95 protein-coding genes, 2 pseudogenes and 1 riboswitch (1 of these 98 only partly in view) are annotated in these 115,343 nt (G+C 48.9%); of the genes and pseudogenes, 21 read left to right on the plus strand and 76 right to left on the minus strand.

Annotation, left to right across the window (positions count from 1 at the left end; all coding sequences use genetic code 11):
* Window positions 1-122 precede the first annotated feature (122 nt).
* Both H70357_RS30945 and H70357_RS30950 read left to right on the plus strand, forming a co-directional pair.
* The gene (locus H70357_RS30945) at window positions 123-1,379 is read left to right on the plus strand and encodes an MFS transporter (protein WP_038597156.1); all 1,257 of its coding nucleotides are present in this window, start codon (window positions 123-125) and stop codon (window positions 1,377-1,379) included.
* Window positions 1,380-1,591: 212 nt separating this feature from the next.
* Window positions 1,592-2,872 (plus strand): molybdopterin-dependent oxidoreductase, encoded by a 1,281-nt coding sequence (locus H70357_RS30950; RefSeq protein WP_038597158.1) that lies wholly within the window; start codon window positions 1,592-1,594, stop codon window positions 2,870-2,872.
* Window positions 2,873-2,890: 18 nt separating this feature from the next.
* Here the strand turns inward: H70357_RS30950 and H70357_RS30955 are convergent, their stop codons facing one another.
* The 22 genes and pseudogenes from H70357_RS30955 to H70357_RS31060 form a co-directional block, all read right to left on the minus strand.
* Window positions 2,891-4,771: a transglycosylase domain-containing protein gene (locus tag H70357_RS30955; RefSeq protein WP_231578344.1), complete on the minus strand. Its 1,881-nt coding sequence runs from the start codon at window positions 4,769-4,771 to the stop codon at window positions 2,891-2,893.
* The gene (locus H70357_RS30960) at window positions 4,765-5,373 is read right to left on the minus strand and encodes a hypothetical protein (protein ID WP_038597161.1); all 609 of its coding nucleotides are present in this window, start codon (window positions 5,371-5,373) and stop codon (window positions 4,765-4,767) included. Before H70357_RS30960 ends, H70357_RS30955 begins: the two co-directional genes overlap by 7 nt.
* 85 nt (window positions 5,374-5,458) lie before the next feature.
* Entirely contained in the window at window positions 5,459-6,586 is a 1,128-nt protein-coding gene (locus H70357_RS30965; protein WP_038597163.1) for a sensor histidine kinase, read from the minus strand.
* Between the two features lie 19 nt (window positions 6,587-6,605).
* A complete protein-coding gene (locus H70357_RS30970; RefSeq protein WP_439823192.1) occupies window positions 6,606-7,259 on the minus strand; it encodes a response regulator transcription factor in 654 nt (217 codons plus the stop codon).
* A gap of 192 nt (window positions 7,260-7,451) precedes the next feature.
* Window positions 7,452-8,381, minus strand: a complete 930-nt coding sequence (locus H70357_RS30975) for a hypothetical protein (protein ID WP_231578345.1) — start codon at window positions 8,379-8,381, stop codon at window positions 7,452-7,454.
* Window positions 8,382-8,394: 13 nt separating this feature from the next.
* Window positions 8,395-9,690 carry an ABC transporter permease gene (locus H70357_RS30980; RefSeq protein ID WP_038597165.1) on the minus strand — a complete coding sequence of 432 codons (1,296 nt, stop codon included), beginning with the start codon at window positions 9,688-9,690 and terminating at the stop codon, window positions 8,395-8,397.
* Window positions 9,677-10,414, minus strand: a complete 738-nt coding sequence (locus tag H70357_RS30985; protein ID WP_231578346.1) for an ABC transporter ATP-binding protein — start codon at window positions 10,412-10,414, stop codon at window positions 9,677-9,679. Before H70357_RS30985 ends, H70357_RS30980 begins: the two co-directional genes overlap by 14 nt.
* A 2-nt stretch (window positions 10,415-10,416) precedes the next feature.
* Window positions 10,417-12,138 carry an alkaline phosphatase gene (locus tag H70357_RS30990; RefSeq protein ID WP_038597167.1) on the minus strand — a complete coding sequence of 574 codons (1,722 nt, stop codon included), beginning with the start codon at window positions 12,136-12,138 and terminating at the stop codon, window positions 10,417-10,419.
* 175 nt (window positions 12,139-12,313) lie between these two features.
* A complete protein-coding gene (locus H70357_RS30995) occupies window positions 12,314-13,105 on the minus strand; it encodes an EFR1 family ferrodoxin (protein WP_038597169.1) in 792 nt (263 codons plus the stop codon).
* A 38-nt stretch (window positions 13,106-13,143) separates the two neighbouring features.
* On the minus strand, window positions 13,144-13,551 hold the full coding sequence (locus H70357_RS31000; RefSeq protein ID WP_038597171.1) for an FMN-binding protein: 408 nt from the start codon (window positions 13,549-13,551) through the stop codon (window positions 13,144-13,146).
* A 19-nt stretch (window positions 13,552-13,570) separates the two neighbouring features.
* Window positions 13,571-14,533 carry an FAD:protein FMN transferase gene (locus H70357_RS31005; RefSeq protein WP_038597173.1) on the minus strand — a complete coding sequence of 321 codons (963 nt, stop codon included), beginning with the start codon at window positions 14,531-14,533 and terminating at the stop codon, window positions 13,571-13,573.
* Between the two features lie 353 nt (window positions 14,534-14,886).
* Window positions 14,887-16,899 carry an NAD-dependent DNA ligase LigA gene (gene ligA / locus H70357_RS31010; protein ID WP_038597175.1) on the minus strand — a complete coding sequence of 671 codons (2,013 nt, stop codon included), beginning with the start codon at window positions 16,897-16,899 and terminating at the stop codon, window positions 14,887-14,889.
* Window positions 16,900-16,998: 99 nt separating this feature from the next.
* Window positions 16,999-19,356, minus strand: coding sequence for a DNA helicase PcrA (gene pcrA, locus H70357_RS31015; protein WP_038597178.1), 2,358 nt, complete (start codon window positions 19,354-19,356; stop codon window positions 16,999-17,001).
* A gap of 63 nt (window positions 19,357-19,419) precedes the next feature.
* Window positions 19,420-20,130, minus strand: coding sequence for a heptaprenylglyceryl phosphate synthase (locus H70357_RS31020; RefSeq protein WP_038600942.1), 711 nt, complete (start codon window positions 20,128-20,130; stop codon window positions 19,420-19,422).
* A 265-nt stretch (window positions 20,131-20,395) separates the two neighbouring features.
* Window positions 20,396-21,268 carry a phosphatidylinositol-specific phospholipase C/glycerophosphodiester phosphodiesterase family protein gene (locus H70357_RS31025; RefSeq protein ID WP_038597181.1) on the minus strand — a complete coding sequence of 291 codons (873 nt, stop codon included), beginning with the start codon at window positions 21,266-21,268 and terminating at the stop codon, window positions 20,396-20,398.
* 89 nt (window positions 21,269-21,357) lie between these two features.
* A complete protein-coding gene (locus H70357_RS31030) occupies window positions 21,358-22,758 on the minus strand; it encodes an undecaprenyl-phosphate glucose phosphotransferase (RefSeq protein ID WP_038597184.1) in 1,401 nt (466 codons plus the stop codon).
* Window positions 22,755-23,702 carry a glycosyltransferase family 2 protein gene (locus H70357_RS31035; RefSeq protein ID WP_052092736.1) on the minus strand — a complete coding sequence of 316 codons (948 nt, stop codon included), beginning with the start codon at window positions 23,700-23,702 and terminating at the stop codon, window positions 22,755-22,757. Before H70357_RS31035 ends, H70357_RS31030 begins: the two co-directional genes overlap by 4 nt.
* Window positions 23,703-23,828: 126 nt before the next feature.
* Complete coding sequence (locus H70357_RS31040; RefSeq protein ID WP_038597186.1) at window positions 23,829-24,788, minus strand: glycosyltransferase family 2 protein; 960 nt, start codon at window positions 24,786-24,788, stop codon at window positions 23,829-23,831.
* 240 nt (window positions 24,789-25,028) lie between these two features.
* The gene (rfbD, locus tag H70357_RS31045; protein WP_038600948.1) at window positions 25,029-25,889 is read right to left on the minus strand and encodes a dTDP-4-dehydrorhamnose reductase; all 861 of its coding nucleotides are present in this window, start codon (window positions 25,887-25,889) and stop codon (window positions 25,029-25,031) included.
* Window positions 25,890-25,897: 8 nt separating this feature from the next.
* Window positions 25,898-26,920 carry a dTDP-glucose 4,6-dehydratase gene (rfbB, locus tag H70357_RS31050; protein ID WP_038597188.1) on the minus strand — a complete coding sequence of 341 codons (1,023 nt, stop codon included), beginning with the start codon at window positions 26,918-26,920 and terminating at the stop codon, window positions 25,898-25,900.
* Between the two features lie 33 nt (window positions 26,921-26,953).
* A pseudogene (gene rfbC / locus H70357_RS31055) lies at window positions 26,954-27,501 on the minus strand (dTDP-4-dehydrorhamnose 3,5-epimerase).
* A 19-nt stretch (window positions 27,502-27,520) separates the two neighbouring features.
* A complete protein-coding gene (locus H70357_RS31060) occupies window positions 27,521-28,264 on the minus strand; it encodes a sugar phosphate nucleotidyltransferase (RefSeq protein ID WP_038597190.1) in 744 nt (247 codons plus the stop codon).
* A 246-nt stretch (window positions 28,265-28,510) separates the two neighbouring features.
* Here H70357_RS31060 and H70357_RS31065 point away from each other — a divergent pair, with 246 nt between their 5' ends.
* Complete coding sequence (locus tag H70357_RS31065; RefSeq protein ID WP_038597192.1) at window positions 28,511-29,527, plus strand: glycosyltransferase family 2 protein; 1,017 nt, start codon at window positions 28,511-28,513, stop codon at window positions 29,525-29,527.
* A 59-nt stretch (window positions 29,528-29,586) separates the two neighbouring features.
* On the opposite strand, the gene H70357_RS31070 is transcribed toward H70357_RS31065, so the two are convergent.
* From H70357_RS31070 to H70357_RS31095, 6 genes are all read right to left on the minus strand, one after another.
* Entirely contained in the window at window positions 29,587-30,930 is a 1,344-nt protein-coding gene (locus H70357_RS31070; RefSeq protein WP_038597196.1) for a DUF6056 family protein, read from the minus strand.
* Window positions 30,931-30,993: 63 nt separating this feature from the next.
* The gene (locus H70357_RS31075) at window positions 30,994-31,914 is read right to left on the minus strand and encodes a glycosyltransferase family 2 protein (protein ID WP_038597198.1); all 921 of its coding nucleotides are present in this window, start codon (window positions 31,912-31,914) and stop codon (window positions 30,994-30,996) included.
* A 50-nt stretch (window positions 31,915-31,964) separates the two neighbouring features.
* Window positions 31,965-34,280, minus strand: coding sequence for a glycosyltransferase (locus H70357_RS31080; RefSeq protein ID WP_038597200.1), 2,316 nt, complete (start codon window positions 34,278-34,280; stop codon window positions 31,965-31,967).
* A gap of 16 nt (window positions 34,281-34,296) precedes the next feature.
* Entirely contained in the window at window positions 34,297-35,826 is a 1,530-nt protein-coding gene (locus tag H70357_RS31085) for a class I SAM-dependent methyltransferase (protein ID WP_038597201.1), read from the minus strand.
* Complete coding sequence (locus tag H70357_RS31090; RefSeq protein WP_038597205.1) at window positions 35,816-37,039, minus strand: ABC transporter ATP-binding protein; 1,224 nt, start codon at window positions 37,037-37,039, stop codon at window positions 35,816-35,818. Before H70357_RS31090 ends, H70357_RS31085 begins: the two co-directional genes overlap by 11 nt.
* Complete coding sequence (locus H70357_RS31095) at window positions 37,029-37,808, minus strand: ABC transporter permease (RefSeq protein WP_038597207.1); 780 nt, start codon at window positions 37,806-37,808, stop codon at window positions 37,029-37,031. Before H70357_RS31095 ends, H70357_RS31090 begins: the two co-directional genes overlap by 11 nt.
* 130 nt (window positions 37,809-37,938) lie before the next feature.
* Here H70357_RS31095 and H70357_RS31100 point away from each other — a divergent pair, with 130 nt between their 5' ends.
* Window positions 37,939-40,686: an O-antigen ligase family protein gene (locus H70357_RS31100; protein ID WP_038597209.1), complete on the plus strand. Its 2,748-nt coding sequence runs from the start codon at window positions 37,939-37,941 to the stop codon at window positions 40,684-40,686.
* Window positions 40,687-40,843: 157 nt separating this feature from the next.
* On the opposite strand, the gene galU is transcribed toward H70357_RS31100, so the two are convergent.
* From galU to uvrA, 7 genes and pseudogenes are all read right to left on the minus strand, one after another.
* Window positions 40,844-41,731 (minus strand): UTP--glucose-1-phosphate uridylyltransferase GalU, encoded by an 888-nt coding sequence (gene galU / locus H70357_RS31105; RefSeq protein ID WP_038597211.1) that lies wholly within the window; start codon window positions 41,729-41,731, stop codon window positions 40,844-40,846.
* A gap of 252 nt (window positions 41,732-41,983) precedes the next feature.
* Window positions 41,984-44,500: a U32 family peptidase gene (locus tag H70357_RS31110; protein WP_038597214.1), complete on the minus strand. Its 2,517-nt coding sequence runs from the start codon at window positions 44,498-44,500 to the stop codon at window positions 41,984-41,986.
* 162 nt (window positions 44,501-44,662) lie between these two features.
* A pseudogene (locus H70357_RS37250) lies at window positions 44,663-44,888 on the minus strand (hypothetical protein); the annotation flags it as partial.
* Window positions 44,889-44,990: 102 nt separating this feature from the next.
* Entirely contained in the window at window positions 44,991-46,958 is a 1,968-nt protein-coding gene (locus H70357_RS31115) for a stalk domain-containing protein (RefSeq protein WP_052092347.1), read from the minus strand.
* The gene (locus H70357_RS31120) at window positions 46,939-48,117 is read right to left on the minus strand and encodes a S1C family serine protease (protein ID WP_442950485.1); all 1,179 of its coding nucleotides are present in this window, start codon (window positions 48,115-48,117) and stop codon (window positions 46,939-46,941) included. Before H70357_RS31120 ends, H70357_RS31115 begins: the two co-directional genes overlap by 20 nt.
* Before the next feature lie 186 nt (window positions 48,118-48,303).
* Window positions 48,304-48,513: a DUF2759 family protein gene (locus H70357_RS31125; RefSeq protein ID WP_038597219.1), complete on the minus strand. Its 210-nt coding sequence runs from the start codon at window positions 48,511-48,513 to the stop codon at window positions 48,304-48,306.
* Between the two features lie 506 nt (window positions 48,514-49,019).
* Window positions 49,020-51,893: an excinuclease ABC subunit UvrA gene (uvrA, locus tag H70357_RS31130; RefSeq protein ID WP_038597221.1), complete on the minus strand. Its 2,874-nt coding sequence runs from the start codon at window positions 51,891-51,893 to the stop codon at window positions 49,020-49,022.
* A 175-nt stretch (window positions 51,894-52,068) separates the two neighbouring features.
* On the opposite strand from uvrA, the gene H70357_RS36155 reads away from it, so the two are divergent.
* Window positions 52,069-52,245, plus strand: coding sequence for a hypothetical protein (locus tag H70357_RS36155; RefSeq protein ID WP_156130970.1), 177 nt, complete (start codon window positions 52,069-52,071; stop codon window positions 52,243-52,245).
* Window positions 52,246-52,367: 122 nt separating this feature from the next.
* Here H70357_RS36155 and uvrB read toward each other — a convergent pair whose 3' ends face one another.
* Window positions 52,368-54,359: an excinuclease ABC subunit UvrB gene (gene uvrB / locus H70357_RS31135; protein WP_038597223.1), complete on the minus strand. Its 1,992-nt coding sequence runs from the start codon at window positions 54,357-54,359 to the stop codon at window positions 52,368-52,370.
* A 181-nt stretch (window positions 54,360-54,540) separates the two neighbouring features.
* On the opposite strand from uvrB, the gene H70357_RS31140 reads away from it, so the two are divergent.
* The 3 genes from H70357_RS31140 to H70357_RS31150 all read left to right on the plus strand — a co-directional run bounded on the left by H70357_RS31140 (window position 54,541) and on the right by H70357_RS31150 (window position 56,858).
* On the plus strand, window positions 54,541-55,326 hold the full coding sequence (locus H70357_RS31140) for a flagellar motor protein (protein WP_038597226.1): 786 nt from the start codon (window positions 54,541-54,543) through the stop codon (window positions 55,324-55,326).
* The gene (locus H70357_RS31145; RefSeq protein WP_038597228.1) at window positions 55,323-56,153 is read left to right on the plus strand and encodes a flagellar motor protein MotB; all 831 of its coding nucleotides are present in this window, start codon (window positions 55,323-55,325) and stop codon (window positions 56,151-56,153) included. The genes H70357_RS31140 and H70357_RS31145 overlap by 4 nt, the downstream gene beginning before the upstream one ends.
* Before the next feature lie 69 nt (window positions 56,154-56,222).
* Entirely contained in the window at window positions 56,223-56,858 is a 636-nt protein-coding gene (locus H70357_RS31150) for a hypothetical protein (RefSeq protein ID WP_038597230.1), read from the plus strand.
* Between the two features lie 82 nt (window positions 56,859-56,940).
* On the opposite strand, the gene gcvH is transcribed toward H70357_RS31150, so the two are convergent.
* On the minus strand, window positions 56,941-57,333 hold the full coding sequence (gene gcvH, locus H70357_RS31155) for a glycine cleavage system protein GcvH (RefSeq protein ID WP_038597232.1): 393 nt from the start codon (window positions 57,331-57,333) through the stop codon (window positions 56,941-56,943).
* Between the two features lie 182 nt (window positions 57,334-57,515).
* A riboswitch (glycine riboswitch) is annotated at window positions 57,516-57,612 on the plus strand.
* A gap of 237 nt (window positions 57,613-57,849) precedes the next feature.
* On the opposite strand from gcvH, the gene gcvT reads away from it, so the two are divergent.
* Genes gcvT through gcvPB form a run of 3 tightly spaced genes read left to right on the plus strand, consistent with a single transcriptional unit; the run spans window position 57,850 to window position 61,780 of the window.
* Window positions 57,850-58,974 (plus strand): glycine cleavage system aminomethyltransferase GcvT, encoded by a 1,125-nt coding sequence (gene gcvT / locus H70357_RS31160; protein WP_038597234.1) that lies wholly within the window; start codon window positions 57,850-57,852, stop codon window positions 58,972-58,974.
* A complete protein-coding gene (gcvPA, locus tag H70357_RS31165; RefSeq protein ID WP_038597235.1) occupies window positions 58,971-60,323 on the plus strand; it encodes an aminomethyl-transferring glycine dehydrogenase subunit GcvPA in 1,353 nt (450 codons plus the stop codon). Before gcvT ends, gcvPA begins: the two co-directional genes overlap by 4 nt.
* Complete coding sequence (gcvPB, locus tag H70357_RS31170) at window positions 60,320-61,780, plus strand: aminomethyl-transferring glycine dehydrogenase subunit GcvPB (protein ID WP_038597238.1); 1,461 nt, start codon at window positions 60,320-60,322, stop codon at window positions 61,778-61,780. Before gcvPA ends, gcvPB begins: the two co-directional genes overlap by 4 nt.
* A gap of 99 nt (window positions 61,781-61,879) precedes the next feature.
* Here gcvPB and H70357_RS31175 read toward each other — a convergent pair whose 3' ends face one another.
* Window positions 61,880-62,686: a LuxR C-terminal-related transcriptional regulator gene (locus tag H70357_RS31175; RefSeq protein WP_038597241.1), complete on the minus strand. Its 807-nt coding sequence runs from the start codon at window positions 62,684-62,686 to the stop codon at window positions 61,880-61,882.
* A gap of 297 nt (window positions 62,687-62,983) precedes the next feature.
* On the opposite strand from H70357_RS31175, the gene H70357_RS31180 reads away from it, so the two are divergent.
* From H70357_RS31180 to H70357_RS31190, 3 genes are read left to right on the plus strand one after another with little or no spacing between them, the layout of a single operon-like run.
* The gene (locus H70357_RS31180; protein WP_038597244.1) at window positions 62,984-64,000 is read left to right on the plus strand and encodes an ABC transporter ATP-binding protein; all 1,017 of its coding nucleotides are present in this window, start codon (window positions 62,984-62,986) and stop codon (window positions 63,998-64,000) included.
* 18 nt (window positions 64,001-64,018) lie between these two features.
* A complete protein-coding gene (locus H70357_RS31185; protein ID WP_038597247.1) occupies window positions 64,019-64,825 on the plus strand; it encodes an ABC transporter permease in 807 nt (268 codons plus the stop codon).
* 18 nt (window positions 64,826-64,843) lie between these two features.
* Window positions 64,844-65,641, plus strand: a complete 798-nt coding sequence (locus tag H70357_RS31190; protein ID WP_038597249.1) for an ABC transporter permease — start codon at window positions 64,844-64,846, stop codon at window positions 65,639-65,641.
* Window positions 65,642-65,774: 133 nt separating this feature from the next.
* Here the strand turns inward: H70357_RS31190 and H70357_RS31195 are convergent, their stop codons facing one another.
* The 6 genes from H70357_RS31195 to H70357_RS31220 form a co-directional block, all read right to left on the minus strand.
* Complete coding sequence (locus H70357_RS31195; protein WP_038597252.1) at window positions 65,775-66,176, minus strand: hypothetical protein; 402 nt, start codon at window positions 66,174-66,176, stop codon at window positions 65,775-65,777.
* A gap of 409 nt (window positions 66,177-66,585) precedes the next feature.
* Window positions 66,586-69,591 (minus strand): efflux RND transporter permease subunit, encoded by a 3,006-nt coding sequence (locus H70357_RS31200; protein ID WP_038597255.1) that lies wholly within the window; start codon window positions 69,589-69,591, stop codon window positions 66,586-66,588.
* A gap of 356 nt (window positions 69,592-69,947) precedes the next feature.
* Window positions 69,948-70,271, minus strand: a complete 324-nt coding sequence (locus H70357_RS31205; protein ID WP_038597257.1) for an L-rhamnose mutarotase — start codon at window positions 70,269-70,271, stop codon at window positions 69,948-69,950.
* Window positions 70,272-70,505: 234 nt separating this feature from the next.
* The gene (locus H70357_RS31210; protein WP_038597260.1) at window positions 70,506-71,669 is read right to left on the minus strand and encodes an ABC transporter permease; all 1,164 of its coding nucleotides are present in this window, start codon (window positions 71,667-71,669) and stop codon (window positions 70,506-70,508) included.
* Window positions 71,662-72,825 carry an ABC transporter permease gene (locus H70357_RS31215; protein ID WP_038597264.1) on the minus strand — a complete coding sequence of 388 codons (1,164 nt, stop codon included), beginning with the start codon at window positions 72,823-72,825 and terminating at the stop codon, window positions 71,662-71,664. The genes H70357_RS31210 and H70357_RS31215 overlap by 8 nt, the downstream gene beginning before the upstream one ends.
* Window positions 72,826-72,842: 17 nt before the next feature.
* Complete coding sequence (locus tag H70357_RS31220; RefSeq protein WP_038597267.1) at window positions 72,843-73,778, minus strand: ABC transporter ATP-binding protein; 936 nt, start codon at window positions 73,776-73,778, stop codon at window positions 72,843-72,845.
* Between the two features lie 194 nt (window positions 73,779-73,972).
* On the opposite strand from H70357_RS31220, the gene H70357_RS31225 reads away from it, so the two are divergent.
* Both H70357_RS31225 and H70357_RS31230 read left to right on the plus strand, forming a co-directional pair.
* On the plus strand, window positions 73,973-75,127 hold the full coding sequence (locus tag H70357_RS31225) for a sensor histidine kinase (protein ID WP_038597269.1): 1,155 nt from the start codon (window positions 73,973-73,975) through the stop codon (window positions 75,125-75,127).
* A gap of 64 nt (window positions 75,128-75,191) precedes the next feature.
* Window positions 75,192-75,848, plus strand: coding sequence for a response regulator transcription factor (locus H70357_RS31230; protein ID WP_038597272.1), 657 nt, complete (start codon window positions 75,192-75,194; stop codon window positions 75,846-75,848).
* Between the two features lie 210 nt (window positions 75,849-76,058).
* On the opposite strand, the gene H70357_RS31235 is transcribed toward H70357_RS31230, so the two are convergent.
* The 5 genes from H70357_RS31235 to ftsE form a co-directional block, all read right to left on the minus strand.
* Entirely contained in the window at window positions 76,059-77,369 is a 1,311-nt protein-coding gene (locus H70357_RS31235) for a PDZ domain-containing protein (RefSeq protein ID WP_038600954.1), read from the minus strand.
* Window positions 77,370-77,480: 111 nt separating this feature from the next.
* Window positions 77,481-78,950: a S41 family peptidase gene (locus H70357_RS31240; RefSeq protein WP_038597275.1), complete on the minus strand. Its 1,470-nt coding sequence runs from the start codon at window positions 78,948-78,950 to the stop codon at window positions 77,481-77,483.
* A 119-nt stretch (window positions 78,951-79,069) separates the two neighbouring features.
* Window positions 79,070-80,380, minus strand: a complete 1,311-nt coding sequence (locus H70357_RS31245) for a murein hydrolase activator EnvC family protein (protein WP_038597277.1) — start codon at window positions 80,378-80,380, stop codon at window positions 79,070-79,072.
* 68 nt (window positions 80,381-80,448) lie between these two features.
* Entirely contained in the window at window positions 80,449-81,363 is a 915-nt protein-coding gene (gene ftsX, locus H70357_RS31250) for a permease-like cell division protein FtsX (protein ID WP_038597280.1), read from the minus strand.
* On the minus strand, window positions 81,353-82,039 hold the full coding sequence (ftsE, locus tag H70357_RS31255; protein WP_038600957.1) for a cell division ATP-binding protein FtsE: 687 nt from the start codon (window positions 82,037-82,039) through the stop codon (window positions 81,353-81,355). Before ftsE ends, ftsX begins: the two co-directional genes overlap by 11 nt.
* Window positions 82,040-82,337: 298 nt before the next feature.
* Here ftsE and H70357_RS31260 point away from each other — a divergent pair, with 298 nt between their 5' ends.
* Both H70357_RS31260 and H70357_RS31265 read left to right on the plus strand, forming a co-directional pair.
* A complete protein-coding gene (locus H70357_RS31260) occupies window positions 82,338-83,774 on the plus strand; it encodes a VanW family protein (RefSeq protein ID WP_038597283.1) in 1,437 nt (478 codons plus the stop codon).
* 202 nt (window positions 83,775-83,976) lie between these two features.
* Entirely contained in the window at window positions 83,977-84,381 is a 405-nt protein-coding gene (locus H70357_RS31265; RefSeq protein ID WP_038597285.1) for a CBS domain-containing protein, read from the plus strand.
* Between the two features lie 20 nt (window positions 84,382-84,401).
* Here H70357_RS31265 and H70357_RS31270 read toward each other — a convergent pair whose 3' ends face one another.
* Entirely contained in the window at window positions 84,402-85,004 is a 603-nt protein-coding gene (locus H70357_RS31270; RefSeq protein ID WP_052092348.1) for a DL-endopeptidase inhibitor IseA family protein, read from the minus strand.
* Between the two features lie 222 nt (window positions 85,005-85,226).
* Here H70357_RS31270 and H70357_RS31275 point away from each other — a divergent pair, with 222 nt between their 5' ends.
* Complete coding sequence (locus H70357_RS31275) at window positions 85,227-86,012, plus strand: alpha/beta hydrolase (RefSeq protein WP_038597287.1); 786 nt, start codon at window positions 85,227-85,229, stop codon at window positions 86,010-86,012.
* Between the two features lie 131 nt (window positions 86,013-86,143).
* Here H70357_RS31275 and argH read toward each other — a convergent pair whose 3' ends face one another.
* The 26 genes from argH to H70357_RS31410 all read right to left on the minus strand — a co-directional run bounded on the left by argH (window position 86,144) and on the right by H70357_RS31410 (window position 114,059).
* A complete protein-coding gene (argH, locus tag H70357_RS31280; RefSeq protein ID WP_038597290.1) occupies window positions 86,144-87,559 on the minus strand; it encodes an argininosuccinate lyase in 1,416 nt (471 codons plus the stop codon).
* A 128-nt stretch (window positions 87,560-87,687) separates the two neighbouring features.
* Window positions 87,688-88,923 (minus strand): argininosuccinate synthase, encoded by a 1,236-nt coding sequence (locus H70357_RS31285; protein ID WP_038597293.1) that lies wholly within the window; start codon window positions 88,921-88,923, stop codon window positions 87,688-87,690.
* A gap of 338 nt (window positions 88,924-89,261) precedes the next feature.
* A complete protein-coding gene (gene argF / locus H70357_RS31290) occupies window positions 89,262-90,230 on the minus strand; it encodes an ornithine carbamoyltransferase (protein WP_038597296.1) in 969 nt (322 codons plus the stop codon).
* Complete coding sequence (locus H70357_RS31295) at window positions 90,227-91,513, minus strand: aspartate aminotransferase family protein (RefSeq protein WP_038597298.1); 1,287 nt, start codon at window positions 91,511-91,513, stop codon at window positions 90,227-90,229. Before H70357_RS31295 ends, argF begins: the two co-directional genes overlap by 4 nt.
* Before the next feature lie 226 nt (window positions 91,514-91,739).
* Complete coding sequence (argB, locus tag H70357_RS31300; protein ID WP_052092349.1) at window positions 91,740-92,558, minus strand: acetylglutamate kinase; 819 nt, start codon at window positions 92,556-92,558, stop codon at window positions 91,740-91,742.
* A gap of 40 nt (window positions 92,559-92,598) precedes the next feature.
* Complete coding sequence (argJ, locus tag H70357_RS31305; RefSeq protein WP_038597301.1) at window positions 92,599-93,831, minus strand: bifunctional ornithine acetyltransferase/N-acetylglutamate synthase; 1,233 nt, start codon at window positions 93,829-93,831, stop codon at window positions 92,599-92,601.
* A 21-nt stretch (window positions 93,832-93,852) separates the two neighbouring features.
* Entirely contained in the window at window positions 93,853-94,908 is a 1,056-nt protein-coding gene (argC, locus tag H70357_RS31310; protein WP_038597303.1) for an N-acetyl-gamma-glutamyl-phosphate reductase, read from the minus strand.
* Between the two features lie 185 nt (window positions 94,909-95,093).
* Window positions 95,094-95,978 carry a YitT family protein gene (locus H70357_RS31315; RefSeq protein WP_038597305.1) on the minus strand — a complete coding sequence of 295 codons (885 nt, stop codon included), beginning with the start codon at window positions 95,976-95,978 and terminating at the stop codon, window positions 95,094-95,096.
* A 161-nt stretch (window positions 95,979-96,139) separates the two neighbouring features.
* Window positions 96,140-97,253, minus strand: a protein-coding gene (gene prfB, locus H70357_RS31320; RefSeq protein ID WP_156130971.1) for a peptide chain release factor 2 whose coding sequence is annotated in 2 segments (ribosomal slippage) — window positions 96,140-97,180 and window positions 97,182-97,253 — 1,113 coding nt in all. Because the reading frame shifts where the segments join, the coding sequence is not laid out codon by codon here.
* A gap of 523 nt (window positions 97,254-97,776) precedes the next feature.
* On the minus strand, window positions 97,777-100,284 hold the full coding sequence (secA, locus tag H70357_RS31330; protein WP_038597310.1) for a preprotein translocase subunit SecA: 2,508 nt from the start codon (window positions 100,282-100,284) through the stop codon (window positions 97,777-97,779).
* A 356-nt stretch (window positions 100,285-100,640) separates the two neighbouring features.
* Window positions 100,641-101,192, minus strand: coding sequence for a ribosome hibernation-promoting factor, HPF/YfiA family (gene hpf, locus H70357_RS31335; RefSeq protein ID WP_038597313.1), 552 nt, complete (start codon window positions 101,190-101,192; stop codon window positions 100,641-100,643).
* 179 nt (window positions 101,193-101,371) lie between these two features.
* On the minus strand, window positions 101,372-102,823 hold the full coding sequence (locus H70357_RS34675) for an S-layer homology domain-containing protein (RefSeq protein WP_052092350.1): 1,452 nt from the start codon (window positions 102,821-102,823) through the stop codon (window positions 101,372-101,374).
* A 331-nt stretch (window positions 102,824-103,154) separates the two neighbouring features.
* Window positions 103,155-103,352, minus strand: a complete 198-nt coding sequence (locus H70357_RS31345; RefSeq protein ID WP_019915069.1) for a cold shock domain-containing protein — start codon at window positions 103,350-103,352, stop codon at window positions 103,155-103,157.
* A gap of 226 nt (window positions 103,353-103,578) precedes the next feature.
* Window positions 103,579-103,914, minus strand: coding sequence for a flagellar protein FliT (locus H70357_RS31350; RefSeq protein ID WP_038597316.1), 336 nt, complete (start codon window positions 103,912-103,914; stop codon window positions 103,579-103,581).
* The gene (fliS, locus tag H70357_RS31355) at window positions 103,907-104,320 is read right to left on the minus strand and encodes a flagellar export chaperone FliS (RefSeq protein ID WP_038597318.1); all 414 of its coding nucleotides are present in this window, start codon (window positions 104,318-104,320) and stop codon (window positions 103,907-103,909) included. The genes H70357_RS31350 and fliS overlap by 8 nt, the downstream gene beginning before the upstream one ends.
* Before the next feature lie 19 nt (window positions 104,321-104,339).
* Window positions 104,340-106,292 carry a flagellar filament capping protein FliD gene (gene fliD / locus H70357_RS34680; RefSeq protein ID WP_052092351.1) on the minus strand — a complete coding sequence of 651 codons (1,953 nt, stop codon included), beginning with the start codon at window positions 106,290-106,292 and terminating at the stop codon, window positions 104,340-104,342.
* Between the two features lie 17 nt (window positions 106,293-106,309).
* Complete coding sequence (locus H70357_RS31365) at window positions 106,310-106,705, minus strand: flagellar protein FlaG (RefSeq protein WP_038597320.1); 396 nt, start codon at window positions 106,703-106,705, stop codon at window positions 106,310-106,312.
* A gap of 139 nt (window positions 106,706-106,844) precedes the next feature.
* A complete protein-coding gene (locus tag H70357_RS31370; protein ID WP_038597323.1) occupies window positions 106,845-108,539 on the minus strand; it encodes a flagellin N-terminal helical domain-containing protein in 1,695 nt (564 codons plus the stop codon).
* A gap of 231 nt (window positions 108,540-108,770) precedes the next feature.
* A complete protein-coding gene (csrA, locus tag H70357_RS31375) occupies window positions 108,771-109,013 on the minus strand; it encodes a carbon storage regulator CsrA (RefSeq protein ID WP_038597326.1) in 243 nt (80 codons plus the stop codon).
* Window position 109,014: 1 nt separating this feature from the next.
* A complete protein-coding gene (locus H70357_RS31380; RefSeq protein ID WP_038597328.1) occupies window positions 109,015-109,461 on the minus strand; it encodes a flagellar assembly protein FliW in 447 nt (148 codons plus the stop codon).
* 116 nt (window positions 109,462-109,577) lie between these two features.
* Window positions 109,578-110,141 (minus strand): DUF6470 family protein, encoded by a 564-nt coding sequence (locus tag H70357_RS31385; RefSeq protein ID WP_038597330.1) that lies wholly within the window; start codon window positions 110,139-110,141, stop codon window positions 109,578-109,580.
* A gap of 18 nt (window positions 110,142-110,159) precedes the next feature.
* The gene (gene flgL / locus H70357_RS31390) at window positions 110,160-111,077 is read right to left on the minus strand and encodes a flagellar hook-associated protein FlgL (protein WP_197073634.1); all 918 of its coding nucleotides are present in this window, start codon (window positions 111,075-111,077) and stop codon (window positions 110,160-110,162) included.
* 14 nt (window positions 111,078-111,091) lie between these two features.
* On the minus strand, window positions 111,092-112,687 hold the full coding sequence (flgK, locus tag H70357_RS31395) for a flagellar hook-associated protein FlgK (protein ID WP_038597332.1): 1,596 nt from the start codon (window positions 112,685-112,687) through the stop codon (window positions 111,092-111,094).
* A 57-nt stretch (window positions 112,688-112,744) separates the two neighbouring features.
* Window positions 112,745-113,245, minus strand: a complete 501-nt coding sequence (locus H70357_RS31400) for a flagellar protein FlgN (protein WP_038597334.1) — start codon at window positions 113,243-113,245, stop codon at window positions 112,745-112,747.
* 12 nt (window positions 113,246-113,257) lie between these two features.
* On the minus strand, window positions 113,258-113,545 hold the full coding sequence (gene flgM, locus H70357_RS31405; RefSeq protein WP_038597336.1) for a flagellar biosynthesis anti-sigma factor FlgM: 288 nt from the start codon (window positions 113,543-113,545) through the stop codon (window positions 113,258-113,260).
* Between the two features lie 103 nt (window positions 113,546-113,648).
* Window positions 113,649-114,059: a TIGR03826 family flagellar region protein gene (locus tag H70357_RS31410; RefSeq protein ID WP_038597338.1), complete on the minus strand. Its 411-nt coding sequence runs from the start codon at window positions 114,057-114,059 to the stop codon at window positions 113,649-113,651.
* A 168-nt stretch (window positions 114,060-114,227) separates the two neighbouring features.
* Between H70357_RS31410 and H70357_RS31415 the strand changes: the two genes are divergently transcribed.
* On the plus strand, window positions 114,228-114,935 hold the full coding sequence (locus tag H70357_RS31415) for a response regulator transcription factor (RefSeq protein ID WP_038597340.1): 708 nt from the start codon (window positions 114,228-114,230) through the stop codon (window positions 114,933-114,935).
* On the plus strand, window positions 114,932-115,343 hold the 5' end (the start) of the coding sequence (locus tag H70357_RS31420; protein ID WP_038597342.1) for a sensor histidine kinase. Its footprint extends 548 nt past the window's final position; the window shows 412 of its 960 coding nt (coding positions 1-412); it begins with the start codon at window positions 114,932-114,934; its stop codon lies off the right edge, out of view. The genes H70357_RS31415 and H70357_RS31420 overlap by 4 nt, the downstream gene beginning before the upstream one ends.

Below are 115,343 nucleotides of genomic sequence, written 5' to 3' on the forward strand. Positions count from 1 at the left end.
ACGCATAATTGGATCGACTCGAGTACAAATTGATTCCCATAACGCTTCGATTGTGGCTAAAATAGGATTTATCGGATTTCCATATATATGCTCACCCATTAACCCGTTTGAAAGGAGCTCAGATGAATAAGAATTCTATACCCGCTGCTCCCTCTTTAGTTGCAAAAGACCGGGAACAACGCAATCTGCAGCAGGATACTATTTACCGGATTTTACTCGCCGTAAGCTTTGTGCATTTATTCAATGATTCCATTCAGGCGCTTATCCCGGCGATGTTTCCTATCTTAAAGGAAAACATGCTGCTCTCCTATGCACAGGTCGGATGGATATCCTTCGCCCTGAACATCACTTCTTCGGTGATTCAGCCGATAATCGGCTATGCCGCTGACCGTAAACCCCGACCGATCCTGCTCCCTCTGGGGATGTGCTGCACGTTCGCCGGAGTGTTCCTGCTCGCTTTTGCCGGAAATTACGTATTGGTCATCTTCTCTGTTATGCTTGTCGGCTTCGGTTCGGCTGCGTTCCACCCGGAGGGCATGCGTGTAGCTCATATGGCTGCAGGTCAGCGCAAGGGATTGTCGCAATCCATCTTCCAAGTGGGAGGCAATGCCGGACAATCCCTGGGTCCTCTTTTGATGAAATGGGTATTCATTCCCTTTGGGCAGATGGGCGCACTTGGGTTCACCGTAATCGCTGCCGCCGGAATTGCCGTACAGACCTATGTGGCCAAATGGTACCAAGAAATGCTTAATGCAGGCTATACGTTCCGCAAAAAATCGACTGGACGCACGCTTGACCCTGCTCGCAGCAAAAGCATTCTGACCGCAACCGTGATCCTGGTCTTTATCGTGTTTGTACGCTCCTGGTACAGCGCCTCCATCGGCGGCTATTATGCCTTCTACTTAATGGATAAATACGGAATGAAGCTCGATGACGCTCAAATATACATCTTTATGTATTTGGCGGCCGGTGCAGTTGGAACCTTCTTCGGGGGCCCGCTAGCCGACCGTTTCGGGCGGCGTAATCTCATCCTGATCTCTATGGTGAGTACTGTGCCTTTTGCGCTGGCGCTGCCTTTTGTAAACCATTTCTGGGCCGCTGTTCTGCTAATCATCTCCGGATTTGTCCTGCTGTCCAGCTTCTCAGTAACAGTCATTTATGCACAAATGCTCTATCCGGGCAATATCGGAACCGTCTCGGGACTGATTACTGGACTGGCTTTTGGGCTTGGCGGGATCGGCTCGGTAGTTATCGGCGACCTGATCGACCGGATCGGAATTGCGACTGTGTTCATAGCTTGCGGCTTCCTCCCGCTGCTTGGCCTGCTTGCCCTGCTGTTACCCAATGATAAGACACTGGAGAAATGGGCCGCTGAATAAGCAGCATGATTTCATCGCTTCGTCTCTCTTCTATATCTATATAAGTCCATAAGGGTCCATCCTTCTCTATTAGAGTAGGGTGGGCTTTTTTCACAGCAGAAGATATAAACTCTTAACAGCCAGCAGAATTATCCAACCGCCCTTTTTTAGGGTACAATTAATTAAAAGTTGAACTAATTGTCATAGCGCGGAAGGCTGAGGAGGAATGGCAATTGAAGAAAGCACTCACGAACATTCGTAAAGGATACGGGAAGAAGCTTGTCTCCATCCATATGTGGAATGCCTGGCTGGTCCTGTTTCTGGCACTCAGCGGATTATTGCTGGTCGGCGGTTTCTGGCGGGAGCTTCTGGGTGAGGGCAGGGTGTGGCTAAAATGGGCACATATCGCGTTTGGACTGGTGCTGCTGATTCCGGTCATTTATTATTTACTGCTTGCTGCAAAACACTGGAAAAGGCTCAAGGGGAAAAATGGGCAAAAGGCTAATGTGATTTTTGTACTGGTCCTATTGATCGGGTGGATTGTGTCGGGTGTCGTACTCTGGCAATTCAGGCTTGCCGGGCCAAGAGCAGCAAATACCGCACTATTTATACACGATCTTCTAACCTGGGTTGGACTTCCGGTTATTATTTACCACTCTATTACCAGAGTCAAGTGGCTCAAAGAACCGAAGAAACGCTCTATTGTACCAGAACCGGTAACATCAGCTAATGGAGCATCTGCTTCTAATGATAAGCAGAAACAGCCGGGAGCGGCCCATGTCCAGCAGCCGATGTATACCCGCCGCGGTTTCATTAAAGTCGCTGTGGGTGCCGGACTTGCGGTAACGCTCGGACCGACCTTTGTCCGCTGGATCGGCAAATCCTTTCAGTTGCCCGGCACCGCGGATTATGCAGCAAACAATGCCAACACACTAATTCCCGACCCTATTCCGCTGGCAAATTCAGCACCACCGATTGGTGGAGGAGCGGAAGGGAACTTCCGCGTATATACTGTAACCGATATTCCAGCATTCGATAATTCGAACTGGTCATTTACGATTGACGGGCTGGTGGACAAGAAGTTCACCTGGAACTGGGAGGAATTCGTCAAGCTGCAGCGCGAGGTGCAGGTCAGTGATTTCCACTGCGTCACTGGCTGGTCTGTCTACAAGAATACCTGGGAGGGTCTGCCCCTCTCCAAACTGCTTGATCTTGCCGGAGTAAAAAGCCAGGCGGTGATGGTCAAGCTGTATTCCGGCGACGGCGTCTATACGGACTCCCTGACACTCGCACAGGCGCGAATGGAGGATGTTATGGTTGCCGTCATGCATGACGGCAAGCCGATTCCGAATCAGCTGGGCGGGCCTGTACGTTTGGTCACTCCGCAAATGTATGCCTATAAATCGGTAAAATGGCTCAACCGGATTGAACTCATTGCTGAGGACCATGTCGGCTATTGGGAACAGCGGGGGTACGACAAAGACGCCTGGCTGCCTGGAGCAAATCGTGTATAACTGCGGCCAGCGCCTCTTTCAATTCCGAACGGCTATTGCTTTGTTCATCACTGAGGAGAATAAAGCGGCCGCCATCCCGCTGCCCGTTGTCATATAGTTATCCTTATCGGTACGGTCAAAACCCATCCATACAGCCGCTGTCCAATCCGGTGTGTAGCCGACAAACCAAAGATCCCGATTAGCCTTGCTGTCGACACCGGGAAGCGCTGCCTGAGTCGTTCCGGTCTTGCCGGCAACCGGTATGTTCATCCGCGCTTTTTTCCCGGTCCCTTGATTTACTGCATTGCGGAGCATGAACGTCATGCTTTCCGCAGTTCGCGCCGAGATCACTTGACGCTGGCTGGAGACATGCTTGTATAGAACCCGCCCGTGCGCATTGGTTATGCTGCTAATGGTATGAGCTTCATTAAACGTCCCTCCGCTCGCAAACACACTGTAGGCCTGGGCCATTTTCAGAGGAGATACCCCATTGTGGAGCCCGCCGAGCGCAATGGACAGATTATTATCCTCCTGCGGCAGTTCTAACCCCAGCTTTCCGGCAAATTGACGGGCGCTGGAGATTCCCACCTGCTTCAGCAGCCATACGGCCGGAGCATTGATGGATTGCTGGAGCGCCTGGTTCAGGCTAACTTGGCCACGGTATACGCCATTCAGATTACCCGGGCTGTAACTCCCGTAAGACTGCTTACGGTCGGGAACTATACTCGCTGGAGTAAAGTTGCCGCTTTCCAGCGCAGGCCCGTAATCAATAATCGGCTTAAAGGCGGAACCCGGCTGACGCGCATCAATAATCGCCCGATTAAGGCTGCCCGCTTGGGGATTGCGCCCTCCCATCATGGCGGCAATTTCTCCGGTGTGATGATTGAGTATCACCATGGCCGCCTCGACCTGCTGGTTTTTCCCATCGGGAGGAAAGGCATCTGCGTTACGAAATGCTTGCTCCAGTGTCTTCTGGATGCCTGTATTCATCCCTGTCTTAATCCTGTAACCGCCTGTTTGCAGCTCTTCCCTCGACTTACCCGTAAGCCGGGAGGCTTCTTTCAGCACAGCGTCAATATAGGAAGCACCTGCAACCTCAGTCTCAACTTCTACTTGAGGCCGGTATTTCTGTTTGCGCGCGGCAACCATTTGCTGTGGGCTGATCAGCCCCCGCTGCTGCATGATTCCCAGAACAAGCTCCCTCCTCCCCTCGGAAACCGCATTGTTCTCCGCAGGATTATAGATGGAAGGACCTTTCGGGATAGCCGCTAAAGCAGCGATTTGCGAAATCTCCAGCTTTTTGAGGTCACTTACACCGAAATAGTACTCTGCTGCCGCCTTTATTCCATACTGCCCCCGGCCCATATAGATTTGGTTCAGATAAAGCTGCAAAATATCCTGCTTTGACAACCGTTTCTCCAAAGCTGTAGCAATGGAGGCCTCGTTCAGCTTGCGCAGCATATTTTTATCTCTGTTTAAATAGAGATTGCGGGCTAACTGCTGGGTGATGCTGCTGCCTCCCTCTGTTACTCTGAAGTTCACTGTATTGTTAATGGCGGCACGCAGGATTCCCGTATAGTCCAGTCCCTGATGGCTGTAGAACCGGCGGTCCTCGACTGCCAAAAAGGTGTCGATCAGCAGAGCCGGCATCTCTTCCAGCTGAGCCATCGTCCGATATCCCGATTCCGGCAGCGGAATTCGGCGCAGCACATTCCCCTCTGAGTCGGTAATGACGCTTGATTGATCTAAAACCAGCTTCCCGGCCTGACGGCTTACCACAGCCTCTCCATATACACGGACATAAAACAGCATTGCCAGCAGCAGTAACACGCCAATTACCGCAAGATCAAATCCGGTATAAAAAACACGCAGCAGCTTTCGCCGGGTGAGCCGGGTGCCGGTATTGCCCCTGCTCAGCACTTTGCAATCAGGTTCACAAGGAACCGCTCCAAGCCCGCCGCTTCACGTTTCACCGCATCCACCTGAACGGCCTCTCCTTCTGCAGCCTTCAGCTCATCCAGCAAGCGCAGCAGCGTCTTCATCCTTAGTATGAGGGCCATACTCTCTTCACTGCTCCATCCCGCTTCTTCTGCATCTGCCGATTCAATCTCTGCTGTACCGGTGAGTTTTGTTTGCTGGCCTTTGTTCAGTTTCCGCAGATTAGCAGCCAGCCTGCCCAGCTCTCCTCCGGTGGATACCTCCAGTTCCTTAAAGAAGCCATTCGCCGCAAGCTCATCCGATGCCCGCAGCAGCGCCTTGAAATCATCGGATAATTTTTGCGAACGCAGCAGAAAAAAACCGCCGGAAAGAGCGGTAAAAAGAATTACAGCCAAAGGCAACCTGCCGATATGATTGATCATCCAATGCATTAAGCGGACTGTAAAAGCCCCGGAATCCGCGCTATGCCGCGAATATAGAAAGGAAACCACCGCCTGTAGCACCATAAGAACACCACCGCTGAGCAGCAAGCTTCCTCCAATAACATACAAATATCCGGTTCGTACCGTATTTAGTCTTCTCAAGTTTATCCCCTCCCGGTATCTGTGCATTTACTACTCCATGACACATAGAATACCGGTAAGTTCTTAAGAACCTCCCGCACAAGTTCTAAAGATTCTCTAAAGACTCCTGTGGAGATAACGGGAAGCGGGTGATAAAGTCGGTACGGTTCACATCGCTTTGGGCTGTAATTTCTCCATGGTGGCGTTCCACAATCCCTTTGGCTATAGCAAGTCCCAGCCCCGAACCTCCGGTATGCCGGGAACGGGAGCGTTCGGCCCGGTAGAATCGTTCAAAAATATGCGGAAGGTCGCTTTCGGCAATCATTTCTCCAAAATTGCTGATCCGCACGACTGCTTCATCCCCTTCTCGGGTGAGTACGATCTCCAGTTTTTTCCCTTCACGCCCGTAACGGATGGCATTGGTAATCAAATTTTCATAAGCGCGCAGCAACTCGTAAGGCGCTCCCTGAATCCATAAGGATTCTGTATGATCCACCAGCTCATAGGCCATACCTGCCCGGGCAAGCTCTGGAACCGCCTCTTCCGCCAGCTGCCGAATAAACGCCTTGAGGTCCAGCTGTTCTGCTGCAAGCGGCAGTCCTCCACTGTTGACACGGGTATATTCGAACAGATCATCAATCAGCTTACGCAGCACCAGTGCTTTCTGATAAGCAATGCCTACATAATAACGCACCTCTGTCTCTTCCCGGCAGCGGTCCTGCTCAATATAATCCAGATAACCCAAAACCGAGGTCAGCGGAGTACGCAAATCATGAGAGACCCCGGTAATCAGCTCATTTTTGGCCTGGATCGCCTTACGCTCTTCAAGCAGGGACTGCTGCAGCCGTTCGGACATAATATTAATATTCTCTGCCAGTACACCTAGCTCATCACTGGTCCGCACTTCAATCCGGTGTGACTCTCCCAGTTTGGTGATTTGCTGAATCCCCTTTGTGATCTCTTCGAGATAGGATACTACTTTTCGTGTGTACAAAAAAAAGAACACCAAAAAGCTGATAATGCCTACGGCTGTCATTACCGGCACTGAGCCAATATGGTTAATGATCCATTTCAAAACCAGGGAATAGGGTGCCGACGGTGAACTCGTGTTCATGTGAAGCAGAGAATTCACCAGCCGGTAACCTCCCCATAACAGGATGGCTCCTGACAACATGCTGAGAATAAACGCCCAAATGAATTTCCAGCGGATAGTACTTATATATTTTGCATTCACACATTATCACCTCAAGTTCTCAGGATGGCCCGTCCAATTTATACCCGATCCCCCATACAGTTTGCACATAACGGGGCTGCTTCGGATCCAGCTCAATTTTCTCGCGGATATTGCGGATATGTACCATAACCGTGCTGCCTCCGTCCAGGAAAGGCTCATTCCAGATATTCCTGTAAATCTGCTCCATGCTGAGCACCTGACCCTGATGTCTCGCCAGCAGCTCCAAAATGGAAAATTCACGGGGTGTCAGCCTTACCTTACGTCCATCCACGCAGACCTCGTGTTTCAATATGTCGATGACCAGATCCTCGAAGATCAGCTCATTGTCATTCATCCTTGGTTGGGTATCCTTGTTGAATTTATGATAGCGGCGCAGCTGTGATTTGGCCCGGGCCACAAGCTCCAGCGGATTAAATGGCTTTCCGACATAATCGTCGGCGCCTATACTGAGTCCAAGAATTTTATCCATATCCGAATTTTTGGCGGACAGCATGATGATCGGCATATTTTGCTCTTCACGGATTTTCATGCAGGCTTCTATCCCGTCCATCTTGGGCATCATCACATCCATAATAATGAGGTCCACCTTCTCCTCTTTTAAATATTCCAGCGCTTCCTGTCCGTCAAAGGCTTTGAGCAGCCGATAACCTTCGTTGCAGAAATAAATATCCATCAGGTTAACGATCTCCCGCTCATCGTCCACTAGCAATATTGTTTCTTGTCTCACAGGCAGGTATCCTTTCCATTCCATAAGTGGTAATCTACCTTCTAATATATTAGAAATTATCCAATCTATAAACCCAAAAAAAGCCCCGTATCCCCAAAAGGTATACAAAGGCTGGTATTACTCATTTTATTAGTTCCATTAAATACTCTTGAAAGAGGCATCATAAAGCCGGAACATCGTTTTGTAGCCCGACTCGTCAATCTTGATACCCACGTCCAGACGTCCGGTAATTTGCAGTGGGCCGGAGGTATGTCGGAGCTTGCTGCCTTCAGGCACAAAGACAATCATAATCTTGTTCCAGTAGGTCTCATCCCCATTATCAAAGGGACACTCCGCCCCGGGCTCTGGAATCAGCAAAAACCAGTTCTTCTCAAAGGAAAGGACTTCACCCATAAAGCCCTTAATCGTAACCTCGCTGCCGCTGAGATCCCAAAACTGCTCCGAGGGGCGGGTCTGGTCGCTGCCGTCAAAGAAGCCGTTCCAATCAATGGCAGTGTGGCCTGTGGAAGAAGTCTTCAATTGGACCGCTGCGGTTGGGGCAGGGCTGGCCTCAGGGAGGGAGCTGGCTTGTGGAGACGGAGATGCAGCGCTGCTCTTTCCACCGCTCTTGTCTGCTTCACCTGTTTTAGCCTTTGACTTCGTTTCAGGTGCTGGAGATGCCGGGCTCTTGCTATTACTCTTGCTGGAGCCTACATTCTTCTTCGATGTATCCTGAATGACTGCTGCTTCTGGAGCAGAAGGCTTTGGTAAAGGTTTGGATGTACTTGGTGCGATGGATGACGCCGCAGCCAGTTCGGGTTCCGGTGAAGGTCCAGCTGTGGCCGTGGCGGCTTCTGGAGAGCGCTCCATGGTTGGCGAAGCTGCCGGTGATTCTTTTGGAACTATGGGTACTTGTGTAGCTTCGGGTGATTGTGCCACATCCTCTGTTACCGGACTGTCCGCCTCCACCGCAGCAGCAAAGGACTCTCCACCGCCATCAGCTGCACCGTTCTGGCCGCATGCTTGAAGCAGCAGCATGCTTGTAATAGCAGCCGTCATCAGGATCAACCTACCCTTTAATGTTATCAAGTGAATGTACCTCCTAGGATTTGAACAAAGCAAGAGGATGCATCCGGTACATCCGGAATGCAGGCCCCAGCGAAGATAGCAGACCAATGGAAAGCGCCCCTGCAGCAATAAGCCAATGATCAGGTGTCCACTGATAAGGTTCAATTTGAATGCCAGCTTGGGCGAACAGTGCATCCTTCAGCAGGTAAGCGCCAAGATGACCCAGCAGCAGTCCGGCAATAAGTCCGGTAGCTGTCACCAGCAGACCTTCGCTCGTTAAGGTCAACCATACATAGGCTCTGGATTTGCCGAGAAGACGCAATAGCCCCACATCCTTGGTACGTTCCCCGACTGCGGCAATCAAAGACAGCAGGATCGCTATCGCTGCCAGAATTACGCATAATGCCGTGAGCACACTCAATAGCTGTGCTCCCTGATCAACAGCGTTCAGCACGTCGGAAACCGCCTGGCTTGTATAGGCAGCCTGAACTCCATTACTGCCGTCCAGCACCTCTTTCAAATCATGGGCCCCCAGCAGACTGGCCGGTTTAACCAGCACGGCTGTAATCTCCCGCTCCTCAGGAGGCAAGCCATGTACGGCCCAGGCATAATCTACGGTCGTAAATACTGCGCGGTCATCAGGGGTATTGAGGGCCGGAAGAATACCCACAACGGTATACTGGAAGCTTTCATGTGCGTGTTCTTCGCCATGTTCTTCGTCATGTGCTTCGTCCGGCGAATCTCCGGCCGCCTCGGCAGCATGGCCTTCCTCATGATCTTCCTCATGCTCCTCTGTGTGTTCCGCCTCCGCAGTTTCATGGCTGTCTCCCTGAACAAGTCCATGTGCGCCCGTAAATGTATCTCCAATGTGCAGACCCAGAGATTCCGCCACATACGATCCAATAATGGTCTCACCAGTGTGCGCATATAAATTCCCGTCCTGAAGGTTACGGTCGCCGTAACGGGTAACAAAATATCCGGAGTCCATGCCGACGATCGGAAAGCCTTTATAATTATCTCCCGTTGTCATCGCAAAGGCCTTATCCACATCCTGATCCTGATCCACTTGATCCAGAACAGCAAGCGGGATATTGCCTGTCGGAGCACCGATATGATAAAAGGTATTCAACACAAGCTGGGTTTCACTGCCGGCTGCACCAATTACGAGATCGAAGGGGCCATACCCTTTTTTGGCGCCTTGCTCAACGCTTTGCCGGGACAAGGATAGCAGGACGATAAAAGCAACCGTAACTGCGACCGCACATACCGTCAACAGCGACAGAAACCGCCGATGCAGCAAATTACGCAGTGTTAATTTAAAGAGACTCATACAATTCCCTCTTCCGTTTCTCCCGGCTGCTCTGGAGTTTGGGCGCTGATTCCCGGCGTATCCGGTTAATCTCTTGAATGTTCAGACAGCGGGGAAAACGGTTCGCCATATTGAGATCATGCGTTACAACAATTAAGGTATGGCCATGAGCGACGCTGAGATCCAGTAAAAGCGAGGCAATTTCATCTGCCGTTTCCCAGTCCAGACTGCCGGTAGGTTCATCCGCCAGCACAAGCGGCGGCTCATTCACCAGCGCCCGCACAATCGCTACCCTCTGCTGCTGCCCGCGGGAAAGCTGGGAGGGAAGATGCCGGCCCCGGTCTGCCAGACCTACCTGATCCAGCCAATCGTCGACTACCCTTCTTTTCTCCTTAAGCGGAAGCTTTGCGGTCATAGCGATCTCCACATTTTGCCTTGCCGTCAATGAGGGGATCAGATGGAAATCCTGCAGCACATACCCGATATTGGAAGCCCGGAAAGCATCACGCTTCGCCTCTGTGAGCTCGCGTAGCGGCTTGCCGTCTACGACAATCCCGCCGCTGTCGGCCAGCAGAATTCCGCTGATCAGATGCAGAAGAGTGCTTTTACCGGACCCGCTGGGTCCGGTAATCGCTACATTCTCTCCTTTTTCAACACTCCACTCAGGAATATCCAGTATCGGCACATTTCTTCCATCTACACGAAATTGCTTTTTCAAATCGTGAATTTGGAGCAACAGAGCCACTCCTATCTCAATTTAATACGTTCGGACAATGCATCCCAAGTCAAGGTTGTGCCCTTCAGCTGGCTGAATGCACTAAGCGGCAGGTACAATACGCCGTTATCGATATCAACGATATAAGAAGCAGCCTTGCCGTTCAGCTTAGCGGTTTTGTCTGTCAGATTCACATCAATTACATTCTTCTGCAATGTCAGCTTCGCAGCAGCAGCATCCCCTTTGTAAGTGCCTCCCAGCGCCTTGATCAAAGCTTCAGCAGGATACAGTACTTTGTTATCGCGGCTGATTTTGAACTTCGGATATACGTATTGGGATTGAAGCTCTGCGGAACGTTTGTTCAAATCAAGGCCCAGTATGCTGGCACCCGCCTTCGCGATCTCGGTGTTGTCCACCTGTCCTTTTACCTGCTCCGCAATCGGACCATAAGCCCAGACACCCACATCTACTGCGGAATGGCCATGGCCTGACCAGCCCACGAGCAGACGTTTGGAAACCACTGCATTGTAGGCTCCTTCACGTTTATACGAAGACCCGTCGCCTTCCATAATTTGTGCAACCTCTTCGTCTGTAAGATCGGTAATCCATGTATTGGCTGTTACGATGCTGCGGATCTCTTCTGGTGTCTGTGCTGCTTCCAGAGCGGCAGCCAGGCTTTCCGAGGAATGTTTTTGCTTATCCCACAGGTCGATATTAATTTCGTAAATGTTGTCGCGGGAGAGGGACAGTCCGCCCGTTTCATGGTCGGCTGTGACCACAACGGAGGTGTTGCCGTTTTTCTTCGCGAAATCAATCGCTGTCTTGACCGCGGCATCGAAGTCGAGTGCCTCCTGGACAAGTGTCGGCAGATCGTTGGCATGACCGGCATGGTCAATCCGTCCGCCTTCAATCATCATGACAAAACCCTCTTTATCCGCTGATAAAATATTCAGCGCTTTGGAGGTCATTGTCGCCAGGCTTGGAATTTCCGCTGTACGGTCCGGAACATAAGCCACATGGGAACTGCCGAACAGGCCCAGCACCTTGCTGTTTTTGGAGGTAAGCGCATTTAAGGCTGTCTTATTTTCAACTACAGTGTAGCCTTTGGCTTTAAACTCAGGGAGGATGTTCTTATCCGTCCGTTTGCCCTTTTCATCTTTGGTTACAAAAAACTGCTTGCCCCCGCCCATCAGAACATCTACGCCGCTCTCCAGGTATTGCGAGGCAATCGCCGATTCATTATCACGGCTGCGGACATGGGAGGCGTAGACAGCTGGCGTCGCGTGAGTAATCCGGGCTGTGGTAACAAGTCCTGTTGCCTTGCCGCTTGTTTCCGCAGCCTCAATAATGGAGGCAAACGGTTTGGATACATCTTCATTGGAAACGCTGATGCCTGCGTTGTATGTTTTGTGGCCTGTAGCAAATGCAGTACCGGCTGAGGCGGAATCTGTAACGATCCCCGAAACGATTTTCCCGCCGTCCTCACCACGGTCTGCATATGTAGTCGCTTGTCCCACGTAGTACGGATCAAGATTAAGATGGCTGACTCCCTTGGTGTATTGCTGAAAATATCTTGCGGCAGAAATTTGGGCCGGACCCATGCCGTCACCAATTAGTACGATAAGATTTTTGGACTGGGCTTTTGCAGCTCCCCCAGAAGTTTTAGCACTTTGTGCCGCTCCGGCCAGTGTAGCTCCTGAAACTACAGCTGCTGCCAATCCTCCAATTACCACACTCTTCATCAGCTTTTTCATTATTAACCCCTTCCTTGTTATAAAGATCTTTAACCAATCTTACCTTCGAAAGGTTAACCAATTGTCAACTGTAGTCAGGGGTTGTATTAAATTATCAACTGTTCATATATCACCGGGACACAAAAGAACCCACACCTTGTCACCAAGATGAGGGCTAGTAACGTTTTCTGTACAATCATCTTTCATTTATAAATTCAGCAATGGTTATATGGGGATTTGTATATCTTCCTTTGTTTTCGGTTTTTTGGCCATATTGAATGGCTTTGACGGGGCAATAATGAATACACGCCAAACATAGCGTACAATTTTGCCCCCACTGTGGTTTTTCAGAAACTTGAATGTTATTGCAGTTACAGACCTGCTCACAGGTACCACAGCCGATACAACTATCATCTGCCTGAAACTTGGTCGGATCAATGGCCTTTTTAGTAAACATCGGATTTATAATACCGGTTAACAGCCACGGAAACTTGCCTTTATCTATCCTGAATGCTCCTGTTGTTCTTTGCTTAATGTCATGGTTGATTTGTTTTAGAGTCTCCTCTGCTGCAGATAGCTTGTGGTGCTCCACTTCTTTGGAATCTACATCGCCCATGATGATAAAATTATTTGGCATTTTGATAGAAAATCCGCTGTTTAATTTTATCTTTTTTCTGCTCAGACAATCCTTCATCACCTTCATTGAATTGCCGATGCTGCCTCCGCAGGTTGCGACGGAAAAAACGTAGTTCCCCTGGAAATTGTTCAGCTTAAGCTTTCTAATAAATTCAAGGACGATTCCAGGCGGTCCCCACGAATAAGTAGGATGGACAAATCCAATAATTTCATGATCCTTCAGATTATATTCATTGCATTCATTGCCTGTGTTCTCTGCGGCAGATATGGAAATTAACTCTTCACCCGAATGAAGGGCTATATTTTTAGCAGCATATAACGAGTTCCCGGTTCCCGAAAAGTAAAATATCATCGGATGCTCCTCTCGATTCCTTGTAATGATTCCCTTGATTAATCCAGCGCATTTTCTATCGCTTTGAGAAAAGCTTTGCAGGTGAGCGTTGCACCACTTATGGTATCTATCTGCAGCGACTGCTCCCGGATTACCCTGCCGAACAACTCATCTGTGAACTCGGCCGGTTTTTTCTCTGCTTGCTCTAACACCTTGATGTCTGTAACTTTGCTGGAGGTCACAGTCACTTGAACTTTATTGGCCCTCCATTTGTACATACCTCCCTTATATTCCCCAACATATGTGCCATTCTTAATCTGCTTAAAATCCAGTGCTCTGATCGGGAGGTTTTTAGCTTCACGCCGTTCCCCCGCAGTAAAGAGTAATGCTCCCCCAGCACCCCCCGCAATGAGTACCACCAGTACAATAACTGCGATTAGCATTTTGTTTCTCCCCTTTCGTTTCATTGCAATCTACTCCCGTCTTTTATCCTAAGATATTCGCTCTTATCCCCATCTCCGGCTGAAAGCAGTTGTTGAGACCTCGGGTAACATGAACCTGCAAGTCCGTATCCACGAGAACCGCTTCGGTTCCAGGGAAGCTTGTAAGAAGTTGAATCCCCTTATTCATCCCGGCTACAAATACCAGAGTAGACAACGTATCCGCAAGCGTAGCGTTATCAGCAACAATGGTCACGCTGATCAAGCCTGATTCCGCCGGATATCCGGTATGCGGATTCAGGATATGATGACGCCTTCTCCCCTCACGATCGATGAAGAATCGCTGATAATCCCCGGAGGTAACCACAGCTTTGTCCGCTACAAACACAGCTCCAATCAATCGATTATCCTGCCTGGGGTGACGGATGCCTACACGCCAAGGGGAACCATCCGGCTTCACTCCCACAGCTGCCACATTTCCGCCAATGTTTGTGAAAGCCGATGAGATACCAAATTTCTTAAACAGCTCTACAAACTTATCGCTGGCATATCCTTTGCCTATCCCCCCTAAATCAACGGACTGCCCCACTCTTTGAAGTCCAGCAGTCTTTTCATGAGGATCTAACATCAAATCTGCAGCATTCACCATACGAAGTACCTCGGTGATTCTTATCTCATCGGGAATTTCGGATGAATTCTTATAATTCCATAGATCTACTAAGGGGCCGATAGTGACATCAAAACATCCATCACTATAATTTGAGAACTCAGCAGCAAGCGACAGCACCTCATAGGTATCCGGACTCAACTTCTCACATTTCATACCCGCTGACCTGTTAATCCTGCTTATCTCGCTATCGGGTATAAAGCGGCTTAGTAGGTTTTCCAGCCTGGCAGCTTCATACTCGACAGCTCTGAGTACTTCTTCCCCATGATCGCCGAAAACTTTGTGGATCATCTCTGTACCCATCCCATAGTGAACAGACTGGGCCGTCATGGCTTTATTCATCTTTAGTCCTCCTTTCATGGACCGTTACAATGAGGCGTATGCTTGACCAAGGCAATTGATAAATCTGTAGCTACAACCATGTATATGTGAATGAATATATTATTATTCATTCATTTTAGCATAGAAACTCTCCCTTGTCAGGATTAAAATCCCATAAGAACCGGCTCACCCAACAACAACACGAATAAAAGGCTCTCTACTTCAGGATAATGTTGCTGTTTCAGATGTACCTATTGAATTATACATACTTACCTTTCACAAAAAAGCCCTGTGACCTTTCGCAGGAAGCGAAATGATCACAGGGTTTGTATCTTGCTGTACATTGCTATTCAGTACTATGGTGTAAAACGGTCTTAAATCTCCAGCAGCCGGATCAATTCTTCCTCATCCTCAATGACCTGAATGCCCAATTGCTGTGCTTTGGCCAGCTTACTGCCCGCTTTTTCACCGGCGATGACCAGATCGGTTTTCTTGGAGACACTGCCCGATACTTTGGCGCCAAGTGCCTCGAGACGTTCCGCAGCTTCCTCACGGGTAAGCTTCTGCAGCGAGCCGGTTAACACTACGGTCTTGCCGCTGAAGAAGGAATCGGTACTCACCGGCCGTGGAGCCTCAGGCGCCTTAGCTTCTACACCCAAAGCCAGCATGCGGTTAATGCCCGTTACCACAAAAGGATCAGCGAAAAAGCCCACGATGCTCTCTGCCACAATCCCGCCGATATCCGGCAATCCAGATAGTTCCTCTGCAGTTGCGGACATTACCGCCTCCAGACTGCGGTAATGATCGGCCAGCATCCGTGTGGTTGCTTTGCCGGTATTCGGAATGCCTAGGGCAAAGAGGAACGAGGCTAGATCACGCCCTTTGCTCTCTTCCAGCGCCTTCAGCAAATTGTCCGCTTTCTTTTCACCGAAGCGATCGAGCTTGACCAGCTGTTCAAAGTTCAGTTCATATAAATCGGCAGGCTCCCGCACATTTAGCTCTTCGTGCAGCTGCCCGGCCGTCTTGTCGCTGAAGGTCTCAATGTCCATCGCATCACGGGAAGCGAAATGGGTGATCCGTCCGATAATCTGCGGCTTGCAATCCAGCTTGTTGTTGCAGAAAAGATGCGCCCCGCGCATTTCGAGCGGGAAACCACATGACGGACAATTCTCGGGGAATACAATTTCCCCGCCGTCGCTTTCTTCCGTCACCTTGCCAAGTATCTCTGGAATGACATCATTGGAGCGGCGGATAAACACCCGCGTGCCCAGCGCATGCTTAAGATTCTTGCGTTCAATATCTCCGACGTTGTTCAGCGTGCAGTTCTGGACAGTAACTCCAGCCAGTTCTACCGCCTCCACACGGGCCAGAGGTGTGACTTTGCCTGTGCGGCCTACATTCCAGCTGACTGACTCCAATATGGTCGTCGTTTCTTCAGCTTCAAACTTGTAGGCAACCGCCCAGCGCGGAAACTTATCGGTATAACCCAGTGCTTCACGGATACGGAAATCGGTAACCTTGATTACCGCACCGTCAATCAGATAGTCCAGACCGGAACGGCTCTCTTCAATCTCCGCCAGCTGCTCTGTAACCTCGTCAAAGTTAGCGAAGTAGGTGAGGTACGGATTCACCTTAAACTGGTTGGTCCGCAGGAAATTCATCATCTCCTGATGATCGGCAAACTGTACCCCTTCAGCATAACCCACGTTATAAAAGAAAGCATTTAGCCTGCGGTTCGCCGTAGTCTTAGGATTAAGGTTGCGCAGTGCTCCGGCGGCGCCATTGCGTGCATTCTTCAGCGGTTCGGCAGCCCTTGTATTGTAGTCGGCCAGCACCGAAAGGTTCATAATCCCCTCGCCCTGCACTTCGATAAGACCTTCCTTGAACGGAATCGTCAATGGAACGGACTTGATCGTCTTCACCTGAGCCAGTATGCCTTCACCCGTCACTCCATTTCCTCTTGTTGCCGCCTGCACTAACACACCGTCACGGTAGGTCAGGTTCAGGGTCAGGCCGTCGAATTTCAGTTCGACGGCATAACAAGGCTCGGGCAGAGGTGTTTCCGGATTCTTCGTGTTGTAGTCGTTCACGAGGCGCAGCACACGGGTATTCCAGCTCCGCAGCTGCTCAATATTCTGCGCTTTGTCCAAACTCCATAGCGGAGCAAGGTGACGATGCGGGGTAAAGCCTTTCAGCAGTTCCCCTCCCACACGCTGGGTAGGAGAATCCGGCAGCACAATGCCGCTCTCCGCTTCCAGGGCCACCAGCTTATCGTAAAGCACATCATATTCCTTGTCGCTGACCTGCGGTGCATCCAGCGTGTAATAATGGTAATTGTATTGATTCAGCTCAGCCACAAGCTCTTCCATCGTATGCATAACGTCCATCCGGGCGTTCCCTCCGTCATAAGGATAATGTAAAGCATGTGAATGATACTTCTACCTTATCTTTATATTCTAAAAATGCATTCGTTAACCGTCGCCGGATTATTCGACTTTGGTAATCGGGGCAAAACCCGCAAGCAGCCGTTTCACACCGACCGGTGCCGGAAAAGCAATCTGCAGCTCCGTATCGTTGCCGCTGCCTTTCACGGACACAATGGTGCCGGTGCCCCATTTGCCGTGCGCTACCTTGTCACCGGCTTTATACTCGCCTGGCGCCGCGGCCCCCGCTCCTGATGCGCGCTGTGCGCCGCTTCCGGAGGTTACGGTCACGCGGCCTGCTCCGGCCGCTGACGCTGTGCTGCCGCCAAACCCGGCGGCCCCGCCGCCTGCCGGCGCATTCCCGGCAGCGCCTCCGCGGCTGCCGAAGTTCCCCCGGGCGCCGCCGGTGAAGCCACGGCCGCCATAGGCACCACCAACCTCCGCGCCACCGCGCCGGAAGCGGTCCGAAGCAGAGCCGGTATCTTCCTTCAGCTCCTCCGGAATCTCCTCCAGGAAGCGGGACGGCGGGTTGGCCGTCGTCCGTCCGAACAGCGTGCGGCTGCGGGCACAGCTGAGGAACAGCTGTTTCTCCGCACGCGTAATGCCTACATACGCCAGCCGCCGTTCTTCTTCCAGTTCGTCATTGTCCTGGAAGGCGCGGCTGTGCGGGAATACGCCCTCTTCCATCCCGATAATAAACACGGTCGGGAATTCCAGCCCCTTCGCGCTGTGCATGGTCATCAGCACTACAGCATCGTCGCGTTCCTCCTCATCGTCATTCACACTGTCGATGTCAGCGATCAGCGCCAGATCCGTGAGGAAGGAGACCAGCGACTTGTCTTCGTTATTCTTCTCGAATTCCATCGTCACGGACAGGAACTCATCGATGTTCTCCAGCCGTGAGCGGGATTCTAGCGTATTCTCGTTCTGCAGCTCCAGCCGGTATTGCGAGAGCTCCAGAATCTTCTCCGTCAGCTCCGTTACCGAAAGGAATTCGACCATCCGGTGCAGCGCTTCGATCATATCATAGAACTCCACCAGCGTATTGCGCGTCCGTCCGGCAAAGCCCAGATCGTCCACCGTCTGCAGCACACGGAAGATGGATACCCCACGTTCTGCTGCTGCTACAGCCAGCTTGCCTACAGTAGTATCACCAAGTCCACGCTTTGGTACATTGATAATACGCGTCAGACTGATGTCATCATCCGGATTGGAGAGCAGGCGAAGGTACGCCAGCAGATCCTTGATTTCTTTACGGTCATAGAACTTGATCCCGCCGACGATCTGATAAGGAATGTCCGATTTGATCAAAATTTCTTCTATTACACGAGACTGTGCATTCGTGCGGTACAGGATGGCATGATTCTGGTAAGCCTGGCCCTGCTTGGCATTCTTACTGATCTCTCCGGTGACAAAATAACCTTCATCATGCTCCGAGTCGCCGCGGAACACTTTGATCTTTGGACCTTCCTCTGAATCCGTCCACAGCTTCTTCGGTTTACGTCCGGAGTTCAGCGCAATTACGCCGTTGGCTGCGTTCAGAATATTGGAGGTCGAACGGTAATTCTGCTCCAACAGAATCGTCTTGGCTTCCGGATAGTCTTCTTCGAAATTAAGGATATTCGTAATGTCTGCTCCGCGCCAGCGGTAAATCGACTGATCGCTGTCACCAACTACGCAAATCCGGTGATGGCTTTCCGCCAGCATGCGGCAAAGCATGTACTGCGCACGGTTCGTATCCTGATACTCATCCACATGAATGTATTTGAATTTCTTCTGGTAGAAATCAAGTACCTCAGGCACTTCCTTGAACAATTGGATCGTCTTCATAATTAAATCGTCAAAATCCAGCGAGTTGTTGCTTCTCAGCCGATGCTGGTACTTGGTGTACACTTTAGCAACAAGACCTTCAAAATAATCGCCAATCTTCTGCTCGTATTGCGCCGGAGTAATCAGCTCATTTTTGTTTGTGCTGATGACGGCCTGGACAGCCTTTGGCTCAAATTTCTTCGTATCGATATTCAGGTCTTTCATACAGTTGCGGATGACGGACAACTGGTCTGTAGAATCGAGAATTGAGAAATTGGAGGTGAAGCCAATCCGTTCTATATCCTTGCGCAGAATCCGTACACACATCGAGTGAAACGTGGATACCCATATATCCCGTCCTTCTGTTCCAACCAGCTTCGAGACACGGTCCTGCATCTCCCGGGCCGCCTTATTCGTAAAGGTAATCGCCAGAATTGCCCACGGCGGAGCCTTGCGGTTCGCAATCAACCAGGCAATGCGGTGGGTAAGCACCCGGGTCTTGCCGCTGCCCGCGCCGGCCATAATCAGCAAGGGACCTTCAGTAGCTTCTACAGCCTGACGCTGTGGAGGATTAAGCCGGCTTACGGCTTCCTGTATGTTAACAAGTTGCATGTGTGACATGCTCCTTTCTCAGTTTAAGCTTAGAATGTCAAGAGCAGCGCTATCTCAAACTTGCTACTCCCAATGCATCTGCGGGGTCTTCTTTACCGCCTGCACGGTGAGCAGTGCTTGCTGTATATCCTGGTAAATAATATTCCCGACCACTACGGTGTCGCAGAGGACAGCTGCCTGCTCAGCCTCAGCCTCGCCGGTAATACCGCCCCCGTAAAACAGCTGGCTGTTCTCCACCATCTCTCTTACCGAACGAACCGTCTTCATATCACCGAACATGCCGCTGTATTCAAGATACACTACCGGAAGCTGCATCAGCTTGTCCGCAATCTGGGCATAAGCCGCAGCCCCCTCGGCACTAAGCGAATGGTCTGCACCCGTAAGCCGTGCTACGGAAGAATCTCCATTCAGGACAATATATCCTTCAGCCAGCAGCAGTTCCCATGGAATCAGGCTTCCGTAACGTTGAATGGCTTTGCGGTGTTGGCCAATAATCCAGGCCGTGTCTGGTGTGTTAAGCACCATAGGAATCATATACAAATCAAAGCCGGGAACGACTGCCTCCAGATCCGAAATCTCCAGTGCGCAAGGCAGCTCATAACGCCGCAGCCGGTTCAGCAGATCAATAGTATTCTCATAAGTCACACCGGTGGAGCCCCCAACCAAAATCGCATCGGTTCCGGACAGGCAAATGGCCTCCAGTTCAAGGTCTCCGAGCTCACGATCCGGATCGAGCTTAAAAACATGCCGCCAAGGCTGTATCAGTTGCCGCATCATATTCATCAATCGTCCATCTCCATCATTCATCTAGCAAGCCAAATACACTCCCGCTACCGCAAAAGCCGTAACTCTAGTCTATGCCAGCGCTAAGGGGAGTGTCAATTTAAAGAGCGAAAAAATGCGAACATTTTTTCGCCTTTTTATAATATTAGAATTCATGTTTGTATGCTATAGATCAGTCTTATCTTTCTGGCAGAAGCTATGCTTTATGTGCAGCGTTCATCGAACAATGATTGCTCATCATCACCTCTGCCGGCTGCTAGTTTCGCCCCAGACCTCTGAGTCTGTCCATGTCATCTTCAGAAACGAAATCAGTATAGAACCCGTCTACACCCAGACGGGACAGCTGGACGATTTCTTTCTCATCATTAATCGTATGCACATAGACGCGGGCACCGGCCCTTTTCAGCTTTTGCACAAAGCTCTTGGTGGCCCTGTCGTCAGACATGGTGATGTCCGCCCCGGTTTCCTTGACGAATTGAGTCACCACTTCATCACTGTCCTCCGATTGATATAAAGTATAAATGACTTTGGGGAAGACATGCACCTTACAGATCATATCCAACATCTCACGACTGTAAATCTGCGGCACAATCCGCTTCAGCAGCGATGGATCCCTGCGCTCAGCTGCCTCGACAATCATTTCGAATTGCTGTGTGACCAGCTCCGCTTCAACCTCCTTCGTATCGGTTACGATATAGGCATCCGGATAAGCCATCATCAAATCCATGATCTTCTCAATATCAGCCGGCGAGTATAGGCCCAGAATCGGACTGTCCATAAATTCGGCATAATCCAGTACTTCCCCTTGCTTGTCAGCAGGAAGCACTTCCTGCTGTCCTAACTGCTTAGTCATATCCTTTGACCACTCATGACGGGCCACTAGTTTCTGATCCCCCGTGAACAACAGATCGGCTTCAAATACACGTGTTCCCTGCTCATAATTGGCGATAAAACCTTCAACAGCGTTGGTATAGTCATGCCCGTTGATGCCACCCATTGCATGGGCAACAACCCGGTGGGCAGCAAAGCCGGCGGCCGGCTCTTTATCTTCCGGTATCAGCGTAATCACAAGCAAAAGTACTATTGCTATAACCATGATGACTGATGCAGTACTCTTTTTGTTATCCATTATAGTAGGTTTCCTTTGCAAAAGTTGGAGTATAAAAACAAAAAACGGCTGTGGCCTTGGGTAAGGATAGCAACCGTTTCTATGTGAAATTAATAGGCATTTTTAAATCCGTTGCGAATCGTTTTGACAATAATCCGGATATCAAACAGCAGCGACCAATTTTCAATATAGAAAATATCATGCTTAATCCGTTCTTCAATCGAGGTGTCCCCACGCAGACCATTGCTCTGTGCCCATCCGGTAATACCCGGACGCACATGATGCTTCACCATATACTTGGGGATCTCTCCACGGAACTGCTGCACGTAGAACGGCCGTTCCGGGCGGGGCCCTACCACACTCATATGCCCCAGCAGCACATTAAAAAATTGCGGCAGCTCATCCAGACTGGTTTTGCGGATAAAACTTCCGAAGCGGGTGCGCCGCGGATCCTCCCGCGTACTCCAGCCTGTATCTTCTTCGCCGTCCTGCTGCATTTTCATCGAGCGGAACTTATACATCATGAAATTATGCCGGTTAAGTCCTACACGTTCCTGCTTGAAGATGACCGGGCCAGGAGAAGTCAGGCGAACACCAAGAGCCACTATGAGCATTACAGGCGACATTACAATAATTGCGAACAGCGAGAAAATAATATCAAACAGCCGCTTGGCCAGCTTATTCCCGGTCATATCTAAAGGAATATCACGAACATTAATCATTGGCATTCCGGCAAAATTATCAAAATAAGGACGCGCCGGCAGGTAGTCGAAGAAATCTGGAATAATCAGCGTCCGTACCCCAGCCTTTTCGCAGGCGGCAATAATAGCAGGATACTTGGAGTGGGCATCAAGCGGAAGCGCCAGAATCACCTCGTCTACCGGCAGCAGCTCCAGCATTTCAGCCAGTTCATCCACCTTGCCGAGAATTGGCTTAAAGCGCCGCTCCTCTATCCCGTCCCATTCCTGATAATCATCAAGAAAACCAATGGTCTCATATCCCAGCTCCGGGTACTGCACCAAATTGTTGTAGAATCGTTTGCCGAGCGAGCCTGCACCGATAATCAGCACGAATTGACGGTTAAAGCCTTTTTCACGGAGTGATTTCAGCATCGTCTTCAGCACATAACGGTAAAGCATGATGGAGAGAATATTAAAACCCATATATATGGCCAGATACTGACGGGAAACGTCGATTTCCTTCAGGAAGAACATCAGGCCAAGCAGGATAAAGACTGCCATGATATGCACCTGAAATATTTTGAGGAATTCATCGACAAAACGTTTCTTACGCTTCGGCAAATACAGGGAAAGCACAATCCCTATAAATACAGAAATCACACCATAAATAAGGCTCCAATAGGCATAGGATTCAACCGGAAGCGTATTATAGGATTCCAGCCAGCCACTCTTGAACTTCAGCCACCAGGCCCCCAAAAAGGAGATTTGGATAATCAGGAAGTCGGCAACCATATAGAGTTGTGTTAAAAACCTCTGATTACGGCGAATCATAATCTCACCTCAGCATTCGTTTCATTGCGTGGACCTGCTTCTCCGGAATCCGCAAGGCTCTGTGCCGGTGAAGAAACCACGCGTGAAGACTTTAACATATTGCGGACAAGCGAAAGGGTGAACTTTACCCCGACTCCGGCATATACCGCTCCATTAATCATACTGTTGTACCTCTTGCTATAATGCTTGCGATGAAATAAAATCATCGCTCTGTGAAACTCATAGACAATTTTAAATGGCCTACGCCGCGCGCTGCCGCCTTTTAGATGCACGATGGAGGTCTGCGGATAGTAATAAATCCCCCACCCGGCTTCTTTAATCCGGAAGCACCAATCCAAATCTTCACCATACATAAAGAACTCTTCGTCCAGGCCGCCGACCTGCTCGATCGTCGCCCGCCGCACCAGCATAAAAGCTCCGACTAGACAGTCTACCGGGTAATCCAGATCTGGATCCAAATAACCTAGCTGGTAGCCGTTGAATCTGGGCCGGTCGGGAAACAGCTTACTGAAACCAAAAGCGTAATAAAAGGATGCCGAAGGCGTCGGAAATCCTCGCTTGCAGGCCTTGTCCAGCGATCCATCCGGCAAAATCACCTTGCAGCCCGAAGCACCAAGATCCGGCCGGCTGTCCATAAAGGAAACCATCGTCTCCAGCGTATCCTTCCGCACTACCGTGTCGGAATTGAGCAGCAGCACATAACGTCCGGAGGCCGCCTCCATCCCCTGATTATTACCCCGGGCGAAACCAACATTCTCAGAGTTGGCAATCAGCAGCACATCCGGGAATTCCTTGCTGATCGACTCGACAGAATGATCACGGGAATTATTATCTATTAAAATGATCTCATAGGAATAATTAGTTACCGAGTCATATACCGACCTAATACAGTCCATCGTCAAGCCGCATGTGTTGTAATTTAAGATTAATATACTGACATCTATATTCACTTCACTACGCTCCTGACAAATATAGTAATCTACCGACAACTATTATAACATAAAAACCTCCCTGATAGGCGGAGCCTAATTAGGGAGGTTTTCACAGATTTCCCGTGCCGGTAAATTACCTTACGCGTCCGGTTTCCTGGATGCTTTATTTTGTATATATCGCCGTTTCTGTTTAAGATGTCTCCATTGTTCGAAAAAAGCAGACCAGGCCTTTAGCAATTGGCGTTCCTTAAGCAGCGTATAACCGTGTGCGGCAAGCTCATACGGCAGTGAATACAGCAAAGTGAGAAGCAGCGTGCCGGCAGGCTCGTTCTTGTAAATCATCTTGTAGCGGTTAATATACGAGATCCGCCTAATAAACATCGGTTTGCTGTCCCGGCCGGAAGGTTTCCAGCCACGTTCGTGGTAGCCTATAGCTTCTGCTTCAAAGTAAGCCAACCAGCCGAACAGCCCAGCCCGCCACGCCACGTCCACATCCTCCTTATAGGCGAAGAAGTCTGCATCAAAGAACTCCCCCTCAACACTGATATCTTCGATCATCCGGCGCGAATACATCGCTGCAGCGCCGGATACGCCAAATACGAAATCAGATTCCAGCCAGTCTGTGGAGGGATCTCCCGCCCCGCGGTCAAAGGCACGCCGGGCTCTATTCATCCGCAGCCCTGTGCTGTCCACTAGCGAGTGATCGGCTTTGAGCAAAAGCTTGCCAGTAGCGCTGCCAATACGCAGATTTGACTCCATCTGCAAGATAAGCCTGGAAATATAACTGTTCTCAAGCGTCAGATCCGGGTTAAGCACAAGTACATAATCTGTATCCGTTGCTGCCAGAGCCTGGTTATGAGCGGGGGCGAAGCCAGTATTAATCTTATTTTCTATGAGAACAAGGGAGGGAACCCCGGTCTCATGGAGCTTTTGATAAAACGCCTTTACTCTTTCCACGCATCCGTCTGTTGAGGCATTATCCACCACCACAATCTGCTTCACCGGATAATCCTGGGCGAGTACTGCCGTCAGACAATCAATAATGTCATCCGCACTGTTAAAGGTAACAATATGTACACTGACTGTTTTGTTATTCATAAATATCCTCGGATTCTTGAATTCATTTTGGTTCTGAAGCTGTTAAACATTATTATAACGAAAACATCAGGTTGCGGCTACGTTACCTGGAATGATGACATCCCTTGCAGAAGGACTACAAGTGAAATTTCAGCCATGGTGTCAGCACTTTGTAATGTAATGTGTTAATGTGAACAGTCGTTACTGCAGCAAAAAGCTCCCGACCGTCGATGACGGTTCAGGAGCTTAGCTTGCGCTTATCTATTTCAGTTCCAGCAAAAAGTCCCTCAGTCCGGCCCGCCAAGGCCGGATATCTTCAAACCCGTTCGTGCGGATGGCTAAATGCTCCATTACCGAATTGCGCGGACGTGGCGCCGGGCGTGGAAACTGTTCTGTAGCACATGGCTCTAGCTTTGCTGTGAATTTCAGACCCAGAATATCTTCTGCCTCAGCGAAAATTGCCTGTGTAAACTCATACCAGGTGCAGGACTCACTGTTAGAGGCATGATAAATTCCATACTTCTCCGTTTGAATCAGCTCAAGCAGGAAACGGGCCAAATCTACCGTGTAGGTAGGTGAGCCTTGCTGGTCGTCTACCACCTGCAGCAGCGGCTTCTCCTGTCCCAGCTTCAGCATCGTTTTCACGAAGTTGTTGCCATACTTGCCATACACCCATGATGTACGTACGATAAAAAATTTCGAGGACAAAGACTGCACTAGGATTTCTCCTGCCCGCTTTGACTTGCCATAAATACTTTGCGGATCCGTATTATCATATTCATGATAAGGCTGAGTTCCCATGCCATCAAAAACATAATCCGTACTAATGTATACCAGCTTGGCTCCGGACTTCTCCGCAGCCAGTGCTACATTGCGGCTTCCGGTGGCATTAATCAAATAGGCGGCATCCACATCGGTTTCCGCAATATCCACCGCCGTATGGGCGGCACAATGAATGACAGCATCCGGACTGAACCCGCTGATAACCTCAGTACATTGATCAAGATCTGTAATATCCATCTCCTGACGGTCACAGCCTAGAACCTCATGTCCTTGCTCCTGCAACAAAAGTACAAGGTCCTGCCCCAACTGTCCAGCGGAACCCGTAACCAATACTTTCATCTTCGACATTACAGGGAATCCCCCAAACGGCTGCCATACTGAAGTTCGGCATATTTCTGGTATTCACCGGATTGAATACGGGTCCACCACTCTTTATTATTCAAATACCATTGAATGGTTTCTTTAATGCCGGTTTCAAATGTATGCTTTGGCTTCCAACCCAACTCGTTCGTAATCTTGGTTGGGTCGATGCCATAGCGGCGGTCATGTCCGGGACGATCCTGCACGTAAGTAATCAGAGAATCCGGTTTGCCCAGTTCCTGCAGCACAGTGTTCACTATATGCACATTTGTGCGCTCATTATTGCCGCCAATATTATAGACCTCACCGTTTACCCCTTCGTGAATAACCAGATCAATTGCGCTGCAGTGATCTTCTACATACAACCAGTCACGGATGTTCATTCCATCACCATAAACCGGCAGTGCCTGGTCAGCAAGCGCACGGGAAATCATAAGCGGAATCAGCTTCTCCGGAAATTGGTATGGCCCGTAGTTGTTAGAACAGCGGGTGATATTAACCGGCAATCCAAAGGTTTCGTGGTAGGCGCGCACAAGTAAATCTCCGCCTGCTTTGCTGGCGGAATAAGGACTGTTTGGAGTAAGTGGAGTTTCTTCAGTAAAGAGTCCCGTAGCTCCTAACGTTCCATACACCTCATCTGTAGACACTTGAACAAATTTGGTCACACTATATTTCTTTGCTGCATCCAGCAGCACCTGTGTGCCGAGCACATTTGTCTTCACAAACACATCCGGCTCCAGAATACTCCGGTCCACATGTGATTCCGCCGCGAAGTTGACTACGATATCGACTCCCTGGCTGAACAGTGTGTCCATCGCCTCCACATCCGTAATGTCCGCTTTGGCAAACGTATAATTCGGATTGCCCTCCACCGACTTCAAATTCTCCAAATTCCCCGCATACGTCAACGCATCCACGTTCACGATCTGGTAATCCGGGTGCTGCTGCAGCATGTATATTACAAAATTGCTGCCGATAAATCCGGCCCCGCCGGTAACGAGCAGTTTCATATGTTAGCCCACCTTTTATTCATTGAATAGTATTTAATCGAAATTGAGCTCTGCATCCTTAAGCAAAGGATGGCGCCCATCTTTGTCCGACAGGACTGGAGTTGACACCGGCCAGTCAATGCCAAGTGCCGGATCATTCCATAATATGCCGCGGTCGTTCTCGGGGAATAATATTGGTCCACCTTGTATAACACTTGGGTGTTCGGCACCAGCGTACAAAACCCATGCGCAAAGCCCTTTGGCACCAGCAACTGACGTTTATTATATTCACTGAGAATTACCCCAACCCACTGTCCGAATGTTGGAGAATTACGGCGAATATCAACAATAACGTCATAAATCACACCCGATAGAACTCGAATAAGCTTGGTCTGCGCTTTCGGATTCAATTGATAGTGCAATCCTCTAAGTACTCCAACCTCAGAAGAGAGGGATTGATTGTCCTGGATGAACTTATAGTTCACTCCAGCCTTATGCATTAATTCCTCATTATAGCTCTCCATAAAAAAACCCCGGTTGTCGCCATGAACCACCGGCTCAAGGATGCATGCACCCTGTAATTGTAAGGCTGTAGCTTTCATATGATAGCGCCCTCCAAATCTATAGTTTCAATTTACCGAATTCCTCACCAAACGTAATCTCTTGAGCTAAACCGTTAGCTTTTGCCAGTGAAACATGGGTACCTGCATCCGTCCACCAACCTTGAAGAACATCGAAAGTTAATTCTCCTCGATTAATATATGCATTATTCACATCAGTAATTTCCAATTCTCCGCGCGCTGAGGGAGATATAGTTTTAATGATCTTAAACACTTCGCTATCGAACATATATATCCCTGTTACAGCATAATTGGATTTAGGAGTTGCGGGCTTTTCTTCAATCGAAACAATCCGATCACCTTCTAGTTCAGGCACACCGAATCTTGAAGGATCAATTACCTCCTGAATCAATATCTTAGCTCCAGCTTTCTGTTCACGAAAATTATCAACGAATGGTGCAATATCATCCTCAAATACATTATCTCCAAGAATAACGATCATTTGATCTTGTCCAACGAATTGCTCTGCCAAATCCAGAGCCTGAGCAATCCCACCTGCTTCATCTTGTACTTTATAGGTGAAGGTAACACCCATTTCTCTGCCACTTCCTAATAAATTCACGACGTCGCCCATGTGTTCCTTGCCTGTGACGATAAGAATATCTTTTACATCCGCCTGCTTTAATTTATAAACGGAGTGGAAGATCATCGGATATTTGCCTACAGGTAATAGATGCTTATTAGTCACTTTAGTTAAAGGGTAGAGGCGTGAACCAGTGCCCCCAGCTAGGATTATGCCTTTCAATGTCACTCAACCTTTCTTGCGCTTAGTCCTTGAATTAAAGGCGTACTATTAGAGAAACATAAAGATGCTACGAATGCAAGTTTACCAAAGACCGAGAACCTTATCATATAATGTATATTACATTAACATTATTCTAGTAGTCCAATCGTAAGCTCCATTTCCAAAATTAAATTAGTTTAATATGATATAATTTAGTGTTAGAATTATCATGAAATATTTAAAAGTGATAGAGGGAGCGATTGTGACTTGAATAGCAATTATATTATTAGCCCCAACTTAACATTGGTTATACCTTGTTATAATGAAGAAGCTGTTTTACCTGAAACTATAAGACAACTTACACTTATTTTAAACAATTTGATTCAAATAAATAAAATTTCTCAAAATAGCAAAATTTTATTTATCGATGACGGAAGCCGAGATAGTACATGGGAGCTTATTGAGAGTAATAATAAAGTCAATAAATATGTACATGGGTTAAAATTAGCAAAAAATGCTGGTCACCAAAACGCATTATTGGCCGGATTAATATCAGCCAAAGATTATTCAGATATTATAATTTCGATTGATGCTGATCTTCAAGATGATCTAAATGTAATTCATGAATTTATTAATAAATATGAAGAAGGTTATGATGTTGTATATGGCGTGAGAAAAAGTAGATCGACTGACACCTTCTTTAAACGTTCTACTGCTCAAGGTTTTTATAGATTAATGAACTCTATGGGGGTTAATTTAGTTTTTAATCATGCGGATTATCGTTTGATGAGTAAAAGAGCAGTACAACATCTATCAGAGTTCAAAGAAGTAAACCTTTTTCTAAGAGGGCTGGTACCTTTAATTGGGTTTAGATCTACTGAGGTATATTATGATAGGAATGAACGCTTTGCAGGAGAATCTAAATATCCCTTAAAAAAAATGCTAGCCTTTGCTTTTGATGGAATAACCTCATTTAGTGTAACTCCAATACGCTTGATTACTGGACTGGGCTTCATCATATCTTTGTTCAGTATTTTGGTTGCTATATATATCCTTATTAGCAAATTTTCCGGAAGCACTACATCTGGTTGGTCCTCGTTAATGATTTCAATCTGGTTTATTGGTGGTGTGCAGTTGGTAGCCTTGGGGTTGATTGGGGAGTACATCGGAAAGATATACAAAGAGGTCAAAGCTCGCCCTAAGTATATCATTGAAAAACTAACCTTAGAGGTTAAGGACTCTAACCAGAATGAAAGCAAAGAACTTGCTTCTTTAGCTCGCTAGAAATAAATCAATAAAAAAATCTCCATGTTTTGAATTTCCTAACATGGAGATTTTTTTATTTAATACAATATATAATACCCCTTAACAATCCAAATCATTAAAAGAGACAAGATGTTAACAGCAGGAAAAGCAAAAATAAATATATACCCAAGTTTATTTTTCAGTTCTATTTTGTTAAGAACATTAATTGATACAAGCGAGAGTAAAGCAGCGCTTACTGTCAGAGTTCTATTCCCCGAAGCATAAATAGTGGGAGAAAAAAACATAATACACATTGATGCTATTGCGGCTGCTAGGCATAATAGGATAAACCATTTTCTCTCAGAGATCATTATAAGCATTGAAATCAGCAATAGAGAAAAAATCGACCAGAAAATATACGGAATTAATGCCAAGATAAATTTCGGTTCTATTGTCCAGATATTAATCAGATTATGCCCAAAATGAAAATTCCTGATAGCTTCAAAGTCAAACAATACATTATTTGGATTTCCGATTATAAGAACCGAGAATGAAGTTGCAACTAAAACAATAAAGATAAAATTCAGAAGTCGAGTTACGTAAGTTTGCTTCACATTCGATTGAAAATTAAATACATAGAGGGTTCCTACAGAAATTAAAAGCAATAACCATTTTAATTCCGTAAAAGCTTTCCCAAAAAACCAAATTACACCGAGGTATAAATGATCTTTTAACGACAGTTCATTAAAATTCGGAAACCAAGTGGCCGTCTCGGAAACAAATCTGCTACTATTTCCGGGAGCCTTAATGGAGATGATAGTACCAACCAAAAAAATAACTGTTAGAAAAATCAATCTAATACTATATTTCTTAGTTTTAATAAAATATGTCGTTATAGAAACCAACCCAAAACTAACCATACATAAGGCAGCTTGTTCATTAGCAAACACTGCTAAGAGACCTGTTAATAATGAGAGCAAAATGCGTCTGTTACTGGTATCGTAATTATTTCTAAATGTGTAGTCTGCAAAAGGTATCATTGCAAATAGTCCCATCGCTATTGACCATAAATAAATCATTGAGCCAGTAATCCAAAAGACACCCGAACTAAGAATGCTTTGGCTGAAGTAACCCATAATGCACAAAGCAACAATAAAATATCTTAACGAATTCTTTTCTCTAATTATTCTAACTAACGAATAGGCTACAAGCATAATAAATCCAGCATTAATGAACTTCCAGAGCCAAACTTTCCCCCCAAGAAAGAAATAGAAAAAAAGTTCACCTGACATTCTTCCAGTCCAACCGTTATATCGCATGCTTAAATACTCTGTAAGTGAATACTGGCTTGACATTCCACTAAAAAGAGTATCATCACCAGGCGCGATTTTTATTATGAAATGAAAAAAGTAAATTACAAAGTAGATCAGTAAATATTTCATTATTACATTAATATGTATTTTAATACTATCTCCCCCTTTACTTAACCACAATTATCGAATCAGTTATATATATCCAACCATTACCAACATTTTGAATAACATATTTCCCAAAAAATTTTGTCTGTACAATTTACTTCTTTTTAAAAAGACTAACTTCTGTACAAGAGATTCTCTTTCATCTAAAAATAAGCGTAGTTGTTCTTTGTTTCCCCCTGAAATCTTATCTCCATAACATTTCCAAAACTCCAAGGCCTGTTTATACAACAACCGTCGCCCTCTGTTCTCAGAGAAGCTCATAAATTTCCTAAGTAATATATCCAGGAAAGTTTTGTTGCCCCCTACAACATTCGATTCATGCTGTCTGTAAAGTATAGTTGGATCGGATTCATAAATAATCTCACCAAAAGCAGAGATAAATAAATAAATCCACCAATCATGCATAATGATATTTTCGTTGTCGGGCACGCATTTAATTAACCCATCTCTAGCTTTTCTGTTAATAGTAATGGTTGCACCGACAACAACATTCTCCACCAATGCATTATAAAAACCAAGAGCTTTTCCAGGCCGCTGCGGCCACACTTTAATTTCCTTTAATTTTGAATCAGTCAATTGAGTAGCAGAACAAAATAACAGGGGTTTATTGTTATTTTGTTCCATTAATTTCAATATAGAAACTTCAACCTTAGTTTTCTTCCATATATCATCTTGGTCGCAAAAAGAATAATATTGCGCATCTGTTCTGGCTTCTCTCAAAAGCTCAAAAAAACTATTTATAACTCCAATGTTTTTGCCTCTTATTAATCTTATTTGTGATGGATATCTAGACATATACATCTCAATAATATCGAGTGTTCCATCATTTGAGCCATCGTCTCGAATAAGAATATCCAGATCACTATAAGACTGAGACAATAAACTATCAATTTGTTGAGAAATATATTTCTCACCATTGTATGTTGATAATAGAATTTGGACAGTCATCTATATACCGCCTTTGCCACTAACAATATCCTCGGTAGACATTTTACATTCTACCTGAGACGGTTCTTGACTCTCAATATGAGATGTATTCCTTTTTTGCCCAATTTCAAAATAAAATGATCTCGACTTCTTAATACATTTAGCACTTTCCAACCAATTGTAGATTTCACGGCCTCTAGTTCGTTTTCCAATTTCTGAACATGGGAATTGTATTCATTTAATGATACTGAACTATCATTAACTGGATGATAATATTTCAATCCTTCTAAAACCGTTCTATTATCCAGAGCATTCATTGATAACAAGGGTTTAGAGACAAGAAATTTATTATATATTTCAATATAATCAAGAACCATCTTCTCTTTAGTTTTCACTTTATTTCCTATTATATTTTCTACCTTTTTATGATATTCTTTCATCTCTCCTTCAATGATATATTTCAATTTGTCCATTACATCATTTACATCATTCGTCTCAGTCACCCATCCTCCACCAATTAGCTCAACTCTTTCTTTCAGTGCGCCAAAAGGTGTAACTAATACGGGTATATTGTGTGCCCAAGCTTCAGTAAGCGTATATGAATAGGTTTCTGGCCATGGAGACAACAAGCAAACCAGGTCTATTTCATTTTTTTCAATTAGCTCTTTCAAGTCCTCTCTTTTATACCGTCCATACTTTTGTACATTAGACTGATTAAGCAAATTCAGTTTTTGATCACCTAATCCACCAATAAGATGCCAATTAACATTACTTTTCGGAAATTTAGTAATCACACTGTAAATCAGATCACTGCCTTTGTTAGGAGAAAGCCCTCCTATAAAAGCAATATTCCAGTTTCTATTCTCTTTGGTTCTTAGAATAGCATCATAATCAGGAAGAGCTATTCCATGTTCAATGGCAATAATTTTACCGTTAACCTCACCAAATTCTTCTTCAAACATTGCCTTAGTGGAGTTAGATGGAGTTATAAACAAATCTACATTTGACATCATTGCTGTAGCTTCAGCCTTCCACTTGTTAATAAAAGTAGAATGAAATCCATATGTCTCTCTCAGGCAAGCATTGCATTTTTGTTCCGATCTCATGTCTTTACAATAAACATTATTCACATCCAGTAAATTAACTCTAGGACAAAACAAATAAAAATCATGTAGTGTAAAGATTGTCTTTATCCCATTTTTTTTGGCGACATACGGGATATCAAATGAATGTCTAATTAGATGGTGAATATGCACTAAATTTATCTCAAAGGTATTCATTATCTTTTCTACAATTTCACTATATTCTTGATGATGAAAATGTTGAAGTCCTATTGGTTCTTCTAGAGGGAAATGGTATTTAGCCAACACCTCACCTTGAAAATATTGCTTCAACACGACTTCTTGACCATTTGTAACTAATACATATATAAAGTAATCTTTGATACCATCAACAATATCTTTTACGTGGTACTCGGTCCCGCCTATAGGCTGAGTGTAGCTTTCATCAAAAAAATTATGCAAAACAAATAACAAATTCCCTTTCGATTTATAAGAGTCAACGTAACTCGAAAGTCTAAATCTAATGTTATCTTGTATCTCTTTCAACGGATTTTTAACTATAAAATCATGTATTCTTTTATCATAATACGGGTACAAAGTATTTAACGTCTTCAAGTTTTTCTTTAGCAATTCAAGCTTCTCGCCTTGAAATGACATAGAGCCTTTATGATAGATAAAGGTATGGTCATCTAGAATGTTTTTATATCCATGTTCAATGACCCTACAACAAAAATCGTTTTCCTCACCGTAGCCTTTTCCAAAGTTTTCTTGGTCAAAGAGTCCTATCTCATTTATTATGTTTCTCTTAATATACATACAAAATCCTACTGCAGTAGGGATTTCACGGAATTTTTCCAAAGAAATATTTTCTATATAATGAGCAAATGAATCTATATCATATCCTGCAGGTATATGGTTATCTTCTAAAAATGTCGGAACAGAACATATGCTTCCGTTATTCGTAAGAGGAGTTACTGTAGCAATAGAGTGATCAAGGTATGCAACTCTCTTCATCTTTTCCAGCCATTTTTCTGTAACAATCGTGTCACTATTCAACAGCACCACATCATGTTGAGAGTAGCTCATTCCTCTGTTAACAGTTCCCACAAATCCAAGGTTCTTTTCATTTTGGAGAATCACAATACTTGGATTATCAATTTCGTCCAAAAACGCAGATACTCCTGGATCAGGACTACAATCATTAATAATAATAATTCTGTTATTTGAAAGATCAGTGTGTTGTATTAGAGAGTCTAGACAATTCTTCAGTTCCTCAGGTGCATTATAAACCGGGATTATAATGTCACAGTTAATTATATCTTTCATCTATAACCAATACCCCTTACTTCCCTCTGATTTTATTCGCCATTTTTCTAAAAAAAGCAGTGCTTCGCCATGAAAAGGAATACTTCATCAAGCTAATTTCTTTTCTCAACTCTTCTATTAAGATTTCTTTGTCTCTAAGATTCGAAATATATTCAAGAGATTTTTCTTCATTTTGTTTAATAATAGTTTTATGATTTTCATCTAACAACTTATATGTTTCTTTTAACTCTGCGAACTGGTTATTTAAATCACTGTATGTTTCATTCCAGGCCATATTCTTATCAAGAAGTTCTTTCTCCCTAGCCAATAATACATTAGTTTCTTCACTATACGTTTGATTTTCTTTAGATAAATTCACTATTTCCAGTTCATTATCTTTCATTTCATGCGATAGTTTAGTTATTATTTCTTCAATCGAATTATTAATTTGCATTTCTACTTCGAGGATATATTTTAAGTTTCCATTTAAACTAATACCTTCGATATATATTGAAGGATCATTATTAGTTGCGAAGAAACGAAAATCGCGCTCATCAGCTAATTTATATATATTATTTAAAGGTTTTAATTGGGATGTGATTTTTGTGTTATCCGGATTCACTTCTCTTCTAGTCCCCGATGAAGTGATTTCAAAAAGTTTAACCCCTCTAATTGCTCCATAGACCGGAGTATTCGCAGGATCTAACCGCAAGTTCCCCTTAACCCCTAAGGGGATGTCAAAAGAGTATGTCTTAAAGTCATTATTAAAGACCACTGGGACTTGAATTGACGACAATTCATTAAATGAACTATCTTCGCCCCAATATAATTGACAATGATCTAGATCTAGATAATTAATATGCTGTCTATAGGTAAAGTCTAGAGGATTTTCATCTGATTTCTTCTTCCTAGACATAGTCACAAACTGATAAACATCTCCATCCAGCCTATTTTCCAAATAGTGTTGGACCAATATAGGGAAATCACTATATTTTTGTTGAAATTCAGTAGTTTCAGGTCTCCTCATAGTTGTGAGCCATTCGGATGGTTCAAGTCCGCAATCATCTAATAATTCCAACAAACTCTTCCTCGTAAAAAAATGTACATGAGTGTCATCCAATAATCCCGTAGAACGATAATCAAATCTCCCTTGCATTAATTCCATTATAATGGCATTGTGAGAAATATTCGGGACTGAAGTTAATACAATTCCATCGTTATTCAAAAGAGAAGTTGCCTGCTTCAGAATAACTTCAGGATTTCTCAAATGTTCCAAAACATCAGCAAACAAAATAAAATCAAACGTAAATTCACTAATTTTTTGAAACCAGGGATCATTTTCAATATCTGCTACTATCATTAAATCAGCATATTTCCTGGCCTTTTCGGCAGCTTCCGCATCAATTTCAATGCAGACAATTTCACAACCGAGTTCCTCTTTCATATATTTTGTCATATAACCTGAAGCAGAGCCGAACTCTAAGACTTTAGAATTACGCTTAATTTTGTTTAGTATCAAAGAATGGGAGGTACCCACAGAAATGTCCAAATCAACATTATATTTCACTACCCGCGCCTCCTGAAATCCAACTGTGATCCAAATGAATTATTCCTTCGGCAATATAATCTGCAGATTGAATACTAAAAGAATTAATTTTTGTTTTATAATCAAGTCTCACTAATCCAGCACTTTCAAAAAAACCCACATCAATATAATAGGTACCAGGTAATAAATTCAACTGGTCATATTTACAGACTAATGTATAGTTTCCGGGCAATGAAGGTAGTGAATAATCATCTAGTTTGGTATTAACTCCACAGATGTAAGCATCTCTTTGGTCAGTAACAGCAACTCCACCAACAATTCCTTTTAATTTTGTTTTAAGCGTGTACTCAATTTCAACGTATACATCTTCCTTAAAAGAAAATGTTTCTTTGGCTTTGCCGGAACCATCTTTGGTACATATATTGTTGATTAATAAAACTTTTTTCTCTTGTTCACTTGAATCTAGTACTTTTTCTTCTGCAACCGGTTCGCTCTTTGTTCTCATGAAGATTTCGTATTCATTTGTTACTGATAATACATCACCGTATCTATATATCCTTCCGTCTTTCATCCAAATAACTTCATCGCAGAAATTTTTCACGGAATAAGTATCGTGACTAACAAATAAAATTGTTTTTCCTTCTTCTTTAAATTTCTTCATTTTATCCATGCATTTTAATTGAAACTGCATATCTCCAACTGCTAATGCCTCATCGATAATCAATATATCCGGATCCACATTGACGGCACAAGCGAATGCAAGTCTAACATACATACCTGAAGAATACAGTTTTACTGGCTGATCAATAAATTCCCCTATCTCAGCAAATTGTTCTATAACAGGCATTCTTTCTTTCATTTCTTTCTCTGACAAACCCATTATGCTTCCATTAAGATAAACATTTTCTCTACCTGTAAACTCTGGATTAAAGCCACTTCCTAATTCAAGTAATGCTGCAATTCTGCCTTTTATATTTAGTGTGCCTGATGATGCCTGGAGAGTACCCGCAATAATTTGTAGTAATGTACTTTTCCCAGATCCATTCCGCCCTATTATTCCCAACGTTGTTCCAGATGACACGCTAAATGAAACATCATTTAGCGCCCAAAATTCTCTATATAGCTTTTTTCTATTTTTATAGAAAAATTGTTTCAACCTGTCTTGAGGTTTGTCGTACATCTTATACATCTTCGATATATTATTGATAGTTATTGATTTATTATTATAGGACATCTGCAAATCCACCTTTTGTTTTTTTAAACCAATAGTATCCTAATAAACAAAAAACGATCCCAATCAACGTTCCATAGCCGAGCCATACAAAATCTGGTCGAACACCCCAAATCAGAACGTTACGCATATCTTCAACTGTAAAGCTAATGGGATTTAAGTTGTATAAAAACCTTAGTTCCTTAGGAACTGAAGAAACCGGGTAAAATATAGGACTCAAAAACATTAATGCACTAGTTAAAACATTCACAACATAACTTACATCTCTTACATAAGTACCCAATGATGCCAGGAACCAACTTAATCCTGTAGCAAAAAGGATAATAGGCAGACAAACGAGGGGGAGATAGAGCGCCGTTATATGTATACCTCCTCCAAAAAAAGCAAGTCCAATAAATAAAATAATAAAACTAATAAGCATATGCACTATAGAAGACAACACTATCGAAACTGGAAGTAAGTGTAATGGAAATATTACTTTTTTCACATAATTACTATTACCTATAATCAATGTTGGTGAACGATTAATAACTTCTGAAAAAAAGTTAAAAATCGTCATTCCGCTAAAAATAATCAATGCAAATTGAAGGTGATTATTTGACTGAACATTCCAACGAGCTTCAAATACCACACTAAAAACAAACGTATATATCGCCAGTAACATAATTGGGATTACCACTGACCATAATATACCTAGTGATGAACCTTTATATTTCGCTAAAACATCTCTTTTAACCAATTGCTTTAGTAAGTTTAAATTGCTAGAAAACATTTCATTTTACTCCCTTTCTAAATTAAAGCTACTTTGAAATCAAATAACAATATTTATTCTAAATTACTGGCCCCCCAAACGCTCAATATGCTAGAATATCCACGTACCTACAGAAAAAGGAGATTAAAACGTGTCTAAACCAGTATACGGAAAAAATGCTGTTCAGTCGAGAAATGTTGAAAAGATATCCAGCCCCATATGGGCATTAGTTGTTGCTTTTATTGTGTTTTTGGTTTGGACCCCGTTTCAGGTGGGGGTGTTTAACGGACAACAGATTGATTTTGAAAAACCGGTCTATGTGTCTGCTCTGCTTAGCGGCCTGATGTTATTGGCGTGGATGGGCCTCTACTTCAACAAATTCAAGCTTGAGGAGCAGCGCGATCTGCTTGCTGTCGCCTCACTGCTGCTTCCAATAACGTACGCATTGTCACTCTTTGGTGCAGCCTCGCATTATATGGCGATGAACCTGCTGTTAATTCAGAGCATGTACATTGCAATATTCATTATAGCGTTATATCTCTTGAAGCAAAAGCAAGTAAATCTTGTCATCCAAAACGCTGTCCTTGCGGTTGCTTACTTTATTGTAGGATTTGGACTGTTAAATTGGCTTGGTAGCTCGAAATTTGCCGGTACTCTGGTTGGCTGGTTCTCCAACACTGTGCGGGATGGTAAATATTTAGATGCTGTTATGACCGACTCCAACGGTCTGCGGCTGACTTCCATATTCCAATACGCCAATACCTATGCTGCCTTCCTGATGGCTTTTCTGTTTGTAGCTGTATTTGCTTTGGTCCGCTCTAAAAAATGGTACGGTACGCTGACTCACGGATTTATGCTTGTGCCCATTATTGTATCGCTGCTGTTGACGTTGTCCCGTGGCGGGCTCGTCATGCTGCCTGTGGTATTCATCCTGCTGCTGCTGTTCCTGAAACCTGCTCAGCAAATTCTCTGGATTATCCACATTGCTATTTCCGGCCTTGCAGCTCTGCTCGTTACAAATCCGCTGACTACGCTGGGACTAGAACTGAATACCAGCTTCACTTCAGGGGCTGCTTTTAAAGCTTGGGCGTACCTGCTTGGGGCCTCTGCTATCGTTGCTGCTCTTGGGTGGGCGGTTCAGCGTTATGTTGCCCCTTGGCTGGAAGCAAAGCTATCCGGCATGTCTTCCCGTAAATTTTCCGGGCTGTGGCTTCCACTGGTATCGATCGTGCTTGTTGGAATTGCGGCTTTCCTGCTCATTGGTACAAGCGTCCGTAGTGTTCTGCCGGATAATATTGAAACGCGGCTGGAGAATATCAACTTCAAGCAGCACAGTGTACTAGAGCGGTTCACTTTCTATAAAGATGCTCTTAAGGTTGTTAAAGATTATCCGATTCTGGGTGCGGGTGGCGGAGGCTGGGCTTCTCTCTACGAGCACTATCAGAATAACCCTTATACCAGCCGCCAGGCGCATAATTTCTTCCTCCAATATCTGATTGAGGTTGGAATTGTCGGATTCATCGTATTTATGGGCTTTATCGGATACATTTTCTATAAATATATCTGCAGTTATGTGAAACGGGAGAAAGATGAATTTGATAATGGTTTCTTCTTCCTTATTATCGCCTTGTCCATTCTTGTCCACAGCTTGCTGGATTTCAACCTAAGCTATGCCTTTATGGGAATCCTTGTTTTCCTTGGACTGGCTGGAATGGCCGCTGTCATGGACAGCAAACCGCTTCGCCGTGGCTGGAGTAAACCCGGACTGCGTATCAGTTACTTGGCTGTACTCACCATCGGCACCATCTATCTGATCTTTATATCGATAAGCTATATCGGATCCAGCAATGACGCAATGAAAGCCAAAAAACTGATCGGCGTCAGCCAATCTTATGAGGAAATTAAAGCACCTTTGGTAGCTGCCCTGAAAGACCGTCCATTCCACCCGGAATCGGCGATATACTTATCGTCCATGGATCAGCAAGTCTTTAGCCAAACCCAAGATGAGCAGTATCTGGAGGAAGCTTACAGCGTAGTTTCACGTGCGCTTAAGGACGAGCCTTATAATAAGGATTTGTTGAAGCAATTAGTCGGATATTATGACCTTAAGGGACAGAGCGATCTTGCCCTGGGCGTCTACCTTGATAATGCCGATAAATTTGTGTGGGACATTGATTGGTATGAGACAATAATCAGCCGGTCCCAAGCGCTTGCAAATGCAGCAAGTGTGCAAAAGGATGAAGCTAAAAAGCAGGAATACCTGACTAGTGGCTTTGATGCCTACAAACATGTGGTTGATGGAGTGGAACACCTGAAAACTTTGCCTCCTGAGCAGCTGCAAGGCCGTCCATTCTCGATAACACCAAACATTGCTTTAAATATCGGCAGAATGCAGTTGCTGGCCGGAGAAAATGATGCAGCGGCAGCAACGTTAAAACTAGGCTTTAACGACAACTATACTGATATCATAAACAGTACAACTCTCTGGGACACGAACTGGTATAGCGCGCTTATCAGCCGTTCCTACGAGCTGGCTCAGCAGGCTTTCACTCAAAAGAATGACGATGGTAAACAGCTTAATCTCAAGATCGGCCTCGAAGCCTATCGTCATGTAACTACAGACTTGCAGGGCCAGGCCATTCCTTCAGCAATTACTTTGAATGCAGGCCGAATTCAGTTCATGGCAGGTCAAACTCAGGTTGCTGCCGCAACATTGAAGCTTGGATTGAGTGAGGATTATACTGATGCTACTAACCGCGAAATTGCCCGTTGGTATCTCGCTGCTCAACAAAAGGCCAACACCGCTCTCGATCAGGATGTGTATAATAAGCTAATCGCTGCTGATCCTGCGGAAGTTGAAAAGATTACTGAAATTGCAAGCACATCATTTCAAGAGTAAGGAACCAGCGCCCGCTGCAATGGGAACTATGAACATGATCATCTTATAATCCTTTAGTTCGAAAAACAAACAAGAGCGTCCCGCAGTTGTAGACAGCGGAGCGCTCTTGTTTGTTTTATGTGAATGCGTACGTCAATATAAGGGTACCTACGCTCAGTCATTTACCGACTTTCTGAGACTGGCTCTGGATCACTTCCTCGAGGTACTGCAGCAAGCCGTCCTTAAGCTCCTCATGTTGAAGCGCATAGTGGATCGTTGTCTGGATGAAACCCATCTTCTCACCGACGTCATGGCGTCTGCCTTCAAAGTCGTAAGCGATGATCCGCTCCACTTCGCTTAAACGGGCAATGGCATCCGTAAGCTGAATCTCACCGCCTACTCCTACCTGCTGTTCACCCAGCAAATCGAAAATACGCGGAGTCAGTATATAACGTCCCAAGATTGCCAGGTTGGACGGTGCGTCCTCACGCTTCGGTTTCTCTACCAACCGGTTGGCTTTGTAGACACGTTCAGCCAAGGGTGTACCATCTACAAGACCATATCGGGATACCTCTTCCCAGGGCACCGGCTGAACTCCAACTATGGAGGATTTATATTGATCGTAAACCTCAATCATCTGTCTAAGGCAAGGTTTGTCCGCTTCAACAATATCGTCTCCGAGCAATACAGCGAACGGTTCATTTCCGATGAATTTGCGGGCGCACCAGATAGCATGTCCTAGTCCGCGCGGTTCCTTTTGCCGGATATAGTGAATGTCAGCCATTTCGGACGATTTGCGCACAGACTCCAGCAGCTCCCACTTCTGTTTCTCAGCCAGGTTGAACTCCAGCTCAAATGAGTTGTCGAAATGGTCTTCAATCGCGCGCTTGCCTTTACCCGTCACGATGATGATGTCCTCAATGCCGGAAGCAACAGCTTCCTCCACAATATATTGAATCGTTGGTTTGTCTACAATCGGCAGCATTTCTTTGGGCATCGCTTTGGTCGCGGGTAAAAAGCGGGTTCCGAGACCGGCAGCGGGAATAATCGCTTTACGAATCTTCATCATATGGCTCCTTCATATTCTTTTCTTCTTTGGGGATAAACGCTATAAAAATGCATAATTATTTTAATTATAGCAGTTATGGACGATTTTTGGGAGTTATATGGTTAATCATTCAGGAAAATTAATCCTGCATGTAAAAGAGCCAGTGCGGCATGGAGGATTCATCAAACCTCCTTTGCCACACTGGCTCTGCATAGATTCGGAGCTAGGGACTGGCTTACCATGGGATTGGTAAGCCAGTCCCACTCTTCTTTATTTCGCGTTGACGAGCTGTCCGCGTGTAACCCCAAGCTGGTTGGTGGCTTTCAGACTCTTCCATACCTGCGTGCCGGAGATTTCCCCACGGAGCGCACGGGAGTAGAGACTAATGACCTCGGCAACCTGCTCCGGTGTTTCTTCCAGAAATTCGACGCGGAAAGAAGAAACGCCTAGTTCGCGGAAATTGTTCAGGTATTCCGCGCCTGACTGTTCAACCGCATTGTATACGGTATTGCGGCAGCCTTCATCCACGCGGACAGGATGGGACATGCCGATCCGGTCCTGCAGAGATGCACGCTGCTCCTCGCAAGGGCGTCCGCAGTTCGTATAGTCTGTGCCTTCACTCATGAAGGTGCAGTACACGCAGTGCTCGGTGTGGAACATCGGCAGATGCTGATGGATCACAACCTCCATCCGCGAGGTGTCGCTGCGGCCCAGCAGATCGACCATTTGCTGAATGTTCAGGTCATAAGAAGGCGTGACAACATCGCAACCCGCTTCCAGGAACAGATCCACCGCCTTATGATTGGCGATATTCAGCGAAAAGTCGCCAATCAGCCGTGGATGCACAGCATCCGGCTGCTCCATGCGGCGGCGCAGATAATAATACAGCGCGCCGGTATTGCGCACCAGCACAGCATCCGGCTGCAGGCGCAGTATATTGGCGTGATAGCCGTTCTCGCCCGGCATATGGATGCGTGGCGTGGCCAGCGTGATGCTGGCCCCCGCAGCCCGGACAGCGTCTACCGCTGCCGGGAACTGCTTGATAAATTCGAAGTCGGCGTAAATGCTTCTTACGCCGGCTTCGAGGGCAGCCTGCACCTGCGGCAGGCTGCGGCACAGCACGGTGAGCTCCGCATCACCGCTTGCAGCGACGTCCCTGCGGGAGGCGTCGCTATAGATCTCTACCGCCCGTTTCACGTAGACGGGCGGTTTCGGGCGCTCGCCGGCAAGCAGCTCCACCGCTTGGCGGCGGATGCTGTTCAGCTCGCGCATAGGCACGATCACGTCGCCTTCTAATTGCGACGTAAGCGCCTCAAGCTGGAACACGGTCCCGCCCAGGCGGCCGAATTGTTCTTCCAGCAGGGCGGCGTCCATCGGGCGCTTTTGCGCAGTCTCCAGCAGCAGCTCCGAGTCTACACGGACAGTCACGTCCTTCTGCACGTCCGTCCACCATGTAGCCAGCTTCTCTCCGGCGCGGCCTTCCACCTTGACATGAACCGGGAAGACACGGTACGGCTTCTCGGTTTCGTAGCTCTGGCGCAGCGCCTTGTCGAGCGCAGGATCATTGGTCTTCCAGATGCGGTCGCCGACATGCAGGCGGCGCAAATCCACATCGTTGCGCCCAGGCACAATGTCGATGATCCAGCCTTCCCCGGCTTCGCCCTCAAGTTTCACGCCTTTGCGGCGCAGGTCATACACGCGTCCGCCTTCTTCCTTCTTGGTCGGATCACCGGCGTCGAACACGATGCCGTCTCCGCGTTTAAGCGGAGCATGAATGCGGCAGACTACGCCATCACGGAGAATTTGCTCCACCGTGCCCATATACACACCACGGCTTTTCGGGAAAGTCCCGTCAACCAGCTTCTTGTTGTTTGTTCCCTCAAGGAAGCCATGCGTAAAGCCGCGGGAAAAGCTCTGCTGCAGCTCACGGATATCTTCTTTAGAAGTCGGAGACCAGTTTCCGTCAAAATACCGGTCAATAGCCTTACGGTACTTGCTCACCACGTTTGCCACGTACTCCGGGGTTTTGAGTCGGCCTTCTATTTTGAAAGAGGTCACACCCGCCTCGATCAGCTCCGGCATCAGATCAATGGCCGCCAGATCCTTAGGAGACAGCAGATAGGTTACATCACCCATCGGCTTCACTTCACCGTCGACCATCAGGTCATACGGCAAACGGCAGGCCTGGGCACACTCCCCGCGGTTCGCGGAACGTCCGCCCCACATTTCCGAGGTCAGGCATTGCCCTGAATAGGACACACAAAGTGCTCCATGCACGAAAACTTCCATCGGCAGGCGGGCCTGCTCCCCGATCGTGCGGATCTGCTTCAGATTGTTCTCACGGCCGAGCACTACACGCTCCAGCCCGAAGGGTTTCGTAAACTCCACCGCCTCCGGTGAAGTAATCGTCATTTGCGTCGAGCCGTGAATCGGGAAGTCCGGAGAAATCTCGCGGATCATTTTGACGAGCCCCAAATCCTGTACAATTACCGCATCCACACCTGCATCTACACAGGCATCAATCAATTCTTTTGCATCTGCCAGCTCGTTCTCAAACACCAGTATATTAAAGGTCAGAAACCCCTTCACGCCATAGCTGTGCAGGAATGCCATAATCTCCGGCAGCTCCTCCGAGCGGAAGTTGTTTGCTCTGGCCCGTGCATTAAATTTCTCTACGCCAAAAAAGACAGCATCTGCCCCGTTTGCCACCGCTGCACGCATGCACTCCCAGTCACCTGCCGGAGCCAACAGCTCCACGTCTTCCCTGCGTATTCCTTGCTCGTTCATTTATATCCTCCCAAACCGTCATATGGACGGGTCATTTCCATCTCTTTAACTTATTAATTGTATCAAATATCACAGCCTTGCGCCATTGATTTGCCAGAAATTATACAGGAAAAGGACTTTAACCTGATTATTTAAACCGAACTTATTCCTAACCTATCCCTTCCGCCTTTGTACATCGTCGAATGAGAAATGAATGATTCTCCAACCCGGCCCTGATAAAAAAGTATCCCGGTTCAAAGAATAACCAGGCCAAAGAAATTGCGACTTGCGATTCCAATCGTAAACTTCATATTCAGGATGCAGGTCATCAAAATTATCTAAGAGTGGCCACCAGACATTTTGCAGCAGAAGCTTTTTCGGTATATAGATGTCCTCTAGCCAAACTCATTTCTCCATAAAAAAAGAACGCCCCAGCCAAAATTGGCAACTTGGGACGTTCTTCGTCTGCAATAATCATACTATTTATTCCTTATTCCTCAACATGTCCTACCTATTTTTTCTCCCCCGCCAACACAAAAGACTTCAGCGTCTTGTCTATAAGAGCCTGCTGTTCAGGCGTTGCGTTGGCGTCGTTTAGCGTGACAGTGAGAGTATAGACCCGTTCATTTTTGCTGAAAACGATGAGCTGGGTGCGGTAAGGAATACCATTTTTGCTCTGGTGCACAGTAAGGCTTGTGGCTGGAACTTCGGCAAAGGTGATGTCCTCCACACGTTCGACCTGCGGGCCTTTGGGGTCATTCTTCGTGTTCTGATAGTAGCTTTGGAGCTGGCTCACAGTGTACTCGGCCGAACCTTCGGGGCTCACAGTGATTTGGAAACGCCCTCCGGTGAAGCGGTAATCTACGTTCTGGGTTTCAAAGACATCCTGGACCGCTGTCCATAATGACGGAATATGAATGCTGTAGCCATAGATTTTGGAGCTTTTGTTGACTGTTTTAGCGTAAAGTACCGGATAGTCATCAGTTTCCAGCCGCCCGAAGTTCTCTTTTATTAATTCAAAATCAATATCGATTGAGCTTAAAATATCCTTGAACCGTGCCTTGTCCTCATCCTGACCGGCAACTGCTACATATTCTACGTAATAGCGGTGCCCATTCTTCAACAGCAGGGTTTGATATTTCGTAATCCAGCCGCTGCCCGGATTCAGCAGACTTTCAATGACCCGCGCCGGTTGACCGGAAACTTTTGCAGACGTGCTTTCTTTAATCGTATAAGCCCCGTCCACATAGTTGGCTCGAATCTGCGCCTCCAACTCCTTGCTCCAGGTTTCCAGCGTAGAACCGGACGGAGCAGCTGTCACTTTTACACGCAAATAGCTCCCCTCTTTGCTCTCATAATACAGATGCTGGTCATCCATACTCCAGTCTGCAGGGACCTGCAGTGCAATACCGTAATCCTCATTGTACCCTTCTTGCAGCCCGTTTTTTACTGTGGAGAGATCACGTTGGCTTTTATCATTCGGGTCAAAGCTTGGCCGGAAGGAGTTCAACAGCACGGCATATTTATCAAAATCCTTATAGTTCGCTGCATTGTCATCAGTCAGATACAGCTCATACAGTCTCCCACCGGCATTATATTGCCTGTTCTCCCACAATGCGCCGCTGGAATCCTTGCTGACAATTCGCGCGTAGGGAACAACGGCATTCGGATAAGTTTCCCGGTCCAAAATCGTTTCCCCGCCTTCTTCAGCCGAGCGGAGCAACCCATCCAGCAATTGTTCCGGGTCTGCCGGATTCTCCTGCGGTGAGGCATGAACCTCCAGATAATACTGATTCTCTGAATTCATAAAGGTAGCCACGCCTTCATTGCCGCCGCTGTCGCCAACCACCAGTCCGGGAGGATAATTCATGCTCCACTGAAAATGGCTGTTCCCTATCCGGGTCTTACCGACATCGCTGTCAATGCCGCTATCCCCGGGCGCCTCTTCTTCAGTGACCGATGGCACAAGCGACACTACCAGCTCACCGTTGCTGCCGGAAGTTACACGTGCGTCCAGCACTCCCGCCACGAACCTCAGCGGGACCATCAAAACCCCGGAGACCATATGCGGCGGTGCAGCAAGTTTGATTTTGACGCCATCCTTCCAGGCAGTGCTGCTGCCTATCACCATCGTTCCCGTATGCCGTCCGTACATCACCTTGACCACATCGCCGGGTTCGAGGGAAACTGTGCTGCCAAATGTTTTCTTGAACACGCCGAGCGGCACCATGACGGTACCATTCTTCATAAAAGGCTGCTTAATCGTAATTTTTTTGCCATTCACCGTTGCAGCCGGACTGCCGACCTTAAGGGTGAGCTGCAGCTCCGCCTTCTCCGCCGCGTGCACCTCTGTGGCCGGGAGTACAGTCAGCAGCAGCACCAAAGCAAGCATCATTGTACATAGACCACGAAAAGTATATCTGCGGTCCCTCTTCCGCCCCTCTCTTCCCAGTGCCTTTTTACTCTTCCGCTTGTCCATCAGCATCACCCTCCACATCAGCTTCTTCATTGTTTATCAGGGGATCGCCCTGGCCAAGCGTGAGCTTCCGGGTAACAATATCGCCGTCGCTCTGCATAAGCAGATTTACCACCGCACCCGGTGCGTAGCTTTTGAAAAGTTCATTAACATCCACTAAGGAGCCGACACGGTGGCCGTTAATCGCGTATAAAACATCCCCTTCAAGAATCCCTGCCTTGTCTGCTTCCGCAGAGATGACCTTCGTAACTGTTAAGGGATCTTGTGAGGGCAGGCCCACTAAGGCAGACCAGCTTTCCTCCAGCTCCAGGCCAAGACTTGGATGTTTTACCTCTCCATACTTGAACAGCTGGTTCATAATGTACTGTACCGTATCAGACGGGATAGAAAATCCCATATTCTCTACGCCTACTGCGGCAAATTTCAGACTATTCACGCCCAGCACCTCGCCTTTCATGCTGACGAGCGGACCGCCACTGTTGCCTGGATTAATCGCTGTATCACTCTGGATGAGCCGATAGGCAGCATCCACTGAACGGTTAAGACCGCTGACCACCCCTACCGTGGCAGAATTTCGCAGCGAGAAGGAAATGGGTGTACCGATGGCAATCACTTTGTCGCCAACCTGAAGGCTGGCAGCAGATTGGGCAAATTTCGCAGGCTTTAATGCCTTGGCATTGATCTTGATCAGTGCCAGATCACTAACCTCATCCAGATACGTATTTGTGATGCTGTAGGACTTCGCGTCCGATGTAACGACCACAGCATTCTGCAGACCCTTCATCACATGCGCATTCGTAATAATCCAGCCGTTTGCCCTGACGATGATACCTGATCCATGGGACAGATTAAAACGGTCATTGGGTGCATTAGAGCGATCTTCTGAATATTTGCCGATGATTCCTACTACCGACGGGGAAACCTCTTTGATAATTTGCGGTACCGGATCGGTTATCGAGGCTGCACTCTTTTTGCTGCCGGTCAGGGTACTTCCTATTTCTTTAATCTTTCCTGAAGACGATACATTCCCCGCAGTCTGCAAGCCATCCGGAAACGGTGCCCCCTGCGCAGAAAGCGATCCGCCTCCTATTCCTGTCAGCAATACTCCGCACAGCAACAGTCCGAGGCTTTTCTTAACCATGTTCTTCCCCCATTTCCCCAGCCTTCGCCGGGCGCTCTCTCTGACCTTGTTCCAGATTGTACATAATGCAGTTGACTCATATGAAGACGTGCATAATTTGAAAAAGACGCCTTTAGTCACGCCAGACGGCGGTTAAAGGTGTCTTTGGGTAAACTTAAAATCTGCAATTGTTTTGACTTGAATTTGAAGCAGGGCAGTGTTCCTGTGTCAGCTTAACCAGTGCATAAGCATCGCGTAGTCCGAAACCGCAAATACCAGCAAGCTTACCACTCCGAAGCCAATCGCAAATTTGTTCTTCTGCGGAGCCCGCAGCAGCCGGATGACCCCAATGAGTATCAGGATGGTAAAGGCGATCATAAATACATCGAAGGTATGAAATTTAGACGGTTCTTGCGCAGCAGCTTCTGCAAGCAGCATGGCATTACCTCCTCGAAAGTGTTGTCAAGCAAGTTCATCTAATCCATATCTCCCTCTATGTTATCGCTACCATTTCAGTGACGCAATAGGAATTGCATAAATTTTATGTAAAAGTCACGATAAATATTTTTTAGCGCCGGATTCGGGATAATAATCATGATATTTTTCATTGACACCTTGTTTTTTATTGATTTTTCAAAGAGCAAATTATATGTAAGGCTGTTTTCCATCTCTGCTAATCATTCAACGCAAATCCTTCTCTTTGAATCTTACTGCGGACATGCTCCCGATATGCCTGATTCAACTATTAAGCTGTCCTTATTTCTATAATGGCTTTCAAGCCTGTTTGAGGGTACAATGCTTGCTGACCTGGCCAAGTTTTAATTTGGCAAAGTGCAGAAAGACGGGCTGAACATTATCCGAATGATTATTGAAAAACAAGGCCTAAAAAACTAAAAGAACCACGGCGAAAATGCTGTGGCTCTTTTGTTCTTCATGAAGTGCAGTTATACTGTCTCCGACGTCTGCAGCTGCAGAGCTTCAGTCCGCTCCGTATCGCGGATCAGAATCGGCTTCAGGTATTTGCCGGTATAGGACTCTGCAACGGTGATTAACTTCTCTGGTGTCCCTGTAGCCAGTACCGTTCCCCCGCCGCTGCCGCCTTCCGGTCCCATATCAATAACATAATCTGCCGTCTTAATCACATCGAGGTTATGTTCGATGACCAGAACGGATTCGCCGGAATCCACCAGGCGGTGCAGCACCTCCAGCAGGCGGCCGATGTCATCCACATGCAGCCCTGTTGTCGGTTCATCCAGAATGTACAATGTCTTGCCGGTACTGCGGCGGTACAGCTCGGAAGCCAGCTTCACGCGCTGTGCTTCACCCCCGGACAACGTCGTTCCCGGCTGGCCAATCTTGATGTACCCAAGACCCACATCCAGCAAGGTCTGCATTTTGCGGTGGATACGCGGGATGTTCTGGAAGAACCCGGTTGCATCCTCTACCGTCATCTCCAGCACATCAGAGATGTTTTTGCCTTTGTATTTCACTTCCAGCGTTTCGCGGTTATAACGTTTGCCTTTGCATACTTCGCAAGGCACATAGACATCCGGCAGGAAGTGCATTTCAATCTTGATAATTCCGTCTCCACGGCAGGCCTCGCAACGGCCGCCTTTGACGTTGAAGCTGAAGCGGCCCTTCTGGAATCCGCGCACCTTGGCTTCATTGGTTTTGGAGAATAGATCACGAATATCATCGAACACCCCGGTATAGGTAGCCGGATTGGAACGCGGCGTACGGCCGATCGGCGATTGGTCGATCTCTATGACCTTGTCCAAATTGTCCAGACCGCGAATTTCCTTATGCAGGCCGGGACGGACCTTAACAGCCTTATTCAACTGACGAGCCAGGCTCTTATAGAGGATTTCATTAACCAGCGACGATTTGCCGGAACCGGAAACTCCAGTCACTGCAGTAAAGACACCTAACGGAATCTTGACATTTACATTCTTCAGGTTATTCTCTTTGGCTCCGCGAATTTCCAGCCAGCGGTCATCGGTTGGCCGCCGTTTGGACGTAACCGGAATAAACTTGCGTCCGCTTAAGTACTCTCCGGTCAAGGAATTCGGGTCTTTCATGATTTCCTGCGGCGTCCCTTGGGCAATAACCTGTCCGCCGTGGATACCGGCACCCGGTCCGATATCAATAATATAGTCTGCCGCCATCATCGTATCTTCATCATGCTCAACCACAATTAATGTGTTGCCGAGATCGCGCATATGCCCCAGTGTGGCGATCAGCCGGTCATTGTCTCGTTGATGCAGACCAATACTTGGCTCGTCCAGGATGTACAGAACGCCCATCAAGCTGGAGCCAATCTGCGTCGCCAATCGGATCCGCTGCGCCTCACCGCCGGAGAGTGAACCTGCCGCACGACTGAGTGTCAAATAATTCAGACCCACATTCACCAGGAAGCCAAGTCTGCTGCTAATCTCTTTCAGGATAAGATGGGCAATGGCCGTTTCCTTCTCGCTAAGCACCAGATTATCAAAGAAGTTCAAACAGTCGCCAATCGAGAGATCCGTAACATCCGCTACATTCTGCTCATTAATTGTGACCGCAAGAATTTCTTTCTTCAGCCGTTTGCCCTTGCACACATTACAAGGCTTGGCGCTCATAAAACCTTCGATAAACTCACGGATTCCATCCGATGCCGTATCGCGGTAACGTCGTTCCAGATTCGGAATAATTCCTTCAAAGGCAACCAGCGCATCTTTTTTCTGGCCAAAGTCATTTTCATACCGGAACCGGATCTTCTCGCTGCCTGTGCCGTGGAGCAGCTTGTTCATGTGTTCGGGAGTCAGGCTGCTCACAGGAACATTTTGTGGAATCTTAAAGTGCTCACAGACCGATTTCAGAAACTGCGGGTAGTAGTTCGATGTACTGCCGGTCCAGGCCAGAAATGCTCCTTCTTCAATCGATTTCTCGGAATCCGGAATTAATAGATCGGGATCGACAACCATATTCATACCAAGTCCATCACACTCTGGACAAGCGCCGAAAGGGCTGTTGAAGGAGAACATCCGCGGTGCCAGCTCTTCAATACTAAATCCGCATACCGGACAAGCAAAATTCGAACTGAACAGAAGTTCTTCCTGGCCGATAACATCAACCAGAATCTGTCCACCCGAGAGCTTCAAGGCTGTTTCAAGCGAGTCGGTCAGACGAGTCTCCATATCATCCTTGATGACAATACGGTCAACCACGACCTCGATGGTATGCTTCTTGTTCTTCTCCAGTTGAATATCTTCAGTGACTTCCCGCAGCTCGCCGTCAACGCGCACACGGACAAACCCCTGCTTAGAGATGTCCGAGAACAGCCCCTTGTGTTCACCCTTGCGCCCGGAAATAACCGGTGCCAGAATCTGCAGCCGCGTCTTCTCGGGATACTGCATAATCCGGTCCACCATCTGTTCGACGGTCTGTGATGTAATTTCGATCCCGTGATCCGGACAATGAGGATGGCCGACCCGGGCAAACAACAGCCGCAAATAGTCATAAATCTCCGTAACCGTACCTACCGTTGAGCGCGGATTGCGGCTTGTAGTCTTCTGGTCGATCGATATTGCCGGAGATAATCCGTCGATGGAATCAACGTCCGGCTTCTCCATCTGGCCCAGGAACTGGCGGGCATACGCCGACAGGGACTCGACATAACGGCGCTGTCCCTCCGCGTAGATCGTATCGAACGCCAGCGACGATTTGCCGGAGCCGCTAAGTCCCGTAAGCACGACGAAGCGGTCCCGCGGAATCGTTACGTCAATGTTCTTGAGATTATGCGCCCTCGCGCCTTTGATTACTATATTTTCGTTCGCCAACGGTACCTCTCCTTTATATACATCATTTAGTTCAAAGCTAGTTCAAAGCTAGTTCAAAGCCTTATTTAAAAGCCACATTTCAAAATATTTTCGATCCCTCCCAAACCCTCCCTTCCAAGGGAGGACCCCAAGGGCTGCGCCCTCTGGACACCCGCAAGGTTGGCGAAGGAGATGGATGGGGCTGTACTTAGCTGTTAGGGTGCTCGGAGCGCTTGTCCCTAAAGGGACCGCTTCAACGTCCGTGCTCCGCTGGTCGGCACGCTGCATGCTGCTGCGTGCCGGGACGCTGTCCCTGACGGGATGCGCTAAAACTGAAAACTTTCAGGACGGTTGTCCCTGCGGGATGCGCTAAAACCGTTAATCACCAGGACGGCTGTCCCTGCGGGATGCGCTGACAACAGGCAACAAAACAACGGAGCAGTTTATCTAAAAAGAACGGCCTGGGAAGCGCCGTTCCAGTACTCGCTTAAATATTTACTCGGCACGTAGCTCCAGCAAAGCATCACGCAGCTCGGCGGCGCGCTCGAATTGCAGGTTCTTGGCAGCGTCCTTCATCTCGGCCTCCAGACGCTGCATCAGGCTTTGGCGGTCCTTCTTGCTCATCTTGCCGCCCACACCGGTGAGATATTCGGCTTTGGATTCGGCGACTTTGGTCGCCTCGATGATTTCGCGGATTTTCTTGTTGATCGTCGTCGGGGTGATTCCATGCTTCTCATTATAGGCAATCTGGATCGCCCGGCGGCGTTCGGTTTCGCTCATAGCTTTCTCCATGGAATCCGTAATACGGTCACCATACATAATGACGCGGCCGCCTGAGTTACGGGCGGCACGGCCGATAGTCTGAATCAGTGAGCGTTCAGAACGGAGGAAACCTTCCTTGTCGGCGTCGAGAATCGCGACAAGGGATACCTCTGGCAAGTCCAGTCCTTCTCTTAATAAGTTGATACCCACGAGGACATGGAACGTACCGAGACGCAGATCACGCAGAATCGCCATCCGCTCCAGCGTCTTGATGTCAGAGTGCATATATCGGACCTTGATCCCGATCTCCTTGAAGTAATCGGTCAGATCCTCGGACATTTTTTTCGTAAGTGTCGTTACCAGTACCCGTTCATCGCGTTCCACACGCTCGCGGATTTCACTGATCAGATCATCGATCTGGCCTTCTGTCGGACGCACCTCAATAATCGGATCAAGCAGACCGGTAGGGCGGATAATCTGCTGCACCATCGTATCGCAGTGTTCCATTTCGTATGGACCTGGCGTAGCGGATACATAGACAATCTGGCTTACCTTGTCTTCGAACTCCTCAAACTGAAGCGGCCGGTTATCCAGCGCTGACGGCAAGCGGAATCCATGCTCTACCAGAACGGTCTTCCGCGCACGGTCACCGTTATACATGGCCCTGATCTGCGGAAGGGTAACATGAGATTCATCAATAATAATCAGCATGTCATCCGGGAAGTAGTCCATCAAGGTATAAGGGGTTGCTCCCGGCTCACGGAAGGTAAGCGGTCCGGAATAGTTCTCAATCCCGGAGCAGAAGCCGACCTCCTTCATCATCTCGATGTCATAACGCGTCCGCTGCTCCAGCCGCTGGGCTTCCAGCAGCTTGCCTGCGTCGCGAAGAACGGCCAGCCGTTCCTCCAGTTCACGTTCAATGTTGACGATCGCAACCTTCATCGTTTCTTCCTGGGTTACAAAGTGAGATGCCGGAAAGATCGCGATATGCTCACGTTCACCGATTAATTCTCCGGTCAGCACGTCAATCTCGGTAATCCGTTCAATCTCGTCGCCAAACAATTCTACCCGGATGGCATGTTCTCCCTGTGAAGCCGGGAAGATCTCAACCACATCGCCGCGCACACGGAATGTACCGCGGACAAAATTTATGTCATTGCGCTGATACTGGATATCTACTAGTCTGCTTAAGATCTGGTTGCGCGGCTTCTCCATCCCTACCCGCAGCGAGAGCAGGAGGCTTCCGTATTCCTTCGGCGAACCGAGGCCGTAAATGCAGGATACGCTCGCTACAATAATAACATCGCGCCGTTCAAACAATGAACTGGTCGCGGAGTGGCGCAGCTTATCTATCTCTTCATTGATGCTGGAATCTTTCTCGATGTAGGTGTCGGAGGAGGGAATGTAAGCCTCTGGCTGGTAGTAATCGTAGTAACTGACGAAGTAATCTACCGAATTGTTCGGAAAAAACTCTTTGAATTCACTCGCCAGCTGCGCAGCAAGCGTCTTGTTGTGCGCAATTACCAGCGTGGGGCGGTTTAACTTGGAAATCACTTGCGCGACGGTGAATGTCTTACCTGTACCCGTCGCTCCCAGCAGCGTCTGGTGCTTCTTGCCCTGCCGGATGCCGTCCAATAATTCCTCAATGGCATGAGGCTGATCGCCCTGGGGTGTGTATTCGGACTCCAGTTCAAAAGTCTTCGTACTGACGACAATATCGCTCATTTGCCCGTCTCCCCTCTATCGTCTAAAATATAGTAGTATAGTATAATTGTGGCCCTAAGTACTGGCTCTCCATACAATCCTGAAAAATATGGAAGATAAGAATACTTGTTCCCGTTTATTATACAGTGTTGCCTACATTCATGCAAACCATAATATATAGAAAAGTAAGGAGTCATAACCTATGGATATCACCGCAATTATCGGCCTCCTGGCTGGACTGGCCGCTATGATCGGCGGCTTCTTTTGGGAAGGAGGCAATCTCTCCGGATTGCTGCAGCCTAATGCTGCACTGATTGTCTTTGGCGGCACATTGGCCGCTGTTCTCATCAGCTTTCCCGCATCTAAACTGCGCCACATTCCTGCTGCTCTGCGCATGGCCTTCGGCAGGCATCCGGACCTGAATGAGCAGAACGCGGAGGAGCTGATCTCCATGGCTGCTATTACCCGGCGCGGCGGTGTGCTCCTGCTGGAGCAAAAAGCCGAAGAACATCCCAATCCCTTTACCCGTGAAGGATTGCTGCTGATCGTCGACGGCACAGATGCTGACGAGGTTCGCCAGATTCTGGAGCTGGACATGGATGCCAAAGAGTTGAAGTACAACGGCTACGCCAAAATTTTTGAGGCGGCCGGAGGCTACGCACCAACGATGGGGATTATCGGGACGGTCATGGGACTGATCCATGTACTCAGCAATCTGACCGACCCTTCCAATCTGGGAGCATCCATCGCAGTCGCTTTTACAGCGACGCTTTATGGTGTAGCCAGCGCTAATCTAATATTTTTACCCATTGCCTCCAAGATCAAATCCCGCAGCCAAACCGAGCTGGCTGGCATGGAGATGCTGCTGGTAGGCATTCTGGCCCTGCAGAACGGGGATCATCCGCAGCTGGTGCGCAAGAAGCTTAGCTCCTTCACTGCGGATTCTGAAGGAAGCCGTAAGCGTGAGTATGCAAGAGGGCTGCTATGAGGCAGAGAAACCGGCGTAAGCAGCACGCCGAAGGCCGGGAGAGCAATGACCGCTGGATGATCACTTATGCCGATCTCATTACACTTTTACTTATATTTTTCGTCATCATGTACGCCATGAGCAGTCTGGACGTGCAGAAATACAAGATTGTCACCGGTTCCCTTTCGGAAACGTTCAGGAGCGGCAACCCCGTGCTTGAAGGTGGCGATGGCATTCTGGAGAGCCAACAAGAAACGGAAAACAGCGGCTCAACTAACAGTCAGGATAATGGAACAGGAAGCGAAGCTGCAGGCACAGCCAATGCCGGAGAGACGGCTCAGCCGCCTTCGTCACGTGAACTGGCTTTCAAGGAACAGGAAGCAAAGCTGGCCTCATTGATGGGCGTCATCACCAAATATGTTGAAGACAACAACCTCGGGGATCAGATCTTTGTTGCAGATAAACCTCAGGGCATTGCCATTACGCTTAGCGACCGGTTCCTGTTCGATGCCGGCAAAGCCGAGCTGAAAGCACCTGCATTCCCTGCGCTCCGCCAGCTCTCAGGCCTGTTCCGCGGCATAGGCGCATCCATCAGCATTGAGGGGCATACCGACAATACCCCGGTGTCGGTTGGCTCACGCTATAACGACAACTGGGAGCTGTCAGGCGCGCGGGCACTCTCCATCCTGCGTTTCTTCCTCGACAATGAAGGACTGGATCCGGATACCTTCCAGTATGCCGGCTATGCCGATACCCGGCCCGCTGCCGACAATACTACGCTGCTTGGAAAACAGAAAAACCGCCGCGTCGAGCTAATCGTGCTGCGGCAGCTTCAAGACGAAGAATAATTCCGCCTATCAGCCCAGAACAGCAGATGATGAAAGGTTACATTTGCTTCTAAAGGAGTCTGAATAGGTATGGAAACTCTAAACGGAACATCACCTGATCCCACCCGATTTTTAAAAAATCTGCAGCTGCTAGTCTCGCTATTGGTTACCGCGTTTCTCCAGGGAATCATTACGTTCTTCGTTGGGGGCATGGCTTATTTCCTTTTACTCTCGTCGTACTCCCTTTTCTGGGGCGAACAAGCCAAGGTGTATCCGCTAAGCAAGCTGATTCAAATCGCCGTTCGTTTTTTGCTTGCGGGCGGCGCTTTTGCCTTGCCCTGGCTGGGAGTCTGGTGGATGCTCTACGGTCTGGCCGACAACGGACGCATCCGCTGCTTTTTTCTGCACCTGTTTTTCGCTTATGTGCCGCTTGTGGTTATCTTTTTGCAGCTTGATCCCGTGTATTACCCGGACACAATGATCCCCAGCTCAGCCGGTGAGATGACCTTTTTTGTCTGCATGGCCATGGCAGCTGTCCTGCTGTATCCCTTTTACTCTATCGGCGTTTATTACTTTGTGCTCAGACCGGCTGCACCCCCTCGCAAAATCTACAGATTTATCCTTTTATGCTGTTTATTCGTCCTGATTAGCCTTGCACTGCTGCCCCTCTTGTGGCGGATGGCTCCACATTTTTATCCGGGACTTGCAGATTTTCCAAGCCGCTGAAAGCGCAAAAAGACAGACTTCTCACATTAGTGCAGCTAATGCGCGAAATCCGTCTTTAATAATTTTTTTATAAAACCAATTGCTATTCCCCAACCCGTTCACGGTAAGCGGCTGCGTCCAGCAATCCCGATACGGCGTCGGCATACTCGCCTTCGATCTCCAGTTCAAAAATCCAGCCCCCGCTGTACGGCTGATCGTTAATCAGCTCCGGGCTGTTCTCCAGTGCATCGTTAATCTTGGTCACCGTTCCCGATACCGGTGAATATAATTCGGAAACCGTCTTCACGGATTCAATGCTGCCTACGCTGTCCCCGGCAGAAATAGCCGATCCAACTTCAGGAAATTCCACAAATACGATATCGCCTAGTAAATGCTGGGCATGGTCCGTAATCCCAACACGTATTAAACGTCCTTCGCCCTGCTGCGCCCATTCATGCTCCTCGCTGTACAGCAGGTTATCTAGCACTTCACTCATTTCAAGCCGCCTCATTTCCGAATTGGAGTTGTAAATTTAGTTATAGACTAAGTTATCGTCCTGCTCAATGTCAATATAACTGACAGGAAATTTAAATTTGTCATCTTTTTGACGTTTTTTTGTTGACAGTGCACCTCTATACCCGGTTTAATGGAGACAGCAGAAAATTATACGGTTTGCGAATGATGGCATAGGGAGAGACCGTCTCTTGAAGACGGCGCCGAAGGAGTAAGCCCTCTACGGGGTGAATCTCTCAGGCAAAAGGACCTTTGCCGGACGCATCTCTGGAGAGCATCAGGCCCTGCTATTGCAGCGTACTGGTCACCAACGGGGAAACCTGCCGGGTTCACAGCAGGGTAACTCTCAGGTACAAAGGACAGAGCGGAAGTCTATATGCGTGTGCGCATATTTGGCTTCCGCCTGTCCTTTTTTTTAATGGGCAGAAACGGACTCCGTCCCTGCCGGCAAAGGAAATCCCGTTAGGCTTGCATGTAATCAGACCAAGGGAGTGAGCACATGAACGCTTTGAAAAAAACGCCTTTTTATGACCTTTATTCTGCTTATGCGGAGTCCAGATGCATTGACTTCGGCGGCTGGGAGCTGCCGGTGCAGTTTACAGGAATCGTCAGGGAGCATGAGGCCGTCCGCGGGCAAGCCGGACTGTTCGATGTGTCGCATATGGGTGAATTCATGGTTAACGGCAGCGGCTCCGAAGCCTTCCTGCAAAAAATGACGACCAATGATGTCAGCAAGCTGGCAGACGGTGGAGCGCAGTACACGCTGCTTCTATATCCAAACGGCGGTGTTGTCGATGATTTGCTCGTATACCGCCTCGGCGAAGAGCGTTACATGCTTGTCGTGAACGCCTCCAACATCGACAAGGACTTTCAGTGGCTGCAGGAGCATCTCACCGCAGAATTCAGCGGCGTCAGCCTGAGCAATATCTCGGATGAGACTCTTCTGCTCGCCCTGCAGGGCCCGCTGGCTGAGGCCATCCTCTCCAAAGTTACAGCGGCTCCCATTGCTGAGCTGAAGCCTTTCCACTTCATCGAGAACGCCGAGGTATGCGGCGTGAACGTTCTGCTCTCCCGCACCGGATATACCGGCGAGGACGGATTCGAGCTCTACGCGCCGCCGGATACGGCGGCTGCGCTGTGGACCGGCCTGCTGGAAGCGGGGGCTCCGCACGGGCTGACACCGGCCGGTCTTGGCGCACGCGACACGCTGCGCTTTGAAGCCAAGCTGCCGCTGTACGGCCAGGAGCTGTCAGCGGATATTACGCCGCTGGAAGCAGGCGTGCAGTTCTTCGTGAAGCTGGACAAAGAAGATTTCATCGGCCGTGATGTGCTGGTGAAGCAGAAGGCTGACGGTCTGCCCCGCCGTCTCGTCGGTCTGGAAATGATCGACCGCGGCATTCCGCGTTCCCACTACCCTGTATACGGAGATGGAGTAAAGATCGGTGAAGTGACCACCGGCACCCAGTCACCGACACTCAAACGCAATCTCGGACTTGCGCTGCTGGATGCAGCTTACAGTGAAATAGGCACAGAGGTAAACGTAGAGATCCGCGGCAAGCAGCTCAAGGCTGTCGTGGTCAAAGCGCCATTCTACAAAAAGAGCCAGGGAGTGAAGCCGCAATGAAGCACCGTTATCTGCCAATGACTGAACAAGACCGCCACGAAATGATGGAAGCAGTCGGAATTCAGTCCATGGAGGAGCTGTTCTCCGATATCCCCGAGGCCGTCCGTTATCAGGGAACTATGCCGATGTCGGAGGCGCTGGATGAATACGCCTTGCTGCGCCATATGAAAGAGCTGGCCGACAAAAATGCCAATTTCGATACCCACGCCAGCTTCCTCGGCGCTGGCCTGTATGACCATCATATCCCGGTTGTCATCAATCATGTCATCTCCCGTTCGGAATTCTATACTGCTTATACCCCTTACCAGCCGGAAATCAGCCAAGGCGAGCTGCAGGCGATCTTTGAATTCCAGTCCTACATTTGTGAGCTGACCGGCATGAAGGTGGCCAACGCCAGCATGTACGATGGCGCTACGGCTTTCTCGGAAGCGGCAGTACTTGCAGCTGGTGCCACCAAACGCAAAAAGCTGATTGTCTCCCGCACCGTGCATCCGGAGGCCCGCCAGGTGCTGCGCACTTCGGCAGGGGCCTGGGGCCTCGATGTCGTAGAGATTGACTATAAAGACGGTGTAACCGACCAAGCGAAGCTTGCCGCAGCCATCGACGGCGACACGGCGGCTGTCCTGGTGCAGTCACCGAACTTCTTCGGCGCGATAGAAGATCTCGGTGCCATCGAGCCGCTGATTTACGGCGTCAAAGGCCTGTTCATTGTCAGCGCCAACCCGCTGGCGCTCGGCGTGCTGGAAACGCCGGGCAAGCTCGGCGCCGACATCGTCGTCGGTGACGCGCAGCCGCTGGGCATTCCGGCTTCGCTGGGCGGACCAACCTGCGGATTCTTCGCCGTAGCGGAGCATCTGATGCGCCGCATGCCGGGCCGGATTGTCGGCCAGACCGTTGACCGGAACGGCAAACGCGGCTTCGTGCTGACGCTGCAGGCCCGCGAGCAGCATATCCGCCGTGAAAAAGCCACTTCGAACATTTGCTCCAACCAGGCGCTGCTGGCGCTGTGCGCCTCCGTCTATTTGTCCGTGATGGGCAAAGAAGGCATGCGCGAGGTTGGCGAGCTGAACATCCGCAAGAGCCACTATGCCGCCGGCAAACTCGGCGAAATTAACGGTGCTGCGGCTGCGTTCTCAGCTCCTTACTTTAACGAATTCGTCCTGAAGCTTCCCGAAGGAAGTGAAGTGAGCGAGATTAATTCCAAGCTCATAAAAGAAGGTTATCTCGGCGGTTACGATCTGGGCCGTGATTACCCGGAGCTTGCCGGACATATGCTGGTTGCCGTCACGGAGAAAAGAAGCAAAACCGAAATTGACCAATTCGCCAGCGCACTGGAGGGCTGTTTATGAAACCGGAACAAAGTCTTATCTTTGAGCTTAGCCGTCCCGGCCGCTCGGCTTACTCCCTGCCGCAATGTGATGTTCCGCAGGACGAGAACCTTGATGCACTGATCCCTGCAGGACTTCTGCGCAGCGAACCGGTCGTGCTGCCGGAAGTATCCGAAGTGGATGTCATCCGCCACTACACCGCGCTGTCCCGGCGCAACTTCGGCGTTGACAACGGATTCTATCCGCTCGGCTCCTGCACGATGAAATACAATCCGAAGATTAACGAAGATGTTGCCCGTTTCCCGGGACTGGCCAAGATTCATCCTTACCAGCCGGAAGAAAGCATTCAGGGGGCCCTGGAACTGATGTACACCCTGCAAAATGATCTTTCCGCTTTGACCGGCATGGATGCCGTCTCCCTGCAGCCTGCCGCAGGCGCACATGGTGAATGGACTGGCCTGATGATGATCCGCGCCTACCATGAGAGCCGCGGCGAGACCCGCACGAAGGTGATTGTGCCGGACTCCTCGCATGGCACCAACCCGGCCAGCGCCGCAGCAGCCGGACTTGATACGGTGACGATTCCTTCCAATAATAAAGGAATGGTTGATCTTGAAGCACTGAAGGCAGCTGTCGGCAGCGATACCGCCGCGCTGATGCTGACCAACCCCAGCACACTCGGCCTGTTCGAAACGCAGATTGTGGAGATTGCTGCAATTGTACATGAAGCGGGCGGACTGCTCTATTACGATGGAGCCAACTCCAATGCCATTATGGGCATTACCCGTCCCGGCGATATGGGCTTCGATGTGGTGCATTTGAATTTGCACAAGACGATGAGCACCCCGCATGGCGGCGGCGGTCCGGGAGCCGGACCTGTCGGCGTGAAAGCGAAGCTGATTCCTTTTCTTCCGCAGCCTACGGTGGTCAAGAATGAAGATGACAGCTTCTCGCTGAACTATGGCGGCCCGGAATCCATCGGGCGGGTCAAGGCCTTTTACGGCAACTTTGGAATTCTCGTCCGTGCCTATGCCTATATCCGTACCTACGGGCCGGACGGCCTGCGCGAGGTTTCCGAGAACGCCGTGCTGAATGCCAACTATATGATGCACCGGCTGGCACCGTATTTTGAAATTCCGTATCCGGGTGTCTGCAAGCACGAGTTCGTGATGTCCGGCAAGAACCTGAAGCAATACGGCGTGCGCACGCTGGACGTAGCCAAACGCCTGCTCGACTTCGGCTACCACCCGCCAACGGTCTACTTCCCGCTGACTGTGGAAGAGTGCATGATGATTGAGCCGACCGAAACCGAAAGCAAGGAAACGCTTGATGGCTTCATCGAAACGATGATTCAAATCGTCAAGGAAGCCCAGGAGACTCCGGAAATCGTCATCAATGCTCCGCATACTACGGAGATCAGCCGTCTGGATGAAACGCAGGCCGCACGCAAGCCAGTACTAAACTGCTCTTGCGGTTAAAGCTGATTATCCCTAAACCGGCCCTATAAGAATTGAATAAGAGCCGGCCATGGATACCAATTATCGCGGGCCGGCTCTTTTTATATGTATAAAAATCTGTTAATGCGCAAGCTTTTTGGTGAACTGCCACCGGTCATTTACACGCATTTTACTGTAGATGTTCTTGACCATGTTACGCACTGTGCCTTCGCTGATCCCCAGCTCATTGGCAATGTGCAGCGCACTTTTCTCCATGAGCCATAACCGGGACACATCTTGTTCGCGCGCAGTCAGTCTAAATTCCTGAAAACTGGCCTCCAGCCGGTACTGCTGTATCTCCGGGTGCTGCTCCATCCACTTCTCCGAAATGTTCTCAGCCACCTGCTGCACGAAGGGGATGGCAAATTCAATCTGTTCATTTTTATTGAAGGAAATATCCACATAACCATACACTTTGCCATCCCTCTGCAGCGGAGCACATACGCAATTCCATCCTTTAAATACAATATTGGAATGTTCCTCGCCTCTCACTACACCTATACAGTTCATTTCCATAGCCAACGAGACCGCATTTAAACCAGAATATTGCCCTTCTAGGCTGACACCGACACCCATACCGGCCTGAAGCATATCCGCTTGAAGATCCGGAGAGGAAGATACCAGCTCCAGGATGACGCCCTCCTTGCCAGTTAAGAACACAACATAAGGAATGGAGATAAAATGGCTGATTTTTTTCATTTCGTTGCGGATGGAAGCAATCATTGCTGTATGATAAATACGGTCTTTGCATTTTTCATTCGAAGAAACCGCTGTCAATTCAGCAGGTATTGCTCCTTCTTGTTTGGCGACTGGCTGGAATAATTTAAGTTGCTCCTCTTTCAAGTCCCCGGGCAGGCACCAGACTCTCGTCTTGTCAAAGATACTCAAATGGCTCCACCTCCATTTTTACCATAATCTATTATAATCGATTTTAGAAAAACGTATTATAACATAAATCAGAGAATTAAGAGCATGCATCATTAGATTGTCTATCTATTATGGACAGATAAAGCTCCACTATAAAATCCGCATGTTCATCAGACAGAGGTCTTTTTGCAGGATTCGTCATAATCTAATAAAAAAATTATTCTTTCGATTTATTGTGATAGTTTTCGACATTACAGCAATGCTATATTAACGGAACACGCCTTTTTATAGAATATCAACACTGAAGGAGGATGACCCTTGAGTATTATTGAAGCTAAAGGACTGAGCAAGTCGTTTATGCAGGCGGTGAAGGAGCCCGGCCTCAAAGGCGCGGTCAAGCATCTGCTGATCCCCAGGCATATTGAGAAGATGGCGGTGCAGTCGCTGGACCTTAGCATCGAGGCAGGTGAGACGGTGGCCTATGTCGGGCCGAACGGTGCAGGCAAGTCCACCACGATCAAAATGCTGACCGGCATACTGATGCCTACCGCGGGCAGTATTTCTGTAAACGGTATCAACCCGTACCGGAAAAGAATGGAGAATGCCGCCCAGATCGGAGCGGTGTTCGGGCAGCGCACGCAGCTGTGGTGGGATATTCCGATTGTGGAGTCCTTTTCCCTGCTGAAGGATATTTATCAGATCCCCGATGCTGTGTACAAGACCAACTTGGAGATGTTTATTGAGATGCTGGGTATGCGTGAATTCATTCACTTATCCGCCCGGAAGCTCTCCCTCGGCCAGCGTATGCGAGCGGATCTGGCTGCTGCTTTATTACATAACCCGCCGATTGTGTATCTGGATGAACCGACGATTGGCCTCGACGTCTCCGTGAAGCAGAAGATCCGCGAATTCATCAAAAAGATCAACCAGGAGCAACAGACTACAGTTATGCTGACCACCCACGATCTGGGTGATATTGAGGACCTGTGCAAACGGCTGATTATCATCGACCACGGCTCCATTATCTATGACGGCAGCTTAAGTGAAGTCAAATCCCGTTTCGCCAGAAACCGGGTGATCTTCTTCCAGGTAGGCTCGCCATTGCCCGAGCTGTACCAGCAGCTCTCACAGACTCCGGGAATGAAGCTGGACTTGCAGAATGATCAGGAGTTCTCTGTATCTTTTGACCGTTATGAATATACCGCCAGCGAAGTGGTCAGCCGGGTGATGAAACATGGCGAGGTGATTGACTTCCGGATGGAGGATGCCAATATTGAGCAAGTCATCAAAGCCGTATACGACGGAAATCTGAACCTGAACGAAACCGGTGCATAAGGAGGAGCGAACGCAGTCATGCCTGTACCCAATCTTAAGAAATACAGAAGTATTGCCAACCGGTCCTTGCAAAATGTTCTCGCTTACCGGACTTCTTACGTGATCACCTTTCTGGCCAATTCGATCAATCTGCTGGCGATCTACTTTTTATGGAAGGGCATTTATAGCGGCCGAGATATCGTAGGCGGGTATTCCTGGGATCAGATGAAAACCTATTTGCTCGTTACCTTTCTGGCCAACTCTGTGTTGTCCTGGTATTCCGAAACATCTATTTCCGGCAAAATCCTCGACGGGAGCGTTGCCGTAGATTTGCTTAAGCCCATCGATTTTCAAAGTGCAAGATTTGCGGAAACCTTGGGCTCCAGCCTGCTTGAGGGAGGAATGAGCACGGTGTTGCTCGTTCTGTTCGCCACCTTCCTGACCGGTGTAACCTTCCCGCAGTCGGCGCTGGTCTATCTGCTGTTCGCAGTCAGTCTGCTCGGAGCGATCCTGGTAAAGTTCGGCGTTGTCTATCTTGCGGCATTATTATGCTTCTGGTCGACCGGCTCCATGGGTATTGTCTGGACAAGAATCGCACTGACCAACCTGCTATCCGGAGCGCTGGTACCCTTGGCCTTTTTCCCGGATTGGCTGGAAAAGCTCGCATTGTTCCTGCCTTTTCAAAGCATTATTCACACACCGACGATGATTTTTCTGGAACAGGCGGACACTTGGGAGAGCGTCAGGCTGATCGGCCTGCAATTCTTCTGGGGGATTGCACTCTGGATTGCCGGAAAATGCATGTGGAACTGGGCAGTACGTCAGGTAACGATTCATGGAGGTTAGGCGGAAGGAGAGCGAAGCATGAAGTTATCACGCATGTTCTATCTATACAAAAGGCTCTACATACAGCAGTTAAAAGCCATCATGGAATATAATAAGGATTTCTATATCCTAATGTGTTCAGCTGCCTTAACACAGGTGCTGGGATTCGTCTTCCTCTGGGTCATCTATGACCGGATTCCCGACATCAACGGCTGGCAGTTCTGGGAAGTCACCTTTATGTACGCGATGATCTTTCTGACCGAAGGCATTGCCTCCCTGTTCTTCGAGGGGACCTGGCGTATGGGCAGATTGGTCAACATGGGAGAAATGGACCGTTATCTGCTGCGGCCGGTGCCTGTCGTGCTTCAGGTGTTCTGTACCGGCATCGGCATTAACGGCCTCGGAAATCTGCTGATCGGCGGCGTTATTGTCTGGCAATCACTGGTCCACACCCATCTCCACTGGACCTTTGGCAAAATCATAATTATTGTCCTGCTCCTTGTGACAGCAGTAGTTATCCGCGTGTCGATCAATCTGGCCGGCAATTCGGCAGCCTTCTGGATCCGTAATGCCGGCAATGCCTTTCCCTTGATGGTCCATAATTTGGCCGACCTGGCCAAATATCCAATCACGCTGTTCCCGCAGGCTGTCCGCATATTCATCTCCACTGTGCTTCCATATGCGTTTATCAGCTTTTATCCGGCGACTTATATCTTCAGCAAAAGCGAATGGTCCGGCTGGTGGATGCTGGCGCCCGTGGTCGCGATAGGAAGTGCAGCCGCAGCCTATGGCATATTCCGCTTCGGACTGTCGCGGTATGAAAGCACGGGGAACTGAGCCGCAAAGAGCGGACTGATTATAAAAGAACAGAGTGAAAATACTAAAAACCCCACTTGTCCATTGGGCAGGTGGGGTTTTGCGTTTATATGAAAATAGTAATTATGATTACGGAAAAATCAATCCATAATTATTAATAGTTAAAGGAAAATGTTCCTGGGAAACTGCTAGATACGTAAATTTTGTGATAGCCCCATAATTGTCTGCTTACAGAACCTTGATAAGTGATTTGACCAAGGCCTATGTCGATATAAGAACCATTTTGGTCGATAGCATACACTGTGTAAACACCTCCAGGTACGCCATAAACATTAACAGTAGTAGTACCGCCGAAATAATAATACGTAGTAGGATCCCCTACATTTCCATAAGCTAATGCCAGCGGTGTAACAACTCCGCTCGCTGCCTGAACTTCCTGTGCCGCAGGAGCAGCAGCAGGAGTAACGGCTTCATCGGCGAACGCAGCCGGTACAGATCCTAAGAGCATGGCCATAGTAGAAAGTGCGGCAATTGCTGACTTTTGAATTTTTTTCACAATTAAACATCTCCTTTTAGTAATTGAGTTGGAATGAATCCTTCACTATATCCTTGCTACTTACAAGAACACTACTAAACCGGGCGATAAAAATTGTGTAGCGAAAAGAACAACTTCCCCCCTCGCCTATTAATTTATTACAAAATTAATCATACATATATTCCCATGGAAAAACAAGTATTTTATATATGAAAATGTGTTAAAACTATATTTTTACACAAAAAATCATATTATTTTACATAATTCAGCAGGAAATTTTGTTTTTATATGAATATTATTGATTGTAAATATTTTATATGGATAAATGAAATAGTCTTAGCCTATGAACTCCACATTCCGTAATGGAAGTGTGGAACACAGGCTAAGACTTTAATTGTCACTGATACAAGCCTTCCCTGCCTTTTTCGGCCTATGCTGCAACCGCAGATTTTGCCGCCTTTTTACGTTCCTTGGCAGATTTGCGGAAGTACAGCAGCTCGTAGATGGCCGGCACGACCAGCAGCGTCAGCAGAGTGGCTGCGGTTAATCCGCCGATTACTACGATGGCCAGACTCTGCGAGACAATGCTGCCCTGCTCGGAATGTCCGAAGAGCAGCGGTAACATGGCGCAGACAGTGGCAATCGCCGTCATTAGAATCGGGCGCATCCGTGTGCCGGTTGCTTCGAGAATGGACTCGCGGATCGACATATGCGCTTCATTCTGCTTGATGCGGTCGATCAGCACCACCGCATTGGTGACCACGATGCCAATCAGCATCAATGCACCGAACAACGCGGTGAAGTCAGGGGTTACCCCGGATATGATCAGGGCTACAATCGCTCCGATGGCTGCAAGCGGCAACGAGAACATAATTGCCAGTGGTGCACGCAGCGTCTTAAAGGTGAGCACCATAATCAGGTACACTAGGCCGATTGAGATCAGCGCCGTCATTCCAAGGTCACCGAAGTCCCCGGCCTGGTCTGCCGATGCTCCGCCCGCGAACAGAGTTACGCCGTCCGGCAGCGTTATGCCGTCTGTCTGCTTTTTAATATCGGCACCGATGGCCGATACCTTCTTCGGATCCACTTCTGCGGTAATCCGCACATAAGGCTTGCCGTCCTTATGGTACAGCATGGCTGGCTGATCCGTGACCTCAAGGGCTGCCACTTGCGACAATGGCTGCGGACCAGCGGCGGTCATGATGGTCATATTCTTCAGGTCTTCCTGTGATTCCGCCTGAATGACAGGTTCAAGGATGACACCGGCCGGGGAACCGTCCAGTTGGATCTGTCCCAGCGGAACCGGATTGAGCATCGCCCCCAGCTGCATGGAGATTTCCTGGGCGTTAGCTTCAGCAGGATTCACCTTGAAGGCAAATACCGGCTTGGTATCCTCCATGTTGCTGCTGACCTTTTGCACACCTTCTATATTCTTCACCTTGGCGGCGACCTCTTCAGCAATTGTATTGATAGCTGCGACATCATTGCCGACAATATCGACATATTCACTGGTGGAGCTTGAGCCCATCATGCTGGCTTCATTTGCGGTCAGCGTTGCCCCCGTATAGGAAGCCTGAAGACTGCGGACTTGATCCAAAAATACCTGAGCATCCGTTCCTTCTTTGATCATTACTGTATAATCCACCTGGGTCAGCGAGTTAACACTGCCCCATTTCGCCGAATCGGCACTGTTCCCGGATTGCATGATGACCGTCTGGGCCTGCGGCTGGTTCATCAGCTCCTGCTCCAGCAACTTGCCATTCTTCAACACCTCCGCGACCGGAACATCATTCGGATATACCAGTTGAACGGATACATTGCTGGCATCACTAGCATCCAGAGCGGCCTTCGGCATGGCGATATAAGCGCCAATAGAGCCGACCAACAGCACTAGACCCAGGCTCAGCGTGAGCCATTTGCGCTGCAGATTCCAATCGAGAAAACGGGTGAACCATCCGGCGGGCTCATGTTCCTTCAGGGAAGAACCGCGCAGCAGCCAGGAGCTTAGCAGCGGAACGACGGTCAGCGCCACAACAAGCGAAGTCAGCAAGGAGTAAGTTACCGTCAAGGCGAACGGAAGCAAGAAAGCTTGCAGTCCGCCGCGCAGCAGCCCCATCGGCAGGAATACCGCCACCGTAGCAAGCGTTGAGCTGGTTATGGCTCTGGCCACCTCGCGGGTTGCGCTGATCACCATATCACGGGACAAGGGTTCCTTCTGCATACGCCGGTAGATGTTCTCAATGACCACGATGCTGTCATCCACCAGCCGTCCGACAGCAACGGCAACCCCGCCCAAGGTAACGATATTCAGGGTAATTCCCGATACCTTAAGCAGGTAAAGGGTAACCGCCAGGGACAGCGGAATGGATATCGCCGTGATCAGCGTAGCCCGGATGTTGCGCAGGAACAGCAGGATTACGATTGTGGCAAACAACGCACCGAGCAGGACTTCACGCATCATGCTGTTGACGGAGGTGACCACCATATCAGAGGTGCTGAAAATGACGGAGGCCTCGGCATTTTTAATTCTGTCATTGATATCGTCTGCAGCGCTGCGCACCTTATCGCCGACATCCACTGCATTGGCATTCGCTTCCTTGGTAATTACGACGAACAGCACATCTTTACCATTGGAGCGGCTGACGCTCTCCTGGTCTATCTTGGCCTCAACAGCGGCAATATCCTGCAGCTTTGCTCCAGCCCCGACCGGCAGCTGCTTCAAGGTATCTATACTGTCTATCGAAGAGATTACATTCACATTCCCCGTCTGGCCGCCGATCGTCTGCTCGCCGATGGAGGCGGAAACATTGCGCCCCTGAAGCAGCCCCAATACCTGCGCAGTGGTTACCCCTTTTGCGGCCATCGCCTTCGGATCAAGCTTCACTCTAACTTGAGGGGCTGTCTTGCCATACAAAGCTACGCTGGCTACCCCTTCGATCTTCTGCAGCTCAGGGATGATGGTATTCTCGGCAATCTCAAGGTTATCCTTGGTGAGCCCATCATCGAACGACAGCGTAAGCTGGGAGACAGGAATCATTGAGGTGTTCAGCTGAATGATAAACGGGTCCATCACACCTTCGGGAAACTGCAGCGTACCCACAGCTTTCTCGACTTCCTGCGCCGCCTCCTTCATATCAGACTTGCCGTCAAAATATATGTCTACCTTGGCATATCCGTCTCCGGAGGTAGACATTTGTTCGGTCTTGCCTTTCACCTGAGAGGTCGCCGCCTCAATCGGCTTGGTAACCGAGGTTTCCATCGAATGCGCATCCTGTCCGGGTCCAAGCACTGTAACCGTGATCTGTGGATTATCGGCCTCCGGCATGAATTCCATCGGCAGCGAGGTGTAGCTCATTATCCCCACCACCAGTGCCATAACAACTAGAAGACCTACCGCCCCCTTATTGCCAAACGACCATTTCGTTAACCATGTCATTCTTTTTTCCCCTTCCACTCCATTATTGATTACTCTCTTTAAGACTGATCCCTTATGTATCAAGCATTGCTTTCCTGCTTTAGTGTAGTAGCTTTTGGCCGAAGTCAAAACCGCCCAACGAAGGGTTTCGCGCTCAGTCCCGAGGCGGAGGTGATCCCATTCCCGGGATTGAGCCCCTCCAGATAAGCCAAAGCCCGGCCGAAGCAACACAATATAAACCTAAAATATTCCACTCGCTCTGCCTCAAACCGCCAGTACAATCTTTAAAAAAACAAAAAGAAGCCTATATGGACAGGCCTCTTCAAATTCAAACATATATTCGGTTGATCAAGAAACTGTTTATATGAGCAACCGTACTATTTCAAATAAAATACCTCGCGGAGCGGTTCCATCGGTGTTTCTTCGTTAAAATCAAAGGAGCCCTCAACCATTTTAGAGGTAATGGCGTTCCACCGGTTGCAGGCATCGCTCTGGGCAATGTAGGCAAAAACCGCCTCTTTGTCGTCACATTCAAAGCAGTAGAAGAACTGATTGCCGTTCTGGAAGATCGAATAATTGCTGATTCCCGCTTTGCTGTGCTCCTCAAGGATTTCCGGCCAAGGGTTCAGGTGCATCTGCACATATTCCTCCAGGCACTCTTCCTTCACCTTCCAGGTCCAAGCCAACTTGTTGCTGCTCATCTTCCCGACCTCCTAAAAGTTTTGTTAGCATTACTTCATTGAGCCCACTTCGGATAAAACTTGCTTCGCAAGATTTAATGATACCGCTTCCATCATAACTTTAGCAACTCTTTTTATGGGGAATATTGGGTAATTAAAGGATCATTCAGAACGAAGAGCCTTTATCCCCCGCCAGCAGCAGTCCCTCTTCTGCTGCTGTGAGAAATAAAGGCTTTGTGTTACAGTTCATTCTTCCTACGCGTTGATCCCCGCTTCATTAGGGCGAAGAATCGCGGAGCCGACGGCCAGCAGAATAACGGCCATCAGGCCCAGAATGGCAAAGGGCAGCCATAGCTCATCCCAGCCTCCACCGGCTGCGGCGATGTCCACCGCTTGAATTGCCCATTTCTGCGGCATGAAATTGGCCGCCTTCTGCATGTAATCCGGCATGATGGACAGCGGCCAGAAGCAGCCGCCCAGCATGCAGGACGGTGTAAGGATCAGCGTATTCAGCATCCCGGTATTGTTCGGGTTGCGGATCAGCCCCGCCACAGTACCGGCAATTCCCATGGATACGAGCATGAATGCAGCGAGGACCAGGAAATACAAATACATCGGCACCTCATAGTCGTAACGGAGCACCCACTTGCCCAGTGCAAGCACAGCAGCGATCTGGATCAGCCCTACCATAAAGCTGCCGAGGAAATTGCCGAGCGCAATTTCATAGGATCGTACCGGTGCGCTGAACATCCGCATCATCGTCCGCCCCCTGCGGTCCGCCATAATCAGCGACACGCTGCTGGTCACGAGGCTCATCAGAAACATCAGTGTCATACCTGTAATAACACCCAGTGTCTGCCGGGGGTACAGATTATAGTCGGTTCGGATACTGCCTACATTATGCTCTTCCGCCTGCTTCAGAATCGCGGTGAATCTCTCCTCCGAATCCATACTCCCGGTTGCAGAAGCCTTTCTCACCGTAGCTGCGGTTGACAGCATTTCTACAGCGATAGCATCGGTTTTCATCTTGATTAGCATAGAATCCTCTGTCGTCTTCAGCTCATATACGGTGAGCTGCGGCGCTTTCCCCTGCAGAATTCCCGAGGTAAAGCCCTCCGGAATCCACAATCCGGCCGCACCGTCCTGCGAGGTGACACCTTCCTTCAAATCAGCCTCATCGCTGCGCTCAACAAGCTTGTAATCCCCGCTATTCTCCAGTTCAACAATCAGATGATTCCCGGCTGCTCCGGTATCCTTGTTGGTATACAGCAGAACCGCCGCGCTATCTTCCATGCCGCCGGTAACGGAGACAATACCGGCTACCACTAAAGAGGGCAACAGGATATGCAGCAGCAGCCCTTTGTGGGAACCTATCGTTCGCTTGACCATATTCCGGCCAATCGTAAATATGTTATTCATGGTACCCCACCTTCCGGTATGAGAGAATTGCCGCACTGAATAGAATCAGGCAGATCAGCAGCATCATCCATAAATTCGGCAGAATCTGCTCTAAATCTGAATGCAGCATCATTCGGATTACGGCTTGCAGCGTCCAATGATTAAGCGTAAACGCACCAATACTGTTCACCCAGGAATCAGGAAGCGGAACCATGCCGCCGCTCAGAAAGGTCATGCCTACTGTAATGACATTGATGATACTCGTGGCTTCCGTCTCTTTTTTGCTGAACATGCACGCAATTACAGAAATGGTCAGGGAAGCGAGGATCATCAGCAGGCAGAACAGCGCCAGCAGACCCGGACGATTGCCCCAATACACACCGAACAGCCATTGAGACAACAGAATGATGGCCGCACATTGAAGCATGGTGATAATCGCAATGCCCAGCATTTTTCCTATAAACAAATCCGAGCCTTTAACCGGCATGGAGTTGATTCTATAAAGCGTGTGATTGTCCTTCTCGCTGAACAGCGAATGAGTCACCGTAAGGCCGCTATACAGCAGAAACATCAGCAGCATTGATGCGGCATAAAATTGCGAGGCTGTGTAAGTTCTTCCTCCATTACTCAAATCCCCAAGTTTTACGGCTGTCCCTTCTTGATGAGAATCAGCTGCGGCGGCAACAGCTTCCGGTCCTAGTGTCATAGCTGCGGCCTGCTTGTAATTCATGATGCTGAGAAAATTGTCAAAGGCTGTTCCAGCAACGGTGTTATCCATCCGGTCTTTACCAAGAATGAACTCCAGTTCAGCCTTTCCCCCGCTCTGTACTCCACTGTCAAATTCTTTCGGCACAATCACCGCATAGCCGTAGATGCCGGACCGCAGCCCGCTCTCTGCTTCCTGCCTGGTTGTGGCCTCATGGGGAATAATATAATCCTTGATTTCGGCTGAATCCAGAAAAGTCTTGATCATCTTGGAACTTCCTGTCCCACCAGCATTCACTACAGCTACCTTCACCGGGTCGATAGTTTCAGCCTCTTTGTCTCCCACTACCCCGGAGAGCGACGCGCCAAGCAGAAAGATCAGCACCAGCGGCAGCAGGAACAAAATCATCAGCACCCACCGTGAACGGGTCAGCCTGCGCAGTTCGTACACCGCAATTATCAAAATATTCATTTCAGGTTCCCCCTCCTTTAATCGCGCAAGGTCCGTCCGGTCAGGCTCAGAAACAGCGTCTCGAGATTCGGCTCTTCGATATGCAGGGAGACAATAATCCCCTCATGCTTGGAAAAGATAAACAAAATGTCCTGCAGCTCGCTCTGTGAGGATGGAAGATACAGCTCCACCGACTGCTCCACTTCCTTGACGCGGTTAATCCGCGGGTGAAGACTAAGCTCTTTAATCAGGGCAGCCGAGATATTGACAGCCTTGATGACTATTTTCTCTTCATGGGCAACCTTCTCCCGCAGTTCTTTCTCTGTGCCGCAGGCAATAACATGACCTTTATCCATAATTGCTACACGGTCGCAAATTGCTTCGACTTCCTCCATGTAATGGCTGGTGTAAATGATGGTCGACCCCAGCTTGTTCAGCGTCTTGACCGACTCGAGGATATGATTGCGCGATTGGGGATCAATGCCTACCGTAGGCTCATCCATAATGATCAGCTTCGGGCGGTGCATGATCGCGCAGGCAATGTTCAGCCGCCGTTTCATTCCCCCGGAGAAGGTGGCCGGTTTATCCTTCGTCCGGTCGCTTAGTCCGGTGAATTCCAGCGCCTCTTCCACCCGTTCCTTCAGCAGCTTGCCGCGCAGGCCATACAGCTTACCAAAAAATCTCACATTTTCCTCAGCCGTCATCGTTTCATACAAAGCCAGTTCCTGCGGAACCAGACCGATTCTTTTTTTCACCTCTAGCGGAGCTGCTGCCACTGACAGCCCGTCGATGATAATCTCGCCGCCGTCAGGCTTCAGCAAGCCGCAAATCATACTGATAGTTGTGCTTTTCCCGGCGCCGTTTGGGCCGAGCAAACCGAAAATTTCGCCTTCCTCGATGCTCAAATTCACATGATCTACTGTTAATTTCTGGTCGTACCGTTTCACTACATTACTGAGTACCGCAAGTGTCATCTCTTCATCTCCCTGTTCCTCAATCTCTATGCTCTTATTGTAACGCGCCAACAACATCACCGAAGGTACGAAAGGTCATCTTCTGGGGTGACTAAAGTCATCTCCTGAAATGGCCGGGGAATATGCTAAGATAAACATAAGAACAAATAGCATGATAGATTCGGGCATTCCATTGAAAAAAAGGATGGCTTCTATTGATTAGAGAACTGAACTCTTTGCGTTACGGCCTCATTCTGCTCCCTGCGGCGATCACTATATACGTCTACGACTATGCCGACTATGAATTATTCACCCTGCATTTCCTGCTGCTGCTGCTTGTGGTGACGCTTGAGTACCGGCTGCCGAAATCACTGCCGCTGCTGGCCTGCATAGAACTGCTCTTCACGGCCTGGCTATGCCGCCAGTACGGTACGCTGATGATTTTCCCGGCCATCTCGGCGCTGCTGCATTATTCACGGCAACAGTCAAAGGCGGTATCCGTCGTGTTCACCTACGTTCATTTGGCTGTCCTGAATATCGCCTTCAGTCAATCAACACCTGTCGAATGGGGAGTGATGAATCTTACCTTCCTGCTGGCCGTTTTTCTCAATGTGCTGCTGCTGCGGACCGGCCGCGGCCGCGAGGAAACGCAGTTTCTCTATGATGAGCTGCGCCGCAAGCATTTTGAGCTGGAAGAAGCCCGTGGCCGGCTGCTGCAGTTCACCTCTCAGGTAGAGAATGCCGCACAATCGGAGGAACGGGTACGGATTTCCCGCCAGCTTCATGATGATATCGGCCACAGGCTGATCCGGGTCAAAATGATGGTTGAAGCTGCCATTCATACCTTGCCGGCCGCACCTGAATCCGGAATGAAGATGATGGGCCAGATTCGCGATCAGCTCGCGGCCAGCATGGACGATATGCGCGCTGCCGTAAGACGGATTAATTATGCGCCACAGCTTGAAGGGGCTTATGCCCTGGACCGCCTGCTGGAAGAAATCGGGCGGGATACGGGTATTGAAACCACGTATTCCATTCATGGGTACCCTTATCCGCTGTACCCAAGTACCCAGGTCGTACTTTATAGAAATGCCCAGGAGGCCATCACGAACGCCCTAAGGCACGGAAAAGCAGCGGCAGTATGGATCACACTGTCCTATAGTGAGCAAGAGGTTGTGATGGAGGTTGGCAACAACGGCAAACGGCCCGAAGGCGACCAGCTGCGAAGAATGCAGGGCAGCGGCGGCATGGGCCTGAAAGGCATGACCGAGCGGACAAACCTGATCGGCGGAACACTGGAGCTGCGTACGGAGCCGCAATTCACCACAATTACCCGTCTGCCGGTTTATAGGCAGGCGGAGATTAGGTAACGTTGCATGAAGAACCGTAGGTGCAGCAAGTGATCATAAATTAGAGATAAGGAGTTTGCCCGCTATGATTAATGTAGTAATTGTTGACGATGACTCTTTCATCCGCGAAAGCCTCAAAGTGCTGGTAGGACTGGACCCCGACATTGCGGTTGTTGGCGCAGCAGGTGATGGCAATGAAGCATTAGCCTTGCTGCAGTCGCTGCCGCAAACAGATGTGGTACTAATGGATATCCGAATGCCGAATTGCTCTGGCGTGGAGGGCACCCGTCTCGTCAAAGAGACATATCCCAATATCTCCGTGCTCATGCTGACCACCTTTGATGATGATGAATATATCATTGAGGCACTCCGTAACGGCGCCAGCGGCTATCTGCTCAAGAACATCCCGCCGGACCGCATCATCCAGGGCATTAAGACGGTGCATGAAGGCAACATGCTGATCCATCCCGACATCGCCCGCAAAATGGCCGGATTTCTGCAGCCCGCCTCACGTTCAGTGTCCGCACAGGGCCGGCCGCTGGAATCCTTCGGCCTAACCAAAGCAGAGCTGGCCGTCGTCGCTTCCATTGCCGAAGGTCTTACCAATAAAGAAATTGCCGCCAAGCTGTTCTTAAGTGAAGGTACCGTGAAAAACTACATTACCGATATTCTCAGTAAGCTCGGACTGCGCGACCGGACACAGATTGCGATATTCTATTTGAAAAACCAGCAGGAGAAGTGATGTCCAGCCGGGAGTACGTTACAGAGAACGGTTGTGGAACGGAGAAGTAGTTCGCGGACAAAGAGGCGCTCCCGGTTTCTCTATGGATTGGAATACATAGATTCACTCAGTTAGAAAAAGGCCTGCCTCCCGCAGTTACGCGGGAATGCAGGCCTTTTATTGGTTTAGTTGATGGTGTGGATGCAACCACTTGCGAATACTGCTGCAGGATCAGCCTCCGGCGTTTTCCTGTTTGGGTTCAGTTCCGGCAGGTTTGGTCCGCTCGAGTCCATCTGCCGGAAGGCTGCGGCGACGGGTTCCGGTCTTCATCCCGATGATGCCGAAGATGCTGGAAGGTTTGGCCTCCGCAGTACGCAATTCATCCGGCTCCGGCACCAAAATCATCCCGAGCTGGTGATGGTCGCCGTCATATATCGCCCTCTGCAGATATTTGCTCTCGCCTTCCCGGTTCTTTACCTCCAGCTTGCAGAACGCCGGGTTCATGCGCAGCGCTTCATGCAGCTGCGCCGCTTCGGTCAACAGGACCCCGTTGACCTTCAGCAGAATCTCGCCCGGCAGGATGCCCATCTCCTGCGCGGGGCTGTCCGGCAGCACGGCAAGCACCTTGCGGCCGGCCGGGGGATGCACGAAGATGGGACTGGTACTGCGCTCCTCCAGAGCGCTGTACCAGCTTAAGCCTTCGTGCAGCAGAACAGCGGCGAGCGCCGCGAGCACGGTCAGCGGGCTCCACCAGGCCGCAAGCAGGCTGATGCCCAGCAGGACGATGCTGTATAACAGCAGCCGTCCTGCCGTGCGGGCCGCCTTGCGCCCGGGCAGCATGCTCTGGGTCATCTCGCTGAATCCGATGATCACCGGCAGCGAGACCAGCCCAAGGCCGCCGCCCAGCAGCGGCTGCCAGGGCAGGTCGCCGATTCCCGTACCTGAGGGAATCAGCAGGAACAACGGCAGCGGCCAGAAGGCTTGCAGCTGATAGCCGCCGACGACCTTGCCGCGCTTCCCTGCCAGGAAGAGCGGGGTTGCCAGGCGCGCGCCCTGCCAGCGCGCCAACAGCGCCTCCGCGAGATGAAGCAACGCGGCCAACACCAGCAGCGCCGGGATATCCATATCCCGCAGCGCCGTGGCGAAGGTGCTTACGCCTCCGCTCTGCAGGCTATCCGGGAAGAAGGAGAGCACAAATTGCGCAACTCCCAGCAAGCCTATGGAATAAGCGAAACATAAAAACCGCACACGAAACAACATCAATACCAGACTGACCACCCAGATGAGAGCTACCGCAGCCCCGGGCAGTGAAATGCCCAGCGCGATCGCGGCTAGCGAGACAAGCAGCCCCATGACCAGCCCGCTCCAGATCGTCCGCCATGTTTCCTTCCCCCAGCTATGCTGCTTCACATGAATCAGCTTCCGCTCCAGTGCAACCTGCCTGCGGTAATACAGTGCTATAAATATAAGTGCGATATAGTAATAAGGCTGAAGAAGCAGATGTATGACCGCATTCCCCCAGCTTGTAAGCAGTTCCGTCATCACATTCAATGCGTTCGTCACACTCCTTATCTCCCTGGCTTGACTCCTATTGCAGTGTAATCCACTATCGTCTACCCATCATAGAAAAAAAGAAGGCTGAATTCAGCCTTCTTACTTTTTCGACGCTGTTGCCTTAATTTCCTTCTGAATTTCTTCGATTGCCTTGTTCCGCTGGTTATCATTGACCGGGTCCTGAATAACCTTGATCAGCGCCAGCTCCATGGCTTCTGCTGTCTTGGCGTCAATGACACCCGTCGCTTTCAGCTTCGCCGTGCTTTGGAATTTCTTGACTGCTTCCTTCGTGCCTGCATCAAAATATCCATCCTTGCGGCCCGGCTTGTAGCCCAGACCCTCCAGCATCGTCTGTGCGCTTTTCACATCGGAACTGTTCATGTTGTATTGCAGTGTCACACTTTTGTTAATAGGTGCCACCGAGAAGTAATCAGGCTGGGCGACCGCGATATCCGGCTTAATTCCCTTGCCGTGAATCCAGGTGCCATCCGGCGTCAGCCACTTGGCAATGGTAATCTTGAGCAGACTGCCATCCCCAAGTTCCTTTTCAAAACTGGTCTGCACCGTGCCCTTGCCGAATGAATTCTCACCGATCAGCTTGGCCCCGGCCGATTGCTGCAATGCCCCGGCAAGAATCTCCGATGCGCTTGCGCTGCCTTTGTTCATCAGTACGACTACCGGGTATTTCTTGCTTGAGCCCTTTGAGGTACTGACCTCGCGCGTTTTGTCCTTATTTTCAACCTGGACAATCGTTTTGCCGGATGGTACGAACTGCTCTGCCATCTCAATGACTCTTTGCAGTACACCCCCGGGATCGTTGCGGACATCAAGGACAAGTCCCTTCATGCCCTGCTTCTCCAGATTAGCCAGCTCTGTCTTGAAGCGTTCGGCGGTATTCATGGAGAACTGGGTCACTTCGATAACACCCACCCCGTTCTTTTCCATGGTCGCATACACAGTCTCCAGCTTCACGTCAGCACGGGTAATTACAAATTTCAGCGGCACTGCAGAACCTGCCCGCTGGATTTGAAGCGTGGCTTCGCTGCCTTTCGGGCCGCGTATCTTGGCTACAGCCGCATTCAGCTCCAACCCCTCCAGCGATTCCCCGTTCACCGACAGGATAACATCCTTGGCCTGAATTCCGGCTTTTTCGGCAGGTGAGCCCTTAATCGGGGACACCACCACTACCTTGCCGTTGTCCGAGGAAACCTCCGCACCGATTCCCGAGAAGGAGCCTTCGATACTCTCCTCAAACTTCTCTGCCGTTTCCTTGCCCATATAGTTGGAATAAGGGTCGCCCAGGGCTTCCATCATACCGTTGACCGCACCATCTATCAGCTTTTCCCGGTCCACAGTCTCGTAATAATTGCCCTCAATCAAACTCAGAGCGGTTCCAAGCTTCTGTGACTCCTTGTCCTCCAGGCCACCGGTCGGCCGCACCGACGCCGCCAGGCCTTCGCCTGCGGCTTGTCCAAATACTTGCACATATCCGGTTACGCCTAAGGTCAGCAGGCTGCCACACAGCAAGGCGGCGACGATCATAAAGGCCGCTGTGCTTTTCTTTAACATAACGTTCCCACCGTCCCTTCTTGTCCATCTCGTAAAACCCACATTAGTCCGTCCAGGAAAGAACGGTATCTCTCCCAGTATATGCCGTATAACGAATTTATATTTATTAGTGCTAAAAATTAGAGATAAGGCATTGGATTAACCGCTTTTTGATCAATCCGGACTTCAAAATGCAGATGGGGCCCCGTTGAACGGCCTGTCGATCCCGATTCAGCAATTACTTGGCCTCGTTCTACCTGTTCGCCTTCTCTCACCTTAATGCCGCCTTCGCGGATATGTCCATACAATGTCCAGACACCGCCGCCGTGGTCAATAATTACGCAGTTTCCGTAACCGCTCCACCATTCTGCAATAATAACGGTGCCGGAGTCCGCTGCATGGATGCTCGTCCCCTGCGGAACTGCAAAATCCACACCGGTATGCACTTTACCAACCTCTCCTGTCACCGGATGGGTACGCGGACCAAAAGGAGAAGAAATACGCGCCTGGCCTACCGGCATCAGGAAAGGACCACTGCCTCCAACATATTCCGAAGAACTCGAACTGGAATTCGAATCGGAACTGGAGCTGCTAGCGCTCGCAGCCTTCGCTCTAGCCGCCGCTGCCGCCGCTCTGCGGGCCGCCTCCGCTTTCGCTGCTGCTGCCTTGCGTGCCGCTTCTTCAGCCTTAATCTTATCCTTCTGCACTTGTAAAGCGGAACGTTCACTGGCAAGCTGCACTAGCTTGGCGTTCTGCTCTTCACTGATATCATCCGTGTCTTGTATTTCCTTGTCATAATAAGCAATAAGTTCCTGTCTCTGCGCTTCTCTTTCCTTAAGCACGCTGCGCTGGGATTCCAGATTCGTGTACAACTGCTTGGCCTGGACATATTGCCCTTCAAGCTCCTGCTTCTTCACAATAACGGTCTGCTTGTCCACTTTGTGCTGCACCAGCAAATCCTGATCCTGATCCACAATCATCTTCAGCGAATCGGCCCGGTCGAGAAAATCCGCAAAGCTCTTTGAAGACAGCAGTACATCAAGGTACGATACCGCCCCATCTGTATACATCAGCCGAACGCGCGATTCCAGCAATTTCTCCCGGGAAGCTACACGCGCTTCTGCTTCATCCAGCTCGGCCGCGGTAACATTAAGCGACTCTTCGGTGCTGGCAATTTTGCCGGAGGTGGTCTTCATTTCACCTTTCACTTGTTCTATTTGCTCCAGCACATTCTGGAGATTAAGCGTTGTCTTGTTCCTATAGTGCTGGGCTTCCTGATTGCGTGATTCCGCTTTTTCCTGTGCAGCCTTGGCCGTCTGCACCTCTTGCTGCAGCTTCTTCAATTGCTTGTCAATTTCAGCGACACTTGTCTTCTTGGCATATCCGTCAGAGGGTCCTACTAAAGTGACAACCAGCAGTGCAGCGGCTAATCCGGCGGCAATCTTCTTCAACTCGCACTCCCCATCCTTTATTCTCAAATATTTATCATTTCGTAATTTTAGTAGTATTGAATGAAGACTTATACTTTCAAAAACTTGCGTATCGACACAGTACTTCCCCACACACCGATCAGCACTCCCAGGCCAACCAGCAGCCCGCAGAGCATCAACCAAATATCCTCAAAGGGAACAAGTTGCAGCCCAAGCATCGGATCTCCCTGTACGGAAGCCACGAGACCGGTGTAACCGACGTAGAGGGCACCTGAGGTAACCAGCGATCCGATCAGACCAATGAGCGCACCTTCAATAAAGAACGGCCAGCGGATAAAATAATTCGTCGCACCCACCAGCTTCATGATGCCAATCTCCTTGCGGCGGGCAAGAATGGTCACCCGGATCGTATTGGAGATCAGGAACATCGACATCAGCGCAAGCCCTGCTACAAAAATAAAGCCGATGTTACGCACAGCACGCGTTACTTTGAACAGCGTCTCTACCGATCCTTTGCCATAGTTAACTTTAAAGATTGGCTGCTCTTTGTGGGTCTTGTTGAGTGCTTCAATCTTTCCGGAGACAAAAGGAACGGTTTTGGGTTCGATAACTTCCACCAGCAGCTTGTCCGGCAGCGGATTATTATCTACATCAAAACCTTCCAAAAGCTCGGCGGCATCCGGACCCATATCTTCGCGGAATTCCTTTAGCCCCTGCTCCTTGGAGACGAACTCAACCTTGCTGACTTCCGGCATGCTGCCGATTTCGTTCTCCACCGTTTCACGCATCTTCTGATCCGTATTCAGCGCTAAATGCACATTGATCTGCACCTGGCTGTCCGCCTTGTCTGCGACGGAATTAACATTAAGCACTAGCAATATAAATACGCCTAGGACGAAGAGAGAGACGACAATGGACGTGATGGAAGCCACCGACATCCAACCGTTGCGGAATACGTTTTTGAAGCCTTCCCGCACATGCCGCAAGAAGGTCTTAAAACTCATAACCGTATTCCCCTCTCACCTGGTCTCGAACAATGTTACCGTTCTCTATAGCCAGCACCCGCTTGCGCATTTTGTTGACTATATCTCTGTTGTGGGTAGCCATTACAATGGTCGTGCCGCGAAAATTAATCTCGTCAAGAAGCTGCATAATTCCCCATGAGGTCTCGGGATCCAGATTGCCGGTAGGCTCGTCCGCAATAATAACAGAAGGATTGTTGACGATGGCCCGGGCAATCGCGATCCGCTGCTGCTCCCCGCCTGACAGCTGCGAGGGCTCACGGCCCGCTTTGCTGCGGAGACCTACCAGGTCGAGCACTTCATTGACGCGTTTCTTAATGATCTTCTTCGGTGCTTCAATAACCTCCATAGCAAAAGCGACATTCTCGTAAGCTGTCAGCCTGGGCAGCAGGCGAAAATCCTGAAATACAACGCCGATATTACGGCGGACATAAGGGATCTTGCGCGGCTTAAGCTTACCTATATTAAACCCGCCTACAGATATCTGTCCTTTGGTCGGAGTTTCTTCTCTATAAATTAATTTCATGAACGTTGATTTCCCTGCGCCGGACGGTCCGACGATATAAACGAATTCATTGCGATCGATCTTAACGGATACACCTTGGAGGGCATGGGTTCCGTTCGGGTAGGTCTTCCATACATCCTGCATTTCGATCATCTTATCACTTCCCGATTCTGACATATTGCTCCGGCCCCTGCCTTTCGACAGTAAACAGCGGGAGCTTCCATAAACTGCATTATTATCGCAGGCGTATCTATTGTAACAAATCCGTAACCGATTGAGTACCCGAAAGTTTTGCCGGAGCTGCACATATACATATATAAAAGCGTGATTGTTGTCCCCTGTACATATATATCGGTTGCAGAAACCGTTCTTTAAGCATTGTTACTACTAGCATTGTTACTATGGCCCGCGCCGCTTCAAGCGCCAATACGCCCCCAGAAGGAGAATTTTCATGAAAAAAATCCACGCTGCGCTTATCGCTCTGATCGGGCTCATCCTTGCCGGTTCTCTTTTCGCCGGAGCGCTTCATTTATATGGGAGCCAGAAAACCATTCCGAAAGACACCCATTTGGCAGGCTGGAACATCGGCGGAATGGACATCAGCGAGGTCCGCAACGGATTAAATGCGCGGCTGGAGGCGCTGGAGGCGGTCCCTCTTATCCTGAAGGCGGAGGGTAATACGGAATTGACCCTCACGCTGAAGCAAGCGGGAATGACCTACGAAGCGGAACATTTCCTCCGGGGACTGAAGGAGCTGACAGACGGAAGACTCTTGGACCGGGTGCGTGCCCGCCGGAGTTTCCCCCGCAGCTGGAGCTTCGGGGCCCATCTGGAGATCAGCCAGCTCCAGAACAGCTTAAGCCCGGCCTGGGAAAGAGAGTCTTTTGGCATTCCAGTTGATGCAACGCGGCGGATTACTGAGGATGACCGCGTAGTCTATACACCAGAGAAGACCTCCTACGAGGTAGATTGGCACGGACTGGAGCTTGCCCTCCGGGCGGCCCTGCCAACCAGACTCAGTACCGTAGATTCTTTGCAGGGCAAGGGGATCACTCTTGAAGTGCCGTTGGCCGTCCAGGAGCCTGCAGTCACACTTAGGGCTTTGAAAGACCAGGGGATTGAACGGAAAATCACCCAATTCAGCACTTCACTCGGTACAAGCGGACCCGGGCGGTCCTTTAACGTAGAAGCCGCCGCCAAAGCCGTCAACGGTACAATGCTCCCGCCGGGCGCTGTGTTCGATTATGGTAAAGCGATTGAAAAAGCTCAGGTTGAATACGGCTTCCGTGAAGCACCGGTTATTGTAAACGGAAAGCTGCAGCCCGGCACTGGCGGTGGAATCTGCCAGGTCTCCAGTACCCTCTACAACGCCGCACTCCGCTCGGGGCTGGAAATTGTAGAGCGGCGCAATCATTCGCTGCCGGTCAGCTATCTGCCCAAGGGACAGGATGCAACCTTCGCCCAGGGCTACATCAATTTCCGCTTCCGCAACAACACCGGTAAATATTTGATTATTAAAGCTGCAGTACAGGGGCGCACCTTAACTGTAAAGCTGTTCGGAACGTTCCCGAAGAACGTTTCCTATGCTGTCCACTCCCAGACCGTGGAGGTGCTGCCGCCGACCGATAAGTATGTGGGCGACTCCTCGCTGCCTCGCGGCGGAACACGGGTACTGCAGAACGGCAAAACCGGCTATGTGGTTGAGACCTATATTACCCGCTATGAGGACGGCAAAGCCGTAGAGAAGACAAAGCTCTCACGCGATGTCTATCCGGCGCAAAAACGGGTCATCGCCATCAACCGCGGCGGCATGAGCAGATCCACCCTGCCGGAATCTCCAAAAAAACAACTGGTTGAGGATGGCGTACGCAGCAGTCAACAGCAGTGAGCCTTCCCCTTACTGGCGGGCATTCCGGAAATTCGAAAAAGACGGTCAGCAGCGGATGCTCTGACCGTCTTTTTGGGCAATATAAGTATAAGTTTCACAAGTGTATATATCCATTTTACACTCTGATAATCTACAGCGCCACCGCAGTTAATGATATGACGTTACACTGACAGTAAACTAGTCTCAGAAAGGATGAATTACTATGAGCACCATACTTGCATCCGGGCTGCCCTCCGTCGTCCGCAGCGCTCCTGCCGTCTACGCCTCCCGCACCTGCCGTGAAACGCTGCGTGTCATGTTTCAGCATCCGGAATCCAAATGCATTGTCGTCTGCAACTCCGTGAATGAACCTGTTGGCCTGCTGATGTGCGAGCGCTTCTTTTTGAAAGCTACCGGACGTTTGGGCATGGATCATTTCTACAGAGAATCTATAACCAAGCTGATGAACCGCAAGCCGCTGATTGCAGACATCTCCGCCTCCCCAGACAACGTGCGGGCTGAAGCAATGAACCGCCCCGAGCCTATGAGAAATGATTGCATTATTATTACGAGCAACGGCAAGTTCGCCGGTGTTGTCTACCCTTCAGATCTACCTCAGCCCGAATAGCAACCCTACTCCACTGCCTCTTAGAAAAGAATGTCCGGTGACGTGTCAATCCTCCAGTACCCGTTCACTTTTTTCAGTTCGACTACTACAGTTTCTGCCGGGCCCTGGCCCTCTGGATAAGGCACAGTAAGCTCGAACACTGCTGAGGTTGTGGTTTTGGAAACCATTCTGGCCTTGGCCTTCTCATATTGCAGTGAATTGCCCATGTCGGCATTCACCTGCGCCATTCTCCCCTTATACTCCAGAAATTGATTCTGTACATAATAAGCCGCCGCCTTGTGGGTGTACGCACGTTTTATGTAACTGAGCAGCTTCTGTTTCGTTCCGAGATCACTGGAAAGAAACCGGTATTCCATAGCATTATACTGAAAAAGCTCCGGCATATATGCACTTCCTCCGCGATGCGTATACGTATACAAAGCTTTGGCATGGGCCACCAGCGGAACCACGCTATTGACTGTCAAATTATTGATCAGTACCGGCCCCTCTTTTCCCGGTGCCACTACGGCCACGCTTTTTACTCCTGTATTCGAGATCGGCAGTGAAGCCGCCAGTGCCCCGCTTCCCGCAGACATCAGCCCCAGGGAGAGAGCTAACGAACCGATCATCCACTTCTTGTTCATCCTTTAAACGCCTCCTTCATTGTCTTTAAAAATTAGCAGAGCTCAAATGCTTCCATTGCAGCGATAGCCACTTTATAGCTTACGGTGCCCCGTAAGCTAAAATACCCAATCCCGCTTCTTATGAAAACGGATTAATGTCCGGCAAGCACAAAAAAAGCTCCGCCGAGGATGTATATCGGATTTGCACTGTGGTATTATTTGGCTGAGAGGAGGAGTGAATAAATGGCTTTAATAGAATGCAAATTTTATTCAGAAGTATTGGGACTGAACACTTCGATGACTGTCATTTTGCCGCAGCAAACCACTACACAGATCGGGCTCAGCAATGTAAAACGGGGTGATCTTCACCCGACGCTGTTTTTGCTGCATGGCTTGTCTGATGATGACTCCATCTGGCTGCGCCGGACTTCAATCGAACGGTATGTAGCGAAACTGGGGATTGCTGTGGTTATGCCGCAGGTACATCGCAGCTTTTATACGGATATGGCCTCAGGGGGCAATTACTGGACGTTTATCAGTGAGGAATTGCCTGCGCTGGCGCGCTCCTTTTTCCCGTTGTCAGCGAAACGTGAGGATAACTTCGTAGCCGGCCTATCGATGGGCGGTTATGGGGCGATCAAGCTGGGTCTGCGCAAGCCGGAGGTTTTTGCCGCTGCTGCAAGTCTGTCGGGGGCACTCGATATGGCCCATCATTTCTTGAACTCGGAAGATGCCTCGAAGAAAAGTAAAGAGTACGAGCTGATCTTTGGCAAGAAAGACATCGCAGGCACTCCGGATGACTTATTATGGCTGCTTCAAGAAGTTGACGGCTCGAAGGGACCCAAACCGCTGCTCTACCAGTGCTGCGGCACCGAGGATTTCCTCTACGAGGATAATCAGGCCTTCCGTGAAGCCTGCAGCAAGACGTCATTGCCCCTCACTTATGAGGAAGGCCCGGGTGAACATGAATGGGGCTACTGGGACACCAAGATCCGCGATGTGCTGGCCTGGCTGCCATTATCGAAATAGGCTTTTCTCTGCCAATGCAGAGACATTCCCCTGGCATAGAAAAAAAGACTGTCCTCCCGTGATCAAAGATACGGCTGAAGACAGTCTTTCTTGATTTAAGCTCTTTCGATGATGCGTTGGCCAAAAGTTAACTATTCAGCGGCGTTTCCATGCTGTGCTACCCATTTATCGGCCTCAAGCAAGGAATCCTCTGCCCGTCCAATCGCTGCTTTCACCTGCACAGTGGCTGTGCCGCCGTACACGTTGCGCGCATCCACCACCGCTTCCGGCTGCAAGACTGCATAGATCTGCTCGTCGAACAGCGGCGAGAATTGCTTGAATTCCTCCAGCGTCAGATCGAGCAGGAATTTCCCTTCGTTAATGCAGAACAGTACGGTTTTGCCAATGACTTCATGGGCCTGGCGGAAAGGCAAGCCTTTGCCGACCAGGAAGTCTGCAATATCGGTCGCGTTGGAGAAATCGGTATTCACCGCTTCACGCATCCGCCCCTTGTTCACCTTCATGGTGGAGATCATCGGTGCAAACAGCTGCAGCGCCCCTGTAAGAGTGGCTACTGTATCGAACATGCCTTCCTTGTCTTCCTGCATATCCTTGTTGTAAGCCAGCGGCAGGGACTTCAGTACGGTCAGGAGGCCAATCAGGTTGCCGTAGACGCGGCCGGTTTTGCCCCGCACCAGTTCCGGCACATCCGGATTCTTCTTCTGCGGCATAATGCTGCTGCCGGTACAGAAGGCATCATCCAGCTCCACGAAGCTGAATTCCGTGCTGCTCCACAGCACCAGCTCCTCGCTGAGCCGGGACAGGTGGGTCATGATCAACGAGGCGTTTGCCAGAAACTCAACGATAAAGTCACGGTCGCTGACTGCATCCAGGCTGTTCTCGTACACACTGTCGAAGCCAAGCTGTTCCGCTACAAAATGGCGGTCAATCGGGAATGTAGTTCCCGCCAGCGCGCCCGCTCCTAGCGGCAGCACATTGATCCGCTTATAGCTGTCCGTCAGGCGCTCCGCATCCCGGCGGAACATCGATACATAAGCCAGCAGGTGATGGGCGAACAGGATTGGCTGTGCCCGCTGCAAATGCGTATAACCGGGAACAATCGTCTCCAGATTATCCTTCGCCTGGCCGATCAGCGCTTCCTGCAGCTCATGCAGCAGCCCAACCAGCTCTACTACCCGATTGCGCAGGTATAGATGCATGTCGGTCGCCACCTGATCGTTGCGGCTGCGTCCGGTGTGCAGCTTCCCGCCGACCGGACCGATCTCCTCAATCAGGTTCTTTTCGATATTCATATGGATATCTTCATCCGCTACGGAAAAAACAATTTCTCCCGCACGAACCTTATCCAACACCTTATTCAATCCTGCCTTGATCGTTTCTACATCGTCCTGCGGCAAAATCCCGCATTTGCCCAGCATTGTGACATGGGCCAGACTGCCCTGCACATCCTCTTCGGCCAAAGCCTTATCGAACCCGATGGAAGCCGTATATTCCTCCACCAGCTTGTTTGTTCCTTTGGTAAAACGTCCGCCCCAAAGCTTGCTCACCTGTTGTTTCCTCCTCTGTTGACGCCAGAAGGGCCGCTCCTGTCCTGACGGGAGGAACGGCCTTCGGATGTCTGCTTAATTAAGCTGAACTTATTTCTTGACTAATACTGCCGCGCGGTTAAAATACTCTACTTCTTGGATTCCGCTACACCTGCTGAAACTTTCAGACGCAGGGCATTCAGACGGATAAATCCTGTGGCATCGCCTTGGTCATAAGCTTGTGTAGGATCAGCTTCCATCGTCGCGATATCCGGGTTGTACAGGCTGACCGGACTCTTGACGCCGGCACCGATGATATTGCCTTTGTAGAGTTTGAGACGCACCGTACCGGTCACGTTCTGCTGGCTTTCTTTGACCAGAGCCTGTAGAGCAAGACGTTCAGGCGCAAACCAGAAGCCGTTATACACCAAAGTGCTGTAACGGGTAATGAGGCTGTCGCGCAGGTTCATCACTTCACGGTCCATGGTGATGGACTCCATCTTGCGGTGTGCCGTGAACAGGATCGTTCCGCCCGGAGTTTCATACACGCCGCGGCTCTTCATGCCGACAAAACGGTTCTCCACCATATCTACGCGACCAATACCGTGCTTGCCGCCCAGTTCATTGAGTTTCTCCATGACTTGCAGCGGGGTCAAAGCTTCGCCGTTCAGTGCAACACAATCGCCTTTGAGGAAATCCAGCTCCAAATATTCCGCCTCGTCCGGAGCATCCTCCGGCGCGTTGCTGAGCAGGAACATTCCCTTATTCTCCGGTGCGCTTGGATCAAACCAAGGATCCTCCAGCACGCCGCTCTCATAGCTGATATGCAGCAGATTGCGGTCCATGGAATACGGCTTAGCCGCTGAGGCCTGTACCGGAATTCCGTTGGCTTCCGCATAAGCGATCATTTCTGCACGGCCCGGGAACTGGTTGCGGAACTCTTCGAGCCGCCAAGGTGCAATAACGTTGATGTTCGGAGCCAGTGCAGCTACACCCAGCTCAAAGCGTACCTGGTCGTTGCCTTTGCCTGTTGCGCCATGGGCAATTGCCGTAGCGCCTTCAGCGATGGCAATGTCCACCATCCGCTTGGCGATCAGCGGACGGGCAATGCTGGTGCCCAGCAGGTACTGTCCTTCATAAAGTGCGCCCGATTGGAACATCGGGTAGATGAAGTCATTCGCGAACTCGTCGCGCAGATCATCAATGTAGACTTTGGAGGCGCCGGTCGCCAGTGCTTTTTCCTCCAGACCGTCCAGCTCTTCCTTCTGGCCGATATCGGCTGTAAAAGCAATGATCTCCGCGTCATAGGTTTCTTTCAGCCATTTCAGAATAACCGAGGTATCCAGTCCGCCGGAATAGGCGAGTACAATTTTTTCTTTAGCCATGAAGAAGCAACTTCCTTTCGTGTGGGGGGGTATAAGATGAACTTCAAAAATTCGCTTATAGAACTCCGGTGATCAGGCGCAACTGCGTGAAATGTTTAGACTTTCGGCCGCTGTTATAATCAGATTTCTATAATTTCAGTCTGCGTTCGCAGATGAAATCTGATTATAAAGGCGGACGCTATCGCTCCTACAGTTCCAAACTTTCACTCCGTTGCTCCGCACCGGAATTCTAACGCTGTTTATTAAGTTCAACCTATATAGTGTTTTATATAGTATAAGACCAAGCAAGACCCTTGCAAGATCAATCTTTATTCACTCTAAGCCTAATGCTAAATTAATTAGCCCATAAGCGCGGCCATCAAGGCCTTCTGCGCATGCAGGCGGTTCTCGGCCTGGTCAAAGATGACCGAATTCGGCCCGTCGATTACACCGGTGCTGACCTCTTCCTCGCGGTGGGCCGGCAGGCAATGCAGGAACAGGTAGTCGCTCTTCGCGCCTTTGACCAGTTCCTCATTGACCTGATAGTCCTTGAACGCCGCTTCGCGAGCCAGCTGCTCGGCCTCAAAGCCCATGCTCGCCCACACGTCCGTGTAGATGACATCGGCATCCTGCACCGCTTCCTGCGGGCTGCGGGTAATAACGATGACAGACCCCGTCTCCTTGGCGATCTCCCGCGCTTCCGCGACCACAGCGGCATCCGGCTCATAGCCTTCCGGTCCGGCGATGGAGACATGCACACCCAGCTTGGCTCCGCCGATCAGCAGGGAATGTGCCATGTTGTTGCCGTCGCCGATATAAGCCAGCTTCAACCCTTTAAGCTTACCCTTGTGCTCATAGACCGTCTGGTAATCGGCCAGCACCTGGCAAGGATGCGCCAGGTCGCTCAGCCCGTTGATTACAGGAACTGAGGCATAACGCGCCAGATCCTCCACTTTATCATGGCCAAAGGTACGGATCATGATGCCGTCAAGATAACGGGACATTACCTGCGCCGTATCGCCGACCGTTTCTCCGCGTCCGAGCTGAATGTCATTTTTGCTTAAGAAAAGCGCATGTCCGCCCAGCTGATACATCCCCACTTCAAATGAAACGCGTGTGCGGGTTGAGGATTTCTCGAAGATCAGTCCGATCGTCTTGCCCTTTAGCGGCTGATAGACCTCGCCGTTCTTTTGCTTCTGTTTCAGCTCGATGGCCAAATCGATCAAATACGTGATTTCTTCCGGACTGTAATCGTTCAGCTCCAGTAAATCCCGGCCTTTGAGCTGCTGTGCGATTGTATTCGCAGCGTTTTGTACACCCTGGCTCATGAACCTGCCTCCCCGTTTTCTTTGTTAGCATAAGTATGAATTAGTTCGGAAAGGATGTCCACCGCCTGGTGGATCTCCTCTTTGCTTACATATAAATTAGGCAGCAGCCGAATCACATTCGGTCCGGCCTGTACGAACAGCAATCCCTGCTTCTGTCCGGCCAGCACAATATCGCTTACCGGTGACTGGCATTCGATGCCGATCAACAAGCCTTTGCCGCGGATCTCCTTCACAAACGGCGTATCTGCCAGCTTCTCTCCCAGCAATCCGGTGAGGTACCGGCCCATTTCGGCTGCGCGCTGCGGCAGCTCATCTTCGAGCATCGTCTCGATGGTCGCTTCCATCACCGCTGCGGCAAGCGGCGTGCCCCCGAAGGTGCTCGCATGGCTGCCCGGGCTGAAGGCTTCACGCAAATAGCCTTTGCCCAGCATAACCCCCGCCGGAAAACCGCTGGCCACACCTTTGGCCAAAGTGAAAATATCCGGCTCAATGCCGTAATGCTGATGTGCAAACAGCTTGCCTGTACGGCCCATGCCGGTCTGCACTTCATCGACGATCAGCAGCAGACCATGCTCCTTGCACAGCTCCACCACTGCGTCCAGGAACTCCTGCTGCACCTCAAGCACACCGCCTTCCGCCAGCACCATCTCCAGCATAATGGCTGCGGTATTCTCGGAGATCGCTTCCTTAAGCGCCGGAAGATCATGCAAAGGCACCGTCTTAAAGCCTGCCGGAAGCGGCAGGAAGCCTTCTTTAACCTTCTGCTGGCCGGTAGCCGTAAGTGTCGCCAATGTGCGGCCATGGAAGGATTGTTCGAACGTGATAACCTCATAACGCCCCGTGCCCTTTACCTTCTGGTGATAGCGGCGGGCCAGCTTGATCGCAGCCTCATTCGCTTCTGCTCCACTATTGCAAAAGAATACCTGATCCGCACAGCTGTTGCCCGTAAGCAGCGCAGCTACCCGGTCCTGGCCCGGAATGTGGAACAGGTTCGACACATGCCATAGCGTATCAATCTGCGCCTTCAGCTTCGCGCCAACCTTCTCCGGAGCGTGCCCCAGACTGGTCACAGCCAGACCACACATGAAATCGAGATATTTGTTGCCCTGATCATCCCATACCCAGCTGCCTTTGCCCTTGACCAGACTAATGTCATATCTGGCATAGGACGGGAATACCGCACCCAGCTTGGCAGGAGCAGCCCCCTGATCCTCCAGTTCCGCTGAACGGTTTTCCGTTGCCCCTGTCAAAGAATCCTTTTCCGCTTGCGTTAGCTTACTCATTCTTAGTCACTCTCCCACCATGCTGCTTCCGGTATTCCGGCAGCGCTGTATTTTGTAATTCCAATCAGAATGCGGCTGTGCACTATATCTTCTCTTGCATTCTATCAAATTCAGCTACATAAGTTGAAATTTAGATTTACCGATCCGGCATAGAACGCAACTGCGGTGAATGTTTGGACTTCCGGCCGTTGCTTATGCCCTAGGTAGTTCTTTTGTTCAACTTATATTAGGAAGAGATAATTCTCGTTCCCAGCTCTTCGCCCTGCAGCACCCGGCTGAGTACTTTCGGCTCCTTGCCGTCCACAATAACGACCTCCGACACACTGCCCTGAATGCAGTCCATCGCGGCCCGAACTTTAGGAATCATCCCGCCGTAGATTTCGCCGCTTTCGATCAATTCTTCAATCTCCGCCACCGTCACCGACGGAAGCACGATCTTCTGTCCTTCCACTGTACGCATAATGCCGGGAACATCCGTCACTACAATCATTTTGGGCGACTCCACAAAAGAAGCCACTGCTCCGGCTGCAGTATCCGCATTAATATTGTAGCGCTGGCCCGCAGCATCCACACCGATAGGAGCAATTACAGGAATATAGCCCAAATCAAGAATACCCTCGATGATCTCTGCTTTGACCGCGGTTACTTCACCGACCTGGCCCACTTCATCGCTGTTCGCTACCGGTTTGGCCATGATGAGATTCCCGTCGACACCAGATAGGCCAAGGGCCTGCCCGCCGCTGCCCTGAATTCTTCGGACAATCGCCTTGTTGATACTCCCGGCTAAGGTCATCTCCACCACATCCAGCACTTCCTCGGTCGTCACCCGCAGGCCGTTCACGAAACGGCTCTCAATACCCAGCTTCGCCAAATTTCCGGAGATGGCCGGGCCACCGCCGTGAACGATCACAGGCTTCACACCGCTGCTCTGCAACTCTCTTAAATCCTCAAAAAAAGAGTCAGGCAATGCCGCCAGCGTACTGCCGCCGCATTTCATCACGAACAGCCCGCCAGCCTTATTCTTCTCTATACGTTCATCGGTCATAGTATCGGTATCCTTCCCATGGACTTATGCAACAGGTTGGTCAGGTACGGTAGGCCGCATTGATCCGCACATAATCATAAGTGAGATCACAGCCCCAGGCTGTAGCCGTACCGTCCCCATCAGATAAAGCTACGGTAATCAATATCGTATCGCTCTTTTGCAAATAGTGAAGTGCCTTCTCTTCATCAAAAGCAACCGGACGCGACTGCTTCAGCACCTCGATCTCTCCCAGCGAAATGTCTACACGCTCTGGTGATACAGGAACTCCCGCGCGTCCCACCGCAGCAATAATTCTTCCCCAGTTGGCATCCGCACCGAATATCGCCGATTTGACCAGACTGGAGCCGACCACCGTTTTGGCAATCGCACCTGCAGCCTCGTCATGGACCGCCCCGCTGATCTGCACTTCAATAAGCTTCGTTGCACCCTCGCCGTCACGGGCAATTGCCTTGGCCAACGTCTTGCAGACATGTATAAACGCAGCAGCAAAAGCATCCCAATCCGGATGAAGCCGCGTCAGCTTCTCGTTCCCGGCCAGACCGCTGGCCATCGCTACCAGCATATCATTGGTGCTCGTATCTCCATCCACCGTGATCATATTAAATGTTGAATTGGTAGCCGTGCGCAGCAGGGTCAGCAGAGCTTCCCCATCAATGACCGCATCCGTGGTCATGAAGCCCAGCATCGTGGCCATATTGGGATGAATCATTCCCGAACCTTTAGCCGCTCCGGCAATTGTAACTTCCTCGCCGCCGACAAGTACCTTCACGCAGCATTCTTTTTTCACCAGATCGGTAGTCAAAATAGCCTGGCAGAATTCCTCCGCACCAGCCGCTCCCTCATCCAGCTTCTCCGGAAGTCCGGCTATTCCGCTGCGTACACAATCCATCTTCAGCAGCTCACCGATTACCCCGGTAGAAGCGACCGCCACATCCAGCTCATTCACACCAAGATGACGTGCAGCGGCGGCGCGCATTTCATAGGCATCGGCTTCCCCCTGTTCACCAGTGCAGGCATTGGCGTTTCCGCTGTTTACGATTACCGCCTGCAATACCCCGTTCGCCAGACTTTCCCGTGTCACCTTCAGCGGAGCAGCCTGAAATACATTGGTCGTATAGACAGCAGCAGCTGTGGCAGGCACCTCGCAAAGGATGGCCGCAAGGTCATTGCGGTCTGTTTTTTTGAGGCCGCAGTGCAGCCCTCCAGAGGTAAATCCCTTCGGTGCAGTTATACTTCCGCCTTCCACGACGGTATATGCTTTAATCTCATTCATTGTATGTTTGACCGCTGAACCTTACGGATACACAGGCGTGTAGCCAAGGCCACGGGTTTCCTCCCATCCCATCATCAAATTCAGGTTCTGAATCGCTTGCCCTGCTGCGCCCTTAACGATGTTGTCAATCACGGACACTATGGTAACCCGACCTGTACGACCATCTGTGGCAAACCCGATATCGCAGTAGTTGGAGCCGCTGACTTCTTTCGTCGCCGGAACTACGCCAGCCCCGCGGACGCGGACAAACGGTCTGCCTTCATAATACTCACGGTATAATTCCACAAAATCCTGCTCGCTATAATTTCCGTTCATCCCGGCATACATCGTACTCATAATCCCCCGGTTCATCGGAACCAGATGCGTAGTGAACGTTACGGTTACCTTCTCTCCGGCAATCTCCGTGAGGACCTGCTCAATTTCGGGGATATGCTGGTGTTTGTTGATTTTATAGGCTTTGAGATTCTCATTGATCTCGGCAAAATGGACCATCAGACTCGTTCCGCGCCCTGCCCCGGAAACTCCCGATTTTGCATCAATAATGATACTGTCATGCTTAATCCAGCCTGCCTTCAGAGCCGGAATCAGCCCCAGCAGTGTTGCCGTAGGATAACAGCCCGGATTAGAGATAAAATCCACGCCGGCGGCACGTTCCCCGAATACCTCACATAAGCCGTAGACCGCCTGCTCCAGGTAAGCTTGAGGGGGAGCCGGATGCTTATACCACTGTTCATACTCCGCACCGTCTTTCAGCCGGAAATCACCCGATAAATCGACGACCTTCAGTCCTGCCTCCAGCAATTGCGGCACCAGCTTCGCACTGACTCCCGACGGCGTAGCCGTGAACACGACATCCGCCCTTCCGGCGATCTCTGCCGGGTCTACACCATCCAGATTGCGCTGGATAATTCCCGTTAAGTGGGGGAAACCATTCTCAATGGGCTCGCCCGCACTCGATGAGGAGATCACTGATGTAACCTCTATATCAGGGTGGTTCTGCAGCAGCCTAATCAGCTCCACGCCTCCATAACCCGTTGATCCGACAATTGCCGCTCTCAGCTTGCCTTCCACTGTCATCCCCACTTCCTGCTTCATGAATTGAATGAATACCGTCCTGCAAATATGTATTATTATACGTCCGAATTAATATAAATACAACATGTTGCGTCAACTTTATTCCAAGCATTTTTAGATTTCCACCGCAGCCCGTGACCCGATATCTAAGAAAAAAGAGAAGCGTTGAGCTTCCCCTAAGGAAAAATCTATGCTTCTCTTTTAAAGCCTTCGCCCAATACTTCATGAGCCTCCGTTATAATGACAAACGCGCCCGGATCGACTGAGCGGACAATGGCTTTCAGCCTCGTAATCTCATTCTGCCCGACAACTGCCATGAGCACCGTACGATTGTCACCAGTATATCCGCCCTCAGCCTTCAGCTTAGTCAGACCACGGTCCAGGTCGTTTAAGATCGCCTGCGATATCTCTTCCGTCTGATCCGAAATAATATACGCAACTTTGGTCGTACTAAAGCCTACCTCCAGCGCGTTGATTACCTTGCCTGTAACGAACAGCCCGATCAATGCGTACATCGCCTGCTCCATCCCCAGTACAAAAGCAGCCAGCGTGATGACCGTGCCGTCCAGCAGCACAACGGAGAGTGAGAAGCTGAACCCGGTGATCTTCTGGATAATCTGCGCCAGAATGGTCAAACCACCTGTCGAACCGCGCCCGCGGAAAACCAGACCCAGACCCAGCCCCACGCCGATACCACCATAGATAGAAGCCAGCAGCGGGTTTGTTGTAGGAACAGGCCCATCTTTGGTCAGGTAAATAAACAGCGGCAGCACAAAGCTCCCCAGCAAGGAGCGGATTCCATATTGCTTGCCGAGAAAAATGATCCCCAGTACAAACAGCGGGATATTCAGCGCCCACTGCGTAAATGCCGGCTCTGCATGAAACCAGGCTTCGGCAAGTACGGACAATCCCGATACCCCGCCGGATGCAATCTGGTTCGGCAAGAAAAACAGATTAAAAGCAAGCGCGGTAATCAGCGACCCGACCAGGATGAGCACAATATCTACGGTATGGCGCAGCGGACCGTTCAGCGGGATCAACGGGGGTTTGTTGCGTGAATTGATTTTTTGCATGTATGCCTTTTCTCCTTAAGATGTGATCTTGCTTATATATCGCCGTCAAGTCAAGTTGTTGTTCCAGAGCGTTTCAACTACTTTGCGGGAATTACAGGCATTTCATTCTTACATCACAAAAATTCCTACACCTCCGAAGACGCGTAGGAATACAGTTCTGCTTATTCAACCTCTGTTTTAATTTGACTCCGCAAGTACCCGTCAATGAACAGATCCAAATCGCCGTCCATGACCGCTCCGACATTCCCTGTTTCCACGGAAGTGCGGTGATCCTTTACCATGCTATAGGGATGGAATACATAAGAGCGAATCTGGCTTCCCCAGGCAATATCAGATTGCTCGCCGCGGATCTCATCCAAATGCTGCTGTTGTTCCTGCAGTTTGCGCTCATACAGCTTGGAACGGAGCATTTTCATTGCCTGTTCCCGGTTTTTGATCTGCGAGCGCTCGTTCTGGCAGGTTACCACTACACCTGTCGGTAAGTGGGTAATCCGCACGGCAGAGTCGGTTGTATTGATATGCTGACCGCCTGCGCCGCTCGCCCGGTACGTATCGATCTTCAGATCCTCTGTACGGATCTCCACCTCTACGTCATCGGATATTTCCGGAACGACATCACAGGAGACAAAAGAAGTATGGCGTCTTCCGGAAGAGTCGAACGGTGAAATGCGCACCAGCCGGTGGACCCCTTTTTCAGTCTTTAAATAGCCATAGGCATTAAAACCCTTGATCAGCAGTGTAACACTCTTAATCCCCGCTTCATCACCCGGCAGATAATCGAGCACCTCTACTTTAAATCCGTGCTTTTCCGCCCACCGCGTATACATTCGCAGCAGCATCTGTCCCCAATCCTGGGATTCCGTTCCACCAGCACCCGGGTGCAGCTCCAAAATTGCATTCAGCTTGTCATACGGCTGGTTCAGCAACAGCTGAAGCTCGAACTCATCGACTTTACTGCCCACACTGCGGATGGTTCCGGCAATCTCTGCTGCCAGGGCGTCGTCGCCTTCTTCATCGGCAAGCTCAGTCATCATTGCGGCATCTTCATAATCCTGCTGCAGCTTCTCATACTGATCCACGCTGGATTTTACCGCGTTCATCTCGGCGATTACACCTTGTGCCTTCTCAGGATCATCCCAAAATCCGGGAGCAGCCATTTTCTCCTCAAAGTTTGCGATCATCTCCTGCTTCAGATCTAAGTCAAAGAGACCCCCTAAGGTTGGTTAGTTTCTTGCCTATTTCACGCAGGTCTTGCTTCACGTTAGCATCGATCATATGGTTCACTTCACCTTTCAAAAATAAGTGGTTGCGCCGGGCGGCTGATTGGACTTAGGCGACATGGGAGTCCAACGCGCTTCGCTGGCGGAATTGGTCTTTAGAACAAAGCGTATTATTCGGTGATGCCCGTAACTGCGTGGAATGTTTGGACTTCCGGCCGCTGTTGTCTTCAGATTTCTTGATTTTATCCGCTATTAGCGGTAGAAATCCGAAGACAAAGGCGGACGCTAGCGCTCCTACAGTTCCAAACTTCCCCTCCGTTACTCTCACCTTCATGGCTAGGTTCTCAAGAACGATTCCGCGTGGTCCGCTTCTTGGTCACCAAAAGATCCCAAAGTCCAAAAAAGCGGCCGGGCCGCAAAACGGGGGAGTCCCCCGGGCCCAGCCGCATTTTATTGTCATTATAACCTTTGAAGCAATGGACAAGACCTAAAGCGCACTTGGTAAAAAAACATTCGCAGCTTCAGATCTTCTCACTATTTTACCGGAAGACCGGACATCTGAAAATCATCCAAATGTCTTACGCGTTCTGTCCGTGGCAGTTCTTGTACTTCTTGCCGCTTCCGCAAGGGCAAGGGTCGTTGCGGCCAATCGCAGACTCTACATGCACCGGACGTTTCTCGGCAGGCTCGGCATTTGTGGAGATTTTGTCCTCTTCCACTACTGACTGGCGTTCCTGATTCGTCTCAATGTGCGCCTTCATAATGTAGGTCGCTACTTCTTCCTGAATGCTGGCGGTCATGGCATTGAACATTTCAAAGCCTTCGAATTGATATTCGCGAAGCGGATCAGTACCGCCGTAAGCGCGCAGGTGAATCCCTTGACGAAGCTGATCCATCGCATCAATATGATCCATCCATTTGCTGTCTACGGAACGAAGTACGATAACCTTCTCGAATTCGCGTACCAGCTCAGCACCCAGACGTTCTTCACGGGCTGCATATTTCTCCAGCACACGGGTGAAGATGTACTCGATGATCTCTTCAACTTCCTTGCCCCAAAGATCGTCACGTGTCAAAACGCCTTCTTCCAACAGCTTGCTGTTTACATAATCAGCAACCTCTTGAAGCTCCCAGTTTTCCGGAATATCATCACTACAGTGGGCGTTAACCACACGGTCAATGACCGGCTTGATCATTTCCACTACGATATCTTTAATGTTGTCAGACTCCAGAATTTCACGGCGTTGTTTGTAGATAATCTCACGCTGCTGATTCATTACGTCATCATATTGCAATACGACCTTACGGATATCAAAGTTGTTACCTTCTACCCGCTTCTGGGCAGATTCCACTGCACGGGTAATCATACGGCTCTCAATCGGCTGATCTTCTTCGAATCCGAGACGGTCCATCATATTCAGGACATTGTCCGCTCCGAAGCGTTTCATCAGTTCGTCGCCAAGCGACAGATAAAATTGAGTTGAGCCCGGGTCGCCTTGACGTCCCGCGCGTCCACGCAGCTGGTTATCAATCCGCCGGGATTCATGCCGCTCCGTACCAATAATATGCAGGCCACCAAGATCGGTCACACCTTCACCCAGTACAATATCCGTACCACGGCCAGCCATATTCGTAGCGATAGTTACTGTTCCCGGTTGTCCGGCATGAGAGATAATTTCTGCTTCAGCCTCGTGATGTTTGGCGTTCAGCACCTGGTGTCTAACACCCTTGCGTTTCAGCATTTCAGATACGCGTTCGGAATTCTCGATGGATACTGTACCTACCAGTACTGGCTGGTTCTTTTTGTGGCGCTCTACAATCTCCGCTACTACAGCGTTGAATTTGCCATTTTCGCTCTTGTACACGACGTCTGGCATATCATCACGTTTGTTAGGTTTATTGGTCGGCACCTGGAGAACTTCCAGCCCGTAGATCTTCTTGAATTCCTCTTCTTCCGTCTTCGCAGTACCTGTCATACCACCCAGCTTACGGTACATCCGGAAGTAGTTCTGGAACGTAATTGTAGCGAGCGTCATGCTTTCATTCTGTACCTGAATCTCTTCCTTGGCTTCAATCGCTTGATGCAGTCCGTCACTATAACGGCGTCCGGCCATCAGACGGCCCGTGAATTCATCGACAATAACAACCTCTTCATCATTTACTACATAATCCACATCACGGCGCATAATAGCATTAGCCTTGAGGGCTTGTACGATATGATGGTTCAAGGTTACATGGGCATGGTCGTATAGATTCTCAATGCCAAAAGCACGTTCAGCCGTAGCGACACCCTTCTCGGTCAAAGCCACGGACTTCACTTTAATATCAATCGTATAGTCCTCTTCAGCAGTCAGCTTCTTCACGAAACGGTCTGCGGCGTAATACAACTCTGTCGATTTCTCAGCCTGTCCGGAAATAATAAGCGGGGTACGGGCTTCATCAATCAAGATGGAGTCAACCTCATCAATAATACAGAAGTATAGCGGGCGTTGTACCATTTGCTCCTTGTAGAGCACCATGTTGTCACGCAGGTAGTCGAAGCCGAATTCATTGTTCGTGCCATACGTAATATCGCAGGCATAAGCGCTTTGTTTATCAGCATGGTCCATACCGTTCAGGTTCACCCCGACGGTCAAGCCCAGGAAGTTATAAATTTGTGCCATTTGCGCACTGTCGCGCTGAGCGAGATAGTCATTTACGGTTACAACATGCACGCCTTTACCCAGCAATGCATTCAAATATACCGGCAGCGTTCCTACCAGTGTCTTACCTTCACCTGTCTTCATCTCGGAGATCCGGCCTTCATGCAGCGCCATTCCCCCAACCAGCTGTACGTCAAAATGCCGCATGCCCAGCGTCCGTTTGGAAGCTTCGCGTACGGTTGCAAAGGCCTCGGGAAGAATCTCTTCCAAGGTTTCGCCCTTCTCAATACGGGCACGGAATTCTTCAGTCTTAGCTTTGAGCGCTTCATCCGAAAGCGCCACAAAATCCGGCTCCAGTCCATTAATTACTTCGACCGTCTTCATTAGACGTTTGACATCCCGTTCATTGGTGTCGCCGAATATTTTCTTTACAAGTCCTAGCATGGTTAACCCCTTTCATGCAACACAGATGGTGGAATCGAGCCCATCCCACAAAATTGAAAGGGCCATATATTATTTCGATTCCGCTGCTTCATAAATTGTAACAGTTTGTAAGAGATGCCGCAATACGAGCAGGCCGCAACCTTATTTTACAAAAAAAGCTCAGTCGCGTTTTAACTTCATATTTTCGCTGAAATGCCGCTGTACCTTTGGAGGGCAATGTCGCCCTTTTTTCTGTCTCCGTTTATATACGCACAAGAGCCCTATTCGATTCACACGAATAGGGGCTCGGTTAATTTTCTACGTCAGACTGAAACGAATAACGCTGCCTCAGCTATTGCCTTGTTGATTTTCAGAATCTAGTTCTGTTCAATCAAGCCATACTTTCCATCATTCCGTTTGTAAACAACACTCACTTCAGAAGTGTCGATGTTGGAGAACACAAAGAAATTATGTCCAACCATGTTCATTTGCAGGATCGCTTCCTCGACATCCATAGGCTTCAAGGTAAACCGCTTGTTACGCACAACTTCCAAATCATCATAATCCTGTTCCTCTACAGCAACAGCACTAGGGGATCCTTCTACAAACAGCGTCTTCAGGCTTCCTTCCTGGCGGAACTTACGATTAAGTTTGGTCTTGTGCTTACGGATTTGGCGTTCCAGCTTGTCCACAACTGCATCAATGGAAGCGTACATGTCATCACTGCGGTCCTCGGCACGAAGCGTCACACCTGCCAGTGGAATGGTTACCTCCACCGTATGAAGGCCGCGGACAACGCCAAGCGTCACATATCCTTCTGAGGTAGGGGGTGCATCGAAATACTTCTCAAGTCTGCTGAGCTTCTTATCAACATATTCTCTCAAAGCGTCGGTCACTTCAATTTGTTGACCTCGAATGCTGAATTGCATGGGCACTCCTCCTTTGTTTACATTTTCATTATACCAAATTGTCAGCGCTAAGTAAAAAACAAATCATGACAGCCTTTACATTTAGCTAACATAAGATGCGATTATTTCCCCGAAAATACACAATTGGCCCGGAAGGGGCAGTTTTTAATTACCCTCTTCCGGACCAAAGTCAATTACTTCTACTTAGTATGAATACGCAGGATCTCCACCGGTGACCATGTGTTTTCACTGCCGGTAATGAGATATACCTTGTAGCTGGTATTCGCAGTCAGGCCGGTTAAGCCCAGCGTCTGTCTTACTCCAGGAGCAGGGGCAGGGCTGATTAAACCCGTCCAAGGAGCTGACAGCGCTGTTCCTGCACTATCTTTTCCCTGGGCAATTTGAGCTGCATTCGGATCAGCTGCATTAGCCGGCAACACCACATATCTTACCGGTGCAGCAGTCCCACCTGCTTGCCCGTAGGTGACATACACATCTGCTGTAACCGTACCTATCTCCCCTGGTTTAACAGCAGTAATAGACGTTGCACTGCTTGCAGCAGTGGTTAAACGCAGTGTCGATACTTCAGACCAGTTTCCGTAAGAATCAGCAAGCGTTACATAGGCTGCATACTCAGTACCCGCCTGCAAGCCATAGACAGAGAAGGATACAGTTGTATTGCCTGTTGCTGCAGTCTTCCCGCTATAGACACCAGCTGTTCCGGCACTGGTCAGGCCGTCTCTAATCTGCAAAGCGCTCGGTGCCGATACAGTACTGCTGTAAGGTGCCACAACATAATAGACATCGCCAGTCACTGAAGGTGTAAGATACACATCTGCTGTAACAACACCAACATGGCCGTAGGTTACACCACTTACAGATGGAACAGTGATGCCACCGCCATTGCCTCCTCCACCACCGCTGCCTCCGCCTGTACCGCTAGTTGGAATTGGCGTTGGTGCAGGTGTTGCCGAAGGTGCAGGTGTCGCGGTTGGCGCGGTTGTTGGCGTAGGTGTAGGTGTTACAGTACCACCAGAGCCATCCGGCCGGTTAGCTACCGAATTTCCGATGATGGTAACCGCTTCGGCTCTTGTCAGCGATTTCTTAGGGCCGAAGGTTCCGTCTGTATACCCGTTGATAATTTTCTTATTGGCTACCGCAGCAACGGATCCCCGTGCCCACACAGAAATCTGGGCACTATCCTTGAATGCAAGTGTAGTGCTGCCTGTGTTCAGACTAAGTAATCTGGCAGTAATTGCCGCTGCTTCCTGTCTTGTCAGCGGGCTTAAAGGGCGAAAGGTTTTGTCGCTAAAACCGGCGATATATCCGGCTTTTACAGCTTTCGCTACTTCATTGTAAGCCCAGTTGGATTTTTGAAGATCCTTGAAGCTGATAGCCGCCGTATCCGTGAATCCAAAGAGGCGGTTTACAAAAGCAACGTATTCGCCCCGGGTAATCACCTTATTGGGCTTAACCGTACCATCAGGGTATCCACCCAAATATCCTTTGTCCAGCCAGTTCTGCAGTTGGCTTTGTGCCCAGTGTCCCTTAATATCCTTTGGCACAGAAGCGGCAGAAACACTGCCCAGAGCCCCGAACAACATGCTAACTCCAAGTAGTACGGTCATAAATCCACGCCATGTTTTCTTCATTCAGCTGTTCATCCTCCTGAGTGTTTGATGGGCATAGGCTTCACTCATCGCTTCTTCCACATCCTCCCGGAAGCATACGCCATAGTTGTGTATGTCGAGGCACATTGAGAGCCCAACGTCTTACATTACCCTCTACAAGGGTGAATCTAACAAAAAATTGGCAAAATGTTGGGAACTGTTGATTTAACCTACGCTCATTCTTTCTTATTTTGCTACTCTGTTAATTACCTGAACAACAAAAAAGGACCTCGGGAGTAATCCCAAGGTCCGCGCTAGCGTAGTCTCAATTGCTAACCATCTACCATATATGTAGGTCGGCTTCGCCGGATGATTATAATTTGATGACGTTAGCTGCTTGTGGTCCGCGTGCGCCTTCTACGATATCAAACTCTACGGATTGTCCTTCATCCAAAGTCTTGAAACCGTCAGTTTGAATCGCGGAGAAGTGTACAAATACGTCGCCACCATCGGCAGTTTCGATGAAGCCATAACCTTTTTCTGCGTTAAACCATTTAACTTTACCTTCCATTGATTAAACATTCCCTTCGTCATCAGATGAACGTGAGTCTTGCTCACAAGTCGACTATACCACCGCTGCTTCTTTATTGTCAATTGGAATAGTAAATGTTTTCTTTCAATAAATTACCATCCCTAAATTTAATATAAAGTCGTCATACTTGTGATATTTTTCATCAAAAAAGGAGCAGACGCTATTTAATACCCGCCTGCTCCTGAGATGAATCATCAGGAAATTATTATTTTTTCCGGTCCATCAGGAAGCTGTCCGGGGTGTATCCGGCTTCGTAGGCATTGCGCTGTGCTTTAGCCTGATTCCGTTTCTGGAGCCAATCTTGAGCTTCCAGGCGGAGGACATTCATGCGGGCAGTGATTTCTGTATCACGCTCCACAATCCGTGCGATTTCGACCTTTTGCGACTCTCGTGCAGGATTAGACGAAAGCTGGCGAGTCATGTCGTCTATCAGTTGCTGACGCTCCTCCACAAAAACTTCAAGTTCCTCATAATCAGCATCGTTCAGCCGCTCCAGGATGTCTTTCGTCAACAGCTGCAGCTGCGTAATCAGCTCATCCATGCGAGCTTTCCGTCGGTAACGGCGCCTGGCCGCCCTGGCCAGCCGCAATTTTGGAGGCCTGCAGCCAGGTCTCCCGCAGTTCGGTTAAGTAGCCTACCGCTTCCTCAGCTTTCACTGCATCCTTGCGGATATTCGCTTCTACGAGCAGGAAACTCGTATACTCGTAGAGTGAATATAGTCCTTCAGACACCTCGTAGCTACGATCAAGCGTACTCATCAGCTCACTGACGATGGTTTGCGCCTTACCGAGATTAATATTGGTTTTTTCAAGATCGTTCCGTTTCAGACCGTCCAGCCCTGCCCGGATGAAGCGGATGGCTCCGTCATAGAGCATGATCACCAGTTGGGCAGGTGTAGACGTCTGAACGGAAGACTGGCGGTATTTATCGTATGGAGAATTAATCAATGATCTCACCCTTTAACTGTTATGATGATTGACCCATGCTGGATAGTAAACTGGAGGACTGAGATTGCATCTTACTCATTGCCGTTTCCATCGCAGTGAACTGCTTGTAGTAGCGATTCTCCGTATTTGCCAGGTTTCTCTGCATGAGAAGAATTCGACTATTGTACCCCTTCATCGTCTTACCCATTACACTTTGTTCTTTAAAGGTGCTGGATAGATCCATTGAGTTTTTGTTTGTTCCTGCGCGTTCAGCAATATTGCTAAGTGCAGCACTTATCTTATCTGCCATCTTATCAAAAATACCGTCATTTACAGCATTTCCCGGACCCTGGAACAGGTCAAGAGCAAGCTGAGGATTTGCACTGATGGCAGCCTTCAGCTTCGTTTCGTTCTCAATCACCAACATGCCGTCTGAGGCATAATTCCCTGTGGTAATCCCAAGCGTACTAAGCGGACCCAACTTCTCCGTTATAACTCCGCGCATTTGGGATAGGACATTTTTTATAATGTCATTATTCTTTAGAAGACCACTTTGTGCCTTCTCTGTCCAGGTCTTAATATCTGCTTCTTTTAATTCCTTCTTCTGCTCATCCGTCAGTGGCCTGAAATCACGATATTTAACTTCATCAATTTTGGAATTCAGCGTTTTGATCAAGCTGTTGTAGTCTTCTATAAAGCCTTTAATGGACTCTATAGCTTTATCCGGGTCAGATTGGGTTGTAATTTTGATCGTATTGTCACCTGTTATTGGAGGTGGAGCGGTTGGATTTGCAGGATCAACAGGACCTCTTATAACCGTTTCCTTCAGCAGCGTCAGTTGGACGCCATTAATTGTGAAAACATTGTCGTTCGTATCTTTAATGAGTTCACCATTAATAGAGACGATGGCGTTCTGTCCAGTCTTAACATTGTAATCACTGGGACTCCCTACAGCAGGCTTTACACCTTTGAACAACTGCAGCAGCTCGAAGGAATCCCCCCCAAGCTTTACTTCGCTGCCAGAGTCCGCAGTCAGCTTCAATTTGCCGCCAGTAAATTCTGCCTGTACTTTAGTTGTACCCGACTTCGCGTTAATCTCAGCTACAACATCATTAATAGATTTTGTTCCGTCAAAGGAGAAGGATTCACCATTGACGCTGAATTTGTATTTCAACTTCTCGGCATCTGCCTCGATTGTCGTATCCAGCAGATTTTGGAGGTGAGCCAATGTTTTGGTACCATCGCTGGTTCCGGCCCCAATGGTCTCTACTTCCGTAACAGTTCTCTTGGTGAATAAAGCCAATAAGGTACTTCCGTCCCCTACCTTTACATCCCTTGTTGCTTTGTATCCAGAAGCTGGATTAGGATCTCCACTGGTCTTGGAGGCAATACTCAATTTCCCTGTAATCTCATCATAGCTTGCAATAGCATTGGCAGTCGGGTGGGAATTAATGGTTGCCACCATCGTTGATATAGAAGTAAGACCATTGAACAGGGATTTGCCATCCTTGTCCTTAAATTCCACCCCATTAATGGCAACATCAAAACCCTTCTTCAGGTACTCGGTTCGGGCATCCTCTGAAAGACTAAATAAATCAACACCATCGAGCTGAGCCAAAGAAGTAACGCTTGGTACTCCTTGTCCTAATCCTGTATTCATCTGCAGCGTTGTCCGGGCAGCCAACTGACTAACACTTACCTCCATGTTAATTCCATTGGCGGAAGCCAGAGCCTCTGCTTTTACGGCATCCGTGTTTCCAGTAGTAATTGCCTTATTCGCATTTAGAGCCGCATTCCCGCCATATTTCACAATCAATTTGTTTTGCCGAAAATCGTAGAGTTTACTGTTCAGCTCCCGGTAGCTTTCCCGCGTCCACTGCAGGAGCTGCTTATCTTGGGTAAGCTTATCTAGGGGCACCCGTTTGGCGGCCATCATACTCTTGACCATGCTATCAATGTCCATGCCTGAGAAACCATTTACACGTGTTACCAAGTTGACACCTCCAAAGGTTATATTTTTTCGTCTACAAGTATTCCTGCGATTTCCATCATACTAGCTACAAGATCAAGCGTCTTCTCTGGCGGAACTTCGCGTATTAATTCACCGGTATCTTTGTTAAGCACCTTCACCATAATATCATGTGTCTTCTCATGGATGCTGATCTCCAGCGTGGTCTGGGGTCCTTGCAGAGATTGAACAGCCCGTTCAATGGTGCGGATCAACTGTTCCTCAGCAACGGATACATTCACGCCCTGCTTTTCTTTCAGACTCATCTCCTTGGCATTACGGATCGCAGAGACTTGATTTACAGGTGATACCGGTCCACTACCCGATGCTGTTGTTGATTCAGTTCTACCCTGTCCGCTTGTTGTAGAACTAGCAGTAAGTGAAAACTGTACATTCATTAACCCCGACCTCCACTATACACTTTAATACTTTATATATCGGTTAGTTTCAGGGATAATTTAGGATTTTGTTCAAGTCAAGCAAAAAAAGAAAAAAGGCCCCGGGTTTCCCCGAAGCCTAGTGTGAAGCGCGTAAATCTTAACGAAGCAATTGCAGAACGCCTTGTGGCTGTTGGTTAGCTTGCGCCAACATAGCTTGTGCAGCCTGAGCAAGGATGTTGTTCTTAGTTTGTTGCATCATTTCTTTAGCCATATCAACGTCACGAACACGGGATTCAGCAGCAGTCAGGTTCTCTGAAGCTGTACCCAAGTTGTTGATAGTGTGTTCCAGACGGTTTTGAACAGCACCCAGTTTAGAACGCTCGCTGGATACGAATGCAGTTGCTTTGTCCAGAACTTCGATAGCTGCAGATGCGCCTTCTTTAGTGGCAATGTTCAGAGCTGCTTCGCCTTTAACATCATTAGTTCCGTTAGTTACAGTATTTGTCTTAGTGAAACCAGCATCGCCAGCTTTACCAGTGATACCCAGAGCATTCGAGCGAACGTCTTTGATGGACAGGCTCATGGATTGGCCTTTGTTTGCACCGATTTGGAAAGAAGTTTCGAAGTCTTTTTGAATTCCGCCATCTTTCAAAGTAAGACCGTTACCATCAGCACCTTTAGCGTTTGATGTGATGACCAATTTGTTAGTATCGGTAGTAGTACCCACAGAAAGAGTTACGCCTTCAATTTTAGTTGCAAGAGTATCTACGATTGCTTTAGCAATATCTCCTGCACCTACGGCACCAGTAGCGTTAGCGGAAGCACTGATGTTAACTCCAAGGCCTTTACCAGTGTAAGCACCTTTTGTAGCATCATAGAACTCAATTTGTTGGTCACCAATCGTGAATCCTGTTCCAATCAATTTTCCAGCAGCAGCGGCTGTAGTAACACTTGTGAAGTCAAGAGTTCCTTTTGCTGCAGTATGCGTTGTGCTGCCTACAGCAGCAGTAGCTCCACTAGTAATCAAACTTGCTGTACCAGTCGCTACAGCAGCAGACATATAACCACTAGTTCCATCGAACTTTCCTCCAGCTGCGGTAGCAACGGCCTTAAGCTCAACGTCATCCGCGGTACCTCCAACTGTGAAACTTCCTTTTAATACATCATTAGCATCAATTGCTTTTTGAAGTCCTGCTCGAAAAGCAGCTGCAGTTGCTGCGGCTTTGGGTGCTGCACCAGTAGCAGCAGTTATAGCTGCACCGTCTGTAGCATCAAGAGTATAACTAATTTCTTGGCCGTTAATTGTTAGTGAGAGCTTATCGTTTGTCGCACCAGCGATAACTTTCAGCGTTTGCGTTGCTTGACCGTGAACGGTTGTACCACCACTAACAAAACCGTCTTGAGCAACACCAGTTCCAGCAAGACTCGCTTTTCCATCACCTTGCAACAATTTCTGAGTATTGAACTCAGTAGTGTTACCGATACGGTTGATTTCGGAAGTCAGTTGGTTCATTTCGTCTTGCAGAGCTTGACGATCGGAATCAGTGTTTGTTCCGTTAGCGGATTGGTTAGCGATTTCGCGTTGACGTTGAAGGATGGAGTGAGTTTCGTTCAATGCACCTTCAGCGGTTTGAATCAACGAGATACCATCTTGAGCATTACGGGAAGCTTGATCCAAACCGCGGATTTGACCGCGCATTTTTTCGGAGATTGCCAGACCGGCAGCATCGTCACCGGCACGGTTGATGCGAAGACCGGAAGACAATTTCTCAATATTTTTACTAGTGTTGGCTGTGTTGATGGACAGTTGGCGATGAGTGTTCAACGCCGGGATATTGTGGTTGATAATCATTTGATATTTCCTCCCTGAAATTAAGTTAGTTCCACATCCATGTGGTAAACGCCGAACCATTAAGGTCGGCCGCCCTGCCGGATCAGCGTCTAATACATATATCGACTGTATGTCCCCAACTGTTTAGAGCTTTTTAAAGTTTTTTTATTTTTCTTTTATTTTTCTTCTCCAATCGACAAAAAAAACCGAGCAGTATATTGCTGCTCAGGTTGGTTAAACAGTTCCGAATATTTAATTATTGGCATTTGAGCCGCGCAGCCGATTAATTAGCGCATTCAAATCAGACTGTTGAGGAGCAACAGATTCACGGTTCGACTCTTGGATGGAGAGATAGACTTCTTTGCGGAAAATATCAACATGTTTCGGTGCAGAAATCCCCACTTTAACTGTATCCCCATCCACACTTAGGATCGTCAGCTCAATCTGGTCCTGTATCACGATGGACTCCCCTTTTCTGCGGGACAGTACGAGCATGTTATCCACCATCCTTTCCGTCTATAGTCGACTGTTCCTGCAGCAAGCTATGCTTCGTATGATAAGGGGCCTTGTGCAAAACAATCTGTTTGCCGGATAGGCCTGTAGGATTGAGTACAACGGGAGCGAGAAGATTAATCGTTGATTGATCTAATTGCTCTTTTAATGTAATAATGCAGCGGACAACGACATCTTTGCCAATCCCTAACTCTTCAGCTTCATCATCCGGCAACTCAAACTCAAAGGTGGGGTAAAAGACAAAGGGATCACCTAATAAGAAAGATAGACCTATGGTTTTTACAGACTGTAATACCCAAAACGGAGTTTCCGCCATCGGTATCAGAGCAAATTCAGTCTCCTCATCGAAGCCGGGCAATCCTTTAGAGAAATGATAGATCTGTTCTTCGTCTATTTCTAGTTTACCCCAAGACAGCGTTTCAATAATCAAGTTGTTCACTCCTTAAAAGTTCTGCAATGCAAAACTATTCCTTAGGCATAATATAATATTATTAGAAAAGTACAAAAGCTATAGAGGCGCTCTAGGCACATCTATAGCTTAACAAGCTACAATTGAACATTCACTTCGGGTGGAATAAACTGAATCGATGCATATTGCTGCATGTAAATATTCAGCTTGCCGCGAGTATATTCAGTCTCCGGACGATGTCTCTCGACTTGTATATCAACCTCTGCTGCCCGAAAGCTAATTTGGGGAGCTCTCGTCTCAATATGGATATCCACGTTATCATAGGAGGCCGGCCCACAAGGCTCAGGGAAGGAATTCGGCTCAGTATCCATGCCATATATTTCAGCTATCGTATTACCAGGCTTAAAAAACTCAGCCATTCTTGTTCCTTGCTCCACTCTGCGGGCAATCGCTTGTAGATACAACTGCTGAATTCCTGAATAGATACGTTTGTTCATATCCAATACACTGCCTCCGTTATAGGCGGCGTGTGCCCTCGTTTGGTCAATAGTAAGCTCCGGCCGGAATGACTGCACGTTGAGTTCCCCTGGGGTAGTCGTTACATTTACCTCTGCCTTGGGCTGAGACATGGAGAACGTGCCGGGATCAGCATCAATACCAATTATCGCCGGTGTCTGCCGAATTTGCAGAATGGACTGCATAAGCGAACTTCACCTCCGTTATCTGATAAAGTCCACGAGTGTGGTAGATATAATCTTAGCACCTACCGACAAAGAGGCATTGTAGATATTCTCTTGAATTTTGGACTTCATAATAAGCTCCTCGTAATCGGCATCTTCCGTCTTCGCTTGCAGATCCGTCAGGTTGATATTGAGATCGCTAAGGCGGTCCTGCATTAATTCCACGCGATTAGTCTTAGCACCTATCTCTGCGCGGGCAGATAAAATGGTTTCAACCCGTGTATCGATTTTGTCCAGTTGACCTGATATGGCTGTTAAATCACCTTTTTTCAAGGCATCAGAAATGTTATTAATAATTGAGAATAGATTATCAGAATCCCCAGTATGACCAAACACATCATTACCAGTCATATTAATAGGCATCTGCACACCTTCACCTACAATATACTGAATTTGTCCAGAATCTGTAGTGACCGGCATGGAAGTGTCATAGGTCCCATCTGCCCCTTTGGCAAAATCATACGGCTTGGCATCATATTTCTCACCATTAAAGATGTATTTACCATTGAGCTTGCTGTTGGAGATATCCACAAGTTGCTGTTTGAGCTGCAAAACCTCTTCGTTGATGCTGTCCAAAGCCGATTGGGGATTGCTTCCTGTCGATGCTTTCACGGTAAGCTCCCGCAGACGCTGCACAACATCTCCTGCCTGGCCCAGCACAGTATCATTATAGTCAAGCCAAGAGAGAGCACCGTCTACGTTCCTGGTATATTGTTCATTTGACGAAAGCTCCGCACGGTAACGCAAGGAATATGTAATTCCTACAGGGTCGTCGGAGGGCTTGTTGATCTTCCGCCCGCTGGCAAGCTGCAGCTGTGTATCGTTCATGGTACGCGCATTGCGGTTCAAGTTAAGCAGCAGCTGTGAATTCATCATATTGGAGGTCACCCTCAACATATGCTCTTCCTCCTCTATCTGCCGACGGTGCCGGTAGAATTAATCAATTTATCGAGCATTTCATCAAAAGTCGTCATAAAACGCGCAGCAGCACTGTAAGCATGCTGGAATACCAGCATATTCGACATTTCTTCATCCAGTGATACGCCGCTTACAGACTGGCGGCGGGAATTCACTTGCTCGACCAGAAAGTCCGAATTGCTTGCCTGGCGGGCAGCCTCTTGTGATTGAATACCAAGCTGGCCAACCATAGAGCTGAGATAGGATCCGACAGTGCCTGTTGTAGAGCCGCTTGCTGTAGTAAATGTATTATTATCTTTGAGATTGCTGAACATCAGGGCCAAGGTATTATTGCCTTTGATCACTGAAACCTGGCCAGCAGCATCAGTAGTTGCACGCATCGAAGTTGCAAATAGACTTGGGTCGGCTGCAATCTCCGGATTTAAACGAATATTGCCGGCAGTGATAGCTTCACCTGCGACAGCAGGGGTAAAAAATGCGCGGCCTGAGCTGCCATCCATACCAAATCCCAACTGATGCATGCCGTTCAGGCCCTTAACAGTAGTTTTCAGATCACCTGTCAGAGGAATAGGAATTGCAGTACCTGCAAGCAGTGTGGTCTTAGTCCCGTCTACATTTATGATTTCTGAGTCTTTGAGTACTGTAGTTCCTGCGGGTACAGTAGAGCCTGCCGGAATAGTAACCTGCACCTCTCCGTTGGCAATCGTATTAGCCAAAGTATCAAGCTGTTTCTTGTAATCTGTGACATAAGTCCTGTTGGAAAATATCATCCCGTAAGCTTCTCCAGCCTTCAGATCTCCAGAATCATAAGCAGCATTAAGGAACGCGCTGTCTACCGTTGCGCTGAGCGCTGCTCCCTGCACAAGATTCCGCCCCCCCAATGAGATGTTATATCCGGCGTCCGTATCTACCACCGTAATATTAGCAATCTTGGACAGCTTGTCCGTCAACAGGTCACGTTGATCCCGCAGATCATTGGCTTGATCCCCCATGCCTTCAATTTTGGCAATGGATTGGTTCAGGTCGACGATAGAACTGAGGTAGGTTTGGATTTCCTTCCCCTTTACATCAATATTGGAGGTAAGATCACGATCAAGATTATTTAGTTGTGTGCTCATATAATTGATTGCATCAGTAAGCGATTGTGTGGTCTGCACTACAATTTTACGGGCCGTTGGGTCCTCTGGATTCTTGCTCAAATCTGACCAAGATTTCCAGAAGTTATCGAGTACGGTCCGGATGCCTGTATCTGAAGGTTCATTCACAATAGCCTCCAGCTTATCAAGAGTATCCGATTGGATGGTCCAGTTGCCGCTGGCGGCACTTTCTCCACGGTATTGGTCATCCAGGAACATTTCCCGGATCCGTTCGATGGAGGTGAATTCTACACCGGTACCCAGCTGGCCAGGAACGGTAGAATTAGTGAGTCCATACGCCTCAATAGGTGAAGCTGCTTTCATATTCACGCGCTGGCGGGTATAGCCCTCCGTATTTGCATTGGCAATGTTGTGTCCGGTTGTATTGAGCGCAGCAGTCTGCGTGAAAAGGCTTCGTCTTGCGGTCTCAATTGAGTGAAATGTCGATGTCATGCTACTTGGTCCTCCCTTGTGATTGCTCCGGCAAAACAGCCAGTAATAAATACATTTCTATCCGCGGGTGTCAAAAAGGCCCGGCCGTGCTGCGCTGTTGCCCTTGTCGGATGGATGATGATAGGTAAAGTCCTGGTTCGGTCTTCCGACAAGCAAATCCAGGGAATAATCTATAAAGGTAAGCGACTGCTCAATCAGCTTCTGGTTTAGCTCATTGGCTTTCTTCAAGCGACGCACTGTGTCTGAAAGCTTCTGCTGAATTTGCAGCAGCCGTAATTTGTCTTCAGGGTCAAATACAAGCCGGGACAGCTCTGTCAGATTCAGATTCAGGTTGGAGCGTATGCCCACATGCTGCAAAAAGGCATACGCAGCCTCCGTGCGCTGCTCTTCAAGCTGTCCAATCAGCTTCATTAATTTGGACTCACGGTTCATGATGTCAATAAGACCATCCACCTTGTTGTCCATAATCGTCTGTTTCTTGACAGCGGCCAGATCCAGCATCTGAAGATGCGCTTCGTCCAGCCGCTCAAGCAATTCAAGCAATTTCGTCAATGCCATGGATGGGTTCACCTAATTCTCGGAGGATTGCTTAAAATAAGGGGCGAGTTTCTCTGCGAGTTTGGCTGCGTCTACTTCATAGGTACCTGCGGAGACCTGTTGCTTCAAGCTGTCAATCTTAAGTGCGCGTTCTGCATCAACCTTGCCGCTGTTCTGGGCTTGCAAGAGCTTAATAGCTTCGTCGGAAATAGAAACCTCATCTTTACGCGTACTCTTCTTCATTTGTTCCTGCCTTTGCGATTCCGCACTGCGTTGATACGGATTAATCGCATTAATTCGTCCGGTCTCGTTAATTTTCATAACTTCCACCTTCCTTTTGATATAAAAAAGCCGATAATCTTTACTAAGTTTATCGGCCTACGTTGAAACATTCTTTATAGCTGCAAACGTTTTTTTACAGAATTTATATACCGCGGAGCTTATCGACTGCCCGGTATGCACCCTCAGATGACTTCTTAAGAGGTTCCGCAGCAGCACTTTCTTTAGCAGCATTTGCAAGATCTTTCGTCAGACGGGAGCGGCAGCTGTCGCACATATGCCCTTCACGGATCAAGGTTCCACACACCTCGCACGGCAGCATCATATTAGGCGCATTTGCTATGGAAATTCGGCCTTCGCGAATAAAACGGGTGATTTCCTTGATCGGAATCTCCGTAGCATCGGACAGCTCCTGAATATTGGTGCCTCTGTTTTTGCGCAGATATTCTACGCAGATTTCATATTGATGTTCAAGCTCTTTGAGACAGGGCTGGCACAGGTCCATGATATTTTTGACATATAACCGGCCGCACTTTGGACAATTGTCTAAATTCATTTCGGCAGCGGCTCCCTTCTTACATTCTTTACAGTGAATTCACGTCTTATGCTCTAGATTACATGATAGCTGAAATTCCGTCTATGATTAGTATCGGCTAAAAAATCGCTTTAATTATATTATAATAGCAAAAAATATGCTAAACGGTCATATCAAAGGAGAAATCACATGATTCGTATTCTTGTCATTGAAGATGATCAGGAAATTTCCGGGCTGCTCGAACGATATTTTCATAAGGAAGGCATGGAATGCATGCGGATCGGGAACGGTTTTGAGGCAAAGGCAGCCTTTGAGAGCAACGGCCCTTTTCAGCTTGTATTGCTCGATCTGATGCTTCCAGGTATGGATGGACTGGAGGTGTTGAGAAGAATCCGTGCGGTCAGCTACGTGCCCGTGCTAATTATGACCGCCAAAGACGGGGAAACGGATAAAATCATCGGTCTCGGCAGTGGAGCTGATGACTATATCATTAAGCCTTTCAGTATCTTTGAATTAATAGCCCGTGCAAAGGCGCTTATCCGGCGGTATATTGATTTTTCAGCCGATCCCCTACTTGAACAAAGCAATCCATACATCTCCTGCGGCGATCTTTTAATTGATCCCGAGCAATGCTCAGTCCTGCAAAACGGTGTCTCCCTCGGTCTGACGGCCACGGAATTTCAAATCGTCTATTTGCTGGCCTCTCATCCCAAAAAAGTGTTCACCCGGGAAAATCTATATACCCGAATCTGGGGTGAAGATTATGCAGGTGCTGGTGCGGAAAACACCATTTCTGTACACATCCGCAGATTGCGCTCCAAAATTGAAGAGGACCCTTCCCTCCCCCGGCATATCATCACAGTCTGGGGAATGGGCTACAAATGGGGTGAAGTATGACGGTTCTTTTCCTTCTTATCAGCCTGATTCTTGCTGTCCTGTTGGCCATTGTCCTTGCCTTCCGCTTACTGCGGCTTCATCGTGAACTGAAACATGTCCGTGAGTTTCTTTTGAACAAGACTGCCTTCACAGAACCCGGACAGGCCCTGCCCAATGAGCGGGTTCGGATCTTTAGCGAAAATCCTATACTTCGCAAGTTAGCTTCCGGCATTAACAGTCTTCTGGACCGTCTGCAAAATGCTGAATCCCGTACAAGGCAAGCAGAGGACGCGCACAAACGGCTGGTATCGAATATCTCGCATGATTTACGCACCCCTTTGACCTCTGTGATGGGCTATTTGGAGGTACTGCAAACGGATGAGAATCTGAGCGGTGCGGAGCAGAAACAATTCATGAACATCGCTTATA

Origin of the sequence: Paenibacillus sp. FSL H7-0357, from assembly GCF_000758525.1 — a bacterium.
In the GTDB taxonomy this organism is placed as follows: domain Bacteria; phylum Bacillota; class Bacilli; order Paenibacillales; family Paenibacillaceae; genus Paenibacillus_AQ.

Coding starts and splice junctions, on each gene's coding strand:
- pcrA (WP_038597178.1), bottom strand. CDS start 19,356: ATGCAACTTGTTAACATACAGGAAGCCGTAAGCCGGCTTAATCCTCCA.
- H70357_RS31415 (WP_038597340.1), top strand. CDS start 114,228: ATGATTCGTATTCTTGTCATTGAAGATGATCAGGAAATTTCCGGGCTG.
- H70357_RS31125 (WP_038597219.1), bottom strand. CDS start 48,513: ATGCTGCTTGCAGAAGCTGCTGCGCAAGAACCGTCTAAATTTCATACC.
- gcvT (WP_038597234.1), top strand. CDS start 57,850: ATGAACGCTTTGAAAAAAACGCCTTTTTATGACCTTTATTCTGCTTAT.
- H70357_RS31285 (WP_038597293.1), bottom strand. CDS start 88,923: ATGGCTAAAGAAAAAATTGTACTCGCCTATTCCGGCGGACTGGATACC.
- H70357_RS31210 (WP_038597260.1), bottom strand. CDS start 71,669: ATGAATAACATATTTACGATTGGCCGGAATATGGTCAAGCGAACGATA.
- H70357_RS31215 (WP_038597264.1), bottom strand. CDS start 72,825: ATGAATATTTTGATAATTGCGGTGTACGAACTGCGCAGGCTGACCCGT.
- H70357_RS31095 (WP_038597207.1), bottom strand. CDS start 37,808: ATGTTTTCTAGCAATTTAAACTTACTAAAGCAATTGGTTAAAAGAGAT.
- csrA (WP_038597326.1), bottom strand. CDS start 109,013: ATGCTCGTACTGTCCCGCAGAAAAGGGGAGTCCATCGTGATACAGGAC.
- H70357_RS34675 (WP_052092350.1), bottom strand. CDS start 102,823: ATGAAGAAAACATGGCGTGGATTTATGACCGTACTACTTGGAGTTAGC.
- H70357_RS31090 (WP_038597205.1), bottom strand. CDS start 37,039: ATGTCCTATAATAATAAATCAATAACTATCAATAATATATCGAAGATG.
- secA (WP_038597310.1), bottom strand. CDS start 100,284: ATGCTAGGACTTGTAAAGAAAATATTCGGCGACACCAATGAACGGGAT.
- H70357_RS31295 (WP_038597298.1), bottom strand. CDS start 91,513: ATGAGTAAGCTAACGCAAGCGGAAAAGGATTCTTTGACAGGGGCAACG.
- flgL (WP_197073634.1), bottom strand. CDS start 111,077: ATGTTGAGGGTGACCTCCAATATGATGAATTCACAGCTGCTGCTTAAC.
- ftsX (WP_038597280.1), bottom strand. CDS start 81,363: ATGAGTTTTAAGACCTTCTTGCGGCATGTGCGGGAAGGCTTCAAAAAC.
- gcvPB (WP_038597238.1), top strand. CDS start 60,320: ATGAAACCGGAACAAAGTCTTATCTTTGAGCTTAGCCGTCCCGGCCGC.
- H70357_RS31235 (WP_038600954.1), bottom strand. CDS start 77,369: ATGACGGAACTGCTTACAAGCTGGGGGAATGCGGTCATACATCTGCTT.
- ftsE (WP_038600957.1), bottom strand. CDS start 82,039: ATGATCGAAATGCAGGATGTATGGAAGACCTACCCGAACGGAACCCAT.
- argF (WP_038597296.1), bottom strand. CDS start 90,230: ATGAGCCAGGGTGTACAAAACGCTGCGAATACAATCGCACAGCAGCTC.
- H70357_RS30945 (WP_038597156.1), top strand. CDS start 123: ATGAATAAGAATTCTATACCCGCTGCTCCCTCTTTAGTTGCAAAAGAC.
- flgK (WP_038597332.1), bottom strand. CDS start 112,687: ATGACATCGACATTTCACTCAATTGAGACCGCAAGACGAAGCCTTTTC.
- H70357_RS31150 (WP_038597230.1), top strand. CDS start 56,223: ATGGAAACTCTAAACGGAACATCACCTGATCCCACCCGATTTTTAAAA.
- H70357_RS31365 (WP_038597320.1), bottom strand. CDS start 106,705: ATGAATGTACAGTTTTCACTTACTGCTAGTTCTACAACAAGCGGACAG.
- H70357_RS31385 (WP_038597330.1), bottom strand. CDS start 110,141: ATGCAGTCCATTCTGCAAATTCGGCAGACACCGGCGATAATTGGTATT.
- H70357_RS31080 (WP_038597200.1), bottom strand. CDS start 34,280: ATGAAAGATATAATTAACTGTGACATTATAATCCCGGTTTATAATGCA.
- H70357_RS31230 (WP_038597272.1), top strand. CDS start 75,192: ATGATTAATGTAGTAATTGTTGACGATGACTCTTTCATCCGCGAAAGC.
- H70357_RS31275 (WP_038597287.1), top strand. CDS start 85,227: ATGGCTTTAATAGAATGCAAATTTTATTCAGAAGTATTGGGACTGAAC.
- H70357_RS31000 (WP_038597171.1), bottom strand. CDS start 13,551: ATGAAACGAAAGGGGAGAAACAAAATGCTAATCGCAGTTATTGTACTG.
- H70357_RS31140 (WP_038597226.1), top strand. CDS start 54,541: ATGGATATCACCGCAATTATCGGCCTCCTGGCTGGACTGGCCGCTATG.
- H70357_RS31270 (WP_052092348.1), bottom strand. CDS start 85,004: ATGAACAAGAAGTGGATGATCGGTTCGTTAGCTCTCTCCCTGGGGCTG.
- H70357_RS31260 (WP_038597283.1), top strand. CDS start 82,338: ATGAAAAAAATCCACGCTGCGCTTATCGCTCTGATCGGGCTCATCCTT.
- H70357_RS31025 (WP_038597181.1), bottom strand. CDS start 21,268: ATGGATAACAAAAAGAGTACTGCATCAGTCATCATGGTTATAGCAATA.
- flgM (WP_038597336.1), bottom strand. CDS start 113,545: ATGAAAATTAACGAGACCGGACGAATTAATGCGATTAATCCGTATCAA.
- argJ (WP_038597301.1), bottom strand. CDS start 93,831: ATGAATGAGATTAAAGCATATACCGTCGTGGAAGGCGGAAGTATAACT.
- H70357_RS31240 (WP_038597275.1), bottom strand. CDS start 78,950: ATGTTAAAGAAAAGCACAGCGGCCTTTATGATCGTCGCCGCCTTGCTG.
- H70357_RS31075 (WP_038597198.1), bottom strand. CDS start 31,914: ATGACTGTCCAAATTCTATTATCAACATACAATGGTGAGAAATATATT.
- H70357_RS31040 (WP_038597186.1), bottom strand. CDS start 24,788: ATGAATAACAAAACAGTCAGTGTACATATTGTTACCTTTAACAGTGCG.
- H70357_RS31190 (WP_038597249.1), top strand. CDS start 64,844: ATGAAGTTATCACGCATGTTCTATCTATACAAAAGGCTCTACATACAG.
- H70357_RS31185 (WP_038597247.1), top strand. CDS start 64,019: ATGCCTGTACCCAATCTTAAGAAATACAGAAGTATTGCCAACCGGTCC.
- uvrB (WP_038597223.1), bottom strand. CDS start 54,359: ATGAGCGATATTGTCGTCAGTACGAAGACTTTTGAACTGGAGTCCGAA.
- H70357_RS31400 (WP_038597334.1), bottom strand. CDS start 113,245: ATGGCATTGACGAAATTGCTTGAATTGCTTGAGCGGCTGGACGAAGCG.
- ligA (WP_038597175.1), bottom strand. CDS start 16,899: ATGGACGTTATGCATACGATGGAAGAGCTTGTGGCTGAGCTGAATCAA.
- H70357_RS30980 (WP_038597165.1), bottom strand. CDS start 9,690: ATGAGTCTCTTTAAATTAACACTGCGTAATTTGCTGCATCGGCGGTTT.
- H70357_RS31370 (WP_038597323.1), bottom strand. CDS start 108,539: ATGATTATCAACCACAATATCCCGGCGTTGAACACTCATCGCCAACTG.
- H70357_RS31145 (WP_038597228.1), top strand. CDS start 55,323: ATGAGGCAGAGAAACCGGCGTAAGCAGCACGCCGAAGGCCGGGAGAGC.
- H70357_RS30970 (WP_439823192.1), bottom strand. CDS start 7,259: ATGGATATTTATTTCTGCAACGAAGGTTATCGGCTGCTCAAAGCCTTT.
- H70357_RS31110 (WP_038597214.1), bottom strand. CDS start 44,500: ATGAACGAGCAAGGAATACGCAGGGAAGACGTGGAGCTGTTGGCTCCG.
- H70357_RS31020 (WP_038600942.1), bottom strand. CDS start 20,130: ATGCGGCAACTGATACAGCCTTGGCGGCATGTTTTTAAGCTCGATCCG.
- H70357_RS31315 (WP_038597305.1), bottom strand. CDS start 95,978: ATGCAAAAAATCAATTCACGCAACAAACCCCCGTTGATCCCGCTGAAC.
- H70357_RS31265 (WP_038597285.1), top strand. CDS start 83,977: ATGAGCACCATACTTGCATCCGGGCTGCCCTCCGTCGTCCGCAGCGCT.
- H70357_RS31345 (WP_019915069.1), bottom strand. CDS start 103,352: ATGGAAGGTAAAGTTAAATGGTTTAACGCAGAAAAAGGTTATGGCTTC.
- H70357_RS31070 (WP_038597196.1), bottom strand. CDS start 30,930: ATGAAATATTTACTGATCTACTTTGTAATTTACTTTTTTCATTTCATA.
- H70357_RS31205 (WP_038597257.1), bottom strand. CDS start 70,271: ATGAGCAGCAACAAGTTGGCTTGGACCTGGAAGGTGAAGGAAGAGTGC.
- gcvH (WP_038597232.1), bottom strand. CDS start 57,333: ATGAGTGAAGTGCTAGATAACCTGCTGTACAGCGAGGAGCATGAATGG.
- H70357_RS31115 (WP_052092347.1), bottom strand. CDS start 46,958: ATGGACAAGCGGAAGAGTAAAAAGGCACTGGGAAGAGAGGGGCGGAAG.
- H70357_RS31200 (WP_038597255.1), bottom strand. CDS start 69,591: ATGACATGGTTAACGAAATGGTCGTTTGGCAATAAGGGGGCGGTAGGT.
- H70357_RS31350 (WP_038597316.1), bottom strand. CDS start 103,914: ATGGATGAGCTGATTACGCAGCTGCAGCTGTTGACGAAAGACATCCTG.
- H70357_RS31030 (WP_038597184.1), bottom strand. CDS start 22,758: ATGATTCGCCGTAATCAGAGGTTTTTAACACAACTCTATATGGTTGCC.
- argC (WP_038597303.1), bottom strand. CDS start 94,908: ATGACAGTGGAAGGCAAGCTGAGAGCGGCAATTGTCGGATCAACGGGT.
- hpf (WP_038597313.1), bottom strand. CDS start 101,192: ATGCAATTCAGCATTCGAGGTCAACAAATTGAAGTGACCGACGCTTTG.
- argB (WP_052092349.1), bottom strand. CDS start 92,558: ATGACCGATGAACGTATAGAGAAGAATAAGGCTGGCGGGCTGTTCGTG.
- H70357_RS30995 (WP_038597169.1), bottom strand. CDS start 13,105: ATGATATTTTACTTTTCGGGAACCGGGAACTCGTTATATGCTGCTAAA.
- rfbB (WP_038597188.1), bottom strand. CDS start 26,920: ATGAAACTGCTCGTTACCGGCGGGGCCGGATTTATCGGCAGCAATTTT.
- H70357_RS31220 (WP_038597267.1), bottom strand. CDS start 73,778: ATGACACTTGCGGTACTCAGTAATGTAGTGAAACGGTACGACCAGAAA.
- rfbD (WP_038600948.1), bottom strand. CDS start 25,889: ATGAAAGTATTGGTTACGGGTTCCGCTGGACAGTTGGGGCAGGACCTT.
- H70357_RS36155 (WP_156130970.1), top strand. CDS start 52,069: ATGGGGCTGTACTTAGCTGTTAGGGTGCTCGGAGCGCTTGTCCCTAAA.
- H70357_RS31005 (WP_038597173.1), bottom strand. CDS start 14,533: ATGAATAAAGCCATGACGGCCCAGTCTGTTCACTATGGGATGGGTACA.
- H70357_RS30990 (WP_038597167.1), bottom strand. CDS start 12,138: ATGAAAAAGCTGATGAAGAGTGTGGTAATTGGAGGATTGGCAGCAGCT.
- gcvPA (WP_038597235.1), top strand. CDS start 58,971: ATGAAGCACCGTTATCTGCCAATGACTGAACAAGACCGCCACGAAATG.
- H70357_RS31410 (WP_038597338.1), bottom strand. CDS start 114,059: ATGAATTTAGACAATTGTCCAAAGTGCGGCCGGTTATATGTCAAAAAT.
- galU (WP_038597211.1), bottom strand. CDS start 41,731: ATGAAGATTCGTAAAGCGATTATTCCCGCTGCCGGTCTCGGAACCCGC.